Raw genomic sequence first — 115343 nt, forward strand, 5'->3', positions numbered from 1 at the left:
CGGTTTTTACAGAGGCAAAGTACGCGACGTTTATTATTTTGAAAACCGCCTGGCCGTTTTAGCAACGGACCGTATTTCGGCCTTTGATGTGGTGCTGCCAAGGGCCATACCTTACAAGGGCCAGGTACTCAACCAAATTGCGAGCATCAACCTGAAGGCTACTTCGGACCTGGTGCCGAACTGGGTAATTTCGACGCCAGACCCGAACGTGACCATTGGCTACCGCTGCGAACCTTACAAGGTCGAGATGGTGATCAGAGGCTACCTGGCCGGGCATGCCTGGCGCGAGTACAAAGAAGGCAAGCGCAGTGTGTGCGGTGTGGCGCTTCCAGAAGGCCTGCGCGAAAACGACAGATTGCCGGAGCCGATCATCACCCCGACCACCAAAGCTGACGAAGGGCACGACGAGGACATCTCCCGCGAAGAAATTATTGCAAAAGGCATTGTATCTGAGCAGGAATATATTAAATTAGAAGCTTATACCCGGGCGCTCTTCGCAAGAGGCACGGAACTGGCCGCAAAGCGCGGACTGATACTGGTGGACACCAAGTATGAGTTCGGCAGCTACAACGGCGAGGTATACCTGATCGACGAGATCCACACGCCGGACTCTTCGCGCTACTTTTATCTGGAAGGATACGAGACGCTTCAGCAGAACGGCGAGTCGCAGAAGCAGCTGTCAAAGGAGTTTGTGCGCCAGTGGCTGATCGAGAACGGCTTTCAGGGAAAAGAAGGGCAAACCGTGCCTGAAATGACCGATGAAGTGGTGCACAGTATTTCGGACCGCTACATCGAGCTTTACGAGGTTTTCACGGGGCAGCCGTTTCACAAGGAAAGTTACGACAATGTGCTCTCACGCATTGAGAATCACATCGTAGAAAACATTTTTAACGAGAAAAATTAGAATTATTAACGTGGATTTTGGTACATTCGCGTTTAAATCCTTTACTGGTAGATCTATGAAGTACACGATTGATAAGAAAGAAAACTACACGATTATCACGATAGACGAGAAAAAACTGGATACTTCAATCGCTCCGGATTTGAAATCTGAGTTCGTGAAATTGAATGCTGAAGGGATCACCAACCTGATTCTTGACCTCAATAACGTAAAATATACTGACTCTTCAGGCCTGAGCTCTATCCTGATCGCGAACAGACTTTGCAACTCTTCTAACGGTTTGCTGATTCTGACCAGCCTGCAGGATCATGTGATGAAACTGATCACAATCTCTAAACTGGAGTCTGTGCTTAACATTCTTCCTACAGTGGAAGAGGCGATCGACCGCGTGTTTCTGCACGAGATCGAGCAGGACCTGACCAACAAGGAAGACTAGCAAAACCTACTTTGTGGATTTCGAACTCAGGATACTTGGCAGTTCGTCGGCCACACCCTCGGCAAACCGGCACCATACCGCCCAGTTGCTGACAATCGACAATCAGCTTCATCTGATTGATTGCGGAGAAGGAACCCAAATGCAGCTGATGCTTTACAAAATAAAGCATCAGCGCATTTCTAACATCTACATCAGCCACCTGCACGGAGATCACTACTTCGGTCTGGCAGGTCTGCTTTCTACCATGCACCTGCAGGGCCGCCAGCAGCCTTTGCACCTCTTCGGCCCTCCCGGCCTCTCCGAAATCCTTAGTCTGCAGCTCAAATACTCCGGCACCAACCTGTGCTTCAAGCTTACTTTTCATGAGCTTGATACCGGCCTTTACCGCAAAATTTACGAGGACAAGAAGATTACAGTACACACCCTCCCGATGGAGCACCGTGTCCCCTGCTGTGGTTTCCTGTTCCGCGAAAAACCCAAGCCGCGTCCGCTCATCAAAGAGAACCTGCCCGGCTTCCTGACGCCACCGCAACTCGTGCGCCTGAAGTGGGGAGAGGACATACGCGACGAGCAGGGCAATGTGCTGGTGCGCAACTCCGTGGTAACACTGGAGCCCAAGCGCAGCCGCAGCTACGCCTACTGCGCCGACAGCAGGTATAAGCCCGACCTGCTCCCCTACCTGCGGGGCGTCGACCTGCTTTACCACGAAGCCACCTTTGCTGACGACATGCGGGAGCGCGCCCACTATACCTTCCACAGCACCGCCCGGCAAGCCGCTGAGATGGCCGCCGCCGCGCAGGTACGCCACTTGTTGCTCGGTCACTTCTCGGTGCGCTACAAAGACCTGACGCCTCTGTTGGAGGAAGCAAAGGAAGTGTTCCCGAAAACGGACCTGGCGGTGGAAGGCAGCATTTTCTGTGTGCAGGAATAAGCCCGGCAATGCCTGTGGTCTGCAGGTTTCTTAATTGCAAAATCCCTATCTTGCTGCACCATTTCTATACCTATGGCGGCAACCCCTTCCCTCGAAAAAAAACGCACGAACCTGTTCCTTGTCCTGAGTGGCATCTTTCTGGCCAACGCACTGCTGGCGGAATTGATCGGTGTGAAAATTTTTTCCGCGGAAGCGCTCTTTGGTATGCCGGGTGCCCAGATCGGGCTCCTGGGTGAGAAGTTCGACTTCAACCTCACAGCGGGCGTCATCATCTGGCCGGTCGTGTTTGTGACCACCGACATCATCAACGAGTACTTTGGCAAGAAGGGCGTCCAGAAAATCAGCATCCTCACTGTCATCCTGATCCTGTATGCTTTCCTGGTGATCACGGTGGTGACAGGTCTGCCACCCGCTGCGTTCTGGCTGGAACTCAACAACCAGGATGCAGCCGGCAATCCCTTTAACATCGACTACGCTTTCAACTCCATTTACCGGCAGGGGCTGGGAATCATCATTGGTTCGCTGGTGGCTTTCCTGATCTCGCAGTTTTTGGATGCTACCGTGTTTCATTGGCTGCGCTCCTTTACAGGCAGCGGCAAGATCTGGCTGCGGGCAACGGGCTCTACGCTGGTGTCGCAGCTGATCGACAGTGTGGTGGTGCTTTTTGTGGCCTTTTACATTTTCGGCAACTGGCCGCTTTCGCTTGTCATGTCGGTGGCGGCCATCAATTACATTTATAAATTTTTCATTGCCATCGCCCTCACACCGCTCCTATACCTGGCGCACTATCTGATAGACGGTTACCTGGGCCACCGCACCGCCGAAGCCATGATAGAAACAGCTGCCGAAGAAAGCGAAGAATAGCCTGTGTTATAAAATATTTGATTTAGATCGAATACAGCCTTATCTTTGCGGTCTTGCAAAACAAAATGGCTGCACACTTAGCACATACACAGATCTTCATTACGGGGTACGTCCTGCACGACCTCTAACAGTCGCCATTTCCGAAAAAGGGCCTGTGTAGCCTATTCCTATACCTTGTTTATTTATTTCATTTTCTAAAGGGACATCTATGTTCAGAGGCATCCTTTTGGTATTCCTCGGAGCGTGTAGCTTCGGCATACTATCTACATTCGTAAAACTGGCATACCAGGAAGGCTTTAGCCTGGGTGACGTGACCGGCACGCAGGTTTTCTTTGGCTTCATTATACTTTGGGGCATCGTATTGGTACGTCATTTAATGGGCCGCCGTACCCCCGGCGTTACGACCATGGATAAACTGAAACTGGTGGCCATGGGCACCAGCACGGGCATGGTGAGCATCTTCTACTACAAGTGTGTGCAGGCGGTGCCTGCCTCTATCGCCATTCTGCTGCTGATGCAGTTTACCTGGATCAGCCTGCTGCTGGAGGCGGTGATCAGGCGCAAAATGCCCCAGCCGTCGCAGGTCATCATGGTGCTGCTGGTGCTGCTGGGCACGGCCATGGCAGGCAGGCTTTTCTCAGGCGCTATACCTGACTTCGACCTGGCGGGTATCGGCTACGGACTGCTGGCGGCCGTCTGTTATTCGGTATTCCTGATGATCAATGGGGCGGCTGGCAACCACCTGCACCCGACCACCAAAAGTGCACTCCTGCTCACGGGCTCGACCATACTGGTGCTGAGCATTTTCCCGCCGGTGTTCCTGTTTAACGGTGCGTTGGGAGACGGCCTGCTCAAGTGGGGCCTGCTGCTGGGTGTGTTTGGCACCGTCATTCCGCCACTGTTTTTTGCCTATGGTATACCAAAAACCGGCCTGGCGCTAAGTGCCATCCTCAGTTCGGCAGAGTTGCCGGTAGCGGTGGCCATGTCGTACCTGGTGCTACAGGAAGAGGTATGGACGGTGCAGTGGCTGGGTGTGGCACTGATCCTCCTGGCCATTGTGGTGAGCAACCTGAACAGGCTGTACCGATCACAGAAAAATAAAAAGCTGGCAACAGCCTAAACCATACAATTTTGATTTTTTTACTTAACTCCGAGCAAGCCTATGATGTAATTGACTTAGAACTATAAGATTTGATTTGATTTTTTTTTGAATGGCTGGGTGCCTGCTCTTAAGTGAAGCGCCTGGTCATTTTCTTTTTTAGGGGAATGGGTATGTATAGCCACAAAAGTGGTGCAATTCGTACTCTTCCATTATTTTGCTCCCAACCCCGCTGCATCGCTTTCGTATCTCACATCCGGATACAAGGCCAGGTGATAACTGTCCCTGCAACGCCTCCGCTACAGCGCACAATAAATTATATTTTCAACAGTTAAAACAGATACAGCCAGTTCAGAGTCATGCTTCTGAAAAACTGGTATATTTTCTGATAGGATCAGCCCGAACGACAAACACGAAACGACATGAAAGCAATAATCGCACTTTTCGTCCTATTCTCCCTCACCCTAGGCCTGCAGCAAGTAAAGGCCCAATCTGGCAGAAGTTACCAGGAGTGGCTCGAGGAAAACCGTGCCGGTGGAAAGAAAACAGCAGCAAAGGCTCCGGCAAAAAGCAAGGCTAAACCTACGAAAGCCGAAGCTACAGCAGCCGCAGAGCCTGCACCGGAAGCAGCAACTGTTCTGGCGCCACCAAACGGCACTTTCCGGGGCACACTGGCCTGTAAAGACTGCCAGGGCATCCAGACAGAGCTTACCCTGAATGGCGATTCCAAAGGCTCGTTCACGATGAAGCAGGTATACATGGGCAAACCGGCAGACAAGAGTGTGGTAAACAGCAGCGGCAAATGGTTCCTGGCCAAAGGCAACAAGCAAAACCCCGACGCCGTGGTGCTGCAGCTTATCCCTACCGCCGGCGACATCGACCCGATGTATTTTCTGCAGGTGAGCGACACCGAAGTGAAGCTGCTTACCAAAACACAGGACGAGATAGGGAGCTCAAAGAACCACTCTCTCAAAAAACTTTAAAGCTACAGGTATAGAATTGTCGTAGTCGGGCTAGGCATGTTCTCAGCAATTTGCGTTATTTTTGCAGCTGTAAATCATTTTCCCGACTATGGCACGATACCTTACGGGCATTCAGAGCACAGGCCGTCCGCATTTGGGCAACCTGCTGGGTGCTATCCTCCCCGCCATCGAACTTTCGAAGGCTTCGCAGGAGCAGGCGCTTTACTTTATAGCCGACCTGCACTCCCTTACCACCATCCGCGACCCACAGGTGCTGCGTCACAACACCTACTCGGTAGCCGCCGCCTGGCTAGCCTGTGGCTTTGACACTGATAAACACATCCTGTACCGCCAGTCGGACGTGCCGATGGTGACCGAGCTGACCTGGTACCTCAACTGCTTCGCTCCTTTCCCGATGCTGGCCAATGCGCACTCGTTCAAGGACAAATCGAGCCGCAGAGGACTGGCTGATGTGAATGCTGGTCTGTTCACCTACCCTGTGCTGATGGCGGCTGATATCCTCATGTATGACGCCAACATCGTACCCGTAGGCAAAGACCAGGTACAGCACCTCGAGATCACCCGCGACATTGCCAGTTCGTTCAACCACATCTACGGCGACACCTTTGTGCTGCCGGAGGCGAAGACGGATGAAACTGTGATGACCGTGCCGGGCATTAACGGAGAGAAGATGAGCAAGTCTTACGGCAACATCATTGATATTTTTGAAGCCGATAAACCGCTGCGCAAAACGATCATGAGCATCGTAACAGACAGCACGCCACTCGAAGACCCGAAAGATCCGGACGAGGACACGACCTTCAAACTTTACAGTCTGCTGGCCTCCCCGGAGGAGATTCTGCAGATGCGCCACAACTACCAGAACGGCGGTTACGGCTACGGCCATGCCAAGCAGGCGCTGTATGAGCTGATCGTGCGCAAGTTTGCAAAGGAGCGTGAGCTGTTCAATTACTACATGAACAACCTGCCCGAAATAGACAAAAAACTGCTGGAAGGTGCCCAAAAAGCGAAAGCCATCGCCACTCCGGTTTTGGAGCGCGTACGCCAGAAGCTGGGCTACTAAGCGCTATACCTGCCAAACGAAGAGCGGCTGCTGAAATTGATTCAGCAGCCGCTCTTCGTTTATACCTATACCTTAGGCTCCTGTGCCGATCGGGCGGTCGTTGCGCGACCACTCGCTCCAGGAACCCACATAGAGCGTCGGTATACCCAGGCCGGCATGGTCCATGGCCAGTGCCGTGTGGCAGGCTGTGACGCCAGAGCCGCAGTGTACCACCACATGTTCCATATCGCGACCGTCCAATGCAGCTTCGTATTTCTCCCGCAGCCTTTCAGGCGATAAATAGGTGCCATCCGCAGCGAGGTTTTGCTGAAACGGGATGTTAACAGCCCCCGGAATATGCCCGGCCACCAGGTCAATCGGTTCAGTCTCCCCACGGTAGCGGGCTGCATCGCGCACATCCACTACCAGGTAGTTCGGGTCCTTGACAGCCTTTGCGACTTCCTCCATGGAGATGATCGGCAGTTCCCATGCCTTGAAAGGATAAGGCACTGCTGGTTTTGCCCGCTCTTCTCCGCTGCTCACAGGTATACCGGCTGCCACAGCCGCCTGGTAGCCGCCGTTGAGCACCTGGACCTGTGCGTGTCCGGCAGCGCGCAGCATCCACCAGAACCGGGAGGCAGCGTTGGCACCATTCATGTCGTCGTACACCACCACGTGGCTGCCGTGCGCTATACCTAAGCGCCCCAACAGTTCGGCAAATTTTTCCGGCTCAGGCAGCGGGTGTCGTCCACCATGGGCTGCGTCTGGTTTAATGTCGGCCAGGTCTTTGTCCAGGTCAACATGCAGGGCCCCTGCCAAGTGCTCCTTTTCATATTTTGCCCGGCCATTGGGACCGGAACGGGCGTCGATCAACACCAGGTTATTGTTGTTCAGTATCGAAGAGAGTTCGGTTGCATTCAGGATTGGTTTCATAAGTCAGGATTTAGCAGGTATAGCGTGTTCACAGTTGGAAGATAAATAAAAGATGAGATGAGATGAGAAAAATTTTTGAAAGACCGGACGCTCCCGAAAAGGGATAATCACCTATTGTCCCCTACGATATCAATTTCAATGGGAACGGGCAAACTCATTAAATCCACCGCCCTCCCGCAATTCGAGCAACTTTTTCACATTGCCTTTCTCATCTTTTACCATTTCCACACGCAGGTTCGGAATCCCTTCAATACGGAAAATTGTATCTGTGATCGGGATTAGCTTTCGCTCTGCTTTGCCTTTCTGCTCGTAATAAAGCTCGTTTCCCTGTACACGAACAATTCGTTCGCCATACCTACCGGCATACTTCGACTGGACTTTCTTATCCAGCTGAACAGGCTGCAACTCACTCTTTACGTACTGTAGCTCCCACTCCAGTGGGGTCCTGTCTTGGGCATCGGTGCTTGACAAAAGCAATTCATTCAGGGCCAGCTCTTGTGCCTTTAGTAGCGCCTTGTCCGCCTCTACCTTAACGTCGGGTAATACACCGGTTCCTTCCCAGTTTGTTTGGGTGATGGCATTAATGGATCGGGCGACAGGTATATCCAGTACAAGCTGATCATTCACGATAAAGGGTTGTACAGGGTGCGCACCACCGGCTGTTGTCTCGCCCACTATAGTCGCTCTCTTTAGCGACTGCAGGTTGTAGGTCAGTTCTTTGGCGGCAGAAAAAGTATTGCTGCTGGTGAGCACATACAGATCAGTCTTTGGCATCCTCTCTCCATCTACTTCTGCCAGGGTATGGTATTCTTTTGTAGTGTTGCGCGGCCGGTCATAGATACTGTTGTAGTGAATCGGCTTAACGTCGAAAAAGTAGCTCATCACCAGCTGTACCATTTCGGGATGTCCTCCTCCATTATAACGCATGTCGAGTACAACCGCATCTGTGTTTGCAACAAATGCCATAGCTGCTGCTACTGTCTGGCGGGCTTGCTCACTAACCGGGAAAAATTGGGTAAAATTTATGTAGCCAATGTTGCCCGGCAGACGCTCCACCTTTGTGAAGCCGAAGTTGCTGCGCTCCGCCTTCCGAAGGTGCTCCCGCAATACCTCGGGTCCGGGCTCTGACGCAGACTTCCAGCTTTTCAGCATTTTAACCAAGCCCGGGTCGTTCTTCAGGTTGAGGTGTCCGTCGCGGTGTGCTTTTTGAAGATCTGAGGACATGGCCTGTGCAAAGTGCTGGTAGCTGTTTACCTGATCGTACGCCTTGCGCTGGTACTGCGACCGGATATAATTCCCCATGTCCTTCGCTTTGTCCGGAAAGACATAGTTTTGCTCTAACAGTTCAGCAACACGCTCTACCACACTGTCCTTTTCCGCTGCGGTAAATGCGGGGTGCTGTGCAGCGGCACTGAGGCACAAGAAGTACAGGAACATTATCCAAAAGCTCTTTTTCATAAGCAGCACATTAAAAAGCCATACCAAGCGATTACGGGCAATCGTGTTGTATGCTTGAACCTTAGAAGTAAGTCGAATATTAAGCTTCCCAGCATGAAACATAGCCCATCTGACGATCACATAATACTGAATACTAAGAGAATAGCCATTTGTTGCCTTAGAAATTCGAAACCGTCTTACAAACCAACGGCCTTCGGATAGGAAGTTTAGAATAGTGTTAGAGGCTAGGCCAGCTGCATGTGCAATGGCTGTCCCTGAAAGAGCTGATCAAAACCTTTGGCGGAATCTCAATTGGTTTACACCCCAAACTGCCTCAGGTGATGGTCAGAATGTTTGTATACCAGAATACCAATCTGCTCCTTCGTCATCTTTCCGAAAAAATCGTGTATGAAGGCTGGGTTATCATAGTTTTCATAAGCTTTCGTCAATGCAATCCATTTCAGTTTCTCAGCTTCCAGGTCTCCCGTCGTTTCTTTTGCTTTGAACTGGGAGGAGGTAGGTATATTCCTATCAAAAGGCTCTTCATCCTTTATCATTTTCCGCAATGCCATCTTCCCAAATACTTTACCCAGAAAAGCCTGCTTGTATGTATGTCCGTCCTTCCCCAACATCCATCCGTTCCAGTAAGTATTGTGCTCCACCATTTGGAAAACATTCATTTTGCCCCATTGGACGCTGCTACCAGCGTTTAGGAACGCTATTCGGCCAATGATTTCGTCTCGGGAGGGTTTATCAAAAATTGATTTCATTTTCTGCTCGATTTCATGGCCTTTACTTTCTCTAAGTTCTCGTCTGCTACAAACTTCTCGTATTCTGCTGTCTCCATTCCGTAGATAGCCATTTTTCCTTCGCTGTCGCAATGAACGCCAAAACCGTAGGTTTTTGTTAAAGGCGATGCTCTGAAACAGGCTTGCCCTTTCGAGAAAAACTGTGCTCTGGCATGCTGGTATTCAGCCTCGGCTAAATCATTTCTGTCTGCAAAAACCTGAAATAAAACATCGTCGGAGGTATAGCGGTACGGGTGTTTAGAAATCAGATCATACTGCCTTTCTGCAATTGTTTTTTTGTCGCCTTTAGACGGTGGTTTCATGCCGCAAGCCGCTTTGGTGTCTTCCGCCACTTGGATAAAAGTATCAAAGTAATTGGTGGTATGTACTTTCATTTTGGTTTGATGTGGGTGTTTGGAGGCCTCTTGTAATCGGCGGCCGAGTCTGATGTTTACAAAATGCCAGCCACAGGCCTTTTTATTTTTCTTGTTTTCTGCAGGTTATGAACCAGAATTTTTGAGAGGGCTTGTTTCCTATATTCTTGGCAGGTTCATCTACCTCTTTTGCTTCAATTATCCCATACCTGCCAAATTCTTTTTCTACAGAATCTGAATCATAGAAGAATAGCAGAACACCATGCTTCGTTTCAAACCTGTCTTTACTTAATTCTTCTCCATCCCCATAAGCAGCATCATTTTTTGAAATTGCCACAAAAACCATGTAGCCCCCTGGCTTGAGTTGCCTGTAACAGTCATCAATCAGTTTAGCCCTTTCTTTTTCACTTAACAAATGGATTAAAGCGTAACAGAAAATCCCATCGTATACCTCTTGGTCAAACGGCATAGCAGTAACCGAACTGTGATAAACTCTCACATTATCTCCGTAGTGCTTTTGGGCCAATTCGATGGCGGTTTCTGATATCTCTATCCCAGTTATCTCGAATCCAGCATCGGTGAAGATTTTAGCATTTCTGCCGTAACCAAACCCAGGGATTAAAATTTTATTCAGCCTGTTTTCTCTAAACAAGTTTAGGGCCGCAATGGCGGAGTCAGCAGGTTCAAACCCCCACATTGTTTGCTTATCTCTAAAACTTGCCTCCCAGAATTCCGCCATTATATTTCCTGTAAATTCAAAATAAGAAGATATTCCTCTTTGCTGTGGCTAACGTCTTGTGCAGCTGATGGGCAAGGCGTGGCCGAGCATAAGTGCTGCACCTTGTTATATGCTACTTTTCTTTTTATTCCTAAGCTTGAAGTATTTTATCAGCAATCTCTAGGCACCTCTCTAAATCCCCATCCATTCCCATTTTATCTTGCTCCAATCTGAGAAGGTGTTGAGCGATTTCACCTCTGTCTGCACCTGACTTTCTCAGGTTATAAACTTCAGGAACATAGGCTTGGTATTCATCTCTCGGAGCTAAATTGCTAATAGCTATTGGATCCCAATCATACCAGAATATTTCATCAATTCTTTTGTAGAGCAGGAAGTCCCTTGCAGCCTTGATGTTGTCTTTAAACTTTTTATTCCGGCTAAAGAGGTAAACAGTCACGTCTACTTCCTCTTCGAGTCTTTTGTCTCCAAAATGTTCTGCTAATTGAAAAGCCAAACTCGGTATAAACCAACAGCTGTTACTATCAAATGGGGCAGTGCTGCCTGACGCATTATAAGTCACTTTGGCCACTTTTTCAGCCAACTGTAAATAATTCTCAGGCTGAAAGCTTTTGTTGTTTAAACCGAATTTCCTAATCTTATTGAACTGTTCGTGTGCTTCTGCCCATCTGTCTTCATTGTCGATTATTGGGTATAGGTCACTAATGACAGTTGGCAAAGAGTTGATGTAGTTGTCGAAGAGGGACAAGATAAGTCCTGCCCATCCTGGTTTCATTTTATCAGGAAGGCTTGCACAAATTTGACGCCCTATTTCTAAATCAGTTCTGATGTTGTTCTATACTTTAAGTGGCATATAACTACTGTGTAAACATCATAGTGACGTTTATCTGCACTATGTATGAAGGTCAATTTATTATACCTGTGTTTCCTTGATAGAGCCTCCCAACCATAGTATAATACTAATATAATAAATACAAACAGTTGCCCAAGCGTAGAGTCAAAGTTTCTTCCTGAATGTTGTGATCTAGGAACATCTACGCGTTTAGTCAGCCAGGCTAAGCTTTAGAACCAATACTTCAGTGCTCTACTTCCTACACAGAATAATTCAAGCCTTTCAACAAGCGCATCTAAACGTTTCAAAAAAACGGATATCAACTTCAGCTGGAAATAAAAAAAACCACACGCACCCTTAATCGCTAAGAGCACGTGTGGTTCTATCACGGAGCAGACCGCAGCCTGCTACATTCTTCTCAAACTATACCTTACTCAGCTTTCCAAAGCTCACGCTCCTGATCACCGATCAGCACAACGAAGCGGGCAGGATTGGCAGTCAGCACCAGGCGCATCTCTACTCCCGGAAACTCGTCCGATTCCACCCATACGCCTTCGCGCTCACCATCCGGTGTCACATGGTCGCCATTCAGGGAACTTGGCAGGTAGGCAGTTGGCAGCAGGATGTCTGCGTCGGAGCGCAGCTTGCCGTGTACTTCTTCCAAAGCGTCTTCCAGGTAGTCACCGTACTCCTCGTTGAAATCATCTTCCATGTCGTGGAGTTCCTCTTCCATATCGTCGTAGCGCTCGTCGTTGTAGTCCAGCGCATTCAGTTCTTCTTTCTTGCTGATGATAGCCACCAGCGAACTGTTTAGTGCATTTGCGTTCATAGCGTCGTTCTGTTTTTTACAAAGTTGGAAACATGCTCTAGTAATTGCAAGAATTAACAATGATAATTTACCGCGGCAATTCTCGGGTTTTGATAAACGTATAAAAAGCGTATTTTTACAAAATCTATGATTTAAACCATACCTATACCTATGGCAACAGATATTCTGCCCCTGAACGGCACCGACCATATTGAGTTTTATGTGGGTAACGCCAAACAGGCAGCCCACTTCTATCAGACGGCTTTCGGCTTTAAGCTGGTAGCCTACGCCGGCCCGGAAACTGGTGTGCGCGACCGCGCCTCTTATGTGGTGCAGCAAGAGAAAATCCGCCTGGTACTGACCACTTCGCTGGACCCGAACTCAGACATAGCCCAGCATGTGCACCTACACGGTGACGGCGTAAAAGTGCTGGCTCTGTGGGTGGACGATGCAGAAGCCTCTTTCCGTGAGACGGTAGGTCGTGGCGCAAAACCAGCCCTGGAGCCGAAGACCCTTACCGACGAGCATGGCGAAGTGAAAGTCGCTTCTATCCATACCTACGGCGATACCATCCATACCTTTGTGGAGCGCAAAAACTACAGCGGCGTGTTCATGCCGGGCTATGTGCCGCGCCAAAGCGAGCTCGAGATTGAGCCGGTTGGCCTCAAGTACGTGGACCACTGCGTAGGTAACGTAGAGCTGGGACGCATGAACGAATGGGTGAAGTTCTACGAAGATGTGATGGGCTTCAAACTGCTGCTCACTTTCGACGACAACGACATCAGCACGGAGTATACTGCCCTGATGTCAAAGGTAGTGTCGAATGGAAACGGCTACATCAAATTCCCGATCAACGAGCCAGCCGAGGGCAAGAAGAAGTCGCAGATTGACGAGTACCTCGAGTTTTACCGAGGTGCAGGTGTGCAGCACATAGCCGTGGCCACCAACGACATTCTGCATACTGTGGCGGAACTACGTCGCCGTGGCGTGGAATTCCTGCGTGTGCCGGAAACCTACTACGAAGACCTGCTCGAGCGCATTGGCCACATCGACGAAGACATGGCCGATCTACGCAATCTCAACATCCTGGTAGACCGTGACGATGAAGGCTATCTGTTGCAGATCTTCACGAAGCCGGTAGAAGACAGACCGACTGTTTTCTACGAAATCATTCAGCGCAAAGGCGCCAAATCGTTTGGCAAAGGCAACTTCAAAGCCCTCTTCGAAGCCATAGAACGTGAGCAGGCGTTGCGTGGTAACCTTTAGTCCGCAAGCAAAGTATAGCACGGTGTAACCCGTGTTAGACACCTCTATCTTGATATACCTATAGCACACCAGTTCTCAAAACCGCTATGCGGCAACCGAAGGACTGGTGTGATTTTTTGTGGGTTTGGGGGATGTTAGTGAATTAGTGATTGAGTGAATTAGCGAGTAAAGTCTAGGTATAGCTCCGTGGGATTTACACAGACCACTGGCACGTATTGAAACACATACTTGCACGGAAGCTATGAAACAGAAAGTTGTGCCAGGTGCTCCTTTGACGATTTTTTGTTTGAGCGGTCAGCGAGTTCATAATCGCCTTGATTTTTTTGCTTCCTTTTTTCATCAAGGAAAAAAGGAAGGCCCGCCCGGCCAGGGCAAGCTATAAAACAATAAAGGTTGTCATACCTGCAAAAGGCATTAGCTACAAAGTAAAGTATGCTATACCTATAACCTATACTAGGCCGGAGGCCCCGCCATAGTAGACACGAGCGTGGACGCTCGCGCCATATTACATCATATTACAAACGACATTATCATCAATACATACATTACAAAAACTATGATTGAACCAGCTATACAGCATAAAATAGACGCTTGGCTGAGCGGGAACTACGACGAAGCAACCAAATCAGAAATAAACGGCTTACTGGAGCGTAACGAGCACGAAACGCTGTCCGACGCCTTCTACAAAGACCTGGAATTCGGTACCGGCGGACTGCGCGGCATCATGGGCGCGGGCAGCAACCGCATGAACCGCTATACCCTGGGTATGGCAACCCAAGGGCTTTGCAACTACCTGAAGCAGAACTTCCCGGGAGAGCGCGTGAAAGTGGCCATCGCCCACGACTGCCGCAACAACTCTGATGTATTTGCCCGCATCGCCGCTGACATTTTCGCTGCCAATGACATCGAGGTGTACCTGTTTGAGGCCCTCCGCCCTACTCCGCAACTTTCCTTCGCTATTCGTCACCTTGGCTGCCACAGCGGCGTGGTGGTTACCGCTTCGCACAACCCGAAAGAATACAACGGCTACAAGGTATACTGGAACGATGGTGCACAGGTAACCGCTCCGCATGACAAGAACATCATCGCCGAAGTAAACAAGATCACTTCTATCGATGAAGTGAAGTGGGAAGCAAAGTCTGGCAACATCCACATGCTCGGTCAGGAAATGGACGAGGCCTACATCGCCAAAGTGCAGAGTCTTTCCATTTCGCAGGAAGCCATCCGCAACCAGCATGATCTCAAGATTGTGTTCTCTTCCATACACGGTACAGGTATAACGCTGGTACCCGAAGTGCTCAAGCGCTTTGGCTTCACCAACGTGCACATTGTAGAAGAGCAGGCCACGCCAGACGGCAACTTCCCAACGGTGGTATACCCGAATCCGGAAGAGAAAGAGGCCATGACATTGGCACTGAAGAAGGCAGTGGAAATAGACGCCGACCTGGTGATGGCCACCGACCCGGACTCCGACCGCGTAGGTATAGCTGTGCGGAACCTGAAAGGAGAATTTGAACTCCTGAATGGCAACCAGACAGGTGCCCTGTTGATGAACTACCTCCTGCTAGCCTGGCAGCAAGCCGGCAAATTGACCGGCAAGGAGTTCATCGTGAAGACCATCGTGACCACCGACCTGATCAAGGATATTGCCGACAGCTACAACGTGAAAATGTACGAGACGCTGACCGGCTTCAAATACATTGCCGAGAAGATCCGTGAGCTGGAGGGCAAGGAACTCTACATTGGCGGCGGCGAGGAAAGCTACGGCTACATGATCGGTGACTTCGTGCGTGACAAGGACGCGATTTCGGCCTGTGCCCTGATCGCTGAAATGGCTGCCGTGGCCAAGGACAGAGGCCAGAGCTTGTTCGAGATGATGGTGGAGATGTATACCCAGCATGGCTTCTACAAAGAAGAGCTGGTATCCTTCACCAAAAAAGGCCAGCGCGGCGCCGAGGAGATTCAGCAGATGATGGCCGACATGCGCGCCAATCCACCGCAGATCATCGCCGGCTCCAAAGTGCTGGAGGTAAGTGACTACAAGCACAGCACCCGCAAAAACCTGATAACTGGCGAAGAGTCAAAACTGGATCTGGAGAGTTCCAACGTGTTGCAGTACCTCACCGAGGACGGCAGCAAAATCTCCGCCCGTCCATCCGGCACCGAACCGAAGATCAAATTCTACATCAGCGTAAACGAACCCCTAGCTTCCAAAGACGATTTTGATGCTGTTGACCAGCAGTTGAACCAGAAGATTGAACAGATTCTGGTAGATTTAAAGTTGAGGTAAGGTTGATTGTTAAATTGTTGAATGGCTGAATTGTTGGGGGCTTACCATCCGGCAGTTTAGCCATTTTTTATGCTCTCAGCGCTTACTTTCATAATTGCTTTCTATACCTATACCTATACCTATACCTATACCTATACCTATACCTATACCTATACCTATACCTATACCTTCAGACAAAGCCCTGCTAGAATCCCCTCTCTGCATTAAACTCTTCCTTCATACTTGAAGGTTAAGGGGCCTGACGAACATTTTCAACAATACATTATTGGCTAATCATCCTTTCCTTCAGTAATCGGAATATTCCCTGAAAATATTTTTATCGGGTGGTTAAACCTTCAAGACACCACTTGCTCTAAGAAGTTCAGGAAAGATGAAGAAGCCGCTTCGCTGTGAGCTTCCTATGCAAGTATTACCTCTATTAAAGCTATACATTAAAGTCCAAAACTACTACACTACTACTTAGAATGAGGAAGTTATTCTCTCTGCTGATCATGCTGATCGGCTTTTCACAGGTTTACGCACAGACTGTATCCGGCACAGTGCAGAGCGCTACAGACAAAAGCGGTTTGCCGGGCGCCAGCGTGGTGATGAAACGTGCCGCCAGCGACGCGATTCTGACTACCTCGACCGATGTGCAGGGCGCTTTCCGCTTTGAGCGGGTGCCTTCCGGAAATTATACCCTGGAGGTTCGTTACCTGGGTTACGATCTGCTCTCCAGGCCAGTGCAGGTAGCACAGGCCCCCGTTGTCCTGGGGGTATTGAGTATGCAGGAGCAGAACACCCGTCTGGGTGAAGTACAGATCATCGGACGCGCACCGCTCGGTGAGCAAAAGGGCGACACCTCACAGTTTAACGCCAAAGCTTTTAAAACAGCCCCTGATGCAAGCGCAGAGGATCTGGTAACCAAAATGCCAGGCGTGCAGGTACAGGATGGCCGCATTCAGGCACAGGGCGAGGAAGTGCGCCAGATCATGATTGACGGCAAACGCTATACCGGCGAAGACGTGACCTCTGCCATGCGCAACATCTCTTCTGACATGATCGAGAACGTGCAGGTATTTGACGCGCAGAGCGATCAAGCTGCTTTCAGTGGCTTTGAAGACGGCAACCGACTGAAGACAATCAACTTTATTACCCGCAAAGACCGTCGCCAGGGCTATACCGGCAAGATATCGGCTGGTTATGGTACTGATGAGCGCTACATGGCGGGTGCAGCCATCAACTACTTTAACAACGACCGCCGCATCACGGTAACCGGCCTGACCAACAACATCAACATGTTCGACTTCTCGATCGGCGAAACACCCGGTGGTGGCATGCGCGGCCGTAGAGGCGGCTGGGGTGGTGGCTCCCCGACCGGCATCATCAACACCAACAACTTCGGTGTAAACTACCAGGACAAGTGGGGAAAGAAGATGGACGTAAGCGCCAACTACAACTACACCAACCGCGACATCGTCAACGACCAGTACCGCTTCCGTGACTTCGTGTCAGACGAGGCGGGGCTGCAGTATACCGAAGACTCGAACAACAGGGACCGCGAGGATGGGCACCGCCTAAACATGCGCCTGCAGTACAACATCAACCAAAACAACCGCCTGCTCGTAACGCCGAACCTGCGCGTGCAGAATGACGAAAGCTTCACGGGAAGAAATGCCCGTACCTTCGACCTGAACGGAACGCTGTCAGAGTCTTTGAACCGCGCTAGCTCAGACAACACGACGTTTAACTTCAACAACAACATCCTCTACTCCAAGCGTTTCGGGGATTCCGGCCGTATCCTGACGACCAATTTCAACACCAGCATCAACAATGTAGATGGGGATGGTTTCCAGTACGAGCAGACGCAGAACTTTGAGAACGCCGACAACAACGTACTGCGCGACCAGTTCATCCGTCTGGATCGCAAGAACTTCAGCTGGTCAGGAAGCACCAACTATTCCCAGCGCCTGGGGGAGAAATCTCGCTGGCAGTTGGAGTACAGCATCGGCAACCAGATGCGTGACTCAGATCGCAGAACCTACGACTATGTAGAGACTGCCGGTGAGTATGCAGATTTCAACATGCCGCTGAGCAGCTCTTTCAAGAGCGATTACCTTTCGCAGAGTGTGGGTCCTAGCTACCAGTACCGCAACGACAAGACCAGATTGCAGGTGAACGCCCGATACGAGTATGCTGTACTCGACACAGACAGCCAGTTCCCGGTAGACCTGGACCCGCTGAAGCGTAAATTCAGCAACTTCCTGCCATCTGCAGAGTACGAGTTCAAGTTTTCTCAGTCACAGAACCTGACGCTCAACCTGCGAACCAACACCAACGTTCCTTCTGTGGAGCAACTTCAGGAAGTACTGGATATCTCTAACCCGCTGCAGGCCCGTATCGGTAACGCCGACCTGGAGCAGGATTACCAGACCCGCTTTAACGCGCGCTACCGTAACTTCAATGCCGAAACTAACCGCGTGTTCTTCATCGGTATGTTCGGTACCATGACCAACAACTACGTGGCCAACAGCGTGTACACGACCAGTGCGCCGGAGGGGCTTGCCGAAGGGTATGAATTCCGTCCGGGCGCCCGCCTGAGCCGCCCTGAGAACATGGACGGTTACTACAACGTGCGCTCTTTTTTCAACTACGGACAGCCGCTTAACTTCATCAGCTCGAACTTCAACGTGAACGGTTCGGTGGGTTATTCCAGAATACCAGGCAAGATCGATGGGCAAGTGAACTACTCCAACAACACCAACCTGGGTGCAGGATTCAACATCAGCAGCAACATCAGCGAGAAGATTGACTTCACGGTTTCCACTTTCTCGAGCTACAACATTGTGTCTAACACACTGCGCACGACGCAGAACAACAACTTCTTCAACCAGAACACCAGCCTCCGTTACAACTGGATCCTTTGGAAAGACCTGGTATACCGCACCGAACTGAACCACCAGTACAATTCTGGCCTTTCAGCCGGCGTGGACAATAGCTTCCTGCTTTGGAACATGAGCCTGGGCAAGAAGATCTTCAAGGACAAGCAAGGTGAGATCAGCCTGAGCGTGAATGACCTGATGAACCAGAACGTGAGCATCCGCCGCAACATCACAGAATCTTATGTGGAAGACGTGCAGTCAACTGTGCTGCAACGCTTCTTCATGCTGACGTTCTCATACAACATCCGCAGTTTCAAAGGAGCACCAGCTCCCGATGAAAACATGCAGCGAGGCCCGGGTATGCACCGTGGCGGTCGTCCGGGAATGAACTAAGCCAAATTACCTTTCACCAAAAGAGGCCTGCAAGTTTTGCAGGCCTCTTTTGTTTTTAGTGGGCATGAAGGTATAGGTATAGGTATAGGTATAGGTATAGGTATAGGTATAGGTATAGGTATAGGCTTATGCCTGTTCAGGCAATTTGCCCCAATTATCACTACCATACCAAAGCCAGCCTTCTCTTATTTGCAGTGGAGAGTCGATGTTGTTATGGTATAGCTGTCCGGTGCCGAGCCCTTGTGGGATGCTGATGGCATAATTTCCCGTGAACTGACTGATCGCGTTAAGCCCGATGTTTGACTCCAGTGCCGACGTCATCCACCAGCTGATATTGCGTTCCTTCGCTTTCTCGATCCAGTCTGCGCTCGCTTGCAGCCCCCCGACCAGGGTTGGCTTCAGGATGATGTACTGCGGCTTAATAAAATCCAGTAACTCCACCTGGCGTGCTGCTTCCTGCACCCCGATCAGTTCCTCGTCCAGGGCGATCGGTATGGGGGTATAGGCACAAAGCTGTTGCATCTGCTCGGGCTGTCCCTGCCGGATGGGTTGCTCAATGGAGTGCAGGCTATACCTGGCCAGACGCTCCAGTTTGCGAAAAGCCTCGTCGGGGGCAAAAGCACCATTGGCATCCACCCTAATGGTCAGTTCCGCTGGCCCGGCAACTTCCCGGATCTGGTGCAGGATCTCAAGCTCAGTGGCAAAGTCCAGGCTGCCGATTTTCAGCTTCAGACAGGTATAGCCTTCGGACAGTTTCTTTCTGATCTGCTCCTGCATAAAGTCCTTCTCCCCCATCCAGATCAATCCGTTGATAGGTATACCTGCCTTGCCCTGGCTGAATTCGTTTGTATAAAGGACTTTTCTTCCACCTTGTTGTAGATCCAGCAGGGCCGTTTCTAGTGCAAACCGGATCGCTGGCCAGTCACGCAGATCACCAGACATAAGCATCTGCTGCAAATCGATAACCGTTAGTTGACGCTCCTTTACTTCAGCCACAATCTTCCTGAGTTTAGCTTCCAGTTCGGGACGTGAGTCAATGCTCAAGCCGGGAAGAGGCGCGCACTCTCCTATGCCAATTGTCTCCGGATCGTCAGAATCGCTGAGCTGGAGGTAGTATACCTGGTGCGTGCGCATTGCCCCGCGTGAGGTGCGGGCATCGAATTTGAACTGCAGCTGATGGGGCGTAACCGTCAATCGTAAGGACATAGTAGCGTAAAATTAGGCTTTCCAAAATCGGCTTATCGAAAACAAAGTACGTAGAAAAAGAGTTAACACGACAGTTTGAAGGTCTTTTATCCCTCGAATAACAGCATTTGACTGCTGCTAAACCGCTTCCTTAACATTAAAATACCTATGACAACGATCACTGCTTCCATCAGCCAGACCATACTTGAGCGATTCAGCCAGATCCGGGCGCAGACCGAAAAGATATGTTCCCCGCTGGAGCCCGAGGATACGGTGGTGCAGCCGATGGTTGATGTTAGTCCCCCGAAATGGCACATGGCGCATACCACCTGGTTTTTTGAGCAATTTGTGCTGGGTACCTATCTGAAAAACTATCAGGTGTATCATCCGAACTACGCCTTTCTGTTCAACTCTTACTACAACTCGGTGGGCAACCGCGTACAGCGGGCAGAGCGCAGCACCCTCACCCGGCCACCCCTGCGCGATGTCTACGCCTACCGACGACATGTCAACGAAAACATGGTCGAACTACTGCAAAAAGTAAGCGATAACCAGCTGGAAGAACTCCTGCCTGTGCTGGAACTGGGCCTGCAGCATGAACAGCAACACCAGGAACTACTCATCACCGATATCAAATACATCCTCAGTACCAATCCGCTTTTACCGGCCTACGCTAAAACGGTCGCTGACACACCATCTGCAGACCCGGGTAAACCGGAGTTTCTGGAGGTGCCCGGCGGCATTTACCGGATCGGTTTTCAGGGAGAAGGCTTTTGTTTCGACAACGAGCTGGGCGTGCACGAGGTGCTACTCTCTGATTTCAACGTCATGAACCGCCTGGTGACAAATGCCGAGTACCTGGAGTTTATGCAGGACGGCGGCTACAGCGATTTCCGTTTCTGGCTCGACGAGGGCCTGGCCATGGTGCGCAGCAACAACCTGAAGGCCCCGCTGTACTGGCTCGAGCAGGACGGTGACTGGCACTACTATACCATGCACGGGCTGGAGAAACTGGACCTGCACAAGCCTGTCAGCCATATCAGCTTTTACGAAGCACAGGCCTATGCCACCTGGGCCGGGAAGCGCCTGTTAACTGAATTTGAATGGGAAGCGGCCTCGCAGGTATACCCACCTATAACTGGCAACTTCCAGGAGTCCGGGTTGTTTGAGCCAAGGGCAGGTATACGCAGTAAAGGTATGCAGCAACTCTATGGCGACGCCTGGGAATGGACCTACAGCGCTTACCACCCCTACCCGGGTTTTACAACGGCCGCCGGGGCACTGGGCGAGTACAATGGCAAGTTTATGATCAACCAAATGGTGTTGCGTGGTGGTTCATGCGCTACACCCGAGCGCCATATCAGAACCACTTACCGTAATTTTTTCCACCCTGACAAACGCTGGCAGTTCACCGGAATTAGACTGGCGCAATAAAACGATGCTACTACAATCAACAACCAACCCATTGATTGACCTTTCACGCAAGACTAATGGCACCCAAGACCGGGCTGAGTTCGCCAAACACGTGGCGGATGGCTTAAGCCAGCACCCTAAAAAGTTGTCCTCCCGCTACTTTTATGATGCCAAGGGGAGCAAGCTTTTCCAGCAGATCATGGACTTGCCTGAGTATTACCTGACCCGCGCCGAATACAGCCTGATGCAGCGGCACCGATCAGCCATGGTCAGAGCTTTTGCGGCCGGCGGTTTCTTTCATCTCGTCGATCTGGGAGCCGGAGATGCCTTGAAAACGAAGCTGCTGTTGCAGGAACTTGAACGCCAGCAAAAGCCCTTCGATTATGTCCCCATGGACATCTCGGGATCTGCGATGCAGGAACTGAGCAAAGACCTGCAGCAGGCGCATCCGGATCTGCACGTGCAGGCGGTCGTGGCGGAGTATATCACGGGTCTGCAATGGCTCGAGCAGCACCTGACGGAGCGAAAAGTCGTGCTGTTCCTGGGTTCCAACATTGGCAACTTTGAGCGCGAAGAGGGACTCGAATTCATAAGCCAGATCAGGCGGCACCTTCAGCCGGGCGACCTGTTTCTGCTGGGGGTAGACTTAACCAAAGATCCGGATATTATTCTGGCTGCCTACAATGATGCCAGCGGCGTAACGGCTGCCTTTAACCTGAACCTGCTGGAGCGCATCAACCGGGAACTGGGGGGGAATTTCGATCTGGACGATTTCAAACATTTTGCGCTGTACGATCCGCAACTGGGCGTGATGAAGAGCTTCCTGGTTAGTCAATGTGAGCAGGAGGTATACCTGGAAGCTAACCAGGCGCGTTATTCCTTTGCTGCCTGGGAGGCGATCCATACGGAGAGTTCGCACAAATATACTTTGCCCCAAGCCACCGAAATGGGCCGCTCGGCTGGTTTTGAACTTGTCACGTCTTACCTCGACGAGAAAGGCGGCTTTGCGGACATGCTTTTTAAAGCTATCTGATCATCTTCCCTAATATTGATCATCCCGCTTATGGATACCAAGAAGATAATTTTAACCGCTGCCTTAGTGCTGCTCCCGATTCCGGCGAGAGCAATTCTGGCAAAGCTCCGTGGTGTAAAAAAAACCACTTGAGCAGATCGAAATAGCTGACTTATGCAACTTCACTTGTGCTAGGGAAAGGAAAAAAGGCTAATTTTGCAGTCCTTTTTCCTTCCCCTTTATGATTTCATTAGAATACCGAGACCACTTCCGAAAGAATTTCCTGCTGGCATACCCTGTCGTGCTAAGTCAGCTGGGACATATCATGGTCAGTGTATTCGACAGCCTGATGGTGGGGCAAATCGGAACGATACCTTTGGCGGCCGCTTCACTGGGCAATAGTATTTTCACCATCACGCTGGTATTTGGGTTGGGCGTATCCTACAGCATCACGCCTTTGATCGCGGCAGCCGACGGCCGCCGAAACTATACCCGCATCTCCCTGCTTTTGCTCAACGGATTGTTTTCCAACCTGCTGCTGGGCGTTATCTTATTCATAGCCGGGTACTTTCTCTCACCCTATATCACCTGGCTCAACCAACCCGAAGAGGTTGTCAGACAGGCCGTTCCTTACATCAACATTTTGTTCTTGTCCATGGTGCCCTTGATGGTGTTTCAGGCTTTTCGCCAGTTTGCAGAGGGGCTTTCACTTACCAAACAGGCCATGTACATTTCCATCATAGCCAATGCGCTCAACATTGTGCTCAACTACATCCTCATCTACGGAAAACTGGGATTTGAACCCATGGGACTGGTGGGTGCTGGTTGGGCCACTTTGATCTCGCGCGTCATCATGGCCCTGATGATGGGGGGCTATGTGCTTTACGGCAAACGGTTTGCCGCCTTCCACCGCTTCCTTACTTTCCGGCACCTGTCTTTTGTGCACATGTACCACATCTTCCGCCTGGGGCTTCCCATCTCCGGACAAATGGTGTTTGAGATGGGGGCCTTCAGCTTCTCGGCCATCATGATCGGGTGGCTGGGCGCGCGTGAACTGGCCGCCCACCAGATCGCCATCAACGTGGCTTCGGTCACGTACATGATGGCCAGCGGAATTGCGGCGGCTGCGACCATTCGGGTGGGTAACCAGAAAGGCCTTGGCAACTTCAGAGCCATGCAGGTAGCCGGTAACAGCAGTTTTATGATGGGGGTACTTTTCATGATTCTGAGCGGGCTGCTGATGATTGCCGGTAAAAATTTTATACCTTCCCTATACCTGGACGATCCCCTGGTGATCGAACTGGCCTCTACCCTGCTCATCATTGCCGCCCTGTTCCAGATTTCGGACGGTGTGCAGGTAGTGGGACTGGGTGCGCTCCGTGGTCTTGAGGATGTGCGTATACCTGGGCTTATCTCTCTGGTCGCCTACTGGGTGATCGGTCTGCCGGTGGGGTACATACTCTGCTTTAAGCTGGGTTTTGGTGTGCACGGTGTCTGGACTGGCCTGTTAGTGGGATTGTCAGTAGCCGCTATATTACTATTCTGGCGCTTTAAAATGCTAAGTAGCAGGCTTAGCAAATAAAATAATGCAATCGTGGCACCTATTTGTATGTGCCGCTGTTGCCCCGATAGAGACTTTTTAAACTTTTAGCCGATGTTTATCATTACTCTACTCCTAAGCCTACTGGTGGGCTTGCTATTGCCGCATGCCACCCCAGCCGGTTCGCCGGCGTCTGTTATTTATGTTCCAAACCCAGCCAACTCCGGCGTTTCTAATACTGAACAGCTGGCCTGGTCTGCTGAGCGGAAGTTGAACTGGGAGGACTTCAGGGGAACACCCGAGTCCACCAACCCGCACCACGCCCTGACGGCTGCCAACCTGGCCGTGGACGCCCGCTGCAAAGACAATAAGTTTTACTACGAGGTGAAGTGCGTGTTCCTTCCGGGAGAGTCCTGGTCGAAGAACAAAAAGTCGGAGAAGCTGCTGGCACACGAGCAACTGCATTTTGACCTCACGGAGGTGCATGCCCGCATGCTGCGCCGGGAGTTGAAGGAACTTGGGATGTCTTGCGGCAACCTGAAGACCAACCTGAACACCACGGTCGGTAACGCATTCAAAGCCTGGAAAGCGGAGCAGGATCAATTCGATAAAGCGTCCCGCCATGGGTTGGATGCAGAGGTACAGCAGGACTGGGATAACCGAATAACACAGCGCCTGAGGGAACTGGACGCCTGGAAATAAGATCTGATCAAAAAAAGCCCTGCATTACGGAAACGCAAAGCAGGGCTTTTTTTTAAGTTTTATTTAGGCTATTACTCAGCAGGGCCAAGGTCTTTGGAAGCCGGACCCGTAATCACCTTTCCGAATGGGTCAAAACGGGAGCCGTGGCAGGGACAATCCCAGGAACTTTCCACTTCGTTCCAGTGCACCACGCAACCCAGGTGCGTACACACCGCCGAACACTCGTGCCGCACCCCGTCCTGATCGCAGTACACCGCCACTTTGCTCATCCCTTTGCGCATGATCTTGCCTGTTCCAGGCATCACTTCCATCGGATCTTTCACCTCTCCGGGTGTCACGAAATCTTTGAACTGGGCGGCTACGTTGATGTTCTCCTTTAAAAACTCCCCTACCGATTTGCTATTCTTACGGCCTGGGTCATAGAGTTTTTCCCATGGGTTCGGCCTTCCCTGTATCAGGTCGGTGATCAGCATACCGGCAATGGTGCTGTTTGTCATGCCATGGCCTGAGTCACCGGTGGCGATGTACACATTCTCGGAATCACCCGGATTGCGGCCTATAAAGCCAAGGCCGTCCACAGGTTCCAGCACCTGGCCTGACCAGCGGTAGACCACTTCTTTGGCCATCGGAAAGTGCTTGCGCGTCCAGCGCTCAAGGGCTTCGAATCGCTCACTCAGATGATCGCCCTGCCCTGTCTTGTGGTCCTCGCCCCCTACGATCAGCAGGTCCAGGTCGTCTGCGTTTTCCCCGCCTGTTTTGCCTTTCAGCAACCGCACGTAGTGATAAGGATCTTCCATGTCCCAGTAAAGCGCATCCGGCACCTCGCCCTGCCGCACCGCAAGCCCGATGGCGTAGGTGCGGTAAGGAGCCTGTTTCGTGTGCATCGTCACCAGGTCGTTGATCGGCGTGTTGGTGGTCACGACCAGGTGGTTAGCTGCTACGGCATGTCCCTCTTTCGAAACAGCCGACACAACCGGGCCTGTCTCAAAGCGCTCCACCTTCGTTTTGGTATAAATGCGGCCACTTGCTTGGATAAAGGCGTTTGCCAGCGCAGAAACGTATTTCAGGACGTGAAAATGCGCCTGGTTGGGGTATTGCAGACAAGGAAACTCCGTCAGGGTGTTCAGCGGGCTGTGCTTGCGGAGCACCACGTCCATCCAGCCGATCTTCTGCAGCGCCTCTAGTTCCTTCATCAGGTCATCCTGCTGCTTGTTGTCGGTGGCGAACAGATAACCGTCTACCCGGGTAAAATCGCAGTCAATTTTTTCATCTTTGATGATCTCTTCGATCTTGTCGATTGCCTTCCCGTGGCTTTGGGCAGCCAGGCGGGCGCCGTCCTCCCCATGAAGGCGGATCAGTTCGTCGAAGCGCTCATCCAGTGCATTGGACAAGTGGGCCGTCGTGCGGCTTGTTTCGCCACCGCCTATTTCCTTGGCTTCCAGCAACACCACGTTGCGCCCTTCCTTGGCCAGCAGGTAGGCCGTGGTAACTCCTGCTATACCTGCCCCGACAACGCATACATCACATCGGATGTTGTCCTGTAGGGGGCTCGTAACAGGCATCGTTATATTCTCCACCCACACGGGTAAACTAGCTCCGGATTCTCTTTTCATAGTTTTATTGGTTATGCAATTGCTTCGACAAACTTACACTTTCAGTATTTTTAACAGTAAGAAAGTCAGTTGCCTAGGATACGCGGGTATAAGCCTAATGTTACCCAAGAGGCCAACAGGGGGGCTTCACGTACCTTATTTTAAAGCAGAATCCTTAACTTGGGAGAGAAAGACAGAAATAAACATGCATACTCCCGCAGAAGCCATGCCGACCATCTCATGGCAACATTTTGAACAGACAGACATACGCGTGGGCACCATCGTGGAAGCCACCGAATTTCCGGAAGCGCGCAAACCGGCTTATAAACTGCTCGTCGACCTGGGTACACTGGGCTTGAAAAGATCGAGCGCTCAGATCACGAAACATTATACCCTGGATGAGCTGCCCGGGAAGCAGGTGCTGTGTGTGACCAACCTGGGCAACAAACAGATCGGGAAATACATGTCGGAGGTGCTGGTGACAGGTTTTGCCGACGAGAACGGTGATATTGTGCTGGCGCAACCGGCCGGCCCCGTGCCAAATGGCAGCAAGCTGATCTAGGCTAATAAGCCTGCTTCATACCTTCCAGTATTGGCACCGGCGGTTGTCTCGGAGCAGCGTTTGTCGTATCGGTGGCACGCAGTTTGGCCTCCCGCACGCTCAGCGTGTCCAGAATGATCTCGTAGAGTTTGTCCATCTGCGCCAGGTTGCTCAGGTAGTAGCGGTAGGTCCTGCGAAAGTCTTCCTGTGTCACCCCATGCTCCGCCAGGATCTGCTGCTGCTCTTTATTGAAAACCATCAGCGCCGTATCCGGGTACAGGACGTGCGTTTCGATGCGCGATTCAGCGATATGCACATCCGCCAGTATCTGCACCATCTTGTTTTCTGGCAGTAGATCAGCGGGTCGCTTTTCAGGACTTTGGCCGCAGCCAGCCAGCACGGCAAAGGAAAGTAGGTATAAAATTCGTTTCACGAATGTAATATTACGGGAATATGTCCTAATTTTAAAATCTGAGGCAAAGCCCCTACCCTATGAAGGAACTTGTTCAAAAGCTGCGCAAGTACGAGATACGCATTCGCAAAGCCATCAACACCCAAATGCAGGGCGACTTCCACTCCGTTTTTAAAGGCACGGGGCTGGAGTTTGATGACGTGCGCGCCTACCAGTACGGCGACGACGTGCGCTCGATCGACTGGCACGTTTCGGCCAAAGGGCAGGGCACCTACGTGAAAACCTACCGGGAGGAAAAAGAACAGTCCGTATTTCTGCTACTGGATGTAAGCGCCTCCCAAACCGTGGGAACAGGCCGCCAGCACAAACTGGATGTGGGCAAGGAGATCTGCGGCGTACTCGCCCTCGCCGCCGCCCGCCAGCAGAGCCAGATCGGGATCATCTGCTTCAGCGATCAGAAAGAAAGATACATCAAACCTGCCAAAGGAATCGAGCAGGCCTATACCTTGATTAAGGCACTGAAAGAACTGAAGCCTAAATCGGTGAAGACCAACCTCGCCGCCGGCATCAAACTGACGCTCGACATTGTCAAGCGCCGCAGCATTATCCTGCTGATCTCCGACTTTATAGACGTGAACTACGAAAGAGAGCTGGCTATGCTGGCCAAGCGCCATGACCTGATCGTGATTCAGCTGCTCGACCTGCGTGAGCGCAACATGCCGAGTCTGGGCATTGTGCCGGTGGTTGATAAAGAAACGGGGAAAACGATCTGGCTCAACACCTCAGGGGCAGAATTCAAGGAGCATTATTTCGCCCAGTACAAACAGAACCAGGACCGTGTGATCCGGATCTGCCAGAAATACCAGGCCAACTACCTGGCCATTCAGGCCAACGAAGACTATGTCATGCAGTTGGTGAACCTCTTCCGCCTCCGTAACCGAACGTCCAAGAAAAGTGCGTAAAACTCTGCTTATATTCTTTTGCTTGATTTCCATTGGCACGCAGGCGCAGCAGTTGCTTCCGCCTGACGGTGGCTTCAGCAAAGACTCGGTATATATCGGGGAGCTCGTGCGCTATACCCTGGTACACCGGCACCCGGCGGCGCAGGAAGTCATCCTGCCCGACTCGAGCTACAATTTCGCCCCCTTCGAACTGGTACGGCAGGAATACTACCCAACCAACACCCGCGCGGGCATCAGTACGGACAGCACCGTCTATACCTTGCGCACCTTCGACACTTCGCCTGTGCAGTCGCTTGAACTGCCGGCCATCGTGCTGCAGGGCAAGGATACGCTGCAGGTCGTGTCACCTAAGCGGTCGGTGGTGTTGCGTCAGCTGGTGCAGGACGTCTCTACGTCCCTTCAACTACGCACACAGACCACATTAGCACAGGTGGAAGAACGTTTCGACTGGCCAATCCTGCTACTCTGGATCGTCACCATAGCCGCGTTTATAACGCTGGTGTGGCTGGTGTTCGGGCAGACGATCAAGATCAAATACCAGCTTTACCGCCTTCGCAAAGACCACCTGTACTTCAACTCCAGGTATAACTCGCACGTGGACCGCTTCGTGAAAACGGGTGTGCCCACCAGCATGGAAAAAGCCGTGGCGCTCTGGAAAAACTACCTCACCAAACTGGAGCGGAGCGCGATCAACTCCTTCACCACAAAAGAGATCGTGGAGTACTACAACGATGACGAGCAGGTGAACGTGGCGCTGCGCCTTTGCGACAAAGCCATTTACGGCAACGTGACGGCCGAGCCCGATCAGGAAACAAACCAGGCCTTGAGCATGCTGCGTCGTTTCGCCCGCAGCCGCTATAAGACACATCGTGAAATAACCGGAAATGCCAGGAATAAGCAATGACATGCTGGACTGGCTGAGCCTGGAGTGGTTTAGCCTGAGCACAATGCGCTCCTTCGACTGGGTGTACCCGCTGGTGCTGTATGCCCTGCCGGTCGTGCCCCTCCTGTTCATGATCAAGGGCCTGCTCCGCCTTAAGTCGCGCAGCAAACTCGACATGGCCATGTTCGAGGGCACCGTACGATGGCAATGGTCGAGCCTGCTCCGCTTTGTACCGGAAGTGGTTTTCATGCTTTTTGTGATGCTCGTGCTACTAGCCCTGGCCCGACCGCAGCGTATAAACGAACAAGTGGAGCAAACGGCCGAAGGTATAGATATTGTGCTGGTCATGGACGTGTCGGGTTCTATGGAGCTGCAGGACATCAAACCCAATCGCCTGGAGGCAGCCAAAGACGTGGCCATCAATTTCATAAACGGCCGTGTGGCCGACCGCATCGGCGTAGTGGTCTTTGCCGGCGATGCCTACTCCCTGGCCCCGCTCACCACCGATTACGAACTGCTGCGCGAGAGCATCCGCTCCATCGAAAACGGGATGATCCCGAATGACGGCACGGCCATTGGCAGCGCCCTGGCCGTGGCCATCAACCGCATGCGCGACTCCAATGCCAAGTCAAAGGTAGCCATCCTGATCAGTGACGGCGAGAACACAGCTGGCAGCCTGGATCCGCACATGGCTGCCCGGCTGGCCTATGCCCACCAGATCAAGGTATACACAATCGGTATCGGAAAAGACGGCCTGGTGCCTTACGACGTGGATGCCGATGGCAAAACCTTGTTAGTCGAAACGCAGTTAGACGAAAAAAGTCTGCGTGAAATATCGGAGACGGGCGATGGCAAGTTTTTCAGGGCCGACTCACGCGACGGCTTGCAGGAGGTTTTCCAGAACATCAACCAATACGAAAAAACCGAGGTACGGGAAAAACGCTTCCGTGACACCTACGACTACTATCAGGTATACCTGAAATGGGCACTGCTGTTGCTGCTGGTTTGGATGCTGCTGAAAAACACCTTCATGACCAATGTGCTGGAAGACTAGGAAGTTAGAAAGTTAGAAAGGTTGGAAGTTAGAAAGACGAGGCAAGGTATAGCTGTTGCTTTAAACCTATGCCTGCATTAACCTATACCTGCTTTGCAGAAGTGCACAAATTACGTAGAACACAAACATAAAACTATGTCTGACATTGCCGATAATATCCATTTTTTTGATGAGAAGCTGCGTGGCACTCCCTGTCGCCTGGTAGCTGTTTCCAAAACGCATTCTCCCGAAAAAATCATGGAAGCCTATGATGCAGGGCATCGTATTTTTGGAGAGAACAAGGTGCAGGAACTGCTGGAAAAACGGGACAAATTGCCACACGACATTGCCTGGCACCTGATCGGGCACCTGCAGACCAATAAAGTAAAACAAATCGCTCAGTTCATTGACACCATCCAGTCGGTAGACAGCCTGAAACTGCTGGTGGAGATCAACAAAAGAGCCGAGCAGTTTAACCGGACTTTGCCCGTAAACTGCATGCTGCAGTTCGACATTGCCGACGAGGAAACCAAATACGGCATGTCCTATGACGAGGCTGTTGCACTGCTGCAGAGTGATGAGTACCGCAACATGCACTTTATCCGTATTACGGGTGTGATGGGCATCGCCACCAACACCGATGACCAGGAAAAACTTCGGGGTGAATTCAGAACCCTGAGAGGCTACTTCGAAAAGCTGAAAGAGACATTCTTTGCCGGCAACGAAGACTTCAAGGAGATCTCGATGGGCATGACTTCTGATTGGGAACTTGCTGTAGCTGAAGGAAGTACCCTGATACGCGTAGGCAGCGGCATATTTGGTGCCCGCAATTACAACAAATAATCATACCTTACACCATCTTTTCACGCTAAACCAACCATCACCATGCAAGAAAATACCAACGAGAACATGGAAGCCAATTACAGAAAATTTATCCAGCGCATCGTCGACTCCGAAAGCGTTTGGGGCCTGACACACGACGAAACCTGGGCTACTTCCAGTTCTGCTGAGTTTGAGGACGCTGAGGTGATCCTGTTCTGGTCCGACGCAGCCGGTGCCAAAGCCTGTGCCGAAGATGACTGGAAGGATTACACGCCGGAATCCATCACACTGGTTGAGTTTTTGGAGAACTGGTGCGTGGGTATGTACGGTGACCAACTGCTGCTCGGATCGGATTGGGATGCCAGCCTGGTTGGCCGCGAAATGGAACCGCTGGTAGTGGCCCTGGATGTATTGCAAGAATTGAAGCATAAAGGCAAAACCCTGGAATTTACGCAGTACGACAGCCAGGATGAATTTGAAGAGCAGGTGATCGAAGCGCTGGAAGGCGAAGACGAGTAAGCTGCTGCAGAAACAGGCCGGAGGGCAGGTATAAGAATTAACGATTTCTTAACAGGGATAAGGTATAGCCTTGCCTTCCGATTCGCCTATTTTGCTGTCAAATGATTCGCATGCACAAGTTCCTGCTATTTGCCTCGCTCCTATACCTGATAAGTTCCTGCACCATGCCCGCACGACAAGGCGCTATACCTGACAATACTGCCCGGTACCTGCCCGCTTTCGATCTGGAGGGCCACCGCGGTGCCCGCGGACTGATGCCGGAGAACACCATTCCGGCCATGATCCGGGCACTGGACCTGGGCGTGACCACCCTGGAGATGGACACACACATTACCAAAGACAGGCGGGTAGTGCTGTCCCATGACCCGTACATCAACCACGAGCACGACCTCCAGCCCGACGGAAGCGAAATACCCGCTGCTGACAAGCATAAGTACGTGCTCTACCAAATGGACTATGCCACCATCAAGTCGTTCGATGCGGGCTCTAAATTCTACGACAAGTTTCCGCAGCAGGAGAAGCTTCCTGCTTACAAACCCCTCCTCTCCGACCTGATTGACTCCGTGCAGACCTACCTGCAGCAGAACGAGCTACCGCAGGTATACTATAACATCGAAACAAAGTCAAAGCCAAGTGGCGACGGAAAGCTGCACCCCGCTCCGGATGAGTTTGTGGACTTGCTGATGGAGGTGATCGAAGCGAAAGGTATAGCCGAATGGGTGATCATCCAGTCGTTTGATGTGCGTACGCTTCAGGTCCTGCACCGGCGCTATCCGCATATCAAAACTTCCCTGCTGGTTGAAAACGTGAAAGGACTGAACAAGAACCTGGAGGCACTGGGCTTTCTACCTGACATCTACAGCCCCTACTATCGGCTCGTCACGCCCAAACTGATCAAAGATTGCCACGAAAAAGGCATGAAGGTGGTCCCCTGGACTATCAACGAGTTGCAGGAGATGAAGCGACTGAAAGAGATGGGTGTGGACGGATTGATTTCGGATTACCCGAACCTGTACCGTGAATTATGAAATGGAGAATAAAGTCGGTAATTTGCTCCTGCTAATAACCATTCATGTTAAAGCTCACAACCAGGATTGACAGCAAGCTGATCCTTGCCCTTCAGATCATAACCGGTGTCTACCTTGCTTTGATTTTCCTATTGCAAGGCGTCATTTACAAACTGGTCCATCTCAGGTTCGGCATTCTTATCGAAAATGACTCCCCGTTCCTCACCTTCCTGGTTTTTTACCTCCTGACGGCTCCTTTAGCGATCATCACAAGTAATCTACTGAATAAAAAGCGATTGCAATACGATACGGCTTTGCAGGCAGGTATGATCGCAAACTATACCTTCGTATTGATGTTGGTCTCTTTGCTTTTGTTTGCTCCTGATATATCTATTTTTGCCATTATAGGGGCAATGTTTTTTGCGAGCATCTTTGGTTTTGCTTGGTCAGCGCTCTCAGCTGTCCTTTATGAAAAAATTCTGCTACTTAAAATAAAAATCTAAACTCATGACTCAAAAAGCCATACTCTTAATAGCAAGTGCCCTGGGCGCACTTAGTGTGATGATCGGTGCCTTCGGGGCACATGCCCTGGCGCCCATGCTGCGTGCGACCAACCGTGTCGAGACGTTTGAGACCGCTGTGAAATACCAGATGTACCATACCCTGGCCCTGCTGGCGGTGGGACTGCTGCTGTTCAAAGTGGAGCATCCGGCCCTGCAGATAGCCGCCTGGGCTTTCCTGATCGGCATCATCATCTTCTCAGGCTCCCTCTATACCTTGATCCTGACAGGTGTGACGTGGATGGGTGCCATCACCCCGATCGGTGGAACAGCCATGATCGTAGGCTGGGCTGCTTTGTTCTATGCTATCCTGAAAGCGCTTTAAGGTTTAGAAAATAAAAAAAAAGAGAAAGGCTCCCGGTTATCTGCCGGAAGCCTTTCTCTTTTTATATAGGTATAGCTGCTTACTGCGCTTTGGCAGCAGACGCTGGCTTCTCATTGATGTTGGTGACAATGTAAACGTATGTCGGTTCTCCTGTGTTGGAGTGGATCGTAATAGCTTTCTTCTGCTGTCCCATGCGACCGGCGCTGTTATACTTGGCTTTCACAAAACCTGTCTTGCCCGGCATCACAGCCTCTTTGGTCCAGTCAGGTGAGGTGCAACCACAGGTGACGTCTACGCGGTCGATGATGAGCGGCTGCGTACCCGTGTTCGTAAAGGTGAAGGTATGCTCCACCACATCGCCCTGGGTGATCTCTCCGAAGTTGTGCTCGGTCGAATCAAACGTGATGGCTGGACCTGATTTGGCTTGTGCCTGCGGAGCCGCGGATTGCTTGGTTGGGCCTTGCTGCGCTACGGCACCACCGGCTACCAGTGCTGCCATTGCAAAAGACAGGATTAACTTTTTCATACGATATAAAGGGTTTAGCTATTGCTGTTACGATTTGTCTGTTGTTAAGTTCTAACGTTTTGGCAGACCATCCAAATATATCAGTCAACCAATAGTTGCTTGCTAAAGTTCAGCAAATATAGCTCTTCCGACGAACGGGTGAGCGCTGTATAAAGCCAACGCGCGAATTCCTCGTTTACCATGTCATCCTTCAAAAATCCTTGATCCACAAATACGGCTTTCCACTGTCCGCCCTGCGCCTTATGGCAGGTTAGGGCATAGGCAAACTTCACTTGCAGCGCATTCAGATAAGGGTTTTGCTTCATTTCTTTGGAGCGCTCCCTTTTGTTTTTGATGTCTGCGTAATCCTGCAGCACCGCGTCGTACAGCTTCTTGTTTTGGTCAGCTGGCAAGGCGGGCGCATCGGTATACAGGGTGTCGAGCATGATCTTCACTTCCAGCTCTTCCTCCTCCGGATAGTCAACGAATCGCACGCGCACATCGGCAAAGCGCATGTCGTACATGTCCTCATACCGGATGATCTTGGTGATCTCCACAAAGTCGCCGTTGGCCATAAAGCCGATGTTAGATTCTTTCGGCAGCCAGAAATAGTTGTTGCGCACGATCATCAGGTAATCCCCCACGCCTATTTCGTCCTCCGAGAAAAAGATCTGTCGCCGGATGTGCTGGTTGTAGAGGTTGGCGGACTTGTTGGAGCGGCAGATCACGATGGAGTTCTCGACCCCAAACTTATCATACGCGTAGCGCAGGCCGTCTTCGAGCTTTTCACCCGTCATTCGGTAAATGTCGCGCCAGCCTTTGGTGTGCAGTTTTATCTCAGGTTTATCGCTTAGCAATTGATCACGCAGCTGCGTGGCGTTCATGAGTATACCGGAGGCTTCTGCCTGTCGCATCACCTGGCGCAGTTCCAACTCGTGTACCTGGCAGCGGAAGTTCTGCTTCAGATAATCCGCGTTAAGTGCCGGACTCAGGGCCTGGTTAACCGGCGGCAACTGGGCCGTATCACCGATCAGCAGCAGTTTGTTGCTTTTGTTTTCAAACACATAGCCCATCAGGTCCCGTAGCAAACCATTTTGCCCAAAGCCACTGTCATCCGAGATCATGGAGGACTCGTCTACGATGTAAAACGTCTTGTCCGCTTTGTTGGGCATGCGGGTGAAGGCCAGTCCTTCGGAATAAGGGTTAGCCGTTTGCCGGTATATCTTTTTGTGGATGGTAAATGCTTTGCGGCCGCTGTACGAGGCCATCACCTTGGCAGCGCGGCCTGTCGGGGCCAGCAACACATACTTATACCCAAAGGTGCGGAGAATCTTCACCAGCGAGGTAACGACCGTGGTCTTACCTGTGCCCGCATAGCCTTTAAGCAAAAACACCGATTTTTCAGCTTCGGTGTCCATTATAAATTCGTCAAGCCTGGCAAAAAGCCGTGCCTGGTCCTGGGTAGGCTCAAACGGAAAACTTGTTCTAAGTGCCTCTACTGGACGCATATTTTAAGTTAGAAAGTTAGAAAATTAGAAAGGGAGAAAATTAAATAAGTTTGAAAGGTTAGGAATTTGAGAGAACGTCTGTAAGTAACCATTAAGTAACAATAGACGGTGTAATGACATTCAGGCCTGAAAGCTATAATCAGCAACATTCTACCTTTCTAACTTCCGAACTTTTTACCTTTTAAGCTCCTCGGGTGCGATGTTGGCCATGGAGGCGCTGGCTTTGGCGATCAGGAGCGGTTCCTGGCTTCCTTTTACCACGTATACCTCGGCCTCACAGAAATTAAGTTTGCGCCCCTGCTTCAGCACGTAGCCTTTGGCGAGCAGTTTGTCACCCACACCCGGATGGAAGTAGGACACCTTGATCTCGGCCGTGACCACATGGTGGCCCTTCGGCACCAGGCTCACGGCGGCAAAGCCCGCCACAATATCGGCCAGTGTCGCGATGACACCGCCGTGCGCGAAGCCTTTGTGCTGCTTGTGCTTCTGCTCCAACAGCAGCTCACCCTCTACCCTGCCCACTTCTATTTTAGTCACTTCAAAGCCCATGAGCTTCATAAATTCCTGGCGCTCCAGTTTTTCTTTTATATCTGCCCGAAAATCGGGGTTATAGCTCTGAATCATATTTCGTAAATTTACCACCTCTAGCCCGCTATCGCAAACATGAATACACTAAACCCCAATGCCGCCGCCTATGCCGGTAAAGTAAGGCTGCGCGTTTGCGGCATTTGCCTGCAGGACGAAAAACTCTTACTTGTGCGCCACCAGCCCACGCTCCACAATACCGCTTTCTGGGCACCACCCGGCGGCGGTTTGCAGTATGGAGAGACGGTTGAAGCCTGTCTGGTACGCGAAATGCTGGAGGAGACCGGCCTGCAGACTAAAGTGAAGCGCTTCCTGTTTGTCAACGAGTTTCTGGAGGAGCCGCTTCAGGCCGTAGAGCTTTTCTTTGAGTTGGAAGTGACAGGCGGCGAGCTGATGACAGGTATGGATCCGGAAGCTGGTGCTGATCAGCAGCTGATCGAAGAGGTCGCGTTTCTGAGTCTGAACGAGATCCGGCAGATTCCTTTGGCAGACAAACACCGCATCCTCCATTACCTTTTTTCGCTGGACGATTTGTTCGGATTGCCACATCACTTTATGCAGAAATGATCATTTTACTATATTTTTAGTATACTTGCATAGCACAATATAGCATTACCTGGAGCTCCTATACCTTGAATACCATCAACACGCATTTTCGGCTGTCTTACCAACTGCAAGACGAGGCTTTTCAGCTTTCGCAGGCGGGCAACTGTAATCTGTACATTGCCCTCAGTTCCAAAGCCATGCGGCTGGCTGTAGCGGATGTGGAACGCAACAAGTTTGTGGCGCTGGAAGATTATGAGTTGATCACCGTTTTCACCCCGCTCCAGATTGCCGAGCAGCTGCGCCTGATCGCTGACCAGAGCCCCATCCTACAGGAGCAGCGCTGGTTGGATATTCGCGTCAGCGTCAGCAACCAGTTCTTTACACTTGTGCCCGAAACCCTCTTCGACCCGGCACACCAGGAAGATTACCTGCGCCTGCACAGCACCCTCGACCCACAGCAGCACGTCATCCTCCACAATCGCACGTTCGGACTGGATGCAGTGAATATCTTCGCTGTTGACGGCGTGCTCTACCGCATGGTCCAAAGCTTTTTCCCGGAGCGCACCGTGCAGTTCACGCACCAGACCAGCGCCCTGATCAAAAGTCTGCTACTGCAGACAGACCGCAAGGCGGGTCGCACGATGCACCTGTATGTGGAGCGGAATTATGTGACTGTGCTGGTCATAGACGAAAATGGTTTACAGTTCTGCAACGTGTTCCATTACCTGAGTCCGGAGGACTTCATCTACTTTGTTGTTTTTGTGATGCAGGAGCAAAAGATGAATCCCGAGCAGGAGACCATCACCGCCTGGGGCGATATCACCCCCGACTCCAGTCTCTTCAACATGCTCAAAAAATATATCAGGCAGGTAAAATTCGGCAAGCGACCTACCGATGTAGGCTACAGCTACAAGTTCGATGACCTGTTCGACCACCGCTACTTCGAACTCTTCAGCCTACACTTTTGTGAGTAGTATGAATTGTTAAATCGCTGATGGTTAAATTGTTAAACTCCTTGACTTCAATTAAATAGAAAGCATCCATCACTATACCTTTCATACCACACCAAAGGTAAGCTGCATACTTTATACCCCACTAACAAACAGCAATATAACCATTAAGCTATTTAACCCTCATATGAAAAGAACCGCCATTTTTCCCGGATCGTTTGACCCATTTACCAATGGCCACCTGGATGTGGTGCTGCGTGGTTCTAAAATGTTTGATGAGATCATCATTGCCATTGGAAACAACAGCAGCAAGCAGCGCTACATTCCGGTAGATAAAATGGTAGAGGTGATCAATGGGGTGTTCAAGGACCAGCCCCACATCAAGGCGCAGGCATACAAGGGACTGACGGCAGAGTTTGCCCGGGAAGTGGGCGCTACATTTTTGCTGCGCGGGTTGCGCAATACCACCGACTTTGAGTACGAAAACACGATCGCACAAGCCAACCGCCACATCAACCCGGAACTGGAGACGGTGTTTCTGATCACCTCACCGGCTTTGGCGGCCATCAGTTCCACCATCATCCGCGAGATTCACCGCTTTGGGGGCAACGTAGACGATTTTATACCTTTCCGGATTTCAGAGATTGGAGATATTCCCGCACAATAAAGGCAATGGAGGTATAGGCTTTGGGTAGCACTTCCATGGCCTCTTCCGGCGTCATCCAGCGCACTTCTTCGATAAACTCCTCAGCCTGCGGCTTCATCAGGCTATCGTCGGTGCACTGCATCAGGTACCAGCTGGTCTTCTTGAGTATCTTTTTGCCCTTAAAGGCATAAGAGTGCCAGGTCTTGGGGAGCTTGTTCAGCACCTCTACCTTGATATTGCACTCCTCCTCTACCTCGCGCACAGCGCCATCCAATACCTTCTCGCCTTTGTTCAGCTTTCCTTTTGGCAGGTCCCATACGCCCAGGCGGTAGATCATCAGGATCTTACCGTCCTTCAGCACCAAGCCGCCTCCGGCCTTTACGATCTTGAACTGGTCCTTGAGGTGCTCGATCAGCTGCTTTTTTTTATTCGCCACAAGCGTAAGCGAATTGAGCTTCTTCAGTTTCTTCACCTCCATGAGCCGCACAATACGATCGATCAACAACGGATCGGCCCGTTTGATGAGCACGTCGCCCACCAGGTCCTTGGAAGTGAAGTGGTTATCGGCATCGAGCACCAGGTCATAGTGATGACGGTATACCTTCTCGTTTGATTTTTTGATGATAAGCGGAATATCGTTAATAAAAACGTTCATAGGGAAAGGTGCTCGTGTATCAGGCTTGAAATTAACACAAATCAATCAATATTTCGATGTAAAGAAAGTACAGGGCGCTAAAAAGGGGAAATATTTCTTAAATTCGGCCATGGATAATCAGACGACAGCACACCAGGTAGCCTCTTTCCTGCTGGAAACCGAGGCCGTGAAATTGAGACCAGAGCAGCCTTTTAAATGGAGCTCCGGCTGGAATTCGCCCATTTACTGCGACAACCGCGTAACCTTATCCTTCCCCTACATCCGGAGCTACATCAAGCAGCAGTTGGCCGACATGATCCGGCAAAACTTTCCGGAGGCCGAAGCCATTGCAGGCGTGGCCACGGCAGGTATAGCGCAGGGTGTACTCGTTGCCGATCTGCTCGAAATGCCCTTTCTGTATGTACGGCCGCAACCAAAAAGTCATGGTATGGCCAACCAGATTGAAGGCAAATTAATTTCGGGACAGAAAGTGGTGATGGTAGAGGACCTGATCTCGACAGGCGGTAGTTCGCTGAAGGCAGCCGAGGCCGTACGGTCAACGGGTGGCAATGTGATCGGAATGGCAGCCATTTTCACGTATGGCTTTACGGTGGCAGAAAACAATTTTAAAGAGGCAGGTATACCACTGCACTGCCTGAGCGATTATCAGGCGCTGACGGAAGCGGCCATGCAAAACGGGTACATCCCGGAGTCGGCCATGCCAACGCTGGCTGAATGGCGCCAGTCACCGGAAACCTGGAAGGTATAATTGTTTAAGACAAAAAGGCTTTTGACAAAGGACAAAGGAATTCTACCCACGAACAAAAGACTTTTTTAAAGGTATAGCATGAAAATAGGGCTCCTCTCTGACACGCACGACTACATAGACGATCAGATCCTGCGCTTGCTGGGCGACCGGGACGAGATCTGGCACGCCGGTGATTTCGGCACTGCCCGGGTGGCGGAGCGTCTCAGTGAGGTGGCCCCCCTTCGGGGCGTTTATGGTAACATCGACGGACAGGACATCCGGGTGCTATACCCAAAGGTACTGCGCTTCGAGGCCAACGGACTGGACGTGCTCATGACGCATATCGGGGGCTACCCGGGCAAATACCATCCGGATATCCGAGATCAGATCAGGGCAAACCCGCCGGGCCTTTTCATCACCGGTCACTCGCACATCCTGAAAGTAATGCCTGACAAAAACCTGAACAACCTGCTGCACATCAATCCGGGTGCGGCTGGCATGCATGGCTTTCACAAGGTGCGCACGATGGTGCGCTTCTCAATAGACGCGGGAAAAGTGCGCGACCTGCAGGTGATCGAACTGGGCAAAAGGTCATAAAAAAAGCGTGCCTGCTGGTGCAAGCACACTTTGAAGTCTTCGGAAAACCCGCCACCCGCAGCTTTCACAGCGTTGGCAGGCAGATGGTTTTACTTTGCCGTAAAAGACTACTCAGCAGAAGCTTCTTCTTCCTTCTTGTTCTTTGGCGCTTCACCGAACTGAGCACGCAGCTCGTCCATGTCCACGTTCTTGATAACTGGTGTCAAAAGCAATTGCTTAATTCTGGCAACCTTGTTGTTTGCTCTTGCCTTATTCTTACGGTCTTTTCTTTTAAGTCTAGTAACTCCCATCGTTGCAAAATTTAAATTTGAAGGGCAAAAGTAAGTTATTATTTTTACAAAGTAAAGTATTTCTAGCATCAAATTCGATATGAACATAACAGACCTCCGTTCCGACACCGTGACCAGGCCCACTCCCGACATGCTGCAGGCGATGTTTGCCGCACAGGTGGGCGACGACGTGTACCAGGAAGACCCGACCATAAACGCACTGGAGCAGAAAGCCGCCGCCCTCTTCGGGCTGGAAGCAGGACTCTTCTGCCCTTCCGGCACCATGACGAACCAGATCGCCATCAAAGCCCATACCGAGCCGATGACGGAGGTGATCTGCGACATCACGGCGCACATTTACCAGTATGAGGGAGGCGGCATCATGTTCAACTCCGGCGCTTCGGTAGCGCTGGTACACGGCGAACGCGGCAAAATGACGCCCGCTCAGGTAGAGGCGCACATCCGGCCTGACAACATTCACTACCCTCCTACCCGTCTGGTGGCTTTGGAAAACACCTGCAACAAAGGTGGCGGCTCCTACTATACCTTGGCCGAGATTGCGGCCATATCAGAAGTATGCAAGCGCCACGGCATCGCCCTACACCTGGACGGTGCCCGTGTCTTTAACGCCCTGATAGCTTCGGGTGAGAACCCGCAGGAATATGGCAAGTACTTCGATAGCATCTCCATCTGCCTTTCCAAAGGGCTTGGCGCACCGGTAGGCTCCCTGCTGCTTGGCAAACAAGACTTCATCAAAAAATCGCGTCGTATCCGCAAAGTGCTGGGTGGCGGTATTCGTCAGGGTGGTTACCTGGCAGCGGCGGGTATCTATGCACTCGATCACCATGTAGAACGCCTGGCCGAAGATCATGCAAAAGCAAAGCAGTTGGAAACCGTTTTGAACGAGGCGGACTATGTAGAGTTTGTGCTCCCGGTTCAAACCAACATCGTCATTTTCAAGCTCAACGACAGGTATAAGGATGCAGATTTTGTAGCGGCGCTGGCCGAAAACAATATCCGGGCTTCCAGCTTCGGGCCGCAAATGGTGCGCTTTGTGACGCACCTGGATGTGAGCGACGAGATGCTGCAGCATGTGCTTCAGGTCCTGCATACACTAAACAAAAAACAAGTAGAGGTATAGCTTCGGCTATACCTTTTACCTTTTCATAGACAAAGGCATGAGCGCATTATACCCTGATTATCCGGCTTCTGAAGTGATGTCTGTATTCTCAAATGACCCGATACTGGCAGGTATAGTAGGCAGTGGAAAGTCGCTGGAATCTTCACGATCGGAGGACATTTACTTCAAAATGCTCAGCGCCATTGTATCGCAGCAGCTCAGTACCAAGGCAGCTGCCACTATTTTCGGGCGCTTCAAAGCCCTCTTCCCTAACGAGTACCCTCATCCACACTTAGTGCTCGAATCGCCTGACGAAATGCTTAGAGGTGCCGGGCTATCGTTTCAAAAGATTGGCTATGTGCGGAACGTAGCAACTTTTGCGCAGGGTGGGAACTTAGAGCACGCCGTGATTGACGCGATGGAAGACGAGGCCCTGATCCAGCACCTCACCCAGATCAAAGGAGTCGGGCGCTGGACGGTAGAAATGCTGCTGATGTTTGCGCTGGAGAGACCCGATGTGATGCCGGTAGATGACCTGGGGATACAGAATGCCATGAAAAGGCACTATGGCCTGGAGGAAAGCGGCAGGGCGCTCAAAGCCAGAATGATCGAGATTGCTGAAAACTGGCGGCCTTACCGTACCATTGCCTGTAAATACCTGTGGCAGTCGCTGGACAATATGCCTGCCTAAACCAGCGGGTTCATAGGCGCTTCTGGGGTCATCAGATATACGCGCTGTCCAACACGAGCTCAAATCCCCAATTGAATAGCCAGGTTTGCCTTACCATCAGACGACTAAATCAAGTATTATTTTATATTTAAACCTGGAATCACAACATTTACTTTGCAGCTACGATATAAAACTAACCTATTCATTAGACATAGATTTATATAGAAACGATGGCACACAAATCCACTGCTGACTTGGTGAAAGAAGCCAAACAGCAAATCGAAAACCTCACGCCTGACCAGGTGGAAGAAGAGATCTCAAGGGGAAATGCGACAGTGATTGACATTCGCGAGAGCGAGGAATTGCAGCAGAACGGAAAGATTGCGGGTTCTGTCCATGCCCCGCGCGGCATGCTGGAGTTTTACGCCGATTCATCTTTGCCCTACCATCGACCTGAGTTTGACAAAAGCAAGCGCCTTATACTGCACTGCGCTTCCGGCGGTCGTTCGGCCCTGGCAACAGCCACGCTAAAGCAGTTGGGCTACGATAATGTCGCTCACATGGATGGTGGCTTCAAGGCATGGAAGGAGGCAGGGAAGCCAGTAGCTTAATAAGGTAGCAAAAAATGCCTGTTGCTATACCTACCTTACTTTCGCCCGCTTCACCAGGTAACTGTACAGCACCTTGTCAAACGGTTCGCTGATATCGACAGGCACAAAGTCGATCTTGTACTGGCCGCACTTTAGCTCGAGTTCGCGCTTGTAGTTCGCTACGGCCTGCTGGTAATGAGCCTTCACCTGCGAAGGCTGCAGCTTCAGCTCCTGTCCTGTCTCCACATCCACAAACACATAAGGCCGCTCGGCGAAATCAAATTCCTCTTCGGTGCGGCGGTCCATCACGTGAAAGATCAGCACTTCGTGCTTTTGGTGCTTAAGGTGCTGGAGGGCGGCAAATATGGCGTCGCTGTTTTCGTGTTGCCCCAGCATATCACTCAAAATAACGACCAGCGACCGCTTTGGAATCTGCTGGGCGATGTGATGAATCACGGAAGCCACATCGGTCCGGGCACGGGTTGGTGCCTCTTCCAGCTGTTTTTGGAGCAGCAACAGCAAGGTATGCAGGTGTGAGGCGGTGGACCGGACGGGCGTTTGCTGCTTGACCGTATCGGCGAAGGTTACCAGCCCCACGGCATCGCGCTGCTTACGAAGCAAGGTAGCCAGGGCAGCCGCGCACAGCACGCTAAACGTGAGCTTTCCGCGGTTCTCCACCGGATAGTACATAGAAGGGGAAACATCGAGCAGGATGTGGCAACGCAGATTCGTCTCTTCCTCAAAACGCTTCACAAATAGCTTATCGGTGCGGGCGTATACCTTCCAGTCGATGTGGCGGGTGCTTTCGCCGCTGTTGTAGAGGCGGTGCTCCGAGAACTCCACCGAAAAGCCATGGTAAGGCGACTGGTGCAGGCCCGTTATAAAGCCTTCCACCAGCTGCTTGGCCAAAAATTCCATGTTCTCGAATTTCTGGACATCGGCTAGGGTGAGGGGCTTCTTCATACAGGTATAGGGCTTATCTTTTTCCGGTCGGCTTTATCTCAGAAACGACAGTCTTCATTTCGGGTTGCCCGTCGTCCGGAACTTCGTGCAACTGCACCGAGGCGATTCCCTCCCGGATCAACTCAATCTCCTGCGCTGCTGCCTTCGAAAGGTCGATGATACGATGACGGCTATGGGCCATGCGGTCATTAATCCGCACGATCACCTTTTTCCCGTTCCGCACATTGGTGACCTGTATATAGGTGTTAAATGGCAATGTGGCGTGGGCGGCCGTCAGCTGCGTTTTATCATAGCGTTCGCCGTTGGCTGTCCGGTGTCCGTGCATGCGGTCGGCGTAGTAAGAAGCCTTGCCGTCAGCAGAATACAGCGCTGTGTTGGCATTGAAAGAAAAGAGAAATACTAGTATAAGTGAAAGAAAATTCATACTATACTATATTTGGTCCGGTGGCAAATATAGAATTTATTCTCTGCAGAGCGGCAAAATGCCTGAATTTTAAATTCAAAAATTTTTATATATCAGAACAATATGTTAGCTTTAGGTTCAGAAAGTTGAATTTAACGTCTATAACACGGTGGAAGAGAACAACGACAAAGCAGAAATTTATTCCCAAAGGGTAAGAGCAGGGAAGAGAACGTATTTCTTTGATGTGAAATCAACTCGCTCAAATGACTTCTATGTGACCATCACAGAGAGCAAGCGCAAGTTTAAGGATGATGAGTTCTCGTACGAGAAGCACAAGATCTTCCTTTACAAAGAGGACTTCGTGAAGTTCATGGAAGCATTACAGGGTACAATCGATCACGTTAAATCTGAACTTTTGACAGAAGAGGCTCTTGCCGCTCTCGAAAACCCAACCGAAACTGAGGCAACTCCTGTACCGGTGGCCGCTGCCGAGGTATCTTTTGATGAAGAACTGAAGTGGGAATAGTTTCCCCGTTTTTAGTTTAGCGACCGAGAGCCCGTGTTTCAGCACGGGCTTTTTTTATACCCCCACCCCCTACCCTAAACTTGTCGGAATTTCGTACCTTTGCACCCTGATATAAAACAAGAAAAGATAAATGGGACTAAGATGCGGAATCGTGGGACTGCCAAACGTGGGCAAATCCACTTTGTTCAACGCCATTTCGAATGCCAAGGCAGAGTCTGCCAACTACCCTTTCTGTACCATCGAACCGAATGTGGGTGTCATCACGGTGCCTGATGAGCGCCTGCAGATCCTGGAAGAACTGGTAAACCCGCAGCGCGTACTGCCGACCGTGATCGAGTTTGTGGATATTGCCGGCCTCGTTAAAGGCGCCAGCAAAGGCGAAGGTCTGGGCAACAAGTTCCTGGCCAATATCCGGGAGGTTGATGCCATCATTCACGTAGTGCGCTGCTTCGAAGACCCGAACATCGTGCACGTTGCCGGCAAAGTGGATCCTATCTCTGACAAGGAGATCATCGATACGGAGCTTCAATTGAAAGACCTGGAGTCGATCGAAAAGATGATGATCAAGGTGCAGCGCTCCGCCAAAGCCGGTGATGCAAAAGCCAAGAAAGAGCTGGCCAGCCTTGAGAAATACAAGAACCACCTGGAGCAGGGTCTGAACGCCCGCAGCCTCGATGCGACAGAAGACGACAAGGAAACAGTTAGCGAGCTGAACCTGCTGACCGACAAGCCGGTGATCTATGCTGCCAACGTGGACGAAAACTCCATGAACGATGGCAACGAGTTCTCCAAAGCGTTGGCTGAACACGTGAAAAACGAAAATGCGCAGGTTGTGTTGATCTCTGCCTCCATTGAAGCCCAGATCGCGGAACTAACGGATCCCGAAGAAAAAGAAATGTTCCTGGCTGAGTACGGCTTGAAAGAGTCTGGCCTGAACAAGCTGATCCGCGCGTCTTATGAGTTACTTGACCTGATCACTTATTTTACCGCTGGTGTAAAAGAAGTTCGCGCCTGGACAATTGGCAAAGGCTGGAAGGCTCCTCAGGCAGCAGGCGTTATCCACTCTGACTTCGAGAAAGGCTTTATCCGTGCAGAAGTGATCAAACTGAAGGATTACCAGGAGTACAAGACCGAAGCGAAGATCAAAGAAGCCGGTAAAATGGCAGTGGAAGGAAAAGACTACGTCGTGCAGGACGGTGACATCATGCACTTCCGCTTCAACGTATAGTGTTTAAGACATACCATTACACAACTAAAAAGGCGGGATCACTCCCGCCTTTTTAGTTGATATTCTCTGAAGCTAGCCGGATAAGTCGGGCTTATAGTTGGCTAACCTCAGATCGTATCAGTCTATTGTCATGTTCAAAGGTATAGCGCTCGTTCCTTTTCCGAAATACCTACAACTGGGTATTTATATAATGCCTTTATCTGTTGTTGAACAGGATCTCTTCATACCCGATCAGAAGATCGGCACGTGACCCAGGCGGACGGTAGTAGATCAGGATATCGTAGGTATTGCCCGTAGCAAAATGGCTTCCCTCAAAGTAACTGGCATCGGCAGCCTGGCCCTTGGCCGGCCTTAGCGCATAGTAGTAATTATAATATCCCTGTTTCAGCAGCAGCCTGCCTTTGTAGGCCTGTTGTTCCTGGTCGTAGCGCATCCGGCTCTCATCGTTTAGCAGCCAATCGGTCATGCCACCCTGTATGTATACCTCTCCCTGCTCCTCGCCTGTCTTCAGTTCAAAGTCAACCCAGGTATAGTCGGCATTCACAACGGAGTTGCCATACTCCCTGTTACCGTACAGCATCTTGCCGTCCGCGTCGGGGTCCTGGCTGTAGGCTAATCCGGCACGGCTACGCTCCTGCTGGAGTTTAATATGCACGGGCACTGCCTCCAGGTTGATCTGCTCTATACCCAGCCCTTTGAAGCGGATACTGCGCGAATCGAATGAACGGAACTCACTCAGTCCGAGAAAATGATCCTTGGCTTCGAAGAACACATACTCCAGGCGGCGCTGGTCATCACGCACAAAAGCTGGCTTCGGGTATACCTTGGCATTGTCCCAGCGGTGGTTCTGTCGCATCATGGCTTTTACTTCCTGCGCCGGATTTACCAGCGCGTAGTCCTTGTAGAATACATTGAACTCGACTGGCTGGCGGGCAGCCCTTCCCTCCGGCCCGGTTGGGGCGCCTAGCTTAGCAGCCACCGCTACCAAATTCTGGTATACCAGTATGCGTCTGGTCAGCAGCAGATTGCCTCCCTCCTCACTTACCTGCAGCACATAATTCCCGCTGATCTTCACGCGCGGCACCCGAAAACGATAGTGCACGTACGGCACCCGGGTATTGATCGAATTCTGCACATCGGTAATAAAGAACTCGTTGAAGTCGTTTAGAAACTGCGCGTCATTCAGACCGGATGGCGTCCAGTCGGCGTTGCAGTGCACCAGCTTGGCCACCAAGCGCTGCGGACCGGCATTCAGGCGATCAAATTCGAGCAGGATGGGCTGCTCCTGGCCTATGGAAACAACGGCCGGCTCCAGCACAGCTTCCGGCCCCCCGGTGCCGCGGTAGCACTGCACCGAGCGTATACTGGTGTCGTACACCAAGTCCTCATAGCGTACGGTCTGCTGTTGTGTCGTGCTGCCCGAAGTGGCGTAGCCTTGCTGCTCCAGTGGAACACAGGCAGCCAATCCCAGGCAAATGGAAGCAAGTGCGAAGGCATTGCTGATCTTACTTAAGCGCATCATTCAGTTTTTTCAGTTGAATTGATTTTATTTCCCGTCCCACACAAAGCATAGCCGAAGATAGGGATTTTTGAACAAAGCTGCAGGAACTGCGTAATGCAGCATTGTATTTTTTCAATTAATCCACTGCAAATCAGTCGTTTGTCACGTATATGAATTAACGCAACACAACACCCCTTCCATATGAAAAAAGTTCTACTGGCCGGCGCTACAGGGCACCTGGGGAGGCATATTTTCCGGGTGCTGAAACAACAGGGATACGAAGTGCGTGTACTGGCGCGCAACCTGAAAAAGGCACAGTCACTTTTCCCTGATCCGGAAGAACTCGTGCTTGCCGATGCGACGAAGTCGCTTGAACTGGAGGGTTGTTGTTCCGGGGTAGATGTGGTGGTATCGGCTGTTGGCAAAAATCTGAGCCTCCGGCACACCGGCAGCGGTTCTTTTCACGACATTAATTACGTGGCAAATCTACATCTGCTCCAGGAGGCAGAAAAGGCTGGTGTGAAGCAATTCATTTATGTTTCCGCCTTTGGGGCCGGACAGTTTCCGCAGCTGGCCTATTTTAAGGCACATGCTGATTTTGAGAAAGCACTGCAGCACAGTTCGCTCACTCATACGATTCTTAAGCCGGTTGCCTTGTTCTCAATGTTAGAGGAAATGGCGATCATGGCGCGCAAAGGACGCATCGGGCAGCTGGGCCAGGGCAATAAACTCGTTAACCCCATCTACGATGGCGATCTAGCCAACATCGCTATTTCCTGCATCGGAAAACCCAGCCAGACGCTTGAGCTGGGCGGACCCGCCACCTATACCCGGCAGGAACTGGCGCAGCTGGTGTGTGAAGCAGCCAGCTATAGTGGCCGTGTTACCGAAATTCCCTTCGATTACGTGGAGACACTTCTGCCTTTCGTGCGATTGCTGAGCAGGAACCTGTATGATAAACTCGCTTTTATGGCAGCGGTTAGCAAAGTGAATTGTATAGCGCCGGCATTGGGTCAGTTTAGTTTAGAAACCTATTTTGAATTGGAGCCCCAGTTAAGTAGTTAAAGCAACAGAAAAGGGCAAAATTTACTGGTTATAAATGAACCAGTTAGCCTGAAATGGGCCTTTTATTCGATAAAAAGTATGGGTGACTGTTTGCAAAATAAAAGCAAGCCGCTATATTTGCATCACAATACGACAGAATGGTCCGTTCGTCTAGGGGTTAGGACTCCAGATTTTCATTCTGGCAACAGGGGTTCGATTCCCCTACGGACTACATAGTAATTTAGAACCCGCATATTTAGCTAAATATGCGGGTTTTTTTATTCCTAGGAGTACATAAAACATCACAAGAATTTAAATTCTAAAAAGAACACGGTACTGTAAAACAAGTCGGTATATTTATAGACAAACATAGATGTACGAATCACCTCACATTTAAAAAAAGACGCTTAGTTTCAAGATAGCGCATTAAGAGACATAAGGATTGCTATGATACTGTATATTAAATACATGGTTAGCCTGCGCTGTAAAATGATGGTGAAGGAAGAATTAGCTAAACTGGGGTTGCAGTATGTGGTAGTAGATCTGGGTACTGTTGAGATACTCGAAGATATTACACAGGAGCAGCGCTTGTTACTGAAAAATAATCTGCTGGTATCGGGGCTGGAGTTGCTCGATGACAAACGCAGCATCCTAATCGAAAAAATAAAAAATGTGATCATTGACATGATCCATCATTCAGATGAATTCCCGAAAGCAAATTACTCAGACTTTATTAGTGATAAGCTTAACCACGATTATACCTATCTGGCTAATATTTTTTCTGAAGTAAAAGGAATTACGATTCAGCAATTCATCATTTTCCACAAAATAGAAAGAGTAAAAGAACTGCTTTTATACAAAGAACTCAACCTTACCGAGATCGCGCACAGGCTCCATTACAGCAGTGTCGCGCATTTGTCGAATCAGTTCAAGAAAGTGACGGGCCTCTCCCCTTCCTTTTACAAACAACTAAAGCAGAAAAGACTGGCGAACCTGGAAAACATGTGATTTATGTAATATTCTTTACTTACTGTGTAACATAGTGCCGTTTGATTAGCCCCACCTTTGTAAAATCAAATACTGCCGTGCATTATATAGGTGCACGCACCCGCCAGTAACGGAGAATTAATAATCACCCATTGAATTTAAGAAAACTAGTGACTTCCCTTGCCTTCGCATCTGTAGTTGTGATTGCCGGATGTAAAGAAGATACATTCATTGAAGATTTTGGGGTATGCCCCGTTGTTTTAAGTACTACTCCTTTAGATGGAGCCATAGAAGTTCCGCGTGAATCACAGGTTACCGTTACCTTTAACGAGGCAATGAACCCTGCCACCATCAACCAGACATCCTTCACCCTATTAGGTCCGGATAAAGCAGAAGGTGCTATCACCTATAACACTGAAAACCACACGCTGACCTTTATTCCCAAAAGCAAGTTAAAGTATTCTACTACCTACACAGGCAGAGTTGCCACTTCCGTAAAGGACATGCTGGGGAATGCCCTTCAAAAAGAATACGTCTGGACATTCAGTACCGGTGATCTTGTATCGCCAGTCGTTATCTCTACTGACCCTGTCAACAATGCGACCGGTATCCTGCTGAATAAAGCCATAGCTGCTTCTTTTAGCGTACCCATGGACCCGTCGACGATTAATACGACAACTTATACCTTGAAGCAAGGTGCAACTGCAATAGCCGGAGTGGTCACGTACTCTGGCACGACAGCCGTCTTTACACCTACTGACAACCTGACGGCAAACACGGTCTATACCGGCACCATTACAACGGGCGCCTTAAACAAGGAAGGTAATCCACTGCTCAGTAATCATGTATGGTCCTTCACTACAGTAGCCCATACCACTCCTACGATTACCTCTACAGACCCTGCTCATCAGGCTACGGGCGTCGCCCTCAATAAAGTAATCAATGCCACTTTCAGTGAAATGATGAATCCTGCAACGATCACCGCATCGTCCTTTATTTTAAAAGCAGGCACTACAACGGTGGTTGGCACAACTAGTTACACTGGCACCAAGGCAAGTTTTACACCTACTAATAACCTGGCTGCCAACACAACCTACACGGCTACTATAACGACTGCTGCTAAAAGCACAAACGATGTCGCGCTAGCAAAAAACCATGAATGGTCTTTCACAACGGCAGCCGAAAACCAGCAACCAGGTACGCCAACAGTGGGAGTTAACCTGAAAACAGCCGCACGCTTCGGCATCTTCGCAGGGGTAGGCATCAGTAACAATGCAGGCCCTAGTGTGATCCGTGACCTGGATGTAGGCATAACACCTGGTGTTCGCTCATCTGTAACCGGCTTCCCGCCAGCCATCGTTGAGAACGGCGCAATTTATGCATCCGATGACATTACACCTCCGGGCACTGCAGCCATGCTGTTACAAGCAAAGAAGGATCTGTTGGAAGCTTATCTTTTCGCTGAAGGTGCCTCTGCTCCGGCACCAGCCACAGTAGCAGGCGACCAGGGTGGCAAAACACTGGCACCTGGTATCTACAAATCTACTTCTACTTTATTAGTACAGGCTGGTAGCCTGACGCTGGATGCAAAAGGCGACCCGAATGCCGTCTGGATTTTCCAGATAGCCTCTGACTTTACCACCGTGGGTGGTGCAGGCGGTAACATCATACTGACAGGTGGTGCACAGGCTAAGAACATCTTCTGGCAAGTTGGAAGCTCTGCCACAATCGGCGACGGTACTTCCTTCAAAGGAAACGTACTGGCCTACACGTCTATCACCATGAACTCAGGTGCCAGAGCTGTAGGTAGAATGCTTGCCTTGAATGGCGCGGTTGTCATGACCAACACAAATATCATCGAGAAGCCTTAATCAACACGAAAATGATCATCAAAAATAATAATACCGGATCGCGCAAAGCGTGGTCTGCCCCTAAGCTTGCGCTCAAAAGTTTAGTCCTCAGCACCATTATCTTCACTGGGATACAGGCGCCAGTACAGGCACAGGATGCTCCGTTCACAAAACCATCCTGGTGGATCGGTGCAGCAGCCGGTGCAAACTTTAACTTCTACAACGGTTCCACGCAAAAGCTGAACGCACAATTAACGCCGCCAGTAGCATTCCATAATGGAAATGGCGTAGGTTTGTTCGCATCTCCACTGATAGAATACCGTCGTCCGGAATCCAGGTGGGGGATTATGCTGCAAACAGGTTACGATAGCCGCAGAGGTACATTCGACCAACAGATTACGCCTTGTGATTGCCCCATAGACCTAAGCACCAAGCTCAGCTACATCACTGTCGAGCCAAGCCTGCGCTTCGCCCCATTTAAAGCAGCTGGTTTCTATCTGATGGGTGGCCCGAGACTGGCTTTCAATGTAAAAAAAGAGTTTAGGTACGAACTAGGGATCAACCCGGCTTACCCGGATCAGGAAAAGAACCCTGTTGTTAATGGTGACCTGAGTGATGTAAAAAAGACACTGCTCTCCATGCAGATTGGTGCTGGATACGACATTCCGCTTAACTCACAGGATAATCGCAACCAGTTCATACTTTCTCCTTTCGTGACGTACCAACCATACTTTGGCCAGTCACCACGTACCATCGAAACCTGGACAGTCAACACCTTGCGTGTAGGCGCTTCCATAAAGTTCGGACGTGGAAAATCGAACACGGCTACAGCTGTAAACGATGTGCAGTTCTCGGTTAACTCCCCTACCAACATCACGGCAGACCGAAGAGTAAGAGAAACCTTCCCGCTTCGTAACTATGTGTTCTTTAACCAGGGCTCCACTACCATTCCGGATCGTTATGTGTTGCTAGAGAAAAACCAGGTAAAAGATTTCAAAGAAGATCAACTGGAAGTGTTCACGCCAAAAACACTTTCTGGCCGCTCGGAACGCGAAATGACGGTTTACTACAATGTACTCAACATTCTCGGTGACCGTATGGATAAGAATCCGGCAGCCACGATTACCTTGGTTGGCTCGTCCGTAAATGGCCCGCAGGAAAGTAAAGTAATGGCTGAAACGGTAAAGAGTTACCTGGTGACCACATTCGGTATTGAAGCTTCACGCATCAGCATAGAAGGACGTGACAAACCTAAACTGCCTTCTGAACAACCGGGTGGTACCAAAGAACTGGAACTGCTCCGTGAAGGCGACCGTCGGGTGTCTATTGAAAGCAACGCACCGGCTTTGCTGATGGAGTTCCAGAGTGGCCCGGAAGCTGCCCTGAAACCAGTGGAAATCACGGCAATACAGGAAGCACCGCTTGACAGCTATGTTACTTTTAACACAGTTGGCTCAGACAAGGCCTATACCTCCTGGTCTATGAACCTGACAGACGACAAAGGTACAGTCCAGAGTTTCGGACCGTTTATGCAGGAAAGTGTCAGCATGCCCGGCAAATCCATTTTAGGAGACCGACCGAAAGGCACTTACCTGGTCACCATGCTTGGTACGAAAGAAGATGGCACCATTGAGAAGATGGAAACTACTGTGAACATGGTACTCTGGACCCCGGCAAAAGACGAAGAAGGACAGCGCTACAGTGTGCTGTATGAGTTCAACGACTCCAAGGCGATCAGCACCTATGAGAAATACCTGACCGAGATCGTGACGCCCAAAATACCCCAGGGCGGCAAGGTCATCATCCATGGTTATACAGACATCATCGGTGATGAAACCAATAACAGGAACCTGTCATTAGCAAGAGCCAATGATGTGAAAAGAATCATCGAAGCCAGCCTGGCGAAAGCAGGCAGAAAAGATGTGACTTTTGAAGTACAGGGGTTTGGCGAAGATCAATCCCTTGCCCCATTCAACAATAAATTTCCGGAAGAGCGCTTTTATAACCGTACCGTTATAATCGACATTATCCCCGGAAAATAGTTAAGCCGTATATTCATTGCTTAAAAGCTGCCTGGTTTATATCAGGCAGCTTTTTTGTTTCATACATAATACAAATGCCAGGCTGAATAGCTGCACTTGTCAGCCTTGCCTCAATCTGAGCAACATTTCTGCCCTGAGACCGTCTAAATAGAAGGGATACCTAAAGTTTCTAGTAGTCCCTTGATTTATGGTGAGAATATTTTTACTCTCAACTCTTCTCCTAATCAGTGCGATTTGCCGGGCACAATACCCGGAAGAGAAGCCTGAGGAGAAGCCATACCTGAAGCTGGGCGGTGCAGTGCGCTTTAACTATAACCTCTCTACCTGGAAGCAGGACCAGCTGGAACGCGGCGGCGATTTCGGGTTTGATATGTTCCGCATCAACGCCGAAGCCGAATATAAAGAAATCAAACTAAACGCCGAATTTCGTCACTACTCCCAGGCCTTTGGTGGTTCCTTTCTAAAACAAGCCTGGTTCCAATACGACTTTTCTGAGCAATCCCAGCTACAGGTTGGCCTGAACCAGGTGCCTTTTGGCATTCAGCAGTATAACTCCAACAACTGGTTCTTCAACATCACCTACTATGTTGGCTTTGAAGATGACCACGACATGGGCGTCAAGTATATCCGTGACTCCGGCCGTTGGCAGTGGCAGGCAGCTTACTACAAAAGCGCAGAGGAGTTTGTCTTTGCCTTGACAGACCCCAGCCCCAACCGCTATTCCTATGATGTGACGGGCCGAAACAAGGAAAACAACCAACTCGACATTAAGGTAATACGGCGCCTGGGCGACAGCCTGGCCCATGAACTGGGAGTTTCGCTACAGGGCGGCCTGCTCTACAACCTGGACACTGAACGTAATGGCACCCGCTACGCTGGGGCAGTCCACTACGAGTATAAAGCAGAACACAGCCCCTGGAACATCAAGCTGCAGGCCATGCTCTACCACTTCAATCCAAAGTATGCTGCCGGAGCCAATCTGGACTTCGTGGAAATGGGCGCTTACGGAGCCAACTATAACGTGGCCAACAAAGGAGAAATTTATACGGCCGGCATCGCCTACCATATTCCTTTACAAACCCGCCTCGTACAAAGTATAGATGTTTACAACAACTACGGCTTTTACAACAAGCGTATCAGCGGTTACGAAAATGCCCATACAAACGTACTTGGCGCGCTTATTACCGCGGGCCCTATGTATATCTACACCGACGCAGCCTTCGGCTACAATCATCCCTGGCTGGGCCCGGAGTGGACGAACGCCCTTGCCGCTGGCACACCCGGCAACACCAAATGGCACATGCGTTTTAACATCAACATGGGGTACTATTTCTAACCTTAGGAGACAGGATGTATGAGTAAAGTAAAAAGTGATACAAAGAAATCGTTCGGCCTGGATGTAAACGGCCCTGTGTTCTGGTCGTCCATCGTATTCCTGGTGCTAACGATAGCCTTGGTTCTTATTTTCAGGAAGGATGCAGAGGAGTTTTTCAGCGCCACCCAGGTAGCCATTACCTCCAGCATGGGCTGGCTGTTCATCCTCAGCGTCAACATCTTTGTAGCGTACTGCCTGTACATGGCCTTCAGCCGGTTTGGTAAAATACGACTGGGTGGCAAGGATGCGAAGCCGGAGTTCACGACCTCGGCCTGGTTTGCCATGCTTTTTAGCGCCGGCATGGGCATTGGCTTGCTGTTCTGGAGCATTGCAGAGCCGATCAACCACTTCCAGACCCCTCCGCTCGGGGAGCCCGGCACACCCGCCGCCGCCCGGCAGGCTATGAACTTCACGTTCCTGCACTGGGGGCTGCATGCCTGGGCCATTTATGCGCTGGTAGCACTGGCGCTGGCCTACTTTACTTATAATCGACAGTTACCGCTCACCGTGCGTTCGGCCTTCTATCCGTTTCTGGGCGAGCGCATCCATGGCATGGTGGGGCACGTGATCGATATCCTGGCCGTAATCGCGACGCTTTTTGGCCTGGCCACTTCGCTGGGGCTGGGTGTGCAACAGGTGGCAGCCGGCCTGAACCACGTGTTTCCTGCCATAGTGAACGATATCACCACCCAGATCATCCTTATCGTAGTGATCACGGGTGTGGCTACCATTTCTGTCGTAACCGGGGTGGACAAAGGCGTGCGTATCCTGAGCGAGTGGAACATCCGTGTGGCGCTGTTTATTCTGGTGGCCGTCATGGTGCTGGGTCCCACTGTTTTTATACTCGGGTCCTACGTGCAGAACACCGGTTCCTACATCGGCAACTTCATGCAGCTCTCCTTCTGGAACGAAGCCTATTCGACCCGGAACTGGCAAGGTTCCTGGACGGTGTTTTACTGGGCCTGGTGGATCTCCTGGGCTCCTTTTGTGGGCATCTTTATCGCACGGGTTTCCAAAGGACGAACGATAAAGGAGTTTATACTGGGTGTGCTCATCGCCCCCTCCCTGCTCTGCTTCCTGTGGATGACGGCCTTCGGTAGCACTGCTCTTCGCGAAACCCTGGCCGGCGATCCCACCATAGCCGAAGCCGTGGCATCCGACATGTCAACTGCCTTGTTCGTGTTTTTTGAACAGCTGCCTTTCTCCACCATACTTTCAGTGATCGGCGTTATACTTGTAGCCGGCTTCTTTGTCACCTCCGCCGACTCCGGTTCGCTCGTGGTGGTGAGCCTGACATCCGGCGGCAAGCTTAACCCTTCGGTGGGCATACGCGTCTTTTGGGCATTGGCCGGTGGTGCGATTGCGGCCGTGCTTCTAATCGGCGGCGGCTTGCAGGCGCTTCAAACAGCGGTTATCATCACGGGCTTGCCCTTTGCCATAATACTTTTATTGATGTGCATCAGCCTATACCGGGGCCTGAGCGAAGAAGCCGACGAGGAAACACGACTCGGCAAGGCCCAACAACGCAAGGCGTACCAGCAACTGGTAGCCGAGATGCTGGCCAGGCGTGCCCAGAAACAAGCTGTGAAAACAGTAGAAAGCAAACAAGATAATCCAGTATCACCAAACCCCGATACGCTATGATCACGATAGATGCCATGATGGTCTGCCTCGACCTGAGCGACGTAGACGAGAAACTCGTTGCCTTTTCCCGCTCCCTCTGCGAGCGCCTGCAGGTGCGGAAAGTATACTTTGTGCACAACATCAGGCTCTATGAGCTGGCCGATGACTTCCGGGAGATGATCGGGGACCTGGACCTTAGCAAGGAGGTAGAAGGCAACATCACTGACATTGTAGCCGAGCAATTTGGAAACATCACCGACCACGAAATACTGGTAAGCGAGGAACCTAACAGCGAGGTTATACTAGCTGACCTGGTGAAGCGCTATGGCATTAAGCTGACACTGCTTGGTAAGAAAATGAGCGACAGAGGCACCGGCGCTTTGGGCACAAAACTGTTGCGCATACTTCCCTGCAGCGTACTGGTCTTCCCCGAAACAGCCGGCTTCAACATCCGTAAAGTGCTCGTGCCAATTGACTTTTCGGATACTTCGCTGCACGCACTCCGGCTCAGCAAAGACCTTTCGGACCAGTTGGGGCTAGAGCTGGAGATCATGCACGTATATCGGCTGCCGACGCAGTTTTTCCCACTCATATCGGAAGAGGAGGCTGTCCGGAAAGCAGTGGAAGTAGTAAAAGTAAAATTCGCTGACCTGCAGAAGCGGCACCCTGAAATAGCCGTCGTGCCGTACACGTTGGTGCGCGCGGCAAACAAAAGTATAGCCGAGCGCATTGCCCTGCACCTGGAGAAAGGCCGCCACGACCTGTTGGTGCTGGGCCTGAGAGGCAACAACCCACTGCCTATGCTAAACCTAGGCAGCGTGCCTACCGAAGTATATAACTCAGACATTGACGTACCGCTGTGGTTGGTATACGCCGAAGGGGCAATCCGAAAATAGCAGGTATAGCATGAAGTATGATTGGCTATGATTTATAACGGCACCTTGGGATAATTAAAAACCTCCACCTCTTCGCCGTTCTTCGTGTGAAGCAGTCGGCTCGGACGATGGCTTTCCGCTAATTCGTGCGCCCGGGCAAGTGCTTTATCCTCGTCATGAAAGGTTTCCACTACGTTTTTGTTATCCAGCACTTGCCACTGCTCATTTTCTTTATTCCACTTTATGCGGTAGATATATTCAGCTTTGGGACGGTTTCGGATCAGGTCGAGGATGTATTTCCCGTCGCTGTAGCTGCCGTCCGGGTAAGGCATGGGCAGCAGCGCAAAAAAGATATAATACATGGAGAAGTAGGTAAACTGGTAGGTGAGCATACCCGCCTCTACGGTACCTTTTTCTACCAGGTACATTACCGCCAGGGCTGATAGAGCGTTGAACAACATTCCACCCGAAAAGATTAAGATGTGGGCTAGGCGCTGTTTTCGCTTCAGGTTATCAAAAGAACAGTGGCCGTACCAGAAGTAGTACTGCCGTACTTCCAGCATGCCCAGGCGAAAAAGCACATCGCCGGTGCCCACCGTTACTTTGATGTTTTTGCCGCCCATTAGCCAGGCGAAAAACACATGCCCTCCCTCGTGCAGAAAGGAAATGACCGGAAGCACTACAAAGAAGGCCAGGAAAAACTTCGGTATATCCTGAAATCCAAACATTACTATACCTGTTACGGGAACTGAGAATTGAGTTGTGCTAGTACTTAACGACAGGTATAGGTTAAAGTGGTGAAACCGAAATACAGTTTGTCACTGTCTTTTACTTTATCGCTTCCTTAGACTGTACCTTGTTGAAATACTTCTTAGTTTTGTATCGCAACCGGATCCATACCTTCGGATTTCTCCGGTTATTATAAATAATACGGTACATGCTATCGAAAAAGACAAAGTATGCGTTTCATGCCCTCACCTACCTGGCCGAAAGCCAGGATAAGGGTGCTGTGCTTATTCAGGAAATCGCCTCCAGTAAGAATATCTCGCATAAATTTCTCGAAAACATCCTGCTCGAATTGAAGAAAGCAGGTATACTGGGCAGCAAAAAAGGCAAAGGCGGTGGCTATTACCTCATCAAAAAGCCAGAGGAAATTACACTGGCTAAAGTCATTCGCCTGCTGAACGGACCTATTGCCTGGCTTCCCTGCGTGAGCCTGAACTATTATGAGAAATGCGCTGACTGTGCTGACGAAGCTACGTGCAACATGCACCTCATCATGTGCCAGGTGCGAGATCAAACCCTAGCCGTTGTCGAAAATAAAACCCTCTCCGATCTAATTACAAAAGCAACTGATAAACAGGTTCTTAAATATTAAAAATAGAGAATTTTAGTTTTTTTTACCGCAATACCCTACTTAGTTTGTAGGTTTTATGTAGATTTGGCACTCAAAGCAGCGCTATGCTAATAGACCAATATCTCCGAAAAGCTTTCAATAGGAAGCGAGGACCTAAGAAGGACAGTAAGTTCAAGAGCGTCGCCAAGGCATTTTCCTGGCGCATCCTGGGTACTCTGGATACCATTGTCATCTCTTACTTCATCACCGGAGAGCTGAAAATGGCTTTTTCCATCGGTTCGATTGAGGTCTTCAGCAAAATACTGCTCTATTACGTGCACGAACGAATCTGGGAAAGATTCACCGCAAAAACCCACGCCCATGAACTTGAAAGACCAAATTCCGTCCCTGCTTGAGGAGCTGGCGGACTTGTCGTTCTCCGAAGCGCTGGCCCGAATGGCTAACCGATTTCCCGGAAGCATCGCTTTCTCGACGGCGCTAGGCCAGGAAGACCAGGTTATCACACACGCCATCTTCTCCGAAAAGCTTCCGATCAGGATCTTTTCGCTCGACACCGGGCGGCTGTTCCAGGAAACCTACGCCCTCTGGAGCGAAACCGAGCGACTGTATCAAAGCAAAATAGAACCTTTCTTCCCGCAGGCCAATGAGGTGGAAGCCTATGTTAGCCGCGACGGCATCAACGGCTTTTACGATTCCGTGGAGAGCCGGAAAGCCTGCTGCCACGTCCGCAAGGTGCTTCCTCTGACGCGCGCGCTGCAAGGAGTAGACATCTGGGTGACCGGGCTGCGTTCCGGCCAGAGTGCTAACCGGAGCAGCTTCAACCTGCTGGAATGGGACGAGGTTTTCCAGGTCATCAAATTCAACCCGATCATCAACTGGTCTTTCGACGAGATGCTCGCCTACCTGCAGGAGCACCAGGTGCCTTATAACAAGCTGCACGACCAGGGATTTGTCAGCATCGGCTGTGCCCCCTGTACACGGGCCATACAACCGGGCGAGGAACCACGCGCCGGCAGGTGGTGGTGGGAACAAACCCAGAAAGAGTGCGGGCTTCATGCAAATTATTTCAACCAAAATAATTAATATGGCTACTCACAACACGGCATTTCCCAGAGAACTGGAAGACGAGGCTATGTATATCCTGCGGGAGGTGGCCGCCCAGTTTGAGAAACCAGTCCTGCTGTTCTCCGGCGGAAAAGACTCTATCACGCTGGTAAGGCTGGCTCAGAAAGCCTTCTACCCAGCCAGAATTCCCTTCTCCCTACTCCACGTCGATACGGGGCACAATTTCGAGGAGACCATCCGCTTCCGCGACGAACTGGTGGAAGAACTTGGCCTGGAGCTGATCGTGCGCTACGTGCAGGACAGCATCGACCAGCAGAAGGTAACGGAAGAGACCGGAAAATACGCCAGCCGGAACGTGCTGCAAACCGTCACGCTGCTGGATGCCATCGAAGAGTTCGGTTTCGACGCCTGCATTGGCGGCGCCCGCCGGGACGAAGAGAAAGCCCGCGCCAAAGAACGGATCTTCTCTGTCAGAAACGACTTTGGCCAGTGGGACGCCAAGAAGCAGCGCCCGGAGCTCTTTGACATGCTGAACGGCAGAATCAACATGGGCGAGAATGTGCGCGTGTTCCCGATCAGCAACTGGACGGAGCTGGATGTATGGAATTACATCCGGGAAGAACAGCTGGCTATACCCAGCATCTACTACTCGCACGAGCGCGAGACCTTTGAGCGCGACGGACAGATCCTCCCCTACTCCAGCTTCATGATGGTTTCGGAGGACGAGCCCGTGAGCACCCGCATGGTTCGCTTCCGGACCGTGGGCGATATGACCTGTACCGCGGCAGTAGAGTCTACGGCCGTTGCAATCGAAGACATCATTGCAGAAATCCTAAGTGCCACTGTATCCGAAAGAGGTGCCCGCATAGACGACAAGCGCTCCGAGGCAGCCATGGAAAAAAGAAAACAAGCAGGATATTTTTAAGGTATGGACGTTCTAAAAATAGCAACCGCAGGAAGTGTGGACGACGGGAAAAGCACACTGATCGGCCGACTGCTTTTCGAAACCAATTCGATTACCACCGATAAGCTGGAAGCCATCATGGCGAGCAGCAAAAAGAAAGGCCTCGACTACGTGGACCTGTCTTTGCTCACCGACGGATTGATAGCAGAGCGCGAGCAGGGTATCACGATCGATGTGGCGCACATCTACTTCTCTACCCCAAAGCGAAAATTCATAATCGCCGATACACCGGGGCACTTTGAGTATACCCGTAACATGGTGACGGGCGCCTCCAATGCCAATGTCTCGATGATCCTGGTGGATGCCCGCAACGGTGTAGTGGAGCAGACGTTCCGGCACTTTTACATCTCCTGTCTGTTGCGCATACCGAATGTGGTGGTGTGCGTGAACAAGATGGACCTGGTGGACTACGATCAAGCAAGATTTGAGGAAATAAAAGCCGCTTTCATGGCCTTTGCCGAAAAAGTGCGTTTCACTGGTCAGGAGATCAGCTTTATACCTGTGTCATCGCTCTACGGCGAAAACCTGGTGCGTCAGTCGGCACATATGCCCTGGTATAACGAGGCACCACTGCTTAGCATGCTGGAGGCTATACCTTTAGAGCAGCACCTGTCAGAAGAACCGAGCCGTTTCCCGGTGCAGTATGTGGTGCGGCCTAAGTCCGAAGAGTTTCACGACTACAGAGCCTACGCGGGCAAGGTGGCCAGCGGCCTGCTGCGTAAAGGCGAACGGGTGGTCGTGTTGCCAAGTGGACAGGAAACCACCATCGCCCGCATTGAAAAATTTGGGCGTGAGATAGAAGCGGCGCAGGCCAAAGAATCCGTGAGCGTACTGCTGCAGGACGACGTGGACATCAGCCGGGGCGACATGATCGTGCCCCTGAGCCAGTTGCCACAGCAAAGCCGACAACTGGAAGCCACGATTTGCTGGATGGATAAAAAGCCGCTACGAGCCGGGAATACCTACCTGCTGCAACATGGGGTAAACACAGCCAAAGCGAAAGTGAGTTCGCTTTCCAATCTGATCGATGTAGTGACGCTGGGCAACAACACGCAAGTCACCGAGCTGAACCTGAACGAAATAGCCGATGTGCAGCTGAAAACAGCGAAGGAATTTTTCTATGACGCCTTCGCAGAAAACAGAGCAAACGGTTCGTTCATCCTCATCGATGAGCAGACTAATTCCACAGTGGGAGTTGGTTTGATCAAGTAGTGCCTGTCCTGATTGGAAAAGGGATTGAAGCGGCGACAACTCGCATCAATCCCTTTTTCTATACCTATACCTTACCTAGCGCGCATTCATAATGGCGCTTTGGTGGTTGATCGATTCCTGGTGCACGGCTTTGAGGTACTTTTGAATAAAATCCCGGCTCAGACCCAGTTTCCCTCCCCGCTCAAAGGACTTCTCCAACACCTCATTCCAGCGGGAGGCCTGCAGAATGGTCAGCTTGTTTTCCTTTTTATACCGGCCGATGTTCTCCACCACCTGCATCCGTTGCGACAACAGGGTGAACAGCTCACTGTCGAACTGGTCTACCTGGCTGCGCAGCACCTGCAAGGTGTCATCCACCTCGGCTTTCCCGCCATAACCGTTTCGCAACACCAGCCCATCGATAATCTCCGCCAGTCGCGCCGGCGTCACCTGCTGTTTGGCGTCGCTCCAGGCATTGTCCGGGTCAATGTGGCTCTCCAGCATCAGTCCGGTATAGTTCAGGTCCAGCGCCTGCTGCGAAATTTCTGCCAGCAATTCCCGGTTTCCGCAGATGTGGCTCGGGTCACAGATCATGGGCAGGTCGGGCATCCGTCTTTTCAGCTCGATGGGCAATTGCCATTGCGGCGCATTGCGGAATTTTGTCTCACCATACTTGGCAAAGCCACGATGGATGGCACCCAGTTTGGTGATGCCTGCCCCGCTCAAACGTTCCAGCGCCCCGATCCACAGCTCCAAGTCGGCGTTGATCGGGTTTTTGACTAAAAAAGGCACGTCTATACCTTGCAAAGCATCCGCAATTTCCTGCACCGAAAAGGGGTTGACCGTTGTGCGGGCCCCGATCCAGAGAATGTCCACCCCATACTTCAGGGCTTCCTCCACATGGTGCCTGTTGGCCACCTCCACCGCTATCTTCATGCCGGTGGCCTCCTTCGCTTTTCGCAGCCACTCCAGCCCGATGGTGCCAATGCCCTCGAAGTTGTTGGGACGTGTACGGGGTTTCCAGATGCCGGCTCGAAGCACATCCACCTTTCCCGTAGCTGCCAGTTGCCGGCAGGTTTCCATCACCTGCTCCTCTGTTTCGGCGCTGCAGGGACCGCTGATCACCAGTGGTCGCTGCAGATTCGGTAGCCAGGTGCTGATCGGGGCAATCTCCAGTTCCTCGCCACCTGTGTGCGGGCTTACAAAAGGCTTCTGCCGGTTCTTGAGTTCGATGCCATCCAGTATGCGGCTGACCTGGTTGGCTGTCGAGATCATGTCATACGTTTCGGAGCTCAGTCCTTCGTCGATCGTTTCCTTGAAAAGCAGCAGCTGATCGATGTACGCATCGAGTGCCGCAGATACATGGCCAGCATTCTGACTGAAGATGGGTGCCCACATGTCCGGGGAGCTTTTGGCCAGTCGCACGGTAGAGGCAAAACCACTGCCGGCCATGTTGAAAATGCTCTTCTCGTCTTTCTCGATCTTGAGCACCGTCAGGCCAAGGGCAAAGGACGTGATGTGGGATAAGTGCGAAACAAAGGCAATGTGACGATCGTGCTCGCGGGCCTCCATGTGCACCGTTTCCATTTTCAGGGCGTCAAACACTTCCTTCGCTTTTTGGACAGCTGCCGTACCGGAGTCCTCCGCATTGCAAATGATGTTCACTTTGTGGTCGAAGAGCTTGTGATGCGCCGCTGCCGGACCAGTGTTTTCGGTACCCGCAATCGGGTGGCAGGCGACAAATTGCCGGCTTCGCGGATGCTTCGCGACGGCCTGGCAGATCTGCTCTTTCGTAGATCCCACGTCCAATACCACAGTGCCGTCTTTTACCTGATCCAATAGCGTTAGCACGATGCCCGGGGATACATCCACCGGCGTCGCGACGATGATTACGTCACAGCTTCTTGCCAGCTCCTCCAAACTGCCCTCTTGCTGTATAATGCCGGCACTTTTCGCGATCCGGATGTGCTCCGGGTTGTTGTCTGTGCCGATTATTTTGCTGGCAACACCACGTTGCCGGAGGTCCATAGCCATGGAGCCCCCAATCAGTCCGATACCTACTACGCCTACGATCATGTTGTTTTTATTTTAGTATTTTTAAATGCTTTTATTCTTTCCAATGCTGTTAGCAGCTGCCCGGTATCTGCACAAAGCGACACCCGGATGTAACGCTGCCCATTCGTTCCGAAAATGAAACCGGGCGTGATAAAGACTCCTGCTTCGTAGAGGAGTTCCTCCACCAGCTGCTCAACCCTGACTCCTTCCGGTGCGCGTCCCCATACAAACAGGCCTACTTGCGCAGTGCTATACCTGCAATCCAGAACATCCATTAACTGCCAGACCAGCTTCCGTCGCTCGGCATACTGTGCATTCAGTTTGTCAAACCAGGCCTGTGGTTGTTTCAGCGCCTCGATGGCGGCTTGCTGTATACCCAGGAACATACCGGAATCGACGTTGCTTTTCGCGATCAGCACATTGGCGATATGCTGCCGATGGCCGGCCAGCATACCAACCCGCCATCCGGCCATGTTGTGCGATTTGCTCAGCGAGTTCAACTCCAGCACATGCGGTGAGATACCCTTGACCGACAGGATGCTTTCAGGCTTGTCGTTGAGGATGAAACTGTAGGGGTTATCGTGGCAGAGTAGTATGTCGTGGCGCTCGGAAAAGTCGACGAGTTGCGACAGGGCGGCTTTACTTGCTTTAGCCCCTGTGGGCATGTGCGGGTAGTTCACCCACATGAGCTTTACTTTGCTGAGGTCCTGCTGCTGTAGTTCCTGCAGGTCTGGCAGCCAACCCATCGCTTCCCGCAGATCATAGTGCCGCACTACTCCGCCGGCAGCTTTGGTGGCAGCACTGTAGGCCGGATAGCCCGGGTTGGGCACCAACACCTCATCCCCGGCATTCAGGTAAGCGTTGGAAATATAGGTGATACCTTCCTTAGAGCCCATCAGGGGCAGCACCTCTGTTTCCGGGTCCAGGGCAACGGCATAGTTAGTGGCGTACCAGTCACTGAATGCCTGCCGGAGGGCTGATGTTCCTTTGTAACCCTGGTAACCGTGTGCATGGTCGTGTTTGGCGGCAGCGCACAGCGCTTCCACCGCCTGCTGCGGCGGCGGTAGGTCCGGACTGCCTATCCCCAGGTTAATAATGTTTTTGCCGGCTGCGTTGAGCTGTGCGACTTCCCGCAACTTTTGCGAGAAGTAATACTCCTGCACATCGCCGTATCTGTCTGCTATGTTCACCATCTGCTTTTTTTGGTGCTTATAAAATGCTTTAAATAAAAAAAGAGTCCGCCGGAAGGGGACTCTTTGTAAGTGCAAATCAACATCTTGCTTTTACCATAGAAATCCCGCCTGCTTCCTGCGATAGAAGTAGTAATAGTAAAAAGTAAAGTAGTTGTTCAGTTTCGTTGTCATGTATTCACATAAAAAAAGCCTCCGATCGGGAGGCCTCTGATTTATAGCTGATTGTCAACCTATAGCATAGCCACCCTTATTTACATAAAGTAAAATAATAGCTATAATAGGCGATATGGATTTGCGCTTTGTTCATTTCTGTGGGCTAATATCTGATATAATCCTTACAATCAAAAAATTAAGGCTGTTTTTTTTAGGGGCTCTTCCATAGAGGCAGGTATAAGCTGACGATAAACAGGTATAGATCAGCTGATTTAAGCCAGTAAACGTTCTAATTCCAATGCAGTTGTGAGACACTCCGTTTTTAGCTAAATTGATCTTCTAAACCTTCACAAATGAAAAGACTCATATCCCTTTGTCTCCTGGCCCTACCCCTCTTCCCGGCAACGGCGCAGCAGACCCAGAAGCCGGTGCTGCATGGCAAGAACTGGATGGCCATTACCGGCAAACCGCTTGCGGCCACTGCCGGTGCCATAACCTTCCAGAAAGGCGGTAATGCCGTGGATGCGGCCTGCACCATGCTGGCCGCCACCTGCACCATGTGGGACGTGCTGAGCTGGGGTGGCGAGACGCAGGCGCTTATCTACAACCCCAAAACCAAAAAGGTGATCGCCCTCAATGCGATGGGGGTCGCTCCTACCGGCGCTACTGCCAAGTTTTTCAAAGACAAAGGCTACAACTTTCCGCCGGAGAACGGCCCCTTGGCAGCCACCACACCTGGGACAGCGGGCGGACTGATGCACATGCTGGCCAATTACGGCACCCTGAGCCTAGAAGAGGTGCTGGCCCCCGCCATGGAATTGGCGGCCGGCTATCCGATCGAGGCGCAGACGGCCAACAGCATGGAAAAGAACAAGGAACTGATCAAACAGTGGCCTTACAGTAAAAAGGTGTTCCTGACGCACCCGGGTGAGGAACGCGAGGCACCGTACGCCGGAGAAATTTTCGTGCAGAAAGACCTGCTGCAGACACTCACCAAACTGGTAGAGGCCGAGCGAGCAGCCCTCAAACAAGGCAAAAGCCGCAAAGAGGCCATAATGGCTGCCTACGATCGTTTCTACAAGGGCGACATTGCCGAGGAGTTTGTGCGCGGCTCTAAAGAGCAGGGCGGCCTGATCACAATGCAAGACCTGGCGAAATGGAAGCCGATCGAGGAAGAGCCCATGATGGTGAATTACAAAGGCGTGGAGGTATACAAGATGCAGCAGTGGACGCAGGGCCCGACCATGCTGCAGGCACTCAACATCCTGGAGAACTTCGACCTGAAAGACATGGGCTACAATAGTACCCGCTACATCCATACCTTATACCAAGCCATGAACCTGTCCTTTGCCGACCGCGACTTCTATTATGGTGACCCCTACTTCAAGCCGGCGGAGCCGATGAAGGGTCTGCTCAGCAAGGAATATGCGAAACAGCGTGCCAGTCTGATCCGCTATGACAAGAACGACCCCACCATTGGTCCGGGCGACCCCTACCCTTTTGAAGGCCGAAAGAACCCTTACCTGAAAATGCTGAAGAAGAGAGGTTACGAACCCGACACAGTGCGCCGTAACTTTGCGCCGACCCACGACCAGCGCACTGGTTCAATTCAGGAAGAGGCTGAATATCAGGACCGGCTGTGGCGGGGCACCACCACCATCGAGGCAGCTGACAAAGAAGGCTGGGTCGTGTCCATCACTCCGAGCGGGGGCTGGCTGCCGGCCGTTATTGCAGGCAACACAGGTATAGGTATGAGCCAGCGCATGCAGAGCTTCGTGCTCGATGCAGAGCTTAATCCGTTCAACGTGGTGGAGCCGGGCAAACGTCCGCGCGTGACGCTCACGCCTTCCATGGCGCTGAAAGACGGCAAGCCATACCTGTCCTTTGCCGTACAGGGCGGCGATACGCAGGAACAGAACCTGCTGCAGTTTTTCCTCAACGTGGTGGAGTTTGGCATGAACGTGCAGCAGGCAGCTGAGGCGGCCAATTTCAACACCAACCAGCTCTGGCTCTCGCTCGGCGGCACCAAGACCGACGACCGTAAGCCTAAGCCTGGCCATATCCTCCTCAACGAAAGTACACCAGAGGCCGTGCGCAACGAGCTGAAGAAAATGGGCTATACCCTGAGCTTCGGCGGCCGCACCAGCGGACCGATCAACGCTGTCTTCTTCGACTGGAAGCACGGTAGCTTCTGGGGCGGCTCCAGTAACCACGGGGAAGACTACGGCATCGCCTGGTAATCAGGACTGACCTAATCTACAAAGGCCGCTCTTCATGCAAGAGCGGCCTTTGTGTTTTTCTGACCTTTTTACAAATTATTTCTGATCACTCCTGTTTTTACTTATTAAATTTTTCCTATACTAATACCAGCCGAATATTATAAAAGGCTTTTATTTCTTCGCATATAACATCGAACAATGAGCATCAATATTCTTCATACAAAACCTTTATAATTGCGCTGGAAAAGATGTTTTTTATCAGTGAAATAGAATATAGTATTGCATCTGACTATAGCGTACTTAAGCACGAAGCATCTCCGTAAGCTGCGAAATGCCTTTTAAGAGATCTTTCAAAACACCTTAAAAAGATTCGCCCGAATAAAAAATGTGCAATTACGAATTCAACTTACTTTTGTTTCAGAATTAAACATAATTTAAATTAGCGAAAGAATTATGGCTAACTGGCCATCCAATCTACCGCTCCTATACCTGCACTATGAAAAAGGCACAGACCCGATTATTTGATTTTCCGGACTGCGCTAGATCCATACGATTTTAGTACCTATTACCAATTACAGTATGTGCAGAAGGTTGTGTGTCGCCCTGCTTCTGCTTTGCATGGTCGCATGCCAGGCAGGAGTCATCAGACCTACTCATTCACAGACCAGATTATTAGAAGCAGGCTTGTCCTCTTTCTGGTTCGCATCAGAAAGATCCTCACAACAGACGACTGCCATAGCGTCCACGACGGGCGGTGTGGTATACCGCTCACCCACTGCTTCCCACTTTAGTAGTAACTCCGGAAGTACTGCGGCCCAGCGCAGCATCTATTACAATGTAACTACCCCAGACGGGAGCGTCGTGCAGCGGCAGGCTATTCCGGGATCCGCTTACATGGAGTTTGACGAAACACTCGACGACATCATGCGCCGCTTCGACGTGCCGGGTCTGGCGGTCACCATCACCCGAAACGGGGAGCCGGTTTTTGTCAGAAGCTACGGCTACGCTGACCGGGAAAAAGAAGCGCTTGTGAGCGACCAGAGCCTGTTCCGAATTGCCAGCCTATCCAAGCCCATTACGAGCGTCGGCATTCTGAAGCTGATCCAGGAGGGGAAAATGACACTGGCAGACAAGGTATTTGGAGCGGAGGGCATTCTTGCTGAGGAATTCCCGGAGCCGTTTGCCGACCCGAACATGGCACTCATCACCGTTTACCATTTGCTCACGCATACCTCCGGGCTGACCAACAGCGGTGGCGATCCGATGCTGGCCGGCAATGCCGCCACTGCCCGGGAGATCATAGCAGAGCAACTGCTGAACCGGGTGCTGGAGCATCAGCCGGGCTCCACCAGTGTCTACTCCAACCTGGGGTACAGCATCCTTGGGCGGGTAATCGAAAAAGTGACGGGCAAGCCCTATCCGGATTATATACAGGAAGAGATACTGACCCCGGCGAAGGTTTTCGGAATGCGCATGGCGGGAGACTCCATAGAGCAGCAGGCGCATAACGAGGTGAAATACTACCAGCCCGAATACAATCCCTACTCGTATAACATGGCACGTATGGACGCGCACGGCGGCTGGCTGTCGAGCACGGGCGACCTGATGCGCTTCATGGCCCTGATCGACCGCAACCCGGCCATACCTGATCTGATCGGAGACAACCTGCTACAGGCCACTTATTTAGGAGGCGACACCTGGACGCACTACGGCTCCCTCCCGGGAACCACAGCCGTACTCTCGCGGGTCAACGACGAGTACAGTTTTGTGGTGCTGGCCAACACCCGCTACAACCGCTCCCCTAACCGGATTGCCGACGAGGTAAGCGACGCCCTTAAACAGAAGATCCTGTCCATGGAAAGCTGGCCGACGGAAGCTGAGCAGCTGGCGGCTAACGATTAACCGTACCAGGCAAGAGTTCCAGCACCGCCACCACTGGCCGGTGGTCGGAGGCGTAGCTTTCTGGCACCACATACTGTGACAGAACTTTCAGATTAAAGGCACGCGAAAAAACGATGTAATCGATGATGCGGTCGGGCCTGTCCTGCGGGAAGGTAGGTTCGCAATTAATCTGGCATGTACGCTGAAACGCCTGGTCGAGAGCGGCCATGGCGGGGCTGTCCGGCAGGTCGTTGAGGTCGCCGCCTAGGATAAAAGGCAGTTGCTCAGACCCGGCGATGGCGTTGATGGTCTGCACCTGCTGCAGGCGGTTGGCACCGCTCAGCACGTCGAGGTGGGTGCTGCCAAAGCGGACACGTTGTCCCCCCGGCAGCTGCACGGTGGCCAGTGCCAGCACCCGGTCCTCCGCATTCGGTTCGGCTTCCTCTGGCAAGGGTACTTTCCGAGTATCCGTCAGCGGGTAACGCGACAGGATGGCCACCCCATACTCCCCTCCCCCAAAATCAATGGCCTTCGCAAAGTAAAAGTGCATTCCAAGCAGCTGTGCCAGCGCTTCCGCCTGGTTGGCATTTCCTGAACGCGCTATACCTACATCCACCTCTTGCAAAGCCACCAGATCAACCGACTCCTTTCTGATCACGTTCGCAATCGACTCCAGCTCAACCACGTCCTTCTTACTGGGCGGATTCGCATGGCGGATGTTGTAGCTCATGACGCGCAGTTGTGAGAGGGCAGCTTCCGGTGTAAGGCTAGCTGTGCTTTGACGGGAACTCGGCGCACAGGCTGTCAGCAGGAGGCCACTTAAGAATAGTATACAGGGATAGAGCAAACGCATAGGTATAGGTATAGGTATAGGTATAGGTATAGCTTCGTAAATATAGCAATCTCTTGTTGTCACTGCAGTTCTCTCTCCCCTTCTTTTAGGTATAACCAGGTATAAATCAACACCCGCAGACCTTTGCCTGTGGGAAATAGCCTGCGAAACGTTCGGTTTCCAAACAAATGTGCCAGAACCCCACAGGAGTTCCGGCACATGGTTTCTATACCTGTCCAGGCAAATGACTATACCGGAGCATAAGCTATACCTACCGCACAACGCTTTCCAATTTGGCCACTTTCAGCTTATCCCGGAACACGTTCCCGAATCGATCCGTTGCTTGTACGACAATGGTTGTGGCGTTCGCCGATGGTTTGGCGAAGAACAGGTGGTCGGTCGGCTGCGGTTCTACCCACTTGTGCTTGGCGGGCTTGGCCGCTCCTTCGTGCAGCTCTACCGAGAGCGGGTCCAGGCCGGTTTCGCGGGTCATCTCACCCATTTGCCTGCCATCTTCCAGCCACTCCACTATCCAGCTTGGGTCCCAGTTCCAGACGTTCACGGCCACGTAGTCGGGCCTGGTGGCCACAGCGCCTACCGGGTAGATGCGCAATTGGTGCTCACGCGCCAAACCCGTGGACTTGTAATACCACTGCAGTTCGCTGCCATTCACTTCGTACACGCCATAGCCACTCGGTGTGCCGTCATAGCAGATCGGGCCGGTCCACCAGGCGCCACATACCGTACCGTGCACATGCTCGATGATGTTGTCGCCTTCAAAGATCTTTTCGTTGAAGTGGGTATGACCTGACATGATATGCGCCTTAAAGGGCTGCAGCAAACGGTAAAGCTCCTTTCGGTTCGACACCACACCACCGATGGACGGCTCTTTTTCTTGGTTGCGCTCATGCTGGCGGGTGTAGGCCGGTATATGCAGACTCACCACTACTGTAGTTCCTGGTTTGACAGTAGCCAAATCCTGTTCCAGCCAGGCCAGCTGCCGCTCGGTCAGGTAGCCAATGTATTTTTTGGCCGTGCCGATGAAGAAAACATCATCCAGTACCACATAGTGTATTTCTCCCCGGTTGAAGGAATAGTAGGTCGGGCCGAACAATTCTTTGAACTTCTCAGTCGAGCCTTCGTCGGTGCGGGCGTCCAGGTTCATGTCGTGGTTGCCGATCACCTGGAAAAATGGGATACCTGATATCGCCAGCGCCTCCTGGTAATCGTCAAACAGCTCGAACTTGTCCCACACCAGGTCGCCACAACCGATACCGTGGAAAAGCGTGTTTTGCGGATAGCCGCTCACCAATTGCTTCAGGTCCTGCGCCGACTCTCTTTTCAATTGCTCGGCATCATCTTTTGAAATGATCTGCGGGTCGGCCCAAACCACGAAGTTGTGCTTCGTGTCGTCCTGCGCCAGCTTCTTCAGCTCAAAGTCCGCTTTGAAACGGCCACGCTGCGGCACTATCCTTTTATAAAATCGGGTAATGCTCTTTTCGTTAGTGAACTCGTAGCCGCTCGGTATGGAGATATAAACCAGATCAGCAGTGGCATTACTGAGCAGTTCGTAGCGGCCGGCCGAGTCGGTTGTCACCACGTTGATGCCGTCGGTCACGGCCACGCCGGCGATGCCTTTGCCATTGGCGTATACCTTACCGCTCAGCGTGACGGTGCTCAGATCTTTGCCTTTGGCAGGTATAGCTGGTTTGGCCTGTAATACATTAGGTGCGAAAGTCAGGCCTATACCTGCCAGGCCCAGCGATTTGAGGAAGCTTCTTCTTTTCTGTGACATAGGAAATCAATATAGTAGATTGACGATGTAATTGCTAAAGGAGCCAGCGCCTTTGTTGGCTCTGGCTCCTTTGATTACTGCAGGCAGGACTTTACTTTTCCCACCATACCTTGGTGTTGATGTCATCGCCGCCCATGGACTCGACTGCTTTGCGGTAGTTTTCGAGGTTGTTCGTTTGCAGGGTGGTCGGGTAACGGAAGCGCACCGGCATCACCTGGTTGTTAAGCATATCGGCTCCCTTCGGCAGCTCCGGCATACCGGTGCGGCGGTACTCAAACCACTGCTGGTTGTCGTTGAAGAACAGGGCGTAGTACTTCTGCAGCATGATGCGCTCCAGCGTACCGTCGTAAGCCGCGGCCTCATTCTCAAAATAATTGGCCGGCACAGTGGCGCCCCACTGCGTGATGGCTGCTTTCACCCCGTTTTCATAATGCGTCCTGGCATCGCCTCCGTAAATGCCGCGCTGCGCCAGCTCGGCCTTGATCAGTTCTACCTCCGCATAGGTCATGATCACGGTGGTCATCGGCGCTGTTACCAGGGCAATGTTCAGGTTGGAAGGCAGGAAGTCGAACTGAGAGTCGCTGCCGCCGTAGCCGCTCGGTATACCTTTGTAGCCGATGGTGGCGGTACCGTCTTTGGAGCGTGCCTGTGTGGCAAAGCGTGGCAGGCGCGGATCGTTGAAGGCCACCAGGTTATCGATGAAGAACTTGGAAGCGGCCCGGAACGTGGTGAAGTCGATGGCACGGCCCCAGGGCGATAGGTTTGGCGTCACGCCTGTCACTTTCAGAATGGCGGCTTCCTCGTTCCTGGTAAACACCGGGTACTTGGCCGGGTCGTTGAGCATCTCGTTCATCTTGGCGAAGGAGTTCATCTCACCCCGCTTCGACACACGCAGCAAAAGGCGGAGGCGCAGCGAGTTGGTGAAGCGACGCCAGTTGCCGATGTTATTGTTGTACAACAGGTCGGTGCCGTACACCATCGGCTTGCTCGTGTCATACAGGTTGTTGGCTGCTTCCAGGTCGGCCAGAATTTTGGTGTATACCTGCTGCTGTGTGTTGAACCCCGGGTAGAAGATCCCCTCGTCACCGCGGGCAGCCTCCTCCATCGGCACATCGCCAAAGCTGTCGGTCAGCAGCGAGTATACCCAGGCATTCAGGGTCAGGGCCACGGCCTGGTAGTTCGGGTCGTTGGCCGCCACGGCCGCCGCCTGCATCTCCTTCAAGTTCGTGATCCAGCGGTAGTAGGTGCTCCAGGTGGAGTTGCCGGTGCTTTCGGTGATGTTGTAGCGGTGAATGCCGCCCGAAGCGCTCGGGAACGGAAGCGACACCTGCATCAGGTCGAAGCTAAAACCGTTGCTGCGGGAGGCATTAAAGCTCGCCATTTCGTACACGATCGGGTTCAGGAGCGTTCCGGGGTTGATGCGCTCTACGCGGTTCGGGTCGATGTTGATCTCTTCGAAGTCGTCGGTGCAGGACGATACGCTGATGCAGCTCAGGGCCAGGGCCAGTGCTAAAAACTTTTTCTTTATCGTTGTCATTTTGTGATGCTCTTCTGGTAATGATGGGTAAGACTACAGCTTCAGGGTCAGGTTCATGCCCCAGGTGCGCGGCGTTGGCAGCTGGCCCATCTCCACACCCGGCAGAATGGTAGAGCCGTTCAGGGCGGCTGTCTCCGGATCGAAGATCGGGAACTTGGTGATCATGGCCAGGTCGCGTCCGTAAAGGGCTAGGCTGGCACCCTGCAGCACCTTGGTGCGGCTCAGGAACTGCTTGGGCAGGGTATACTCCAGGCGCACCTCGCGCAGCTTCAGGTATGAGGCGTCGAAGGAGTTGGACTCCACGTTGGCACGACGGTAGTAATCGGCATAGTAATCCGGCAAGCTCACCTGTTTGGTGTTTGGCGAGAAGGTACCGTCGCCATTCTGCACCACGCCATCGCCCACGATAAAGCCATCCTCGCGGCCACGGAGCGTGTGCTCCAATTTGCCCTGCTCGCTCATTTTGTGGTGCGTCTGCGAGTAGATCAGTCCACCGTACTGTCCGTCGAGCAATACATTGAAGCGGAAGTTCTTGTAGGTCACCTCGTTCAGGAAGCCGCCTTTCCAGTCGGCGTAGGCATTGCCAAAGTACTGGATCTCGGTTGGTCGCGCCGGCAGGCCGTTGCTGTTGTAGATGATCTGGCCATCCGGGGCACGCAGGAAACCGAAACCGTAGATATCGCCTGAGGTACCGCCAACTTTGGCAATGATGGAGGCATTACCGCCCACACCAATCACCTGTTGGTCCGTCAGCCCCTCGGCCAGTTCCAGCACCTTGTTGCGGTTTCTGGACCAGGTCACGGTGCTCTTCCACTTCAGGTCGCCCAGGTCAACGGGTGTCGCGTTCAGGGCCAATTCTATACCCTGGTTGCGCACTACGCCACCGTTCAGCACGGCGCGGCTATACCCGGTGGTAGGGTCCAGCGGCACATCCAGTATTTGGTTGCGGGTCAGGTTGCGGTACACGGCCACGTCCATCCCAAAGCGACCTCCGAAGAGCATGAATTCTGTACCTGCTTCGTAGCTGGTCGTGATCTCCGGCTTGAAGTTGTCGTTGTGCAGCGTGGTCGGCACAGTGGCAGAGCCCGGGAATTCGCTTCGGCCGTAGTATTTACTTGTTTTGTAAGGATCGGTATCGTTGCCCACCTGCGCTGCCGATAATCTCAACTTGGCAAAAGAAACCTGACGCGGCAACATGAACAGATCGCTCAGGATAAAGCTGGTGTTGATCGATGGGTAGAAGAAGGAGTTGTTTTGCACCGGCAGCGTGCTCGACCAGTCGTTACGGCCGGTCACGTCCACAAAAATCTTATCGTCATACGAGAAGGAGCTGAAGGCATACACGCTGTGCACGCGCTTGTGGCTGTTGAAGGTCTCCAGCATCGGGTTGTTCACGCCGTTAGTCAGCTTGTACACACCCGGAATGTTGAGCGCGTCCACGTAGCCGTTCACATGGTTGTACTTCCTGTTCATGATGTTGCCACCCACCGAGGCGCGGAAATCAATCCGGTCAGTCAGCTTGTCTCTGAATGTGAAGAGACCGTCAGTGTTCATCTCATAGTTAAAGATGTTCTGCTCTTTGTAGTAGCCGCGCTGGAAGTTGGCCGTGCTGTAGGGACGGCGCTGCTGGCGGTCTTCGCTGCGCATGTCCACACCGGAGCGCAGCATGAACTCGAACTTCGGCGACAGCTCATAAGTAGCCGCAATATTGCCCACCGTGCCATAGTTGCTCATGGCGTTCGTCATTTCATAGGCGATCAGGTAAGGGTTATCAATAAAGGTACTGAAGGGGTGTATCTGAGCGATCTGATCCTGCCCATTCTTCCAGCGAGGCTCGTACCAGGCCAGGTCCACGTTCGGGTTCTGGAAGATCATGAAGTAAGCGATGGACTGGTTATTATACCCGGTGGCCGGTAGGTTGTCACTACTCTTCTGGGTATAGTTCACCTTCGAAGTCAGTCTCAGGCGCTCGGCAATCTTGTAATTCAGGCTCACAGCCGCTGTCACACGCTCAAAGCCTGTGTTCGGCATGATCCACTCATTTTTGGAATGGGTGATCGAGGCGCGTGCGGAACCTTTGTCGTTGCCGCCTTCCAGCGATACACTGTTGGTCAGGGTAGAGCCGGTTTGCCAGAAGCCTTTGATGTTGTCTTTGTAAGGACGCCACAGCTGTCGCTCTGCCGACTGTCCCTCCAGGGTAGGGTCATACTGATAATAATACTGCCCGTCGAATTTGGGACCGAAGGCACTGCTGGTACCTCCAGTGTGGGCACCGTCTCCAGAGGCCCCATAGGAATAATAAAGCTGCCCGTCTTTGTTGAAGGAACGGCCAGTACCCTGTCCGTACTCATACTGGTAATCCGGCCACTTGAGCACATCGTTAAAGCTCAGGTTGGAGTTTACCGTCACTCCCAGCCCTTTCATGCCGCGGGCGCCGGATTTGGTGGTGATGATCAGGGCTCCGTTGGCGGCGCGCGAACCGTAAAGCGCTGCCGCACCCGGGCCTTTCAGCACGGTGATGCTCTCGATGTCGTCCGGGTTGATGTCGGCGATGCCGTTACCGAAGTCGATCGGCACGTCGTTGCCGGAACCGGCACCATAGGCATTGCCCACGCCGGAGCTCGTCATGCCGCTGTTCATCGGCACACCGTCCAGCACGATCAGGGCATTGTTTTTATTCGGGTCCAGGGAGTTGTCGCCCCGCAGCGTGATGCGCATCGAGTTGACAGGGCCTGAGCCCGGCGACACCATGTTCAGACCGGCCACTTTGCCAGACAAGGCGCTGGCGAAGTTGTTGGAACGGGCGTTGGTGATCTCTTCCGCGTTCACCGTAGACACGGCATAGCCCAGTGCCTTCTGCTCACGCTCTATACCTAAGGCGGTAACCACTACCTCGTTTAGTTGGTTTTGATTGGGCTGCAGCTGAAAGTTGAGGGTGCTGCGGTTGCCTACAGAAAGCTCCTGTGCCAGGTACCCGATGAAGGAAACCACCAGCACATCGTCACTGCTGCGGACAGCCAGGTTATAATTGCCGTTACCATCGGTGATGATGCCGTTGGTGGTACCTTTTACGGCCACACTGGCACCCGGCAGACCGGTGCCCTGTTCGTCGGTTACCCTGCCCTGTACAGACAGCGACTGCGCCACGGCTACCTGACAGCAAAGCAGCAGAAGCAGCAATGCGCACAGTTGCCGTTTTAAACGTGTAGAAATTCTTAATAGCATAGCGAAAGATGTTGGTTTATCTGGTCGCAAAGCTATCCCGGGCAGGTTATCTGAATATTAAGGAAAGGATATGTAAAGGTTAAGGAATTGAAGATGGAAAGTATAAAACTTGACTTTACGATAATGTGTAATTTCCGACACTTACCGGGGCTATAACCGTTACCGACTCAAATGCTCCCTTTCAGCCAGCTTGAATATGTCGCCCAGGGTATAGGTGTGCACGCCGGGCTGGGCGGCTATACCTGCATTGATCATGGCCCGGGCCACTACCTTGTCTTCGTAGGGCCTGTACTTGCCGGCTATACCTACTCTGTCTAAAAAGTGCATTACTATGTAGGCCAGTTCTTCGCCGAAGCGCTCCTCTTTGCGGTCGCCGTGGAGCAGGCCCGGCTGGATGATGTTGATGCTCTGGAAACCGAGCTTTTTCACAGCCTCCTCCAGCGTGCCTTTCATGCGGGAGTAGAAGATCATGGAGTCCTTGTTGGCGCCTGACGAGGAAACCAGCACATAGGCCGGAACACCATTCTGAGCAGCGATTTCGGCAAATTTGTACTGGTAAAAGTAGTCGACCTTGTACTGCTGGCTTTGTCCGCCTGCCTGCTTCAGGGTGGTGCCCAGCGAGGAGAAAAACACATCGCCCTTTACCAGTTGCTGCCATGCCTCGGGTTTGTCAAAGTCGATCAGGTGCTCTTCCAGTTTGGGGTTGGCTATACCTAAGGGGCGGCGGCCGAACACGATCACCTTGCTGAAGCGGTCATCGGCCAGTAGCTGCTGTACGAGTTGGGTTCCCACCAGGCCGGTGGCGCCAATAACGAGTGCTGTTTTCATAGTATGTTTTTTGTCTGTTTCTTCTATTGCTATACCTGCATGACGGGCTATTGTTTTCCGGCACCTGTCAGCTGCACCGATGCCTCCCATAATTGGGCGGCCAGATCCGGGCTCACCTGCGGATTTCGACGGCCGGGCCTGCGCTGGTAATAATACTCCCCGTCCTGCCAGTCCTTGCCCGGTTGCGTGCTGATCAGCCAGAGCATGGTATCGGCCCCTTTTTCAGGAGAGATCATCAGGTAACGCCCCAACAAACCCTCATACGCCCACCTGATCAGGCCGCCTCCTTCCCGCGCAAAACCTGTCCCGACCACGCCCGGATGAAAAGAGGCTGCCCATACCCCTTTAAAGCGCCGGCTGATCTCCATGGCGTGCAGGATATTCATGAGCTTGGACGCCCCGTAGGCTGCCATGCTTTTGTAGTTCTTTGCGTTTTCGAGGTCATCGAGCTTAATCCGCCCCACCAGATTGGCCGCGCTGGAGGTGTTGATCACGATCGCCTTGGAAGCCTCCAGTCGCTCCTGCAGCAGCAGCGTGAGCAGAAAGCCTGACAAATGATTGACCTGCAGGGTGGTTTCATGGCCGTCTTCGGTCATGCGGCGGTTTGCCATAATGCCGCCCACGTTGTTGACCAGCACATCGATGCGGGGGTATTTCGCCAGCAGGTCGCGGGCAAAGGAACGCACCTCCGCAAAGCGGGGATAGTCCACCAGGTAATAGTCGCAGCCGATCTCCTCGGCCAGTTTCCGGGTTTCGTCGGAGCGGCCCGTGATCACGACCTGAGCACCCTGAAGGCGCAAGCTTCGGGCCGCCGCTGCGCCGATACCGGAACTGCCGCCTGTGATGATGATGGTTTTGCCGCTAAGGTTTGTTTGCATGCTTCTCTATATGTATAATCAGGAATGCTGCGGTATGAACAGACATTCCTGACCTGTTATTTCCCCGACAGGTATGGAAATTCGGATGCAGACTTATACGGTTGATTTAATATTTGCGCTGATTGCTGGTAGTGTGCCTTTGGCAGAAGGTTGGCATGATAAAATTGTTTCCCCGAGGGGCTGCCTGGATCAGGCAATTGCCATTAACCAGTAACGGGCTCACCGCTCTTCGGGACAAGGATGTCCCCCGCAGAAATACTTCCAGGCATGGATGTCCGAAAGAGCGGTAAAGAGCCTGAGGAGGGTTCTTCGGGAGAGCATTGCGTCCGGGCCGGAAATAGTATTCTGCCAGTCCGGAAGAGCTGTCAGCAGGCAACTTGGATTCCGCGCATACCCGGATACCGGCAGCATTTATAAAACGACATCTTAATTAGACTTTTTTTAGCCAAAAATTTAATATTAATAACTAAGTGTATAGGCAAGTCGTAATCTTTCTATTGCGTCTTAGTTTTTTCAAAGCTGGCGCGATGTTGATCTAAATCTTTTTTAAACAAAATAAAACGACTGAAAAATGGCTGATTTAAACGTTGAACCAAAACAAAACAGACCCTGGTGGATATGGCTGCTGCTGGGTCTCCTGGCACTGCTGGCTATCATATTCTTGCTTCGTGGATGTGACGATGACAACGATGTGGACCGTGACATGGACAGAGATACTACGACCGCCACAACCGCTGGAGCTACCACGGGCGGTACGACCGGCGCCATGGACACAGACCGACGCACGGCGACTGACGATGACTGGAATGACATCGACCGCAATGCGCCTGTCGCCACTTACCAGGAGATCACGGACAGGGATGTGACTGTGCGCGGCAATAATGACTATGCCATCTACAGCCTCGACGAGACGATCCTGTTCGATACGGATTCGAAGGAGATCCGCTCCGGGGCTGCACCTAAGCTAAAGCAGGTGGCGCAGTCGCTGAAACAACGCTACGACGACGGGCAGATTCGCATTTACGGCTACACCGATTCCAGGGCCAGCAAAAGTTACAATAAGGAACTGGCCGAAGAACGCGCAGAGGCCGTGCGTAACTGGCTGACAAAAAACGGCGATATCAGTGCTGCCCGCATTACGGTGCATGCGGTAGGTGAAGCCGACCCGGCTGCCACCAACCAGACTGCCGAGGGGCGAAAGCAGAACAGACGCGTGGAGATCGTGGCACGACGCACAAACTAGACTTCGGCTACACCACACAAAAGCGGCTTATACGTGTGTCATTAACATGCGTATACCTAAGTAGCACAAAGCCAACTTATTAATTATTAACTTATTACGACGATGAACACAAACGAAAATTATAATGATAGAAACCGCCTGCAGGAGTTGGGCGGAAGTGATTTCCAGATAGCAGAAGGAGAGCCTAACATCAAAGGCTGGACTGTGAAAGACCCGCAGGGCAACACCATCGGCGAAGTGGAAGAGCTCTTGTTTGATCCACAGAGCCGCAAGGTGCGCTACATTGTGCTGGACCTTGAAGGCAACTTCCTTGATCTGGAGCCACGCCATGTGCTCATCCCTATCGGGGTAGCCGAGCTGCAGGATGCAGACGACGATGTGATCATCCCCAATATCACAGCGGACCAACTGAACGCACTGCCCGTGTACGAAAAAGGCAGCCTGACACGCGAAACTGAAACGACTGTGCGCAATGTATTCGGAACAATGGGAGCCGCCGGTGCCGCCGCTGGCGCTGCTGTGGCAGGCCGTGATACGGATGATTTCTACAACGACCCTGCCTACGACGAAGACCGTTTCTACCGCAACAGACCCAACACCTCTAATGTAAAGGATGATGATCAGACGATTCCGATCATCAAAGAGGATCTGGAAGTCGGTAAGCGGGAAGTAGAAACCGGGGCCACCAACATCCGGACCCGCATTGTGGAGCGTCCCGTGGAAGAGCACATCAAACTACGCGAAGAGCATGTGGACGTGGAGCGCAGACCGGTTAATCGACCTGCAACAGAAGCAGACATGGCCAATGCCCAGGAAGGTGAGATCAACCTGACGGAGCGTGCCGAAGAGGCCGTGGTGAACAAAGAAGCCCGTGTAGTGGAAGAGATCAACCTGCACAAAGAGGTAACCGAGCGCGACGAGACCATCCGCGACACAGTTCGAAGCACGGAGGTGGACATTGACAAACTGGACCCGAATGACCCGCGCAGAACGAGCACAGACCCGAACGATCCACGCCGTCCTATTGATCCGAACGATCCAAACAGCCCGCGCCGACCAAACGATCCGAATGATCCCCGCAGGCCATAACTTAGAAAGAAAAATCCCCTCTGCTGTAACAGAGGGGATTTTTTATGCGAGGTAAATTGCTTTCTAAAACCTGCTGATTACAAGCGGCTCAGGTCGCCCTCCAGCTGGAGCAGGATGTTGTGGAGCGACTGCTCCCCCATGCGCCCGGCTTCCAGTTCAAACTGGTCCAGGTATAGCCAGGTAAATTTCTTCGACGACTTCCAGAGATTGCGCAAAGGCTCCTGCGTGTTCTTGAGCTGTTCCTCCCCACTGGCAACCACGGCACCGTTTTCAAGCAGCTGGTAGCTCAGCACCAGGTCGGTTGGGCGCGGCGTGATGGATTCCTCACCCGATGTAATGTGCGCAAAGATCAGGAAAATGACATTGCCCTTGCTCACGTACATGAACTGGCCGGGCGTCTGCCGGATATCGACCACCAGCTGTCTGCCAGCCAGCCTGTCCTGCAGGTTGAGCTTGTCTGCCGCCTGGTACATGCCGCGGCTTACGGCGGCGGCTGCCATACCCGCATCAAGCTCGCAGGAGATGGTCGAGTTCCAGCCCCAGTACACCAGCGCAGGTATAAACGAGCGCTCCAGCTGTTTGAACTGATTGCCAGTTTGTCCGGCGGCGGGTGCCTTCACCACCAGCGCGTCGTGCTGTGGTGCCGCTACCTGCTCCGTCGGCACACGTTGCTCCACAAACGAAGCGTATTTCTTCGTGCCCATACAGCTCGTCAGGCCCAGGACTGCCACCAGCAGCCAGCTAAAATTTTTCATAAAAATGGTTTTTGAGGTATAACCGCCGCCTGCAGGCCAGGTCTGTTTCATCTCAAACCAGGGCATAGCCAGCAAATAGCTGACAAATATAATATTTTCATTCTTACACCAAAGCAGGCCTGTACAACTGCTGTTATTTTTATTACCTTAGGCATCATTTCAGATCAGCAACCCCATACCCCCTCAACTTAACTTATGGCACAAGTATCGATCAAGGACTTCGACTGGAACCGCGACTATTACGCTTATGTGTGCATCGGCGGCTACGAATGCTACAGCGGGCGCTTCCGTGCCTGGAAACTCTACAGCCTCACCAGCGACGCCGTGAAAACCCTCAGCCAGCGACAGGAAGAAGTGCGCGCGCTTTTCGAGACACAGGAAGAGCTCGAAGCCTATATCAAAGCGCTGCACGAGCAACCGGCACCGGACACCGAAGCGATCAAGCTGAACAAGATCGGCAAGGAAGGGGGCGACCAGCTGATCATCAGCTCGATTTTGTAAGCTATACCTGCCTGCAAGCTATACCTTGCGTGAACGAGGTATACCTTAAGGGGAAGACAATCCCTTACCCTGTCTAGGGCCATTAAGTTCTGCCGAGGACTATCCCCTTGAGGGGATTATAGGGGTGTTCATTCGAGGCTGAGCTACTAATAGTTTATCAATTGGGAATTCACTCACAGCAGTAGACACCCCTCTGCGCTCCCCTCAAGGGGAGAATCCCTAGAATGAAACGGCCATACCTACCCTGTCATTTCGACGATAGGAGAAAGCTGGATTTGATCATCGACTGCAATAGCATGCCTGTGCAAATGGCGCAAGCTAACCATAGGTATAGCCACCTGATCTCCGAACATTTCAGGTGGCGATTGGTTAAGTATTTTTCTTTTGCGTAGATAGAATTTTCCCGAAATAACGCGCTCCGGAATATGAAAAATATCAAGACACTTGCCATCCTGAACACCGTGTTTTTCCTGCTCCACCTGGTGCCTTCGCAACTCACGCTGCTGGAGCTTTTCAATAGCCAGACCATCGGCGAAGTCTCGGCCAAGTACCCGGCCCTCTTCACACCGGCAGGCATTACTTTTTCCATCTGGGGGATTATCTACCTGGCGCTTTCGGCTTTCTGCATTTACCATCTCGTCAAAGCGTTTAAGGAGCCCGCCCTGCATGAGGCCAACGCGGACCTGAAGCGGCTCGGCTTTCTTTTTATGCTCAACAACCTGGCCACCGGCGCCTGGACCATCGCCTGGGTAAACGAGCGGCTGCTGCTCTCGGTGGTGCTGATCCTGGTGCAACTGATTACGCTGCTGCTGATCCACCTGCGACTGGGAATATTTGACAGGAGCCGCCCGGCTGCTTCGATCTGGTTTACGCAGGTGCCGCTGAGCCTGTACTTTGGCTGGATCATCATCGCCACGGTCGCCAATATCAGCGCTGCGTTGGTTGGTTTAGGTTGGGATGGTTTTGGTCTGAGCGAGGGACTCTGGACAATGATAATGATCGTGGCGGCCACCCTGATCGTGGTATATGTAGTCTTTAGCCGGACGAACCCTGTGGTGGGGCTGGTTGGTGTCTGGGCGCTCTACGGCATCATTCTCAAACACCGTGAACTCAATGTAGCGGAAAGCCCGCAGATCATCACAACGGCCTGGATCTGTTTTGCAGTAGTGGGAATGGTGGTGTTGCTGGTGTTTTTCAGGTATGGGAAAGTAGTGCAGGAACAGGTATAGCCAGGCTATACCTGACAGACGGGGCAGCTACTTCAACAACCGCCAGGCAGCTGAATTGATGCATCATCACGTACACATATAACAAAAACGAAAAGCTTCTTTAATCGATCACCAGCTCAATGATGATATAAGCGACTGAGCCAACCAATAGCAGCGCAAGTACAGTATTCGGAGTCATAGGCCATTCTGATTATTAGTGAAACATAGAACCAAATCAGTTCATCTACTATAGTTAACTAGCTTGTTTACAGAAAGTTTCGCCTAACAACATGTCATTTCCGAAACGACCCCACTTTGTCATTTCGACGATAGGAGAAATCTGAATTCCTATACCTGCTGCATATGACCTGCTCCTTCCCTCTCAAATAATTAAAATAAGCTATCTTTCCTTCCTGGCCTTCTAATCTTTCCATACCTTGAGCCTCTGAATCCGGGCAAACGGGCGGCTGCCCTGGCTGAAAAATTAGAAACCACTGGCAACAGGAGCTGCCGTATTGCATACCTGGATACCGACAAAAAGATGAAACTATTCCTTTGCTTTTCCTTGCTGCTGTTTACGTTCTCATGCACCGTGCATCGGCAAATGAAGCTCCCAGCCCGTCCGGCCGCTGCTTTGTCGGGTTCAGCCTTCTACCAGCAAGCGGCCGCCTATACCTGGCAGCAGCGCGATTCGCTGGCCGTGCGGGAAATCCTCAGTGGCAATGTGCCGGACTTCCTTCAAAAATTTGTGGCTATACCTGTCACCGCTACAAACGCTGAGGGTAAAACCATAGAGGCTACTTTTTATGCCAGTCCGGACTACGTGAGCATCGGCAGCAAACAGGACTGGGCCCGTATCCCCCTCACCCCAATGGCCGCGCAGCAACTGGCCGACAGCCTGGGTTGTTTTCTGCCTACCCGCAAAATGGTGGACGCTATTTACAAGCAAGCCGCCATTAAACTCGAGCCTCTCCCTCTCTACGCCCTCCGGGACAGCACCCCTACCTTCTACCACCATCACCTCATGATCGAAGGGCAGCGCCAGGGGCGCAAAGGACTGATTGCCGGCATCAAAAAGGATATCGTGATCAGCAGCAAAGTGAACCGCGACCCGCGTCCCGACCGCGTCGCCATCTACGGCTGGCACCGCACAGACGGCAAAGCCATACAGCCGCTCTATACCGGGCACATCAACTGGTATGTAGACTATAGCCACGGCATCCGACTTATTCACCGGAAGCTAAAGGTTAACGGCAAGTGGATGGATTATACGCAGGTGCTGCAAGACCCCGAACTTCGGCAGTTGCTTTGCGATGAGGAGGTGTGTGATTTTACTGCTTATCCTTACTGAATATTATTTTACGCATGATTCGTCAATTACCGGCCACAATGCGTGCGGGCCTCTGGGAACCAATTACGAGAAACCTAGCTGCTGTTGGACTAGCCATTAATATTTTAAACTGAAAATAATCTTTCACCCTGTCATTTCGACGAAAGGAGAAATCTGGATATGATAACCGACCGCGACACCAATTTCGTTTACTTCAGCAGCCTGATCAAAGAGCGGCCCGCGCTGAAAAGCTTTTGGCTGAATCTGGAGAAGAAGCTTAAAGGGGCAGGTATACCCTATGGCTTTATTGAGAACACAAACGACATCTGGTGCCGCGACTACATGCCCGTGCAGATTTCACCGAAAGCTTTTGTGCAGTTCAATTACTATCCCTCCTACTGCGACACTGTGAAGTACCGGCCTACGATTACAGATCCTTCACATGTACAATTAAGCCATCCATTAACAGGCACAACAGTGCAACATCAGCTGCTGCTGGATGGCGGTAATGTCGTGAGATCAAATAATGCGGTCGTGTTGACAGAACGAATCTTTAAAGTAAACAATAGCCTCGAAAAAGAGGATGTGCTCGCACAGCTGAAGCAGGCATTGCAGGTGGAGCAGCTATACCTGATCCCTTCCCAGCCTGGTGACTTTACCGGCCACTCAGATGGCATGGTGCGGTTCGTGGATGACAATACTTTGCTGGTTGCCAATTATAGTGGAGAGCTGGATTATTGGAAAAACAGGTATAGGAATATGCTGAAAAAGACTGGACTGCACTTGGTAGAATTCCCAGCTGCACCTGCGGAAGAGAAAAACGAAAATGGAGATTACCCTGCCACCGGCTGCTACATCAATTTCGCTCAGATTGGCAATGTGATTTTGTTTCCACAGTTCGCCATACCTCAAGACAAGGAGGCATTGAAGGAGGCGGAGCGCATCTTCAAGGATTGTCAGGTGATACCTGTGCCGAGCGGTGAATTAGCTAAGGATGGTGGGGTATTAAACTGTGCGACTTGGAATGTGAAGGTCTGACAAACAGCCAACATGATCAGCAGAAACTAGTATCATTACCCTGTGCCCACTGCGGGTAAAGGCTGCTATTACTCTACTTCCACGATCATCTCTACTTCCACTGCCATGTTAAACGGAAGCGCATTGGTGCCTACCGAAGTCCGCGTATGTTTGCCCATGTCTCCAAAAACTGCGAGCATCACATCGGAATACCCGTTGATCACTTTCGATTGGTCGTAAAAGGTCGCGGCCGAATTCACATACCCATTCACTTTCACGATACGCTTTACCCGCTTCAGGTCACCCAGCTCTTTTTTCAGTACCGCCAGTTGCAGCAGGGCAATTAACTTTGCCGCCTCATACCCCTCCTCCACAGTCAGGTCCTGTCCCAACTTGCCCTTTATGTACTCGCCGTTGCTGGTACGTGGGCCTTTGCCCGATAGGTAAATCAGGTTTCCAACTTTTACAGCGTCTACAAAACTGCCACCGGCGGCCGGCACTTGCGGCAGCTGGATGTTTAATTGCGCTAACTTTTCTTCCGGAGACTGCGCAAAAGCCACGAACGTGGTAAAGAACATCAGGATCAGTAGGAGTGTTTTCATAGCTGGAGGATTGGTTATTTATAGCAATCAGATCAGTGCTCTGTCATCGGACGAGGTTTCACCTTTAAAGGTTGAGTCTTAAGATCGTCTTATTTGCTGACCATCATTTGAAAGGAAATTGTTCATTCATATTCATAAGCTACCTAAACGTAATGGTATTTTTATGATTTTAGAGACAATGCCCAATTTTTTTAATCTGAAAATATAATAATAAACTCAACCTTTTGTCATATATAGGAGTTAGCTAATAAACTCATCCACCTATATTCAAAATGGCTAAATTAAGAGAATCAACAATACAAGCAAGAGCGATCGCTGAACTCGAATCTTTTTATCAAAGCAGAGAAAATAATAACAATATCCAATCGCGTAAGGAAGCACGAACAGTCAAGAAATCGGGAGGCAAACGGGCTGACGGGTTATTATGCTTCCATAAAAAAGAGAGTCAGTATTATACTGTATCCATAGAAGCTAAATCCCATAGGACACTTGGTGCATTGAAGTCTAGTATAAGTGATGATCACATTGGAATGCATGGTATTTTGGCTGCTGTAACAGTTGCTGCAATGAGTGCGCTATACCTCAGTTTATTCACTGAAATGGCCTGGTACTTTGTCATGCTAATTACTGTTCTCATCCTACCTGTTACCTATCTACTTACTTTTGCGATGTTAGATTGGCTGGACTTTGACAAGCATAAATTCAATGGAGTTGTAGAGCAGCTTAGACAGTATCCTGCTAACGAACAGTGGATCGCTTACTCAAAATACACCGAGAACTTATTGGCTTCAACTCCATCAATATTCAGGAAAGACCACATTCAAATATTAAAAAGCAATTGCATGGCAAATGGTTTTGGTCTGCTTTTAATCGGCCATCAGAAGAATGAAATAATCATGGAGCCTAGTCCTAAGAAGGGTGACTATTTGCAGTATTACTGTTGCGCACAGGAAATGCGATCCGCGTTGAATGTCACTATTATCCCAGATAAAACCTATTCTGAATTATTGCCTTAACCTGAAGCTAAGAAGGTTAATATTCAAGGTAGTTATAAGAGACTATCGATCATCTATGACAAGGTATGCAGCGTTTAAAAATAATTAACTGGAATGTGCGCAAAGCGAAGAGCAACAGTACTGCATGGGATATTATCATGCAGGCCGATGCAGATGTCGTTACCCTACAGGAAGTCGCCGGTATTCCCGATTTTGTGAAGGATCGGTACAAGGTTCATCAGAAACAAACAGTCTCTAAGTCAGGAATTGAACAGAAATTTGCGACTGCTATTCTCGCCAAAGGAGATATATCAGATGACTTATACCTGCAATCTGATTTTGAGTGGGTTAATAAAGAATTAACCCACTTCAGCGGTAACCTTTTAGCATGTCAAGTTAAGATGGAGGGCTTCGCTCCTATTCATGTCGTCTCAGTTTACAGTCCTGCCTGGCCGATACCTGTCACCAGATTGGAAGGAATAGACATAGCGCCTATTAAACTCAAGCAAAATCCTGGTCAAGACATTTGGTGTAGCGAGATACTATGGTCAGCGCTATGTACTATACCTGATCTTGCAAACGAGTACTGGCTCGTGGCTGGGGACTTCAACTCTTCTACTACTTTCGACCTTAAGAGACCGCGAGGAAATCAGGAAATTATTGATCGGATGAACGCGCTGGGATTAACCGAATGCCTTTTTAGCTATACCAAAAAGTTAACCCCAACTTTCAAAAATGCTTGCGGTGGCAAAGTAATACACCAGTTGGATCACATGTATGTATCCGATATGCTCCATAAGGCACTAATCAGCACTTACATTGGGGATGCAGAACACATTTTTGGTAATTCAATCAGCGACCACGTACCTATCATCTCAGAATTCAATTTCAAAACACCAGGACATTCCCTTGCCTGCGATTTCGATCAAATGGATAGATCTGAAAGCGTAAGGATATATTTGGAAAAATAACATCAGTTATAGTCCTTTGCAAACATTTAAAATAAACTATATTTTCCTCCTAACACAATACATTATTCCCTATCTTGAGACTTTGTTTCAACACCGAGTACACCCTTACATGGCCAATAAGAATACCCCTGCCGCTAAAGCAAAGGCGGATATAGATTTTGAAAACGAACTCTGGAATGCCGCCAACGAACTGCGCGGCGCTGTAGCTGAGAACCAGTACAAAGACTACGTGCTTTCGCTGCTGTTCCTGAAGCACCTCTCCGAGCGATTTGAGATACGCAAACAGGAGCTGCAGCTTTCCTTCTTCGATCCGCAGAGCGACTATTATAACATAGAAGCACACGAGCAGACTGAGGTACTGGAAGACGAGCTGGAGTACCAGGTGAAGAACGTGTACCGCCTGCCCCGCGAGGCTACCTGGGCCTACCTGCGCGAGAACGCCGAGCAGGACGACATCAAGGTGAAGGTGGACCAGGCTTTTGTGCTGATCGACGAAATCCTGAGCAAGCGCAACCCCGACTACAAAGGCGTACTGGAGCCGATCTTCGTGAAAAGCCAGCTCTCCCCTACTCAGGTAGCCGGGCTCATCAACCTATTCTCCAAAGAGAAGTTCTCCGAGATCAACAACCCCGAGTCCGACATCTACGGCCGCGTGTATGAATACTACATTGGCAAGTTTGCCATGGCAGAAGGTTCCGGTGCAGGGCAGTTCTTCACACCAGGCTCGGTGGTGCGTTTGCTCGTGGAAATGCTGGAGCCGCTCAAGGGCCGCATCATGGACCTGGCCTGCGGCTCGGGTGGTATGTTTGTGCAGAGCCTGAAGTTTCTGCAGGCGCATGGCGGCGACAAAAACGACATTTCCATTTACGGGCAGGAGCGCTACGAAGGCACGCTGCGCCTCTGCAAAATGAACCTGCTACTGCGCAACCTCTCCTTCGACGTGAAGCTGGGCGACTCGCTGCTGCAGGACCGCTTCCCCGACCTGAAGGCCGACTACGCCCTCATGAACCCGCCGTTCAACATCAGTAACTGGCACCCCGAACTGCTGCCCGACAACGACCCGCGCCTCTTCGGGGCCAAAGATACCTTTACCACTCCCGGCAACGCCAACTATATGTGGTTCCAGACGCTATGGCACCACCTCTCGGAGCGCGGTACGGCAGGTGTGGTGATGGCCAACGGCGCCATGACCACCGGAAGTGCCGGCGAAAAGAACGTGCGCGAGCACATGATACAGCAAGGCATGGTAGACTGCATTGTGCAGATGCCCGACAAGCTGTTCCTGACCACCGGCATACCGGCCTGTATCTTTATTCTGAGCAAGAACCGCGACGGCCGCGACGGCGAGCACCGCGAGCGCAAAAACGAGATACTCTTTATTGATGCCCGCAAACTGGGCTCCATGGCCAGCCGCCGCCTGCGCGTGTTCGAAGATGCCGACGTGGCCCGCATTGCCGACACCTACCATACCTGGCGCAACATCGGCGGCAGCTATACCGACACTGAAGGCTTCAGCAAGGCCGCTACTTTAGCCGAGGTGGCTGCCAACAACTACGTGCTCTCGCCGGGCCGCTACGTGGGCTCCGAAGCCGAAGAAGACGACGGCGTTCCGTTTGAAGAGAAGATGAAGCTGCTGACCACCGAATTGGCCGCTCAGTTTGAAGAAAGCGCTTTGCTGGAGAAGCGGATTCGGGAGAATCTGGAGGGGATTGGGTTTGGGTTGTAAGATTTTACATATTACTTATTAGTTGTTGCCACCGATTTAATCTATGGATTCTGAGATAAGAATAAAATTTCTAGAATATATAACTACCAAGAAAACTTTAATTGTACTACTCTCACTAGTGCTGTTGATTGTATTTTGGGATTCTGCTTGGGATAAGTTTGATGAAGTTATAGTTATACCAGCATTAAGCAAAGTAGAACCTAGTTGGATACTTGATTGGCTACATATAGTTATAGTGTACTTCACTATAATACTGACAGCTTATGCTTTTGTAAAGGATAAAAAAGTATCTACAGAAATCTTCTTAATATCTGCTCTTTCACTATTCATCTACACTTACTGGAGATTTGTTAGTGATAAATATAATTTTGTATCACTAAATTTTATACCTTTTCATAAACACTCTGATCTTATTTACCTCTTAGCAGTATGTATTTCTTCGCTGAAATTAAAGGATCTGCTTGACCCACCTAAAGAACCTATCTATTATAAAAATCCATTTTTAGTTGATAAACCAATTATTCATCCAGAAAAGGATCTCTTTGGCCGAGAAAAATTTGCTAGAGAGATTTCAAATAAAATACAATCAAGGTTATATGTAGATGATGCTGGTGCTTTAGCTATCGGAATAAACGGAGTATGGGGTTCTGGTAAAACTTCATTCAATAACTTAGTTCGTTCATACATAAATCACAATAATCGAATTGTTATTGATTTTAATCCATGGAGTAGCACAAGTTCCTCAAAAATAATTGAAGACTTCTTTGAAAATTTAGTTTCTGAAATGGCCAAATATGATCCTAAACTCTCAAAAAATATATATGACTACTCTAAAACCCTTACTTCTATTGACGAAAATGCTATCACTAAAGGTTTAAATTCTCTTTCGGATTTCCTATTTAATGGATCAAGCAGAAGCTATGATGAAGTCAATACAGCTATCGGAAATTTAAAAAAGCAAATACTAGTCTTCATTGATGACTTAGATAGATTAGATAAAAAAGAAATAATAGAGGTATTAAGATTAATAAGAAATACTGCAAATTTTAATAATGTAGTTTACATAGTTTCATACGACAAAGAATATGTTGAAGAAGCTATACACGATTTCAATCCTTATAACTACAAATCCTTCTTAGAAAAAATCTTTCAATTTGAATTTACTCTTCCTAAGTATGAAAAAGCAATCCTAAGGAGGGAGCTTAAAGGGTTTTTAAATGATAAGATGGAAAGTAAGTACCATACAATCATAGAGAATGCCATTGAAGCAAGAAGTCCATCTGGTAGAAGCTTTACAAATGAAATAGTTCGCACGAAAAGGGATGTAATACGACTTGCGAACTCTATTCTCTTTGAATTTTCTTTAGTTCAAGATGAGGTACATTTTGTAGATTTATATTTGCTACAATTACTGAAATTAAAATATCAGAACATATACGAAAGCTTATATGAATACCAGAATGTCTTCTTTATCGCAGAGACGAGACAATCTAAAACGTACCTTCGCCTCAGGAAAGAAAGTGAAAAAGATTTAGATGATAGCTTTAGGGATGTAATGAGACTCATAAACGAAGCTGACATACTTGATTCCCCAAGTCCAAAACCTAAGGACGAGCAAAAGATTAAAGACTTCATAATCCTACATAATTTCATAGAAGCTACTGTTAAAAACTCATTCGATAAAAATATCATTAAAGAGTTAATTGATGAGCTATTAAACGAGAAGAATTTTAATGAAGCAATTAGTAATCTTGAACAATACAAGTCATTCGCTTACCCAGGTAATTTCCATAAATATTTTTCATTTCAACTTTTAGCAACAGATTTACCTTCTAAGGAATTCGAAGAAGCCAGAAGAGGGCCCTACGAACTTTATAAGCATAGAATTTTTGCGTGGATAGAGGAAGGAAAACTTTCAGAAATCCTCGACCGACTAGATAAAATAAATGATTTTACAACTTTAATTGAATTTGAGAACCATCTCAAAATTTCAATTGATATTGGGAAACATAGAAAGAACAAGGGAGAGAGTTCCTATGGGCTTAATTACTGGCAAATTGTTAGGACATTAAAATATCCAATTGTAAAGATTGGTCCATTTAAAATTTTTGAAAATAAAGAAAAGTATCGAGAATACATTCATCGCTTTTTTTCCGAGGCTCCAAGTCCATACTTCTTTGAAAGTAATGTTATAGTTGCACTTATGTCTCATTTAAAAGATTTTGTACTAACTAATGAAGAACTCACTGACATAAACCTAAATTATTTCAAAAAGTACTGTAAAGAAAATAAAGCAATAACTAGCGACTTTAGAGAACTTTATCACAGTTGCGTAAAGCTAACAGACAATTCAAGTAAAGAATATGAGATCGTCCCTGAGGCAGTTTCTTTATTTAAAAGTCACTTTAGATCTTATTTAACAAGTTGTGAACTAAGTGGATTTATTTCACACACTTCTCCTATGAGTAATTACTTTCAACTACATTTAAATTGGGTAAAAGAAATCTTTAATTCAGTTGATGAATTTGAAAACTACATAGAAACAGCGAACAATTTAAATAAGGACGAGTGCTATAGTGAGTTTTTAGATTTTTTTGAGAAGTCTAAAGACAATCTGTTCAATGGCATTGAGTACGAATTTAAGAGCTTGAATCCATCAAGATATAGATAGGCGGCATGACGAACTGGAAAACATATAATCTTACCGAAGTTGTTGATAAAAGAAGGGGTATATCATATGGTATAGTTCAACCAGGTACTTTTGTGGATGATGGTGTACCTATAATTAAGGTAAATAACCTTACTGATAGAAAATTATCATTTTCAGATGTTCAGAAAGTTAAACCTGAAGTTGAAGCAAAGTATCAAAGGACGAAGCTTAGAGGCAATGAAATCCTTATTTCATTAGTTGGAAGTTTAGGACACGTAGCCAAGGTTAATGAAGCAATGATTGGTTGGAATGTGGCAAGAGCAGTAGGTGTACTTCCAATTTCAGACTCTTTTGATAAGGAGTGGATTTTTTGGTTCTTAAAATCTCCGCAGGCCCAAAACTTTGTGCATGGCCAAGCAACAACGTCTGTTCAAGCAACCTTAAATCTAAAAGAGCTACAGGAACTACAGATAGCTTATCCAGATGAAAAGTATAGAAAGAAAGCTTCCGAAATCTTATCTGCGCTGGATGACAAAATAGAGCTGAACCGCCGCATGAACCAAACGCTGGAGCAAATGGCTCAAACACTTTTCCGGCAGTATTTCGTGGATGGTATTGATGAAGAGAATTTGCCGGAAGGATGGGCTAAAAAGTCATTAGGCCAGCTAGTTGATATTACATCGAGTAAAAGAATTTTCCTGAACGAATATGTACCTGAGGGTATACCTTTCTATCGAGGTAAAGAGATAATTCAGCTAAATAAAACAGGTATCATATCGACTGAGCTTTTCATCACAGAAGAAAAGTTTGAAACTATAAAAGCCAAGTTTGGTGTGCCAAAAGAAGGAGATATACTTCTTACTTCGGTTGGTACTATAGGTGTTCCATACTTGGTAAACAAAGATGATGTTTTCTATTTTAAAGATGGTAACATTACTTGGGTCAAAAGCTACTTAGATCATGTAGGCCCAGTTTATTTATATCAATGGCTAATTTCTGAAGAAGGGCAGTCAAGTATAGATAACATCACGATTGGTAGTACTCAAAAAGCAGTTACTATACAATCTTTAAAATCTATGCAGGTTATAGTTCCTCCCAAAGAACTTCATGATTCTGTATGTAATCAACTTCAAGCATTAAGAGATAAAATCAATCATAACATCAAAGAAATAAGAGCTCTTATTCAAACAAGAGACTCTCTTCTTCCCAAACTCATGTCGGGAGAAATTGATGTAATGCAAATCAAACCGGAAGAGCTGCATGAGCCAGTACTTAGCTGAAGAAGCCATTGAGCAGGCGGCCATTGCCTGGCTGCGCGAGCAGGAGCCTTATACCTACCAACATGGCTCCGACATCAAGCGCGACCTGAGCAAGGCAGTGCTCGAAGACCTGTTCGAGGCCTTTCTGCAGCGCCGCTACCCGCAGGTGCCGCAAAAGGTGCTGGCCGAGCTGAAGCAGGAGTTCCTCTACAGCCCCGGCGCAGATCTGCACCAGCGCAACCACGCCTTCCACCTCAAGCTCAGCAAAGGCATCAGCAAAACCTGGAAAGACGATTCCGGCAAACAGCACTTCGGGCACTTCTACCCTATCGACTACGAGGATGTGCACCAGAACGAGTTTCTGATGGTCAACCAGTTCACTATCATCGGCAAAAGCAAGCGCATCCCCGACCTGATCATTTTCGTGAACGGCCTGCCGCTGGTGCTCTTCGAGTTCAAAAACCTCTTCAACCAGGACGCCACCGTAGAAGCCGCCTACAACCAGGTGCAGCACTATACCTACCAGATTCCGCAACTCTTCGAGTACAACGCCCTGACTGTAGTCAGCGATGGCCAGACCACCCTGCACGGCATGTACAGCAGCGGCCTGGAGTGGTTCGCGGCCTGGAAAAGTATAGACGGCAAAACGGTGATCCCAAACGGGTTCGCACTGGAGACACTGATCAAAGGCCTGCTCGTACCCAAGCGGCTCTTGCAATACGTGCGCCACTTTATCTTCCACGAGCTCGACAAGGGCCAGCTGATCAAGAAAGGCGCCAAGTACCACCAATTCTTCGGCATAACTTACGCCCTGCAGGAAACGCTGAAGTCGGTAAAGCCTTTTGGAGACGGCCGTATTGGCGTTGTATGGCACACCACCCGCTCCGGCAAAAGCATTACCATGGCCATTTACACCGGCATCCTGCGCCAACTACCCGAACTGAAGAACCCGACTATTGTGGTGCAGGTAGACCGCTTCGACCTCAACCGCCAGCTCTTCGACGATTTCGTGGCCGCCAAAGACCTGGTAGGCGACGTACAAATTGCGAACACCACCGATGAACTGCGCGCCCTGCTGAGTGGCGATGGCGGCGGCGTGGTGTTCAGCACCGTACAGAAATTCAACCTCAAAGACACCGCCACCGGCCGTGAGCTGGAGCACCCCGTCCTGAGCACCCGCGACAACATCATCGTGATTGCCGACGAGTGCCACCGCACGCAGTACGGCCTGGTGCAGGGCTTTGCCAATAACCTGCGCCGCGCCCTGCCACAGGCCTCCTTCATCGGCTTCACCGGCACCCCCGTCGATAGCAAAGACGCCGACACCGTAGCCGTGTTCGGCGACATCATCCATACCTACGACATCCGCCAGGCCACCGAAGACAAAGCCGTTGTGCCGATCTACTATGAGCCGCGCCTGGCCAAACTGCACCTCGGCAACGAACAGCTCGAAGAAGAAGCCGAAGAGATAACGGGCGGTCTGGAAGAAAGCGACAAGAACAAAATACTCTGGGCCGCTATGGAAGACGCCGCCGGTTCTGCAGCTCGTGTCGAAGCCATCGCCCGCGACATCCTACAGCACTATACCTCCCGTACCGCGAGCGGAGCCAGTGTAGAAGGCAAAGCCATGATCGTGTGCATGAGTCGCCGCAACTGCGTGAAGCTATATGACGCGATCACAGCGCTGGAAGGTTGCCCCGAAGTAGCCGTGATCATGACCACCAACATCGCCAAAGACCCGGTGGCCTGGCACCCGCACGTACGCAGCAAAGAGCAGATGGAAGGTATAAAAGCACGCTTCAAAGACCCCGACGATTCGCTCAAACTCGTGATCGTGCGCGACATGTGGCTCACCGGCTTCGACAACCCCGCCATGCATACCTTGTATGTCGACAAAGTAATGAGCGGCCACAACCTGATACAAGCCGTCAACCGCGTCGCCACCGTTTTCCGTGATAAGCCCAGCGGTCTGATCGTTGACTACATCGGCATAGGCGACCGACTAAGAGATGCCACGAAGAAGTATACCTCCGCAGGCGGCGAAGGCAAAGTAGCCTTTGATATAGAGGAGGCTTTTGAGCTGGCAAGAGAAACCGTTGGTTTGTTGCGGGAGATGTTGCCTGGTGGTCCTGTTGACGTACGGTACGGCACTCTGAAATTTGCATCTGTTCACGAGGCTATACCTTACTTCTCCGCTTTGCCAAAAGGCGAACAGTTGAAGCTGGTTCAGCATGCCACAAACCACATCATAGCCGACGATGAGCTTTGCAAAACCTTTATCCTGAACGAGAAGAAACTCAGCAGCCTTGCTCCCATCATTAAAAGTCACTCGGAAATCAACGAGTTGTCAGCGGACATTGTATACCTGCAGCACGTAGGGGCCGCCTTGCGCAAAGCGAAAAACCCGGAACGTAAGATTCGGGAGAAGGCAGACAAAGTAAAGGATCTCATCCACCGCAGCATCGAAAGCGAAGAAGTTGTTGATGTGTTTCAGATGGCAGGTATAGAACGCTTCGACATCTCCATCATTAACGACGATTTCCTGGCCACCGCCAAAGAGCAGAAGACGGGTAATGAACTGAAACTTGAGCTCCTGCGCCAGATCATGAACAACGAGATTAAAGTGCGTTCGATGAAGAATCTGGTGAAGTACAAAAAGCTGAAGGAGGAAGTAGAGCGCATCATTGCCGACTACCACAACCACTTCTTCGACAGCCTGGTCGCCATGGAAAAGCTACGCGAAGTCGCCAGGCAAATACAGGAAGAAGACGAGCGCCGCAATCAGCTTGGCTTAACAGACGAAGAAGAAGCTTTCTACGAAATCCTGGCCAATCACCCCGACGCCGTGCAGGACTTTGACCTGATCAAAGAGCTCGTGCAGAAGATACTATCCGAAGTAAAGAAAAGCGCCCGCCAACCCGATTGGTACAAAAAAGACGATACCAAAGCGCAGCTTCAATTGGCTGTGAAGAAGGTGCTACGCTTCAAAGTTAAATCCGAACTGCAGGAGATTCTGGATGAGATCATGGAGCAGGCCGAAGCCAGGTATAGGGAGTATGGGATGAGTGTGGCCTAAGATGTAATGAAAACTAACTTAACAGCATAATATGTCAAAATTTATTACTGGAAAAGAGCTCGAAAAAGCGGTTGATAAAATAATATGGCAGGCAGAGGATCAACTTGTAATAGTGTCGCCTTATATCAAACTGGATAATCATTTTAAAAAGCTTTTCGAAAAACATGAGAGTAACCCAAAGCTTCATATTGTTATCATTTTCGGCAAGAATGAAGGTCAGGTAGGTAAAAGCTTAAATAAATCAGATTTAGAATACTTCAAGCAATTCCCGAAAATCAGCATAGTGTACGTACCAAACTTGCATGCGAAGTATTATGCCAATGAGTATATGGGTTTGCTAACTTCCATCAATCTTTATGATTACTCTTTCATAAACAATATTGAATTTGGTGTGCTCTACGAGAGGAAGCTCATAAACTTCCCCGCTAAAAGTGCAGACGATGAAGCATGGGAAACTTGCTGGGAAATTGCTCAGGCTAACGAGGTGATCTTTGTTAAAAGGCCATTTGTTGAAAAAAATTTCTTTGGCCTCAACAAGACCTATAAAAAGTCTAAAGTTCTGTTAGACAGAATAGATGAACTATATAGTGGAAAGCCTCTTACAAAAAGCACCAAAAGACTTGATGACTTTGAAGGAGAACTAAACTCACAGGAAGAATATGCTGAGAGACCTATCCGCGAGGAAGTTGTAAAGCCAGCCTCACCAGTTTACTTTGAAAAGAACTCTTTTGCACAGAAGTCATTTGAACCTGGCTATTGTATTCGGACAGGAGAGAAAATTCCATTTAACCCGGAGCGCCCACTTAGTTATCAAGCATTCAAAAGCTGGAGTCAATTCGGTAATGAAGACTATGAAGAAAGATTCTGCCACTACTCAGGAGAACCTTCTAACGGCGAAACCAGCGTTCGACGTCCTATTCTTAGAAAGAACTGGAAGCAAGCCCAACAGGCAGAAATTTAGAATTAAAGTAATCGGGTAGATTAAAATTTCTCCTTTACACATCAGAAGTAAACATGCAAAAATATTCTGTAAATCAGTATCTTATCGAAACTGTGTTAGCCTGGGTAAAGTCAGGCGAAATAGCTATACCTGAAATTCAGCGTCCTTTTGTATGGGATGGTTCCAAAGTCCGCGACCTGATGGACAGTCTATACCAGGGATATCCTGTTGGTTACGTCATCGCCTGGAAGAACCCAAACGTCAAACTGAAAGACGGTACGCTGAGTGAAGGCAAGAAAGTACTGATTGATGGTCAACAGCGCATTACCGCTTTAACCGCAGCCATTCTTGGTCAATATGTAGTTAACAAAAACTACAAACGTGTAAAGATTAAAATAGCCTTTCACCCCATCGAAGAAAAATTTGAAGTACAGAACTCTGCCATTCTGAAAGATAAGACCTGGTTGCCTGATATTGCCGAGGCCATTAATGGGGATCTTTTTGAAATTGCAGATAATTACTTCGAATTGAACCCTGATGTAGATAAAAAGCAGGTAAGAAATGCCTTTTCGACACTGATCAATATTCCTAAGAAGCAAATAGGTATGATTGAGCTTGCTCCGGACTTGGATATTGAGACTGTTACTGAAATATTTATCAGAATTAACTCGAAAGGAGTTGTATTGAGTCAGGCAGATTTTGCAATGAGCAAGATAGCCTCCAACACTGAATATAACGGCAATGAATTAAGGAAAGCTATCGACTATTTCTGCCATCTGGCTATAGCTCCGGATTATTATCGGCACATCATTGATAATGATCCGATATTCGCAGGCACGGATCTCTTCCAGAAGATGCAATGGCTGAAGTCAGAAACAGAGGATTTGTATGATCCTGAGTATACAGACCTAATCAGGGTAGCCTTCACTTCTAAATTTAACCGTGGAAAACTTTCCGACCTAGTAAGCCTTTTGTCAGGCCGTAATTTTGAAACCCGCACTTATGAGGCTTCTATCGCAGAAAACTCATTTGCATTACTGCGGGAAGGTGTGCTGAACTTCATTAATGAAACCAACTACAAGCGTTTCATCATGATCGTGAAATCAGCCGGTTTTATTTCGCCTAAGCTTATCCGATCTCAGAACGTACTGAACTTTGCTTACATCCTATATCTAAAATTAAGAGAGCAAAGTGAAAACGCTGTCTCTATTGAAAGCTATGTTCGACGTTGGTTGGTATATTCAATCTTAACGGGTCGCTATTCTGGTTCAGCTGAAAGCTACTTCGACTATGACATCAAGCAAATATCTGAAAGACCTTTTGCAGAATACTTAAAAGAAAAAGAAGCAGGTGAGTTATCAGAAGCTTTCTGGAATTCATCGTTGCCTCAGAGCCTGGATACTTCGGTGGCCAGCAGCCCGTATTTCTTAGTTTTCCTGGCAGCTCAGGTGAAGGCAAATGATAAGGGATTCTTGTCGAAAGATATTTCCGTTTGCGATCTGATCACGCATAAAGGTGACATACACCACCTTTTCCCGAAGGAATACTTGAAGAAGAACGGTCTTGATCGTGGGAAATATAATCAGATTGCCAATTATGCCTTTATGCAGTCCGAGATCAACATCAAAGTAGGCAGTAAATCTCCAAAGGAATACTTTGAATTAATTAACACCCAAATGGAAGAGCAGAATTTGCAAGTAACCGGAATCTCAACAAAAGAGGATTTAAGGCGGAACCTGGATATGAACTGCGTGCCATACTCTATAGATAACATGAGTGTACAACACTACCAGGATTTCCTCTATGCCCGCCGCAGAATGATGGCGAATAAGATTAGAGAGTACTATTTTTCACTGTAATGAGATCTGTCTGATTACCACCTGATGAAGTCGTAGTCCTTTCAACAGCTATTCTATCTCCCACCTCGTAAAACATAATTCCTACCAACCCCATATTCACCATGTGCGGCAGATACTCGGTACTAGCTAAACCAAAGGGAAAATCAAAAGCGGCGAAGCTGCTGGCGAAAAGCCTACAGGAAGCCCATTACAATGCGGCGCCTTCGCAGCACCTGCCTGTCGTGACGAACGAGCAGCCGGATGTTATCCAGTTCTTTTCCTGGGGGCTGCAGCCTTTCTGGGCGAAGGACGCAAAAGCGGTGAAGCGGGCGATCAATGCCCGGGCCGAGACGCTCGCTGAGAAACCCTCCTTCCGCAAACTGCTCGACTCGAAGCGCTGCCTCGTGCCGGCTGACGGTTTCTTTGAATGGCAGAAAACGGATCACGGCAAGGTACCCTACCGCATTCTTTTGAAAGACGAGGATACGTTCTGCTTTGCCGGTCTCTGGGATGAGTGGCTGGATAAAAGCACGGGAGAGCTCCTGCATACGTACACCATCATCACGACCGAGGCCAATGACCTGGTGAAGCCGATCCACGACCGCATGCCGGTCATCCTCTCACCGGAAGCAGAAGAACTCTGGCTGGATGCACATGAATCGCAGGAAGAGCTGCTGTCGCTGCTCAAGCCCTATGATGCAAACCAAATGAAAGCCTACCCGGTGTCTCCCCTGGTAAACGCGGCCCAGAACAACGTGCCGGAGATACTGAACTCATTGTAGCAGGAAGAAGCCAGGTATAGGGATTTTGATATAAGTGTGGCGTAAAAACACCTTTTGTAGGGACAGGTCGCGACCTGTCCGCACGCATTGTGACCGGTATTTGTGATTTTCGAGAACTCTAACTTCATATAAAACTCTACCCGGTGCACGATTAACCCACCCCTACCCCTCCCGAGAGGCAGGGCCGTTATGTTCTGCAAAAAACTATCCCCTAGAGGGGATTATAGGGGTGTAAATTCGGTGTTATAATGCCATTCATTGTCTTGTTTGGGATTCGTCCGCAGTTAGAACACCCCTCTGCACTCCCCTCAAGGGGAGAATTTGGTAGAACTTAACGGCCCTGCTTCCCAACAGGGGAATTTTATGCACGATTCGGACAGGTCGCGACCTGTCCCTACGAGGCCCGTAACTATTCGCTTCGCGATAAAACCAAGAAATCAGGTATAAATGTGATCTAAACTATTTTTTGGCTTAGCAGTTAATCAGTCAAAGCCAATCAAAATTGAAAAGCACGCTATGTCTATACTTCAGTTAAAACCTACTATACTGGTCGAAACGCCTTTAGGTACGGGCCAGGCAATTTTCATCATCGACTATGGAATGCATCAGAACACGTGCTGGGTGGTGGCCTTGCAAAAAGATGGCGTGATCAAACATTTCGATTGCAATGACGTGATCCTGTCAACGAACTATACCTATGGGATGAATCTCAGAAAAAATCACTTCCCGGTGCAAGAACCTCCTGCAGTATCAGAATAATCCCAGATTCATCCTGATGCCGCTTTAGGCTGTTCTTCCGGCTGGTATTCGCAGTAATTCGCACAAGCACAAGGCATGAAAAAAGCCTTTCCAGCTACGGAAAGGCTTTTTGTTTTATTGCTGGCACCCAAGTTTGCAGCTACTGATTTACACCAGCCTCAACTCGCCTTATTCCCGACCGTCACCACGCGGCCGGATCGTCCTGAAGGTGCAAACACCTTCAGCTTCACCTCTCCTTTGGTGCTGATCGGGCCCGTATACAACTTGCTCTTTTCGGTTGGCTCCGAACCGTCCGTGGTGTAGCGGATGACAAAGCCAGGCAGCTGCACATTGGCCAGTACTTTGCCGTTTTCCAGCACAGCCCCGGCTGTCGGGATGCGATACTGATAGCCGCCGGCATAGTAGCTTAAGCGCGGGAGCTCGCGTTTACCCAGCACATTCACGAATTCAGACCAGGCCTGGTTGTAGGCAGCTTCGGCTTTGGCAGCATCGGGCTCAGTTGCCCAGGCTGGGTCGGGTGCCCAGGCGCGATCGGCCAAGCCCAAAAGTTTAGGCAGTAGCATGTACTCCAGGCGCTCCGGGGTTTTGATCATCTCTGACCAAAGCGGCGCCTGCAAGCCCACAATGTTCGTCCGGCCATAGGCAGTCAGGCGCTCTTTTCCTTTGAATACTACCGCCGGATTGATCGGCTTATTGTCTGTGTCTACTTTCTGGTTCTTCATGTAGTCGTAGGGTATGAAGTAGAAAGGCTTGTCCAGGTCCAGGTAGCCTGCCCAGTACAGGCCCGACTCTTCATAGGCCTTCTGGTAAGTCAGGTCCAGGTATAGGTTGGAGGCATTGGTGAGCACCACTTTGTAGCCGGCATTCGCCATGCGGTAGGCCAGGTCCTCTGCGCCCCACAGGTTATTCCAGACATCCACATGAAAGTTCTTGTCTTTGAAATCCTGGTTGGGTACGTACTTTTTCTTCCCGTTCTCCTCTACCCTGGTCAGGCCAATTTCTTCCCATCCCGACAGGTATAGCTTGCGGGCCTTGAGCATGTCGTTCACCTTGCCGAAGAAGTAATCCCACAGATCGTATTTGCCTTTTATCGTGGGGTTCGCCGCCATCAGCGTCTCAACGGCAGGAGATTTCTCCCACACGCCATTGGGTACTTCGTCGCCGCCCATGTGGATGGTCTGGATTGGGGCACCCGCTTCCTTGTACATTGCCAGTATCTCGTCCACCACCTTTCCGAGGAAGGTATAGGTAGAAGGCAGCGCCACATTGATCACGTTATCGTTCCAGTTCTGCACCGAGCGATACACCGATTTATCCTCCAGGTCGCGGAGCAGGTAGCGTTTGGCTTCTTCCGGTTTTCCCTCCTGCATCAGGCGGGCGTAACGGGCGTCCATAGATTTGATCGCGGCCCGGGCATGACCCGGTGTTTCGATCTCCGGAATGACCTTGATATGGCGCTCGGTCGCATACTTCAGGATCTCGATAAAGTCAGCTTTGGTATAGTGCCCGCTGCCGCTGGTCTTGTCCGCATCCGGACCAGAGCCCAGCGAGGGCTGCAGGTGATTCAGTTCATCTACGGTATGGCCGCGTTTGCCACCCACTTCGGTCAGTTCCGGCAGTCCTGGAATCTCCAGGCGCCAGCCTTCGTCATCATTCAGGTGAAAGTGCAGCACGTTCAGCTTGTAGAGCGCCATCAGGTCCAGCACCTTCAGCACCTGCTCCTTCGATTGAAAGTTGCGGGACACATCCATCATAAAGGCCCGGTGCCCGAAACGCGGATTATCCGACACCCGCACGCCAGTCAATGAAACAGAGGATTGTTTTTTAGTTAGTGATGCCGCCGGGATCAGCGTCTTCAGCGATTGGGTGCCATAGAAGGCACCGGCTGGTGTGGAGGCATTGATCACCACTTCCTGCGGACTCACCTGCAGTTCGTAGGCTTCCGGCCCCAACCCTTTCTTCTGCTGCAGACGGATTGCCTTGCCGGTACCCAGCATGCTGATCACCGGCTTCTTCCCGAAGACAGTGCCGAGGTACTCAGAAAGCAAAGTAGCCTCGCGCATGAAAGCCGCATCCGTTACAATAGGTATAGCGGCGGTCATGGTAAAAGGCTTTCCGGTTTCGTGGTAAACGGCCGGCGTCGGGAATACCTTGGTCAACTTCTCTTCCGGGATGTCGGTGATCACTTTGTTCTGCGCATAGACATCTTTCGCCTGCAGCCAGTCCACCCAGGGCTGGTCCGGCTTTTTCACGCTGATCGGCGCGGTAGCATGCCCTTTCGATTTGTCCTGGTCCCATACCAGGTAAAAGCCGTGCGGTGTCCTGGACTCATTCACAACCAGCCCGCCAGAGACAAACTCCAGACGCAGCGAGGCGCCCGGTGCCAACTCCTTGAAGGCAGCAGTTGGTGACAAATAGCGCAGGTCCCCGTTCACATGCTCTACCCTGACAGGTGCGTTTTCTGCTTTGGGTTTCAGGGCAGGAAAAGAGTGGAAATACAAGGTCCACCCGCTGGCCGGCAAAGGTGATTCTCCTGCGTTGGTGAGGGTGAGCACCGCCAGGGTCTGCGGTTTGTTCTCATACTTTCCATCCGCCACTTCATAGCTCAGCTGAAGTTTCTTGGGGTCGATTTTTTTGCTGTTTTCCTGTGCGAAGGAAGTAGCATATAGCAGGACAAAAAGGGCGCATAAAACTGCTGCCAGGGGCTTTCTCATGGTATCTAAATAATCAGGCGTGTCGAAGGATGCTGAAATATAGCATAAAACAGGTAGAACCGAAACCTTATACCTGCATAAAACCGCAAGATTGATGTGACAACTCACTTCAGACAATCAGGTGCACGATTTTATTTCAACCCGAGGCAACCATCCGAAAAAAATCTCCGTGATGGGGGCACCAATACAAAAAGGAAGAAAAAGGCAAGACATGGCAAGAACCTATACCTCTCTGAACAAACTAATGCTGGGCATTCTCCTTTTGGCTGCTGCGGCCTGTGCCGATGACAATGAAGAAGACCTGACGCCGCAGCAGCCCGCTCAGCTTTGCGATACCGCAGTTACCTTTTCAGGCAGCGTGGTACCCATCCTGGCTGCTAACTGTTACGCCTGCCATGCCGCCAACATCGCGGAGGGAGGCGTGGTGTTGAGCAATTACGCCGGTGTAAAGGTCAAGGTAGACGACCGTCGCCTGATTGGTGCCATCTCGCATGCGCCTGGTTTCTCTCCCATGCCGCAGGGCGCTGCGAAACTCTCGGCCTGTGATATTGAGAAGATCAAAAAATGGGTCGACAACGGCGCTCCGAACAACTAAACATTCCCCATGAAACACCTCATCCTGCTGATAGCGCTCTTCCATTTTCACCTTGCCGATGGTTTGGCGCAGGCACGTTATTTTACCAAAACAGGCCATATCTGGTTCTTTTCAGACGCGCCCCTGGAGGACATTGAAGCGCATAACCACAAAGTGGTTTCGGTACTGGATGTGAGCACCGGCGAAATGGTTTTTTCGGTCCCGATGAAGGAGTTTCAGTTCCGTAAGTCCCTGATGCAGACGCATTTCAACGAAAACTATGTAGAGTCGGACAAGTACCCGAAAGCCACATTCAAAGGGAAAATAATGAACCTGGACGCAGTGGACATCAACCGGGAAGCAGCCTACCTGGTGCGGGTGCATGGGGTGCTGAACATTCACGGCAGGGACAAAGCCATCGACACCGTGGGCACCCTGGAAGTGAAAGGCGGGCGCATCTACGGCAAATCCACTTTCTCCATCACACCCCAGGAGTTCGACATCCATATACCGCGGCTTGTACGAAATAACATCGCCCGGCGGATCGACATTACCGTGAACATCATCTATACCCCCTTAACTGGTAACAGCCTTTGACATGATGAAGAAATGGATGCTCGTGTTGCTGCTCTGTCTGTCTGCCGCCCTGGTGCAGGCGCAGGACGAATTGATGAAAATAGCGGAGGCCAACGACAGCACTACGACCGGCCATGTGACCGGTACCTTTAAGGCCACGCGCCTGGTGAACGGGCACACGGTGGAAACGAACAGTGCCGGCGTACTGCTCTTTCTGATCTCCCACCGGTTTGGCACCTTAAACAGCGGCGCTTATGAGTTATTCGGACTCGATCAGGCGACCATCCGCCTCGGGCTGGAGTATGGCCTCACGGACCGGCTTGACATAGGTATAGGCAGAAGCTCCCTGGAAAAGACCTTTGACGGTTTTCTGAAGTATAGACTGCTGCAACAACAAATGGAAAGGGGTAGTCCGGTCACGCTTACGCTCTTTTCAAGTGCAGCCGTCCGCTCGCTGAAATGGCCGGAGGAAGAAAACAACTTTGAGTTCAAACACCGTTTAGCCTATACGCAACAGGTACTCATTGCCAGGAAATTTACAGAGCGTCTCTCGCTCCAGCTGTCCCCCACCCTCGTTCACCACAACCTCGTGCGAACCCGTCGGGATGAGAACAATGTGTATGCCTTAGGTGGCGGCGGTCGATTCAAGATCACCAAACGGACCTCTTTCAACGCGGAGTACTTTTACCTGCTCTCTGACCAGACACGCCAGGACTTCCGGAACGGTCTTTCCCTTGGCTTTGATATCGAGACAGGCGGCCACGTTTTCCAGCTGATCTTCACGAATGCCCAGGGCATGGTCGAGAAGTTCTTTGTCTCCCAGAACACCGGCTACTGGTCTGACGGCGATATCTATTTCGGCTTCAATATTTCGCGTGTTTTCGACCTGAAGGGAAAAGAGAAACGGGAATGGTAAGCACTACTGCGACCACTCCGTCGGCTTCCGGTCCCAGCGGTGCGACTTAAGCTGCTCCAGTACTTCGGCCGGCAAGCCTTTTCCATCGCTCGCCTGCAGATTGGCCTGCACGTGGTGTGCTTTGCGCATACCGGGTATGGTGGTGCTCACATCCGGGTTGCTGAGAATAAAGCGCAGGGCCATCTCCGCCATCGTCATGCCGGCAGGTAGAATCGGCTTCAACCGGTCGGCGTGCTCCACGCTGGCTTTCAGGTTTTCGGGAACAAAGTAGGTGCTGCGCCAGTCCTCCGCCGGGAAAGTGGTTTCAGTTGTGAACGTGCCGGTGAGCGTTCCTTCGTCAAAAGGGACACGGGCAATGGTGGCGATGTCCAGTTCGCGACAAAGCGGGAAAAGGCTGTCTTCTGGTGCCTGATCGAAAATGTTGTAGATGACCTGCACGCTGCTGATGTGGCCGGTGCGCAGGGTCTGCAGCACATTGTCCGGTTCCCAGCGGTTCACGCTCACGCCCATGTGCTGAATCTTGCCATCGGCTTTCAGTTTCTCCACGGCCCGCTGCCATTCCTCCTGCCCGGCCCAGCTGTCTTCCCAGACATGAAACTGCTGCAGGTCGATGGTCTCCACCCCCAGGTTCTGCAGGCTTTTCTCGGTATAGGAAATGATGTGTTCGGCAGGAAAACAATCCTCTAGCTTATAACTAGCTTTTGACGGCCACTTCATATTCTTGGGTGGGATCTTGGTTGCCACGTACAGGCGTTTATCGGCATGGCGCCTGAGTAGGCGGCCGAGAATCTGTTCGCTTTTGCCTTTGCCGTAGCCCCAGGCGGTATCGAAAAAGTTGCAGCCGCCTTCCACGGCCAGGTCCAACGAGCGGTCCGACTGCTGGTCATCCGAACCGGTCCAGCCGGCCATCCCCCACATGCCGTAACTCACTTCACTCACTTGCCAGCCTGTGCGGCCAAATCTTCTGTACTCCATACCTTGTATATTTCTAAGTTCACAGTTCTGTCTACATACTCTTGCCACCAGACTAGAGTTGCTGCTCAAGGTACCGGAAGTCACGAAGCTTTCCGATAGACCGGAGCAAAAATTTAAAGGAACGCCAGGTATAGAATGTAAGGCAGCCGGATTCAGGTAAGGGCAGGTAAAGAAGGTACAGAAGATGGGGCTAGAATAGGTATAAGTATAAACCGTGACACAAAAAAAGGGCAGGCGCCCTATGGGAAAGCACCTGCCCGTTTCTATACTGCAAAATCTGCTGCTTACATGCTTGGCGGCAGCATCACTTTGTCGATCACGTGCACCACACCGTTAGAAGCTGCCACATCCGGCATGGTCACGGTGGCATCGTTGATCTTCACGCTGCTGCCGTTGAGCATCACCTTCAGGTCAGCGCCGTTCAGGGTTTTGGCAGACATGCCGTTCGACAGATCGGTTGATTTTACGTTTCCTTCCACCACGTGGTAGGTCAGAATATCGACAAGTTGCTGCTTGTTCTCAGGCTTCAGCAGGTTCTCCAGAGTTCCGGCCGGTAAGGCAGCAAACGCTTCGTTTGTAGGAGCAAAAACGGTATAGGGACCGGCGCCTTGCAAAGCGCCCTCCAGGTCAGCTGCCTGCAGGGCCTGCACCAGCGTGGAGAGCGATGGTGTTTCAGAAGCGAGGGCAACAATGTCCTTCGAACCTGCCGTCATGGCATCGTCAGTGGTCATGGTCTCATCGGCGGTGGCCATTTCAGTGTCCGTTGTCACGCCTTCCTCGCTTTCGGTGGCTTGTTCGTTGGTGTTGCAGCCATAGAGGAACAGGGCCGACAGGAATAAAATGCTTAGTTTTTTCATACGTATTATTTTAATTGGTTGATTAACAGGGAGAAAACCAACAGGCAGCACCTTTGTTCAAAACTATTTTTAAAAGGGTAAGGCTTTGCAGCGAACTTGCAGCCTCGTCAAATCCCGGCACGCAAAAAAAAGCTCCAGCAGACAAAGCAGGCAGTTAACGGAATTCTGGGATTGATGCTTATCTTAGGCTTCTCAAAAAACATCCCCTGACGACCATGCTTAAAAAACTCTGGAAGAAAGCCACCCTCACATCACTGACGCTTATGGCCCTCACCCTACCCAGCCATGCACAAAATACCAAAACGGAAGCAGACCTGCAGGCCCTCATGCAGCAGCACAACATGGTTGGGCTGGCGGTTGTCGTGGTCAAAAAAGGGGAGATTGTCTATAACAAATCCTTTGGTCTGAAGGATGTTGAAAACCAGACGCCGCTCTCCAACAGCGACATTTTCAGGATCGCCTCTATCTCCAAGTCCTTTACGGCCACCGCCCTGATGCAATTAGTTGAGGAGGGCAAGATCTCGTTGAACGATGATGTGAGCAAGCTGGTCGGCTTTCAGGTGCGGAATCCGAAGTATCCTAATAAAGTCATTACGCTGCGCATGATGCTTTCGCACACATCCAGCATCAACGACAGCCAGGGCTATTTTACCCTCGACACCATTGACCCCGCCAAAAACCCGAACTGGGCGGCCTGCTACAACGACTATGAACCGGGCACACAGTATGAGTACTGCAACCTGAGTTTCAACATGGCCGGAACTATCCTGGAGAAACTAACCGGCGAGCGCTTCGACCAGGCCATCAGGCACCGCATCCTGGATCCGCTGGGACTGTACGGTGGCTATAACGTTGACTCTTTGGACGCCGGCCGCTTTGTCACTCTGTACGAATACAATGCTGACTCCAGCATTTTCTCGCCTTCTCCCTCAGCCTACAACCCACGCCGGCAGGAAATCAGAAATTATAGAATGGGCTACAGCACGCCCATTTTCTCGCCTACCGGCGGCATGAAGATGTCGGCTGCCGATCTGGCAAAATACATGACCATGCACCTGAACAAAGGTGAGTACAAAGGTACCCGGATCATCTCGAAGAAGAGCGCGAAGCAGATGCAGTCGAAGATCGCTGACAATGGCTACGGCCTGGCGCTGAAAACTGAGAAGAACCTGATTCCGGGCAAGTCCCTGGTAGGCCACACCGGCAATGCCTACGGTCTTTATAGCGCCATGTTCTTTCAGCCCAAAGAGCAGTTCGGGTTTGTGGTGATCACCAACGGCACCAGCGCCCCTGAAGTGAATGAATACAATCTGGCACTGGCAGAAGTCATCAACAGCCTGTACAACAACCTGGTGAAATAATCTGTGCGAACAGCGCTTCCGCTAAACGTGTCAGCTAAAACTTAAAAAGCCTCTCCATTTCCTGAGAGGCTTTTGCTTTTTACCATCGAGCTATACCTGTTGTGCTGTGGTGTTACAACTCAGTAGCGTTAAAGGTATCGCCCTGATTGACATCGCCTGTATCGAAACCTTTTTTGAACCAGCGGACGCGCTGAGCGGAGGTGCCGTGGGTGAAGGAGTCTGGCACCACCCTTCCGGTGGCCTGCTTCTGCAGCCGGTCATCGCCGATGGCGCTGGCCGCATTCAGAGCCTCCTCCAGGTCGCCGGGCTCCATAATTCCTTTTGCTTTCTGGGTGTGGTGCGCCCATACGCCGGCATAGAAATCAGCCTGCAGCTCGACACGTACCATTAGTTGATTGAACTCCGTCTGGGAGAGCTGGCCCCGCATGGCATTTACCTGGTCCATGGTGCCGGTGAGTTTCTGGATGTGGTGCCCCACTTCGTGGCCCACCACATAAGCCTGCGCAAAATCTCCCTCCGCACCCAGCTTGCGATCCATTTCGCTGAAAAAGCTCAGGTCAATGTAGAGTTTTTCGTCGCCCGGGCAGTAAAAGGGTCCGGTAGCGGCGGAGGCAAGTCCGCAGGCCGAGTTTACCTGATCCGAAAACAGCACCAGCGTGGGTTCTCTGTACCCCTGTATCATGGTGTTCCAGACATCCTCAGTATCTGCCAGCACCACGGCCGTTTGGTCGGCCAGCGCCTGCTCTTCCGGAGTCGGCTGGTAGTCGGTTGACTGCGCGTATTGCGCGTCGCCACCCACAAATTGTTGCAAGAGCGCGAGCGGATTGGTTCCCGTCAAAAACATGATCAGCAGCAGAACCCCCACGATGACGAGTCCTACTTTAGAGAAAAGGAGTTTGAACAAAGGGATAAGCAGCATGGGACTGATGCCCCTGCCTCCGCCGAAACCGCCTGCTGACTGACCTCTACGGTCTTCTATATTGGTGCTTTTTCTTCTGCCTTGCCATTTCATAATAATTGTTTTCTAATGCGGGTCTGATAGTATAAGTCTATACCTGATAATCGAACACTTTAACGTGGAGCGGCCTGACTTGGATTTAGGAAATTCAGGGAGCGTGCCTTTGCCGGTTTACGGGAGACTTGTTCGTGAGATAAGGGGCGACAAATGTAATTTTAGAGGCCCTGGTCCAAACGTTTTCATTTTCCTTCGTATAGTCATTTTCATTTAGCTGCTTTTTTAGGCTTTGCCGATCTTAAAAAGCTGACATGTAAGGAAAAGGCAGGTAGTTAGACAAAAAATCATGGATCACACCTATAACAGGAAAGCGCACAACAAACTGATCGAATTAAACGATGAACTTGAAAACTATTTCAACAACACGATCATCCCGCAGCTGTTTGTAGATGCCAACATGATCCTGCGTAAGTTCACGCCCCCCGCCATGCGGCACTTCAAGCTGACGGATGACGATATCGGGAAGCACATCGTGGAAGTATCCAGCAACATCCGATTCCCAACCTTCATCGAGAACATAACCGAAGTGATCGAAAGCAGCAAGGACCTGGAAAAAGAGATCCAGACCTCTGACAAGCGATGGTACCAGATGAACATCCTGCCCTACATCGTGCGGAAGGAAAACAAGACCAATGGCGTCATCGTCACCTTCATCGACATCGACGACCGCATCCAGATTCTGAAAGGCTACGAGAGCCTGAACAGAAACTATGAGAACATCATCCACTCCATCTCGCACGACATCAAAGGCCCGCTTTCTAACATAGAGGGACTGATCAGGCTGATGCAGGAAGCGCCGGAGGACGAGGCAGACAGCCAGCGGATAAAAGACATGCTAAGCGAGTCCGTAGCCAACCTGCGCCAGACAGTAGAGGACCTGGCTGACATTCAGGCAAGCGACACAGGCTTCGCGCAGGCACCGGAGCGGGTGAATTTCGAGAACATCATCGAAGACGCCAAGCTCGCCCTCCGGGACAGGATTGCAGAGACCAACGCTGAAATCCACACGCAAATTGAGGAGCCAGAGATCAGCTTTTCCCGAAAGAATGTCCGGAGCATCGTCTACAACCTGCTCAACAACGCTATTAAGTACCAGAAGCCGGGCAAAGCACCTGTCATCTCCATCCGCACGGAAAAGTCCGGCGACTACATCCTACTCACCGTGCGCGACAACGGCTTAGGTATAGCGGAAGATAAAAAATACTCGATTTTCGAGCGCTATACCCGACTGCACAGCGAGGTGCCGGGCACTGGTGTTGGGCTGTTTATTGTGAAAGGCATGGTGGAGCAGATGGGTGGAGAGATACAGTTGGAAAGCACCTTAGGGGAAGGCTCCACTTTCAAGGTATATTTCAAAGCATTGCGATAGGCTATAGCTAGCGTGTAGGCAAGGCCCCCAGACCTCGCGGTGTCTTCCAGACCCGCGAGCGTTTAACAGATCGGCCTTTCCTAAGCAAGTATAGGTATAGCCGGAGCAGTTGGGTTGAAACGCTCGCGGGTGCTGCGCAAGCCGCGTGGTCAAGGGGCGGCTATACCTATACCTGTGCATGATTCTGTACCTGCCTTGCGCTATACCTAAACCCCTCCCCTTCCTTCTCCCGTACCCCTGCTATACCTGAACGCCGCAGATGAACAACCTGAAAGACTTTTTGCAGCTCGTCTGGTCTGCCGTAAGGGGCAGAGAGCAGGACTTTACGACCCTGGGCATCCGGACGAGTATTGTGCTGCTGGCAGTGCCGATGATCCTGGAAATGATCATGGAGTCGCTCTTTGCCGTCGTCGATATTTTCTTTGTCGGCAAGTTGGGGCCAAATGCCCTGGCTACGGTGGGCCTCACTGAAACAGTGCTGATGGTGATCTACTCGGTGGGCATGGGTGTGAGCATTGCGGCTACGGCTTTGGTCGCGCGCCGCATCGGAGAGAAGGACTACCACGAAGCAGGCAATGTCACTTACCAGCTCCTGATCACGGGCGCCGTCCTGGCTTTGCTCATGGGTATCCTGGCTACCTGGTTTGCAGCCGACATTCTCACGCTGATGGGAGCCGATGCCGCCCTGCTCGAAACCGGACTCCGCTATGCGCAGATCATCTTTGCCGGCAACCTGGTCATCATTATGCTATTCCTGATCAACGGGATTTTCCGGGGAGCCGGTCAGCCGCACCTGGCCATGCGGGCGCTCTGGCTTGCCAACGGCGCCAACATCGTCCTGGACCCGCTCCTGATCTTCGGTATCGGCAGCTTCGAGGGCCTGGGGCTGGAGGGCGCGGCCTGGGCCACCACCCTCGGGCGCAGCATAGGCGTCGTCTACCAGTTCTATCACCTCCTCAACGGAAAGCATCTGCTAAAAGTCGGGCGCGACAATCTGGTCGTTAGTCTGGCAATGATCCGGCGCATCCTGGCGGTCTCGTCGGGCGGCATGGGCCAGTACCTGATCGACTCCGCCAGCTGGATCTTCCTGACCCGCATCATCGCGGAGTTTGGCAGCAGCGCCTTGGCCGGCTATACCATTGCTTTTCGCCTGATCGTGTTTGCCCTGCTACCGGCCTGGGGACTGTCCTCGGCGGCGGCCACGCTGGTAGGCCAAAACCTGGGCGCGCAGAAAGTGAGACGGGCTGAGCTGGCAGTATGGCTGACGGCAAGGTATAACGTGATCTTTATGGCGGCCGTCACGCTCCTGTTTCTTTTTTTCGGCGAATACCTGGCCGCTTTTTTCGCAACAGACAAAGCCGTGATCGCGGTGGCCTCTGAGGCGTTGCAGATCATTACGCTGGGCTACGTCTTTTTCGGGTTGGGCATGGTGATGGTGCAGGCTTTCAACGGGGCCGGCGACACCCGCACGCCGTCCCTCATCAACATCGTGGTGCTTTGGCTGATCGAGATCCCGCTGGCCTATCTGCTGGCCAAAACACTTGGCTTCGGGACAACCGGTATTTTCCTCGCCATTGCTTTTTGCCACTCGTTCCATGCCTTGGTCAGCTGGTGGCTTTTCCGGCGCGGCACCTGGAAAGTGGTGAAGGTATAAGGTATAGGTATAGCTTTTCATCATCTCCCTGATCGCTTGAAAACTAAAAAGCAGGTATAGCGCGAACGGCTATACCTGCTTTTGGGTGAAGGGAGCTAAGGACTAGTTTTGCACTAACAGACCATTGAAGTTCGCTACGAAATAAGCGTGCGCCTGCTCCGCAGTCAGGATATGACCCTGTTTCTGGGCATCAGCAGCTAGACGGAAACCCAGCTCAGCTGCCGCCATACGCTGGATTGGTGTGCCGTGGTGGCCTGCACTTTCGAAACCACAGTCTCCTATCTCAAAAAACAGCTCGTAGAACTGCGCCACTCGCTTGCTGTTATAAGTAGCGCCGCGCTTGTGCGTCATGTAGTAGGCAGCCAGGAAGTCGGCTTCCAGTTCTTTGTAACGCGTAGCCTCTGGCTGACTGGCGAAAGTGCCCGCCGGATACCAGGCAGTGTTGTTCTTAAACTGAATCTGATGCGCCCACTCGTGCGCCAGTATACCTGTCCATACGATATCCTGCTCTACACCTGTTTCAGAAATCATTTGCACCAGACCATCCCCGATCACGATCAGGTTGTTGTAAGTTGTTGCGAAACCATCTGCAGCAAAGAAAGGAGACTCCGGCAATTGATCTGAGAATGTGTTGAAGTACAGGATCTGGTCTGCAACAGCATAGGCTTGTTCCCTGGATGTAATGCCAACGCCAATCAGCTCGTACACATCGGCAAGCCGTTCTCTGTTATTCAGTGTAGCCGTATGTTGGCCATGTACTGGTATCTGGTTTGGCATGTCCCAGAATTTCTCCAGCTCCCGCTTGCGCTTGTTCACCAGGTCAGTGTACTCACCATTTGCCCCGAAGTACTGTGCGGACTCGTCGAATATCGCAGCATACTGACCTAATGCAAGATAAGTGCTATAAATTGATTGAGCCTGCGGTCCGAACAAGCCAATCAGATCATTTGCCAGGGGTGCGAAATAACTGTTTTGAACTTCGTATAAGGCAGTAGGACCGCACTCAGAAGGCTCCACCAAATTACTCATCAAGGTGCTGCGCAGATTTTCATGAATCGGCACCAGGCCGTCCATTGGCTTCAGGGGTACAAGCTCCGAGGCGCTCTGGTTTTTAACAGCGGTGGACTGCAGGGTGCTGCCGGATGCCAGCCCAATCTCATCCACTTCCTTTTCACAGGAAAAAGAAATAAAGGCCAGGCCCAGGCAAAGTAGAGTAGACGTTGTTTTGTTCATACTACGCGTGAATAAGTAGGATTAATGTTATGAGAAGTTAAAAAATAGTCAATTTTGATAACGTGGTGCCAACACACGAAATAGCAGTATTAAAGTTAGCTGTTCTTGTACCAAAACCAAATTTCATGGCCTTAAATATTATTTTTTCAGATTTGGGTGCTACGGGCAGTCCAGGTTTCTGAACATATTTCGTACAACCCGGTTCAAACACAGCCGTTATTGCAGGATGTAACAGAATTTTGTCTGCCAGAAGTTGTTTGCCAGACCGTTTTAAAGAGCTCCAACACGCCACGCACCATGTCCCCTGTCCCAATCAGTCTCCTTAACTCCATAAAGCACAGTAAAATTCCATACCTGTTCTGGCTGGCAGTTTTACTGCTTTGTGCCCTGCCTGCTGTGACGAGCGCGCAGGAAGTGACGGAGCAAGACACGGCGGTTGCTGCGGCGCCCACCTGGCCCGAAGACTCCCTGGGCAGACGCACGCCGCGGGGCACCGTCTCGGGTTTTATCAAGGCAGTGGCCGACGGAGACTATACAAGGGCTGCCTTCTACCTGAACCTGGTATCGCCCACCGACACCATACAGGACGGCGCCGCGATGGCACAGGCGCTGCAACGTATGCTGGACCAGCGTAGCAAAACCATCCCCCGTTCCTGGATCAGCAATCTCCCTGAGGGCGACCTCGACGACAACCTGCCCCAAAACCTGGAGCGGGTCGGTACTGCTACCGTAGACGAGCAGAACGTTGACATCCTGCTCGAGAAAACAGAAGGACCAGCGGGGGGGCCTATCTGGCTGATAGCGGCTGAAACCCTGAAACAAGTGCCCCTGCAGGAAGCAGCCCCCGCCGAAACCGTGGTCGAGAAAACATTGCCCGGCTTTCTGGAGGAAAACCGCTGGGGAGGTGCACCGACAGGC

General features: G+C 50.9%; 107 protein-coding genes and 1 tRNA gene (2 of these 108 only partly in view). 73 read left to right on the top strand and 35 right to left on the bottom strand.

Translation table 11 applies throughout. The features are described 5' to 3' along the window. The 7 genes from IEV97_RS09120 to trpS form a co-directional block, all read left to right on the top strand. Positions 1-904, top strand: the 3' portion of a protein-coding gene (locus IEV97_RS09120; protein WP_188501208.1) for a phosphoribosylaminoimidazolesuccinocarboxamide synthase. The gene continues 44 nt to the left of window position 1, outside the view; the window shows 904 of its 948 coding nt (coding positions 45-948); its start codon lies beyond the left edge, outside the window; its stop codon occupies positions 902-904. Positions 905-959: 55 nt separating this feature from the next. Continuing rightward, a complete protein-coding gene (locus IEV97_RS09125) occupies positions 960-1337 on the top strand; it encodes an STAS domain-containing protein (protein WP_007657896.1) in 378 nt (125 codons plus the stop codon). A 13-nt stretch (positions 1338-1350) separates the two neighbouring features. Then, positions 1351-2268 carry a ribonuclease Z gene (locus IEV97_RS09130; RefSeq protein WP_188501209.1) on the top strand — a complete coding sequence of 306 codons (918 nt, stop codon included), beginning with the start codon at positions 1351-1353 and terminating at the stop codon, positions 2266-2268. A 72-nt stretch (positions 2269-2340) separates the two neighbouring features. Next, positions 2341-3132 (top strand): queuosine precursor transporter, encoded by a 792-nt coding sequence (locus IEV97_RS09135; RefSeq protein WP_188501210.1) that lies wholly within the window; start codon positions 2341-2343, stop codon positions 3130-3132. Between the two features lie 208 nt (positions 3133-3340). Next, on the top strand, positions 3341-4252 hold the full coding sequence (locus IEV97_RS09140; protein ID WP_188501211.1) for an EamA family transporter: 912 nt from the start codon (positions 3341-3343) through the stop codon (positions 4250-4252). 401 nt (positions 4253-4653) lie between these two features. After that, positions 4654-5214: a copper resistance protein NlpE N-terminal domain-containing protein gene (locus IEV97_RS09145; protein ID WP_188501212.1), complete on the top strand. Its 561-nt coding sequence runs from the start codon at positions 4654-4656 to the stop codon at positions 5212-5214. A gap of 88 nt (positions 5215-5302) precedes the next feature. Continuing rightward, complete coding sequence (gene trpS, locus IEV97_RS09150) at positions 5303-6277, top strand: tryptophan--tRNA ligase (RefSeq protein WP_188501213.1); 975 nt, start codon at positions 5303-5305, stop codon at positions 6275-6277. Between the two features lie 72 nt (positions 6278-6349). Here the strand turns inward: trpS and IEV97_RS09155 are convergent, their stop codons facing one another. From IEV97_RS09155 to IEV97_RS09185, 7 genes are all read right to left on the bottom strand, one after another. After that, positions 6350-7189 carry a sulfurtransferase gene (locus tag IEV97_RS09155; protein ID WP_188501214.1) on the bottom strand — a complete coding sequence of 280 codons (840 nt, stop codon included), beginning with the start codon at positions 7187-7189 and terminating at the stop codon, positions 6350-6352. Between the two features lie 135 nt (positions 7190-7324). After that, positions 7325-8647, bottom strand: coding sequence for a S41 family peptidase (locus IEV97_RS09160; protein ID WP_188501215.1), 1323 nt, complete (start codon positions 8645-8647; stop codon positions 7325-7327). Between the two features lie 296 nt (positions 8648-8943). Continuing rightward, a complete protein-coding gene (locus IEV97_RS09165; RefSeq protein WP_188501216.1) occupies positions 8944-9396 on the bottom strand; it encodes a DUF1569 domain-containing protein in 453 nt (150 codons plus the stop codon). Continuing rightward, on the bottom strand, positions 9393-9809 hold the full coding sequence (locus tag IEV97_RS09170) for a DUF6157 family protein (RefSeq protein WP_188501217.1): 417 nt from the start codon (positions 9807-9809) through the stop codon (positions 9393-9395). The genes IEV97_RS09165 and IEV97_RS09170 overlap by 4 nt, the downstream gene beginning before the upstream one ends. Before the next feature lie 82 nt (positions 9810-9891). Then, positions 9892-10527, bottom strand: a complete 636-nt coding sequence (locus IEV97_RS09175) for a class I SAM-dependent methyltransferase (protein ID WP_188501218.1) — start codon at positions 10525-10527, stop codon at positions 9892-9894. 130 nt (positions 10528-10657) lie between these two features. After that, on the bottom strand, positions 10658-11299 hold the full coding sequence (locus IEV97_RS09180; protein ID WP_188501219.1) for a hypothetical protein: 642 nt from the start codon (positions 11297-11299) through the stop codon (positions 10658-10660). A 487-nt stretch (positions 11300-11786) separates the two neighbouring features. Continuing rightward, entirely contained in the window at positions 11787-12185 is a 399-nt protein-coding gene (locus tag IEV97_RS09185) for a hypothetical protein (RefSeq protein ID WP_188501220.1), read from the bottom strand. Positions 12186-12335: 150 nt separating this feature from the next. Between IEV97_RS09185 and hppD the strand changes: the two genes are divergently transcribed. The 5 genes from hppD to IEV97_RS09210 all read left to right on the top strand — a co-directional run bounded on the left by hppD (position 12336) and on the right by IEV97_RS09210 (position 18974). Next, positions 12336-13430: a 4-hydroxyphenylpyruvate dioxygenase gene (gene hppD, locus IEV97_RS09190; RefSeq protein ID WP_188501221.1), complete on the top strand. Its 1095-nt coding sequence runs from the start codon at positions 12336-12338 to the stop codon at positions 13428-13430. Positions 13431-13671: 241 nt separating this feature from the next. Continuing rightward, entirely contained in the window at positions 13672-13812 is a 141-nt protein-coding gene (locus IEV97_RS09195) for a hypothetical protein (RefSeq protein ID WP_188501222.1), read from the top strand. A 174-nt stretch (positions 13813-13986) separates the two neighbouring features. Beyond that, positions 13987-15720, top strand: a complete 1734-nt coding sequence (locus IEV97_RS09200) for a phospho-sugar mutase (protein WP_188501223.1) — start codon at positions 13987-13989, stop codon at positions 15718-15720. A gap of 69 nt (positions 15721-15789) precedes the next feature. After that, on the top strand, positions 15790-15927 hold the full coding sequence (locus tag IEV97_RS09205; protein WP_188501224.1) for a hypothetical protein: 138 nt from the start codon (positions 15790-15792) through the stop codon (positions 15925-15927). Positions 15928-16184: 257 nt separating this feature from the next. After that, a complete protein-coding gene (locus IEV97_RS09210; RefSeq protein ID WP_229733877.1) occupies positions 16185-18974 on the top strand; it encodes an outer membrane beta-barrel protein in 2790 nt (929 codons plus the stop codon). A gap of 126 nt (positions 18975-19100) precedes the next feature. Here the strand turns inward: IEV97_RS09210 and menC are convergent, their stop codons facing one another. Continuing rightward, complete coding sequence (gene menC, locus IEV97_RS09215) at positions 19101-20180, bottom strand: o-succinylbenzoate synthase (protein ID WP_188501225.1); 1080 nt, start codon at positions 20178-20180, stop codon at positions 19101-19103. 147 nt (positions 20181-20327) lie between these two features. Between menC and egtB the strand changes: the two genes are divergently transcribed. From egtB to IEV97_RS09235, 4 genes are all read left to right on the top strand, one after another. Beyond that, the gene (gene egtB, locus IEV97_RS09220) at positions 20328-21593 is read left to right on the top strand and encodes an ergothioneine biosynthesis protein EgtB (protein ID WP_188501226.1); all 1266 of its coding nucleotides are present in this window, start codon (positions 20328-20330) and stop codon (positions 21591-21593) included. 4 nt (positions 21594-21597) lie between these two features. Next, the gene (gene egtD / locus IEV97_RS09225; RefSeq protein ID WP_188501227.1) at positions 21598-22605 is read left to right on the top strand and encodes an L-histidine N(alpha)-methyltransferase; all 1008 of its coding nucleotides are present in this window, start codon (positions 21598-21600) and stop codon (positions 22603-22605) included. Between the two features lie 220 nt (positions 22606-22825). Further along, positions 22826-24166 carry an MATE family efflux transporter gene (locus tag IEV97_RS09230; RefSeq protein WP_188501228.1) on the top strand — a complete coding sequence of 447 codons (1341 nt, stop codon included), beginning with the start codon at positions 22826-22828 and terminating at the stop codon, positions 24164-24166. 72 nt (positions 24167-24238) lie between these two features. Next, on the top strand, positions 24239-24826 hold the full coding sequence (locus IEV97_RS09235) for a DUF922 domain-containing protein (protein ID WP_188501229.1): 588 nt from the start codon (positions 24239-24241) through the stop codon (positions 24824-24826). A 71-nt stretch (positions 24827-24897) separates the two neighbouring features. Here the strand turns inward: IEV97_RS09235 and IEV97_RS09240 are convergent, their stop codons facing one another. Continuing rightward, positions 24898-26439, bottom strand: coding sequence for an FAD-dependent oxidoreductase (locus IEV97_RS09240; RefSeq protein WP_188501230.1), 1542 nt, complete (start codon positions 26437-26439; stop codon positions 24898-24900). Positions 26440-26623: 184 nt separating this feature from the next. Between IEV97_RS09240 and IEV97_RS09245 the strand changes: the two genes are divergently transcribed. Beyond that, a complete protein-coding gene (locus tag IEV97_RS09245; RefSeq protein ID WP_229733878.1) occupies positions 26624-26980 on the top strand; it encodes a tRNA-binding protein in 357 nt (118 codons plus the stop codon). Position 26981: 1 nt separating this feature from the next. Here IEV97_RS09245 and IEV97_RS09250 read toward each other — a convergent pair whose 3' ends face one another. Beyond that, a complete protein-coding gene (locus IEV97_RS09250) occupies positions 26982-27392 on the bottom strand; it encodes a DUF4296 domain-containing protein (protein WP_229733879.1) in 411 nt (136 codons plus the stop codon). Positions 27393-27451: 59 nt separating this feature from the next. On the opposite strand from IEV97_RS09250, the gene IEV97_RS09255 reads away from it, so the two are divergent. The 8 genes from IEV97_RS09255 to IEV97_RS09290 all read left to right on the top strand — a co-directional run bounded on the left by IEV97_RS09255 (position 27452) and on the right by IEV97_RS09290 (position 33482). Then, on the top strand, positions 27452-28333 hold the full coding sequence (locus tag IEV97_RS09255; RefSeq protein WP_188501231.1) for a DUF58 domain-containing protein: 882 nt from the start codon (positions 27452-27454) through the stop codon (positions 28331-28333). A 22-nt stretch (positions 28334-28355) separates the two neighbouring features. After that, the gene (locus IEV97_RS09260) at positions 28356-29237 is read left to right on the top strand and encodes a hypothetical protein (RefSeq protein WP_188501232.1); all 882 of its coding nucleotides are present in this window, start codon (positions 28356-28358) and stop codon (positions 29235-29237) included. Then, complete coding sequence (locus tag IEV97_RS09265; protein ID WP_188501233.1) at positions 29218-30270, top strand: vWA domain-containing protein; 1053 nt, start codon at positions 29218-29220, stop codon at positions 30268-30270. Before IEV97_RS09260 ends, IEV97_RS09265 begins: the two co-directional genes overlap by 20 nt. Before the next feature lie 135 nt (positions 30271-30405). Then, on the top strand, positions 30406-31092 hold the full coding sequence (locus IEV97_RS09270; protein ID WP_188501234.1) for a YggS family pyridoxal phosphate-dependent enzyme: 687 nt from the start codon (positions 30406-30408) through the stop codon (positions 31090-31092). A gap of 42 nt (positions 31093-31134) precedes the next feature. Continuing rightward, positions 31135-31590, top strand: coding sequence for a DUF2750 domain-containing protein (locus tag IEV97_RS09275; RefSeq protein WP_188501235.1), 456 nt, complete (start codon positions 31135-31137; stop codon positions 31588-31590). Between the two features lie 110 nt (positions 31591-31700). Further along, on the top strand, positions 31701-32618 hold the full coding sequence (locus IEV97_RS09280) for a glycerophosphodiester phosphodiesterase (RefSeq protein ID WP_188501236.1): 918 nt from the start codon (positions 31701-31703) through the stop codon (positions 32616-32618). Between the two features lie 44 nt (positions 32619-32662). Beyond that, positions 32663-33100 carry a hypothetical protein gene (locus tag IEV97_RS09285; protein ID WP_188501237.1) on the top strand — a complete coding sequence of 146 codons (438 nt, stop codon included), beginning with the start codon at positions 32663-32665 and terminating at the stop codon, positions 33098-33100. A gap of 4 nt (positions 33101-33104) precedes the next feature. Then, a complete protein-coding gene (locus IEV97_RS09290) occupies positions 33105-33482 on the top strand; it encodes a DUF423 domain-containing protein (RefSeq protein ID WP_229733880.1) in 378 nt (125 codons plus the stop codon). 79 nt (positions 33483-33561) lie between these two features. On the opposite strand, the gene IEV97_RS09295 is transcribed toward IEV97_RS09290, so the two are convergent. The 3 genes from IEV97_RS09295 to IEV97_RS09305 all read right to left on the bottom strand — a co-directional run bounded on the left by IEV97_RS09295 (position 33562) and on the right by IEV97_RS09305 (position 36119). Beyond that, the gene (locus tag IEV97_RS09295) at positions 33562-34008 is read right to left on the bottom strand and encodes a DUF1573 domain-containing protein (RefSeq protein ID WP_188501238.1); all 447 of its coding nucleotides are present in this window, start codon (positions 34006-34008) and stop codon (positions 33562-33564) included. Positions 34009-34088: 80 nt separating this feature from the next. After that, complete coding sequence (locus IEV97_RS09300; protein ID WP_188501239.1) at positions 34089-35495, bottom strand: ATP-dependent DNA helicase; 1407 nt, start codon at positions 35493-35495, stop codon at positions 34089-34091. A 174-nt stretch (positions 35496-35669) separates the two neighbouring features. Further along, positions 35670-36119 (bottom strand): PaaI family thioesterase, encoded by a 450-nt coding sequence (locus tag IEV97_RS09305; RefSeq protein WP_188501240.1) that lies wholly within the window; start codon positions 36117-36119, stop codon positions 35670-35672. Between the two features lie 39 nt (positions 36120-36158). Here IEV97_RS09305 and IEV97_RS09310 point away from each other — a divergent pair, with 39 nt between their 5' ends. From IEV97_RS09310 to coaD, 3 genes are all read left to right on the top strand, one after another. Beyond that, positions 36159-36647, top strand: a complete 489-nt coding sequence (locus tag IEV97_RS09310) for an NUDIX domain-containing protein (RefSeq protein ID WP_188501241.1) — start codon at positions 36159-36161, stop codon at positions 36645-36647. A 65-nt stretch (positions 36648-36712) separates the two neighbouring features. After that, complete coding sequence (locus tag IEV97_RS09315) at positions 36713-37600, top strand: DUF3822 family protein (RefSeq protein ID WP_188501242.1); 888 nt, start codon at positions 36713-36715, stop codon at positions 37598-37600. Positions 37601-37763: 163 nt separating this feature from the next. Next, the gene (gene coaD / locus IEV97_RS09320; RefSeq protein ID WP_188501243.1) at positions 37764-38243 is read left to right on the top strand and encodes a pantetheine-phosphate adenylyltransferase; all 480 of its coding nucleotides are present in this window, start codon (positions 37764-37766) and stop codon (positions 38241-38243) included. On the opposite strand, the gene IEV97_RS09325 is transcribed toward coaD, so the two are convergent. Next, positions 38197-38877: an NUDIX hydrolase gene (locus tag IEV97_RS09325; RefSeq protein WP_188501244.1), complete on the bottom strand. Its 681-nt coding sequence runs from the start codon at positions 38875-38877 to the stop codon at positions 38197-38199. The genes coaD and IEV97_RS09325 overlap by 47 nt on opposite strands. A 109-nt stretch (positions 38878-38986) precedes the next feature. On the opposite strand from IEV97_RS09325, the gene pyrE reads away from it, so the two are divergent. Beyond that, entirely contained in the window at positions 38987-39625 is a 639-nt protein-coding gene (gene pyrE / locus IEV97_RS09330) for an orotate phosphoribosyltransferase (RefSeq protein WP_188501245.1), read from the top strand. Positions 39626-39703: 78 nt separating this feature from the next. Continuing rightward, on the top strand, positions 39704-40201 hold the full coding sequence (locus tag IEV97_RS09335) for a metallophosphoesterase family protein (RefSeq protein WP_188501246.1): 498 nt from the start codon (positions 39704-39706) through the stop codon (positions 40199-40201). Positions 40202-40308: 107 nt separating this feature from the next. On the opposite strand, the gene IEV97_RS09340 is transcribed toward IEV97_RS09335, so the two are convergent. Beyond that, positions 40309-40491, bottom strand: a complete 183-nt coding sequence (locus IEV97_RS09340) for a hypothetical protein (protein ID WP_040574265.1) — start codon at positions 40489-40491, stop codon at positions 40309-40311. A 79-nt stretch (positions 40492-40570) separates the two neighbouring features. Between IEV97_RS09340 and IEV97_RS09345 the strand changes: the two genes are divergently transcribed. From IEV97_RS09345 to IEV97_RS09355, 3 genes are all read left to right on the top strand, one after another. Then, on the top strand, positions 40571-41611 hold the full coding sequence (locus tag IEV97_RS09345) for a threonine aldolase family protein (RefSeq protein WP_188501247.1): 1041 nt from the start codon (positions 40571-40573) through the stop codon (positions 41609-41611). Between the two features lie 37 nt (positions 41612-41648). Next, positions 41649-42281: a DNA-3-methyladenine glycosylase family protein gene (locus IEV97_RS09350; RefSeq protein ID WP_188501248.1), complete on the top strand. Its 633-nt coding sequence runs from the start codon at positions 41649-41651 to the stop codon at positions 42279-42281. Positions 42282-42490: 209 nt separating this feature from the next. Further along, positions 42491-42871, top strand: coding sequence for a rhodanese-like domain-containing protein (locus tag IEV97_RS09355; RefSeq protein ID WP_188501249.1), 381 nt, complete (start codon positions 42491-42493; stop codon positions 42869-42871). 30 nt (positions 42872-42901) lie between these two features. Here the strand turns inward: IEV97_RS09355 and IEV97_RS09360 are convergent, their stop codons facing one another. Continuing rightward, a complete protein-coding gene (locus tag IEV97_RS09360; protein WP_188501250.1) occupies positions 42902-43813 on the bottom strand; it encodes a DUF58 domain-containing protein in 912 nt (303 codons plus the stop codon). Positions 43814-43826: 13 nt separating this feature from the next. Further along, positions 43827-44237, bottom strand: a complete 411-nt coding sequence (locus tag IEV97_RS09365; protein WP_188501251.1) for a septal ring lytic transglycosylase RlpA family protein — start codon at positions 44235-44237, stop codon at positions 43827-43829. 148 nt (positions 44238-44385) lie between these two features. On the opposite strand from IEV97_RS09365, the gene IEV97_RS09370 reads away from it, so the two are divergent. Both IEV97_RS09370 and ychF read left to right on the top strand, forming a co-directional pair. Further along, the gene (locus tag IEV97_RS09370; RefSeq protein WP_188501252.1) at positions 44386-44742 is read left to right on the top strand and encodes a DUF3276 family protein; all 357 of its coding nucleotides are present in this window, start codon (positions 44386-44388) and stop codon (positions 44740-44742) included. Positions 44743-44872: 130 nt separating this feature from the next. After that, on the top strand, positions 44873-45970 hold the full coding sequence (gene ychF, locus IEV97_RS09375) for a redox-regulated ATPase YchF (RefSeq protein ID WP_188501253.1): 1098 nt from the start codon (positions 44873-44875) through the stop codon (positions 45968-45970). 196 nt (positions 45971-46166) lie between these two features. Here the strand turns inward: ychF and IEV97_RS09380 are convergent, their stop codons facing one another. Then, positions 46167-47492, bottom strand: coding sequence for a type IX secretion system plug protein (locus IEV97_RS09380; protein WP_188501254.1), 1326 nt, complete (start codon positions 47490-47492; stop codon positions 46167-46169). A 180-nt stretch (positions 47493-47672) separates the two neighbouring features. Here IEV97_RS09380 and IEV97_RS09385 point away from each other — a divergent pair, with 180 nt between their 5' ends. From IEV97_RS09385 to IEV97_RS09420, 8 genes are all read left to right on the top strand, one after another. Beyond that, positions 47673-48536, top strand: a complete 864-nt coding sequence (locus tag IEV97_RS09385; RefSeq protein ID WP_188501255.1) for an SDR family oxidoreductase — start codon at positions 47673-47675, stop codon at positions 48534-48536. 139 nt (positions 48537-48675) lie between these two features. Next, positions 48676-48747: transfer RNA gene (locus IEV97_RS09390), tRNA-Glu, on the top strand. A 215-nt stretch (positions 48748-48962) separates the two neighbouring features. Continuing rightward, complete coding sequence (locus tag IEV97_RS09395; protein WP_188501256.1) at positions 48963-49523, top strand: helix-turn-helix domain-containing protein; 561 nt, start codon at positions 48963-48965, stop codon at positions 49521-49523. Between the two features lie 179 nt (positions 49524-49702). After that, positions 49703-51373, top strand: coding sequence for an Ig-like domain-containing protein (locus IEV97_RS09400; RefSeq protein ID WP_229733894.1), 1671 nt, complete (start codon positions 49703-49705; stop codon positions 51371-51373). Between the two features lie 11 nt (positions 51374-51384). After that, positions 51385-53394 carry an OmpA family protein gene (locus IEV97_RS09405; protein ID WP_188501258.1) on the top strand — a complete coding sequence of 670 codons (2010 nt, stop codon included), beginning with the start codon at positions 51385-51387 and terminating at the stop codon, positions 53392-53394. A 187-nt stretch (positions 53395-53581) separates the two neighbouring features. After that, positions 53582-54730 carry a putative porin gene (locus IEV97_RS09410; protein ID WP_188501259.1) on the top strand — a complete coding sequence of 383 codons (1149 nt, stop codon included), beginning with the start codon at positions 53582-53584 and terminating at the stop codon, positions 54728-54730. An 18-nt stretch (positions 54731-54748) separates the two neighbouring features. Further along, positions 54749-56413, top strand: a complete 1665-nt coding sequence (locus IEV97_RS09415) for a BCCT family transporter (RefSeq protein WP_188501260.1) — start codon at positions 54749-54751, stop codon at positions 56411-56413. Further along, positions 56410-57288, top strand: a complete 879-nt coding sequence (locus IEV97_RS09420) for a universal stress protein (protein WP_188501261.1) — start codon at positions 56410-56412, stop codon at positions 57286-57288. The genes IEV97_RS09415 and IEV97_RS09420 overlap by 4 nt, the downstream gene beginning before the upstream one ends. 32 nt (positions 57289-57320) lie before the next feature. On the opposite strand, the gene IEV97_RS09425 is transcribed toward IEV97_RS09420, so the two are convergent. Beyond that, positions 57321-57995 (bottom strand): zinc metalloprotease, encoded by a 675-nt coding sequence (locus IEV97_RS09425; RefSeq protein WP_188501262.1) that lies wholly within the window; start codon positions 57993-57995, stop codon positions 57321-57323. Positions 57996-58204: 209 nt separating this feature from the next. Here IEV97_RS09425 and IEV97_RS09430 point away from each other — a divergent pair, with 209 nt between their 5' ends. The 5 genes from IEV97_RS09430 (at position 58205) to IEV97_RS09450 (ending at position 61865) form a co-directional block, all read left to right on the top strand. Then, entirely contained in the window at positions 58205-58645 is a 441-nt protein-coding gene (locus IEV97_RS09430) for an RrF2 family transcriptional regulator (RefSeq protein WP_188501263.1), read from the top strand. Between the two features lie 83 nt (positions 58646-58728). Continuing rightward, entirely contained in the window at positions 58729-59019 is a 291-nt protein-coding gene (locus IEV97_RS09435; protein ID WP_188501264.1) for a DUF2061 domain-containing protein, read from the top strand. Then, positions 58985-59707 carry a phosphoadenylyl-sulfate reductase gene (locus IEV97_RS09440; protein ID WP_188501265.1) on the top strand — a complete coding sequence of 241 codons (723 nt, stop codon included), beginning with the start codon at positions 58985-58987 and terminating at the stop codon, positions 59705-59707. The genes IEV97_RS09435 and IEV97_RS09440 overlap by 35 nt, the downstream gene beginning before the upstream one ends. Position 59708: 1 nt before the next feature. After that, entirely contained in the window at positions 59709-60614 is a 906-nt protein-coding gene (cysD, locus tag IEV97_RS09445; protein WP_188501266.1) for a sulfate adenylyltransferase subunit CysD, read from the top strand. A 3-nt stretch (positions 60615-60617) separates the two neighbouring features. Further along, entirely contained in the window at positions 60618-61865 is a 1248-nt protein-coding gene (locus IEV97_RS09450) for a sulfate adenylyltransferase subunit 1 (RefSeq protein ID WP_188501267.1), read from the top strand. 75 nt (positions 61866-61940) lie between these two features. On the opposite strand, the gene IEV97_RS20170 is transcribed toward IEV97_RS09450, so the two are convergent. Together IEV97_RS20170 and IEV97_RS09460 are read right to left on the bottom strand one after the other, a co-directional pair. Continuing rightward, on the bottom strand, positions 61941-63920 hold the full coding sequence (locus IEV97_RS20170; RefSeq protein ID WP_188501268.1) for a prephenate dehydrogenase: 1980 nt from the start codon (positions 63918-63920) through the stop codon (positions 61941-61943). Further along, complete coding sequence (locus tag IEV97_RS09460) at positions 63917-65092, bottom strand: pyridoxal phosphate-dependent aminotransferase (RefSeq protein WP_188501269.1); 1176 nt, start codon at positions 65090-65092, stop codon at positions 63917-63919. Before IEV97_RS09460 ends, IEV97_RS20170 begins: the two co-directional genes overlap by 4 nt. Before the next feature lie 506 nt (positions 65093-65598). Here IEV97_RS09460 and IEV97_RS09465 point away from each other — a divergent pair. Both IEV97_RS09465 and IEV97_RS09470 read left to right on the top strand, forming a co-directional pair. Next, positions 65599-67485: a gamma-glutamyltransferase family protein gene (locus IEV97_RS09465; protein ID WP_188501270.1), complete on the top strand. Its 1887-nt coding sequence runs from the start codon at positions 65599-65601 to the stop codon at positions 67483-67485. Positions 67486-68148: 663 nt separating this feature from the next. Continuing rightward, on the top strand, positions 68149-69366 hold the full coding sequence (locus IEV97_RS09470) for a serine hydrolase domain-containing protein (RefSeq protein ID WP_188501271.1): 1218 nt from the start codon (positions 68149-68151) through the stop codon (positions 69364-69366). Here IEV97_RS09470 and IEV97_RS09475 read toward each other — a convergent pair. From IEV97_RS09475 to IEV97_RS09500, 7 genes are all read right to left on the bottom strand, one after another. Next, entirely contained in the window at positions 69356-70075 is a 720-nt protein-coding gene (locus tag IEV97_RS09475) for an endonuclease/exonuclease/phosphatase family protein (protein ID WP_188501272.1), read from the bottom strand. The two genes, IEV97_RS09470 and IEV97_RS09475, sit on opposite strands and share 11 nt — an antisense overlap. Positions 70076-70112: 37 nt before the next feature. After that, positions 70113-70247 carry a hypothetical protein gene (locus tag IEV97_RS20135; RefSeq protein ID WP_262890289.1) on the bottom strand — a complete coding sequence of 45 codons (135 nt, stop codon included), beginning with the start codon at positions 70245-70247 and terminating at the stop codon, positions 70113-70115. Positions 70248-70448: 201 nt separating this feature from the next. Then, positions 70449-71972 (bottom strand): calcineurin-like phosphoesterase C-terminal domain-containing protein, encoded by a 1524-nt coding sequence (locus IEV97_RS09480; protein WP_188501273.1) that lies wholly within the window; start codon positions 71970-71972, stop codon positions 70449-70451. Between the two features lie 91 nt (positions 71973-72063). Next, a complete protein-coding gene (locus tag IEV97_RS09485; protein ID WP_188501274.1) occupies positions 72064-73509 on the bottom strand; it encodes a SusD/RagB family nutrient-binding outer membrane lipoprotein in 1446 nt (481 codons plus the stop codon). A gap of 33 nt (positions 73510-73542) precedes the next feature. After that, positions 73543-76734, bottom strand: a complete 3192-nt coding sequence (locus tag IEV97_RS09490; protein ID WP_188501275.1) for a SusC/RagA family TonB-linked outer membrane protein — start codon at positions 76732-76734, stop codon at positions 73543-73545. 159 nt (positions 76735-76893) lie between these two features. Then, positions 76894-77562: an NAD(P)H-binding protein gene (locus IEV97_RS09495; protein ID WP_188501276.1), complete on the bottom strand. Its 669-nt coding sequence runs from the start codon at positions 77560-77562 to the stop codon at positions 76894-76896. Between the two features lie 47 nt (positions 77563-77609). Beyond that, complete coding sequence (locus IEV97_RS09500) at positions 77610-78440, bottom strand: SDR family NAD(P)-dependent oxidoreductase (RefSeq protein ID WP_188501277.1); 831 nt, start codon at positions 78438-78440, stop codon at positions 77610-77612. A gap of 571 nt (positions 78441-79011) precedes the next feature. Here IEV97_RS09500 and IEV97_RS09505 point away from each other — a divergent pair. Beyond that, positions 79012-79683: an OmpA family protein gene (locus IEV97_RS09505; RefSeq protein ID WP_188501278.1), complete on the top strand. Its 672-nt coding sequence runs from the start codon at positions 79012-79014 to the stop codon at positions 79681-79683. A 102-nt stretch (positions 79684-79785) separates the two neighbouring features. Continuing rightward, positions 79786-80772 (top strand): DUF2382 domain-containing protein, encoded by a 987-nt coding sequence (locus IEV97_RS09510; protein WP_188501279.1) that lies wholly within the window; start codon positions 79786-79788, stop codon positions 80770-80772. Positions 80773-80849: 77 nt separating this feature from the next. Here IEV97_RS09510 and IEV97_RS09515 read toward each other — a convergent pair whose 3' ends face one another. Continuing rightward, entirely contained in the window at positions 80850-81527 is a 678-nt protein-coding gene (locus tag IEV97_RS09515; RefSeq protein ID WP_188501280.1) for a hypothetical protein, read from the bottom strand. 195 nt (positions 81528-81722) lie between these two features. Between IEV97_RS09515 and IEV97_RS09520 the strand changes: the two genes are divergently transcribed. The 4 genes from IEV97_RS09520 (at position 81723) to IEV97_RS09535 (ending at position 85604) form a co-directional block, all read left to right on the top strand. Continuing rightward, complete coding sequence (locus tag IEV97_RS09520; RefSeq protein WP_188501281.1) at positions 81723-82028, top strand: hypothetical protein; 306 nt, start codon at positions 81723-81725, stop codon at positions 82026-82028. 425 nt (positions 82029-82453) lie between these two features. Further along, entirely contained in the window at positions 82454-83257 is an 804-nt protein-coding gene (locus IEV97_RS09525; protein ID WP_188501282.1) for a TspO-related membrane protein, read from the top strand. A 520-nt stretch (positions 83258-83777) separates the two neighbouring features. Beyond that, the gene (locus tag IEV97_RS09530; protein ID WP_188501283.1) at positions 83778-84587 is read left to right on the top strand and encodes a hypothetical protein; all 810 of its coding nucleotides are present in this window, start codon (positions 83778-83780) and stop codon (positions 84585-84587) included. Between the two features lie 159 nt (positions 84588-84746). Further along, the gene (locus tag IEV97_RS09535; protein ID WP_188501284.1) at positions 84747-85604 is read left to right on the top strand and encodes an agmatine deiminase family protein; all 858 of its coding nucleotides are present in this window, start codon (positions 84747-84749) and stop codon (positions 85602-85604) included. 68 nt (positions 85605-85672) lie between these two features. On the opposite strand, the gene IEV97_RS09540 is transcribed toward IEV97_RS09535, so the two are convergent. Beyond that, entirely contained in the window at positions 85673-86185 is a 513-nt protein-coding gene (locus IEV97_RS09540) for a RidA family protein (protein WP_188501285.1), read from the bottom strand. Between the two features lie 272 nt (positions 86186-86457). On the opposite strand from IEV97_RS09540, the gene IEV97_RS09545 reads away from it, so the two are divergent. From IEV97_RS09545 to IEV97_RS09590, 10 genes are all read left to right on the top strand, one after another. Next, the gene (locus IEV97_RS09545; protein ID WP_188501286.1) at positions 86458-87201 is read left to right on the top strand and encodes a hypothetical protein; all 744 of its coding nucleotides are present in this window, start codon (positions 86458-86460) and stop codon (positions 87199-87201) included. Between the two features lie 65 nt (positions 87202-87266). After that, positions 87267-88151: an endonuclease/exonuclease/phosphatase family protein gene (locus IEV97_RS09550; protein ID WP_188501287.1), complete on the top strand. Its 885-nt coding sequence runs from the start codon at positions 87267-87269 to the stop codon at positions 88149-88151. 109 nt (positions 88152-88260) lie between these two features. After that, positions 88261-89877, top strand: a complete 1617-nt coding sequence (locus IEV97_RS09555) for a type I restriction-modification system subunit M (protein WP_188501288.1) — start codon at positions 88261-88263, stop codon at positions 89875-89877. A 43-nt stretch (positions 89878-89920) separates the two neighbouring features. Continuing rightward, entirely contained in the window at positions 89921-92548 is a 2628-nt protein-coding gene (locus IEV97_RS09560) for a KAP family P-loop NTPase fold protein (protein WP_188501289.1), read from the top strand. Positions 92549-92553: 5 nt separating this feature from the next. Then, positions 92554-93807: a restriction endonuclease subunit S gene (locus IEV97_RS09565; protein WP_188501290.1), complete on the top strand. Its 1254-nt coding sequence runs from the start codon at positions 92554-92556 to the stop codon at positions 93805-93807. Continuing rightward, positions 93788-96862, top strand: coding sequence for a type I restriction endonuclease subunit R (locus IEV97_RS09570; protein ID WP_188501291.1), 3075 nt, complete (start codon positions 93788-93790; stop codon positions 96860-96862). The genes IEV97_RS09565 and IEV97_RS09570 overlap by 20 nt, the downstream gene beginning before the upstream one ends. A 31-nt stretch (positions 96863-96893) precedes the next feature. Next, entirely contained in the window at positions 96894-97823 is a 930-nt protein-coding gene (locus IEV97_RS09575) for a phospholipase D family protein (RefSeq protein ID WP_188501292.1), read from the top strand. A gap of 53 nt (positions 97824-97876) precedes the next feature. Then, positions 97877-99661, top strand: coding sequence for a GmrSD restriction endonuclease domain-containing protein (locus tag IEV97_RS09580; RefSeq protein ID WP_188501293.1), 1785 nt, complete (start codon positions 97877-97879; stop codon positions 99659-99661). Between the two features lie 101 nt (positions 99662-99762). Next, positions 99763-100422 carry an SOS response-associated peptidase gene (locus tag IEV97_RS09585; protein WP_188501294.1) on the top strand — a complete coding sequence of 220 codons (660 nt, stop codon included), beginning with the start codon at positions 99763-99765 and terminating at the stop codon, positions 100420-100422. 516 nt (positions 100423-100938) lie between these two features. Further along, positions 100939-101181 (top strand): hypothetical protein, encoded by a 243-nt coding sequence (locus tag IEV97_RS09590; protein WP_188501295.1) that lies wholly within the window; start codon positions 100939-100941, stop codon positions 101179-101181. Positions 101182-101339: 158 nt separating this feature from the next. Here the strand turns inward: IEV97_RS09590 and IEV97_RS09595 are convergent, their stop codons facing one another. Beyond that, positions 101340-103895 carry a beta-N-acetylhexosaminidase gene (locus IEV97_RS09595; protein ID WP_188501296.1) on the bottom strand — a complete coding sequence of 852 codons (2556 nt, stop codon included), beginning with the start codon at positions 103893-103895 and terminating at the stop codon, positions 101340-101342. Between the two features lie 211 nt (positions 103896-104106). Between IEV97_RS09595 and IEV97_RS09600 the strand changes: the two genes are divergently transcribed. From IEV97_RS09600 to IEV97_RS09610, 3 genes are read left to right on the top strand one after another with little or no spacing between them, the layout of a single operon-like run. Next, positions 104107-104490 carry a c-type cytochrome gene (locus IEV97_RS09600; RefSeq protein WP_188501297.1) on the top strand — a complete coding sequence of 128 codons (384 nt, stop codon included), beginning with the start codon at positions 104107-104109 and terminating at the stop codon, positions 104488-104490. Between the two features lie 9 nt (positions 104491-104499). Then, positions 104500-105066, top strand: coding sequence for a YceI family protein (locus tag IEV97_RS09605; protein ID WP_188501298.1), 567 nt, complete (start codon positions 104500-104502; stop codon positions 105064-105066). A gap of 1 nt (position 105067) precedes the next feature. Then, positions 105068-105961 (top strand): DUF5777 family beta-barrel protein, encoded by an 894-nt coding sequence (locus IEV97_RS09610; RefSeq protein ID WP_229733881.1) that lies wholly within the window; start codon positions 105068-105070, stop codon positions 105959-105961. A gap of 3 nt (positions 105962-105964) precedes the next feature. Here IEV97_RS09610 and IEV97_RS09615 read toward each other — a convergent pair whose 3' ends face one another. Both IEV97_RS09615 and IEV97_RS09620 read right to left on the bottom strand, forming a co-directional pair. After that, the gene (locus IEV97_RS09615) at positions 105965-106936 is read right to left on the bottom strand and encodes an aldo/keto reductase (RefSeq protein ID WP_188501299.1); all 972 of its coding nucleotides are present in this window, start codon (positions 106934-106936) and stop codon (positions 105965-105967) included. 284 nt (positions 106937-107220) lie between these two features. Further along, complete coding sequence (locus IEV97_RS09620; protein WP_188501300.1) at positions 107221-107793, bottom strand: fasciclin domain-containing protein; 573 nt, start codon at positions 107791-107793, stop codon at positions 107221-107223. 215 nt (positions 107794-108008) lie between these two features. Between IEV97_RS09620 and IEV97_RS09625 the strand changes: the two genes are divergently transcribed. Then, on the top strand, positions 108009-109154 hold the full coding sequence (locus IEV97_RS09625; RefSeq protein ID WP_188501301.1) for a serine hydrolase domain-containing protein: 1146 nt from the start codon (positions 108009-108011) through the stop codon (positions 109152-109154). Between the two features lie 112 nt (positions 109155-109266). Here the strand turns inward: IEV97_RS09625 and ypfJ are convergent, their stop codons facing one another. Next, on the bottom strand, positions 109267-110166 hold the full coding sequence (gene ypfJ, locus IEV97_RS09630; RefSeq protein WP_188501302.1) for a KPN_02809 family neutral zinc metallopeptidase: 900 nt from the start codon (positions 110164-110166) through the stop codon (positions 109267-109269). A gap of 289 nt (positions 110167-110455) precedes the next feature. Here ypfJ and IEV97_RS09635 point away from each other — a divergent pair, with 289 nt between their 5' ends. Continuing rightward, positions 110456-111538, top strand: coding sequence for a sensor histidine kinase (locus IEV97_RS09635; RefSeq protein ID WP_188501303.1), 1083 nt, complete (start codon positions 110456-110458; stop codon positions 111536-111538). Positions 111539-111797: 259 nt separating this feature from the next. Continuing rightward, positions 111798-113192: an MATE family efflux transporter gene (locus tag IEV97_RS09640; protein ID WP_188501304.1), complete on the top strand. Its 1395-nt coding sequence runs from the start codon at positions 111798-111800 to the stop codon at positions 113190-113192. Between the two features lie 102 nt (positions 113193-113294). Here IEV97_RS09640 and IEV97_RS09645 read toward each other — a convergent pair whose 3' ends face one another. Next, a complete protein-coding gene (locus IEV97_RS09645; RefSeq protein WP_188501305.1) occupies positions 113295-114425 on the bottom strand; it encodes a hypothetical protein in 1131 nt (376 codons plus the stop codon). A gap of 297 nt (positions 114426-114722) precedes the next feature. Here IEV97_RS09645 and IEV97_RS09650 point away from each other — a divergent pair, with 297 nt between their 5' ends. Further along, positions 114723-115343 carry the 5' portion of a mechanosensitive ion channel family protein gene (locus IEV97_RS09650; protein ID WP_188501306.1) on the top strand. It continues 1053 nt past the right edge of the window, so 621 of the gene's 1674 nt are visible here — the first part of the coding sequence; its start codon is at positions 114723-114725; its stop codon lies off the right edge, out of view.

This window comes from Pontibacter amylolyticus, from assembly GCF_014638845.1.
Classification (GTDB): Bacteria; Bacteroidota; Bacteroidia; order Cytophagales; family Hymenobacteraceae; genus Pontibacter; species Pontibacter amylolyticus.

Bases quoted from the DNA above. Each gene is read 5' to 3' on its own strand.
- IEV97_RS09125 (WP_007657896.1), top strand. From the start codon at position 960: ATGAAGTACACGATTGATAAGAAAGAAAACTACACGATTATCACGATA.
- IEV97_RS09135 (WP_188501210.1), top strand. From the start codon at position 2,341: ATGGCGGCAACCCCTTCCCTCGAAAAAAAACGCACGAACCTGTTCCTT.
- IEV97_RS09140 (WP_188501211.1), top strand. From the start codon at position 3,341: ATGTTCAGAGGCATCCTTTTGGTATTCCTCGGAGCGTGTAGCTTCGGC.
- IEV97_RS09145 (WP_188501212.1), top strand. From the start codon at position 4,654: ATGAAAGCAATAATCGCACTTTTCGTCCTATTCTCCCTCACCCTAGGC.
- trpS (WP_188501213.1), top strand. From the start codon at position 5,303: ATGGCACGATACCTTACGGGCATTCAGAGCACAGGCCGTCCGCATTTG.
- IEV97_RS09155 (WP_188501214.1), bottom strand. From the start codon at position 7,189: ATGAAACCAATCCTGAATGCAACCGAACTCTCTTCGATACTGAACAAC.
- IEV97_RS09160 (WP_188501215.1), bottom strand. From the start codon at position 8,647: ATGAAAAAGAGCTTTTGGATAATGTTCCTGTACTTCTTGTGCCTCAGT.
- IEV97_RS09165 (WP_188501216.1), bottom strand. From the start codon at position 9,396: ATGAAATCAATTTTTGATAAACCCTCCCGAGACGAAATCATTGGCCGA.
- IEV97_RS09170 (WP_188501217.1), bottom strand. From the start codon at position 9,809: ATGAAAGTACATACCACCAATTACTTTGATACTTTTATCCAAGTGGCG.
- IEV97_RS09175 (WP_188501218.1), bottom strand. From the start codon at position 10,527: ATGGCGGAATTCTGGGAGGCAAGTTTTAGAGATAAGCAAACAATGTGG.
- IEV97_RS09180 (WP_188501219.1), bottom strand. From the start codon at position 11,299: ATGAAACCAGGATGGGCAGGACTTATCTTGTCCCTCTTCGACAACTAC.
- IEV97_RS09185 (WP_188501220.1), bottom strand. From the start codon at position 12,185: ATGAACGCAAATGCACTAAACAGTTCGCTGGTGGCTATCATCAGCAAG.
- hppD (WP_188501221.1), top strand. From the start codon at position 12,336: ATGGCAACAGATATTCTGCCCCTGAACGGCACCGACCATATTGAGTTT.
- IEV97_RS09195 (WP_188501222.1), top strand. From the start codon at position 13,672: ATGAAACAGAAAGTTGTGCCAGGTGCTCCTTTGACGATTTTTTGTTTG.
- IEV97_RS09200 (WP_188501223.1), top strand. From the start codon at position 13,987: ATGATTGAACCAGCTATACAGCATAAAATAGACGCTTGGCTGAGCGGG.
- IEV97_RS09205 (WP_188501224.1), top strand. From the start codon at position 15,790: ATGCTCTCAGCGCTTACTTTCATAATTGCTTTCTATACCTATACCTAT.
- IEV97_RS09210 (WP_229733877.1), top strand. From the start codon at position 16,185: ATGAGGAAGTTATTCTCTCTGCTGATCATGCTGATCGGCTTTTCACAG.
- menC (WP_188501225.1), bottom strand. From the start codon at position 20,180: ATGTCCTTACGATTGACGGTTACGCCCCATCAGCTGCAGTTCAAATTC.
- egtB (WP_188501226.1), top strand. From the start codon at position 20,328: ATGACAACGATCACTGCTTCCATCAGCCAGACCATACTTGAGCGATTC.
- egtD (WP_188501227.1), top strand. From the start codon at position 21,598: ATGCTACTACAATCAACAACCAACCCATTGATTGACCTTTCACGCAAG.
- IEV97_RS09230 (WP_188501228.1), top strand. From the start codon at position 22,826: ATGATTTCATTAGAATACCGAGACCACTTCCGAAAGAATTTCCTGCTG.
- IEV97_RS09235 (WP_188501229.1), top strand. From the start codon at position 24,239: ATGTTTATCATTACTCTACTCCTAAGCCTACTGGTGGGCTTGCTATTG.
- IEV97_RS09240 (WP_188501230.1), bottom strand. From the start codon at position 26,439: ATGAAAAGAGAATCCGGAGCTAGTTTACCCGTGTGGGTGGAGAATATA.
- IEV97_RS09245 (WP_229733878.1), top strand. From the start codon at position 26,624: ATGCATACTCCCGCAGAAGCCATGCCGACCATCTCATGGCAACATTTT.
- IEV97_RS09255 (WP_188501231.1), top strand. From the start codon at position 27,452: ATGAAGGAACTTGTTCAAAAGCTGCGCAAGTACGAGATACGCATTCGC.
- IEV97_RS09265 (WP_188501233.1), top strand. From the start codon at position 29,218: ATGCCAGGAATAAGCAATGACATGCTGGACTGGCTGAGCCTGGAGTGG.
- IEV97_RS09270 (WP_188501234.1), top strand. From the start codon at position 30,406: ATGTCTGACATTGCCGATAATATCCATTTTTTTGATGAGAAGCTGCGT.
- IEV97_RS09275 (WP_188501235.1), top strand. From the start codon at position 31,135: ATGCAAGAAAATACCAACGAGAACATGGAAGCCAATTACAGAAAATTT.
- IEV97_RS09280 (WP_188501236.1), top strand. From the start codon at position 31,701: ATGCACAAGTTCCTGCTATTTGCCTCGCTCCTATACCTGATAAGTTCC.
- IEV97_RS09285 (WP_188501237.1), top strand. From the start codon at position 32,663: ATGTTAAAGCTCACAACCAGGATTGACAGCAAGCTGATCCTTGCCCTT.
- IEV97_RS09290 (WP_229733880.1), top strand. From the start codon at position 33,105: ATGACTCAAAAAGCCATACTCTTAATAGCAAGTGCCCTGGGCGCACTT.
- IEV97_RS09295 (WP_188501238.1), bottom strand. From the start codon at position 34,008: ATGAAAAAGTTAATCCTGTCTTTTGCAATGGCAGCACTGGTAGCCGGT.
- IEV97_RS09300 (WP_188501239.1), bottom strand. From the start codon at position 35,495: ATGCGTCCAGTAGAGGCACTTAGAACAAGTTTTCCGTTTGAGCCTACC.
- IEV97_RS09305 (WP_188501240.1), bottom strand. From the start codon at position 36,119: ATGATTCAGAGCTATAACCCCGATTTTCGGGCAGATATAAAAGAAAAA.
- IEV97_RS09310 (WP_188501241.1), top strand. From the start codon at position 36,159: ATGAATACACTAAACCCCAATGCCGCCGCCTATGCCGGTAAAGTAAGG.
- coaD (WP_188501243.1), top strand. From the start codon at position 37,764: ATGAAAAGAACCGCCATTTTTCCCGGATCGTTTGACCCATTTACCAAT.
- IEV97_RS09325 (WP_188501244.1), bottom strand. From the start codon at position 38,877: ATGAACGTTTTTATTAACGATATTCCGCTTATCATCAAAAAATCAAAC.
- pyrE (WP_188501245.1), top strand. From the start codon at position 38,987: ATGGATAATCAGACGACAGCACACCAGGTAGCCTCTTTCCTGCTGGAA.
- IEV97_RS09335 (WP_188501246.1), top strand. From the start codon at position 39,704: ATGAAAATAGGGCTCCTCTCTGACACGCACGACTACATAGACGATCAG.
- IEV97_RS09340 (WP_040574265.1), bottom strand. From the start codon at position 40,491: ATGGGAGTTACTAGACTTAAAAGAAAAGACCGTAAGAATAAGGCAAGA.
- IEV97_RS09345 (WP_188501247.1), top strand. From the start codon at position 40,571: ATGAACATAACAGACCTCCGTTCCGACACCGTGACCAGGCCCACTCCC.
- IEV97_RS09350 (WP_188501248.1), top strand. From the start codon at position 41,649: ATGAGCGCATTATACCCTGATTATCCGGCTTCTGAAGTGATGTCTGTA.
- IEV97_RS09355 (WP_188501249.1), top strand. From the start codon at position 42,491: ATGGCACACAAATCCACTGCTGACTTGGTGAAAGAAGCCAAACAGCAA.
- IEV97_RS09360 (WP_188501250.1), bottom strand. From the start codon at position 43,813: ATGAAGAAGCCCCTCACCCTAGCCGATGTCCAGAAATTCGAGAACATG.
- IEV97_RS09365 (WP_188501251.1), bottom strand. From the start codon at position 44,237: ATGAATTTTCTTTCACTTATACTAGTATTTCTCTTTTCTTTCAATGCC.
- ychF (WP_188501253.1), top strand. From the start codon at position 44,873: ATGGGACTAAGATGCGGAATCGTGGGACTGCCAAACGTGGGCAAATCC.
- IEV97_RS09380 (WP_188501254.1), bottom strand. From the start codon at position 47,492: ATGATGCGCTTAAGTAAGATCAGCAATGCCTTCGCACTTGCTTCCATT.
- IEV97_RS09385 (WP_188501255.1), top strand. From the start codon at position 47,673: ATGAAAAAAGTTCTACTGGCCGGCGCTACAGGGCACCTGGGGAGGCAT.
- IEV97_RS09395 (WP_188501256.1), top strand. From the start codon at position 48,963: ATGATACTGTATATTAAATACATGGTTAGCCTGCGCTGTAAAATGATG.
- IEV97_RS09405 (WP_188501258.1), top strand. From the start codon at position 51,385: ATGATCATCAAAAATAATAATACCGGATCGCGCAAAGCGTGGTCTGCC.
- IEV97_RS09410 (WP_188501259.1), top strand. From the start codon at position 53,582: ATGGTGAGAATATTTTTACTCTCAACTCTTCTCCTAATCAGTGCGATT.
- IEV97_RS09415 (WP_188501260.1), top strand. From the start codon at position 54,749: ATGAGTAAAGTAAAAAGTGATACAAAGAAATCGTTCGGCCTGGATGTA.
- IEV97_RS09420 (WP_188501261.1), top strand. From the start codon at position 56,410: ATGATCACGATAGATGCCATGATGGTCTGCCTCGACCTGAGCGACGTA.
- IEV97_RS09425 (WP_188501262.1), bottom strand. From the start codon at position 57,995: ATGTTTGGATTTCAGGATATACCGAAGTTTTTCCTGGCCTTCTTTGTA.
- IEV97_RS09430 (WP_188501263.1), top strand. From the start codon at position 58,205: ATGCTATCGAAAAAGACAAAGTATGCGTTTCATGCCCTCACCTACCTG.
- IEV97_RS09435 (WP_188501264.1), top strand. From the start codon at position 58,729: ATGCTAATAGACCAATATCTCCGAAAAGCTTTCAATAGGAAGCGAGGA.
- IEV97_RS09440 (WP_188501265.1), top strand. From the start codon at position 58,985: ATGAACTTGAAAGACCAAATTCCGTCCCTGCTTGAGGAGCTGGCGGAC.
- cysD (WP_188501266.1), top strand. From the start codon at position 59,709: ATGGCTACTCACAACACGGCATTTCCCAGAGAACTGGAAGACGAGGCT.
- IEV97_RS09450 (WP_188501267.1), top strand. From the start codon at position 60,618: ATGGACGTTCTAAAAATAGCAACCGCAGGAAGTGTGGACGACGGGAAA.
- IEV97_RS20170 (WP_188501268.1), bottom strand. From the start codon at position 63,920: ATGATCGTAGGCGTAGTAGGTATCGGACTGATTGGGGGCTCCATGGCT.
- IEV97_RS09460 (WP_188501269.1), bottom strand. From the start codon at position 65,092: ATGGTGAACATAGCAGACAGATACGGCGATGTGCAGGAGTATTACTTC.
- IEV97_RS09465 (WP_188501270.1), top strand. From the start codon at position 65,599: ATGAAAAGACTCATATCCCTTTGTCTCCTGGCCCTACCCCTCTTCCCG.
- IEV97_RS09475 (WP_188501272.1), bottom strand. From the start codon at position 70,075: ATGAGCTACAACATCCGCCATGCGAATCCGCCCAGTAAGAAGGACGTG.
- IEV97_RS09480 (WP_188501273.1), bottom strand. From the start codon at position 71,972: ATGTCACAGAAAAGAAGAAGCTTCCTCAAATCGCTGGGCCTGGCAGGT.
- IEV97_RS09485 (WP_188501274.1), bottom strand. From the start codon at position 73,509: ATGACAACGATAAAGAAAAAGTTTTTAGCACTGGCCCTGGCCCTGAGC.
- IEV97_RS09490 (WP_188501275.1), bottom strand. From the start codon at position 76,734: ATGCTATTAAGAATTTCTACACGTTTAAAACGGCAACTGTGCGCATTG.
- IEV97_RS09495 (WP_188501276.1), bottom strand. From the start codon at position 77,562: ATGAAAACAGCACTCGTTATTGGCGCCACCGGCCTGGTGGGAACCCAA.
- IEV97_RS09500 (WP_188501277.1), bottom strand. From the start codon at position 78,440: ATGCAAACAAACCTTAGCGGCAAAACCATCATCATCACAGGCGGCAGT.
- IEV97_RS09505 (WP_188501278.1), top strand. From the start codon at position 79,012: ATGGCTGATTTAAACGTTGAACCAAAACAAAACAGACCCTGGTGGATA.
- IEV97_RS09510 (WP_188501279.1), top strand. From the start codon at position 79,786: ATGAACACAAACGAAAATTATAATGATAGAAACCGCCTGCAGGAGTTG.
- IEV97_RS09515 (WP_188501280.1), bottom strand. From the start codon at position 81,527: ATGAAAAATTTTAGCTGGCTGCTGGTGGCAGTCCTGGGCCTGACGAGC.
- IEV97_RS09520 (WP_188501281.1), top strand. From the start codon at position 81,723: ATGGCACAAGTATCGATCAAGGACTTCGACTGGAACCGCGACTATTAC.
- IEV97_RS09525 (WP_188501282.1), top strand. From the start codon at position 82,454: ATGAAAAATATCAAGACACTTGCCATCCTGAACACCGTGTTTTTCCTG.
- IEV97_RS09530 (WP_188501283.1), top strand. From the start codon at position 83,778: ATGAAACTATTCCTTTGCTTTTCCTTGCTGCTGTTTACGTTCTCATGC.
- IEV97_RS09535 (WP_188501284.1), top strand. From the start codon at position 84,747: ATGATAACCGACCGCGACACCAATTTCGTTTACTTCAGCAGCCTGATC.
- IEV97_RS09540 (WP_188501285.1), bottom strand. From the start codon at position 86,185: ATGAAAACACTCCTACTGATCCTGATGTTCTTTACCACGTTCGTGGCT.
- IEV97_RS09545 (WP_188501286.1), top strand. From the start codon at position 86,458: ATGGCTAAATTAAGAGAATCAACAATACAAGCAAGAGCGATCGCTGAA.
- IEV97_RS09550 (WP_188501287.1), top strand. From the start codon at position 87,267: ATGCAGCGTTTAAAAATAATTAACTGGAATGTGCGCAAAGCGAAGAGC.
- IEV97_RS09555 (WP_188501288.1), top strand. From the start codon at position 88,261: ATGGCCAATAAGAATACCCCTGCCGCTAAAGCAAAGGCGGATATAGAT.
- IEV97_RS09560 (WP_188501289.1), top strand. From the start codon at position 89,921: ATGGATTCTGAGATAAGAATAAAATTTCTAGAATATATAACTACCAAG.
- IEV97_RS09565 (WP_188501290.1), top strand. From the start codon at position 92,554: ATGACGAACTGGAAAACATATAATCTTACCGAAGTTGTTGATAAAAGA.
- IEV97_RS09570 (WP_188501291.1), top strand. From the start codon at position 93,788: ATGAGCCAGTACTTAGCTGAAGAAGCCATTGAGCAGGCGGCCATTGCC.
- IEV97_RS09575 (WP_188501292.1), top strand. From the start codon at position 96,894: ATGTCAAAATTTATTACTGGAAAAGAGCTCGAAAAAGCGGTTGATAAA.
- IEV97_RS09580 (WP_188501293.1), top strand. From the start codon at position 97,877: ATGCAAAAATATTCTGTAAATCAGTATCTTATCGAAACTGTGTTAGCC.
- IEV97_RS09585 (WP_188501294.1), top strand. From the start codon at position 99,763: ATGTGCGGCAGATACTCGGTACTAGCTAAACCAAAGGGAAAATCAAAA.
- IEV97_RS09590 (WP_188501295.1), top strand. From the start codon at position 100,939: ATGTCTATACTTCAGTTAAAACCTACTATACTGGTCGAAACGCCTTTA.
- IEV97_RS09595 (WP_188501296.1), bottom strand. From the start codon at position 103,895: ATGAGAAAGCCCCTGGCAGCAGTTTTATGCGCCCTTTTTGTCCTGCTA.
- IEV97_RS09600 (WP_188501297.1), top strand. From the start codon at position 104,107: ATGGCAAGAACCTATACCTCTCTGAACAAACTAATGCTGGGCATTCTC.
- IEV97_RS09605 (WP_188501298.1), top strand. From the start codon at position 104,500: ATGAAACACCTCATCCTGCTGATAGCGCTCTTCCATTTTCACCTTGCC.
- IEV97_RS09610 (WP_229733881.1), top strand. From the start codon at position 105,068: ATGATGAAGAAATGGATGCTCGTGTTGCTGCTCTGTCTGTCTGCCGCC.
- IEV97_RS09615 (WP_188501299.1), bottom strand. From the start codon at position 106,936: ATGGAGTACAGAAGATTTGGCCGCACAGGCTGGCAAGTGAGTGAAGTG.
- IEV97_RS09620 (WP_188501300.1), bottom strand. From the start codon at position 107,793: ATGAAAAAACTAAGCATTTTATTCCTGTCGGCCCTGTTCCTCTATGGC.
- IEV97_RS09625 (WP_188501301.1), top strand. From the start codon at position 108,009: ATGCTTAAAAAACTCTGGAAGAAAGCCACCCTCACATCACTGACGCTT.
- ypfJ (WP_188501302.1), bottom strand. From the start codon at position 110,166: ATGAAATGGCAAGGCAGAAGAAAAAGCACCAATATAGAAGACCGTAGA.
- IEV97_RS09635 (WP_188501303.1), top strand. From the start codon at position 110,456: ATGGATCACACCTATAACAGGAAAGCGCACAACAAACTGATCGAATTA.
- IEV97_RS09640 (WP_188501304.1), top strand. From the start codon at position 111,798: ATGAACAACCTGAAAGACTTTTTGCAGCTCGTCTGGTCTGCCGTAAGG.
- IEV97_RS09645 (WP_188501305.1), bottom strand. From the start codon at position 114,425: ATGAACAAAACAACGTCTACTCTACTTTGCCTGGGCCTGGCCTTTATT.